This window comes from Polaromonas sp., from assembly GCF_016185115.1.
Classification (GTDB): domain Bacteria; phylum Pseudomonadota; class Gammaproteobacteria; order Burkholderiales; family Burkholderiaceae_C; genus Polaromonas.
Genome location: NZ_JACPOF010000017.1, coordinates 277,153 through 390,626, shown reverse-complemented (window position 1 = coordinate 390,626; position 113,474 = coordinate 277,153). Strand labels below are relative to the sequence as shown.

The window sequence follows — 113,474 nt, the reverse complement described above, 5'->3', positions numbered from 1 at the left end:
CAATCGGGAATCCGACAACGTTGAAGATCGCCGCGACGAGGGCGGTGGTGGAGGCGGCGGCTTCGGGTTTGGCGGGCGCAGCATAGGCATAGGCACCATCGTCATCGCCCTGGTGGGCGGCATGGTGTTTGGCGTCAACCCGCTGACCATACTGAACCTGCTCAGCGGCGGCTCGCCGTCGCAGGTGCAGCAACCTCAAGCACCTGCCCACCGTCCGCCGGCGGACGACCGCATGGCCAAATTTGTATCTACAGTGCTTGCCGACACTGAAGATGTCTGGACCGATGTCTTTACCAAGGGCGGCGCCAGTTATGTCAAACCCCGGCTGGTGCTGTTTCGCGGCGCCACACAAACCGCCTGTGGCCAGGGCCAGTCGGCCATGGGGCCGTTTTACTGCCCCGGCGACCAGAAGGTTTACATCGACCTCGATTTTTACGAGACGCTGAAAAACCGCCTTGGTGCGCCCGGCGAGTTTGCCCAGGCCTATGTGATTGCGCATGAGGTCGGCCACCACGTGCAGAACCTGCTGGGCATCAGCGGCAAGATGGACCAGATGCGCGGCCGCGTCAGCAAGGTCGAATACAACGCGCTCAGCGTCAAGCTGGAGCTGCAGGCCGACTGTTTTGCCGGCGTCTGGGCCTACCACGCCAACAATGCCCGGCAAATCCTGGAAGGCGGCGATATTGCGGCCGCCATGAACGCCGCAGCCAAGATTGGCGACGATGCCCTGCAAAAGTCCAGTGGTGGCGCCGTGATGCCCGAGAGCTTCACCCACGGCACCAGCGCCCAGCGCCAGCGCTGGTTCAATAACGGCGTGACGACGGGAAGCGTCAAGGCCTGCGACACCTTCAGCGCCCGAAACCTGTAAGAAGAATTCGCCGTAATCCATTCCAGGTAAAGGATGTTTGCTATCAATTGGGTAGCAAATCCGGCCAGAATCAGAATCGCCTGGCGGCGGGGAACAGCCCCCACGACGGTCATGGTCGCCCTGGGCCCCCTTCAGGGCCCAAAGTGCGACAATAGAGGGTTAAGGAAGCACGCATCCCCATGGCGGTCTGCGGTGTTACCTTTTTTGTCAAGAGCTGGCCTGGGGCTGTGCTGTTGGCTGCATTCAGCGCCCCGGTTATCGAATTTCGATCCGCGCGCCACAAACCGCCAGTGTTCAGTGTTACGCAGAGCTTCCCTATGACCTCATCTTTTTCCAATCTTTCGCTGGCCGAGCCGCTGGCCCGCGCCGTAGCCGAAATGGGCTACGAAACCATGACCCCCATCCAGGAACAGGCCATTCCGGTCGTTCTGGAAGGCAAGGACGTCATGGGCGCTGCCCAGACCGGCACCGGCAAGACGGCTGCGTTCGCGTTGCCGCTGCTGCAGCGCATGATGAAGCACGAGAACGCTTCCACATCGCCGGCCCGCCACCCGGTGCGCGCGCTGGTGCTGCTGCCGACCCGTGAACTGGCTGACCAGGTGGCCGAGCAGGTCAAGCTGTACGCCAAATACACCAACCTGCGCAGCACGGTGGTGTTTGGCGGCATGGACATGAAACCGCAGACGCTGGAGCTCAAAAAAGGCGTCGAGGTGCTGGTCGCCACGCCCGGCCGCCTGCTGGACCACATTGAAGCCAAGAACGCCGTGCTCAACCAGGTTGAATACGTGGTGCTTGATGAAGCCGACCGCATGCTCGACATCGGTTTCCTGCCCGACCTGCAGCGCATCCTGAGCTACCTGCCCAAACAGCGTATTACGCTGCTGTTCTCGGCCACCTTCTCGCCGGAAATCAAGCGCCTGGCCTCAAGCTATCTGCAGAACCCGGTGACGATTGAAGTCGCGCGTTCCAACGCCACCGCCTCAACCGTCGAGCAGCATTTCTACAGCGTGGGGGCTGACGACAAGCGCCGCGCCCTGCACCAGGTGCTCAAGAGCCGCGGCATGAAGCAGGCCTTTGTGTTTGTGAACAGCAAGCTCGGTTGCGCACGCCTGGCACGCTCGCTGGAGCGTGAGGGTTTGAAGACCACCGCACTGCACGGCGACAAGAGCCAGGACGAACGCCTGAAAGCGCTTGATGCCTTCAAGAAAGGCGAAGTCGATCTGCTGGTCTGTACCGATGTAGCCGCCCGTGGCCTGGACATCAAGGATGTGCCGGCCGTGTTCAATTTTGACGTGCCGTTTAACGCAGAAGATTACGTTCACCGCATTGGCCGTACCGGCCGCGCAGGCGCATCAGGCCTGGCCGTGAGCTTTGTGGCCGGCAGCGACCAGCGCCTGGTGGCCGACATCGAAAAACTCATCAAGACCAAGATCGAGCTTGAGCCGATGGAGTTTGATGAAGACAAGCCGCGCATCAGCGAAGGCCGCATCAATGACGGCCGCCGCATGTACCGTGAGGGCGAGGAAGGCCGCGCCCCGCGTGAACCCCGTGAGCGCCGTGAATACGCACCCCAGCGCCAGGCGCCGCGTGATCCGTTCTTTGACCAGCCCTACGAATCCACACTGCCCGCAGAAGCCAAGCCGGCCTGGGAAGCTGCCAAATCAGGCACTACCGGGCGCGTCTCGGCCAACATCAAGCCGCGCAAAAAGGTCGCCGCGCTGTTCAAGATCGTCGAAGTCAAAACCACCGACACCACAGACGCCTGAGCTTCGCCCAGGGCGGTGGCGACTGGCATCCTGCCCAGGCGCATTCCGTCTGAATCGGAACACGCCTACGGGGCCCGGCGTCGCATTCCGATGGCCTGCACACGCTGAAAACCCGACACTGGCTGTCATGACCAGTTTCATCGATCGCGTGAGCGCACGCACGCCGGGCGTTTTGCTCAAACCCATCCGTTCTGTTGTACGCGCCGTCAACCTGTGGCTGGACGCCGATGGCCTGCGCATGGGGGCGGCCATGTCTTTCTACGGCATCCTCAGCCTGGCGCCGCTGCTGGTCCTGATGGTTGCTGTCCTCGGCTGGTGGCTGGACCGCACTTACATCGAAACCAGCCTGGTGCAGCAAATCCAGTCCGTCATCGGCACACAGGGTGCCCTGGTGGTGCAGCAGGCCCTGACCAGCGCAAAGGAGCCCGCCGACGGCATCATCGCCTCGCTGTTTGCCTTCGGCTTTTTGCTGGTGGGTGCCACCGGCGTGTTTGCCGAGCTGCAGGATGCCTTTGAGCGGCTATGGCGGACCGACTCCGGCGTGGTGGCACAGCAGAAGTGGTGGTACAGCGCATCGCTGCGCCTGCGCGGTGTGGCCTACATCCTCGCCTTTGGTTTCCTGCTGCTGGTGTCGCTGGCGATTTCCACCTTCCTCAGCCTGCTCTCGGGCTGGGCTGGCAACTATGTGCCGGTCGAGAAGATCGCGCTTGTCCTCAATGAACTGGTGACCGTCGCCTTCTGTACCGCGCTGTTCGTCGCGCTGATGCGCATGAGCGCCGGCCCCAAACCGCCGCTGCGTTACCTGGTGCGCGGCGCGGCCATAGGTGCGGTGCTGTTTGCGGTTGGCAAGCACGTCATGGCGGTGTATCTCTCGACAGCGGCTGTGGTGTCGGCCTATGGTGCGGCAGGTTCGCTGGTGGTGATTTTGATGTGGATTTATTTCTCTTCGGCGGTCCTGCTGTTCTCGGCCAGTTGCGCACGCGTGCTGGCCGAAGACGCCCACGCCCGTGCGCTGGCCCGCATTGCGCAGGCGGAAGCAAAATCACCCCAGACGCTGGCAGATGCAGCGTTGACCCCATCCGGAGCGCTGCGGCCAGGCGAAATTCAGCCCCCGGTTGTCTGACTGGATTGCAGAGCGCTATTGTTTTTATAGCTGCTCACGTGCGTTTTTATTGGCCTGGAGGCCAATTTGGCACCTGAAAATGGCTGTTTTTCAGGCTTTGGAGGCTGTTAGGCGGCTTGAAGGCTGCTCAAAAGCCTGATTAATACGTTAAATGTATTAATCGGGGTAAACATTCCAATGACACGCAATATTGTTGCAAATTATGTAATTGAGGTGGTTTCAGGCTTAACCCGGCTTCCTCGCCTGCTCGCACTGAACCGAAATCAGCTCGTACCCGCCATCTTTACGGCCGTCCAGCCGCGCCGCTGTCAGGCAGCCGCCCCAGACGCAGCCCGTGTCCAGCGGCAAGGTGCCATGCAGCAGCCCGGCCTGGGTCTTGACGGTTTCCGCGCCCAGTGTTGACCAGTGCCCAAAGGCGATGCGCTGGCCTTCTGTCTTGCGGCCCGGCACTTCAAACCACGGCAGGTAGCCCATGGGCGCATCGCGCAGGCTGCCGGTTGATTCAAACTCCATCACGCCGTCGGCGCTGCAAAAGCGCATACGCGTCAGTGCGTTGACGATGACGCGCAGCCGTTCGGCGCCCTGCAGGCTGTCGTGCCAGCGGTCGGGCTGGTTGCCGTACATGGCCTGTACAAACCCGGCCAGGTCTGGCCCGCGCAAGGCGCTTTCAACTTCAGCCGCCAGCGCCATGGTCTGCGCTGCCGTCCACTGCGGCAGCACGCCCGCATGCACCATCAGCCAGCCTTGTGCCTGCAGCGCCATGGACCGGTGCCGCAGCCAGTCCAGCAGCGCGGGGCCGTCGGGTGCGGCCATGATCTCCTGCGAGGTGTCGCTGCGCCCGGGCTTGCGCACGCCTTGAGACATGGCGATCAGGTGCAGGTCGTGGTTGCCCAGCAGGCATTTGGCCGCATCGCCCAGCGACGACAGGTGGCGCAGCACGGCCAGCGATTCAGGCCCGCGGTTGACCAGGTCGCCCAGCAGATACAGCGTGTCGCGGCTCGGTGAAAAATCGGTTTTTTCAAGCAGGCGCAGCAGTGGCTGGTGGCAGCCCTGCAGATCCCCAATCATGTACATTGGCATGTGTTCATTCTGCCCGGTCGTACATGGATTTTTTGCTCATCGCGTTTTTAACCCTGCTTAACGGCATCTTCGCCATGTCCGAAATGGCCATGGCCTCCAGCAGGCGGGCCAGGCTGACGGCCATGGCGGAAGCAGGTGACAAGGGCGCACGCGCAGCCCTCGGGCTGATGGACAACCCCACACAGTTCCTCTCGTCGGTGCAGGTCGGCATCACGTCCATCGGCATGCTCAACGGCATCATCGGCGAGGCCGCCTTCAGCGGTGGCCTGGCCGTGTGGCTGCGCGAGTTTGGCGTCACGCCACGCGCGTCCGAGATCAGCGCCACCGCACTGGTCGTGGCCGTCATCACCTTCATCACCATCGTGTTCGGCGAACTTGTGCCCAAGCGCATTGGCCAGCTCTACCCCGAAACCGTGGCCCGCCTGGTGTCACGCCCCATGATGTGGGTGGCCACTGGCGCCAAACCCTTTGTCAGGCTGCTCTCCGTCAGCACGCATGCCACACTCCAACTGCTTCGCGTTGACACCTCTGGCGACCGTGCCGTGACAGAAGAAGAGATTGCCGCCAGCCTTGAAGAAGGGGTTGATGCCGGCCTGATCGAAGAGCACGAACACCAGATGGTGCAGAACGTGTTCCTGCTCGATGACCGCCTGCTCACATCGCTGATGCTGCCGCGCTCTGACATTGAATGGCTTGATGCGTCTGACACCATTTCCGAGGCGATCCAGAAAGCTGCCGTCACCGAGCATTCCTGGTACCCGGTGTGCCGTGGTGGCCTCGATGATGTGGTCGGTGTAGTGAGCGTGTCGAAACTGCTTGCGCTGCGTGGCCAGGTCTTGTCGTCGTCAGCCGGGTCGGCCACCGCAGCGACCGCCATCACCGACCGGCTGGGCGCCCATGCCATGCCCGCCGTTTTTGTTCCTGAAACCCTGACCGGCATGGAACTGCTTGAGCAGTTCCGCGCAAGGTCCACGCGCATCGTCTTTGTGGTCGATGAATACGGTGTGGTGCAGGGCCTGATGACCCCCATGGACATGCTCGAAGCCATCACCGGCGAACTGCAACCCGGCGCGCAGGTAGATGCCTGGGCCACCCGCCGAGATGACGGCAGCTGGCTGATTGACGGTGTGATGCCCGTGGCAGAACTCAAGGCCCGGCTGGATATAAAAGATCTGCCCGAAGAAAGCCGTGGGCGCTACAACACCGTGGCCGGCCTGCTGCAAAGTGTGTCAGGCCGTTTGTTGATGACAGGTGAAAAAGTCGATTGCGCGGGCTGGGTTTTTGAAGTCGTTGACCTTGACGGAAAACGCATCGACAAGGTGCTGGCTCACCTTGCGCCGCACGGCAGGCACGCGCCGCACGTCAACGACTGACTCCCCCGGGGCGCCGACTTATTTGACCGTTGGCGGCCCGTAGGGCGTGGGTTTGCCGGCGTCGTTGTAGATGCGGCGCAGACCTTCAAACTTCTTGCTCGGGCCCCGGCCATCGCTATGGTCCGGCATGGCCAGCCCCTGTGTTTTCAGGAGATCAAGCACCTTGAAGTTGGCATACAAGGCGTCGTAAACCGGAAAGCTCGCAGCCAGAATCGCATCGTCACTCTGGTTTGTCAAAAACACGCCTTCGGCAAAAGCCAGCAAACCCACAGCCGTCTGCCCGATCTGGTCGTCAGGAGCAGGGCGGTAGCCCTCAAGAACATACGCAATGCCCGCGCGAATCACCGCAGCAAGCTGGTCAAGCCCGGGCGCGCTGATGCTGTATTTGCGCATCACCTTGTCAAAGGTGCTGCCGCTGTGGTCATGGGGCCCAAGCTCTGCGCCCGGCATTGAAAAGGCAATTGCACCCGCTGGCGCCAGGTGCTCTTCCTTCCACGGCACATACACAAAGGTCGCCTCTGCATCCACAAAGCGTGTGATGAGCCAGGGCGTTGCCACCCGGTCAAGGTGAAGGTATTGGCGGGTAACCCATTGCATGAGATGTCTCCTTGATTTTTGTATTGGTGACGGCGGCCCACCGATGTGCGGGGGCCGCAGAGCGGCAGGGCGATTTAGCGCTGTGCTGGCGGCGCGTTGCGCGTGACCGGCGAGACGGTGATCAGCACCTCATTGCCGCCAAAGTTCGTCGCCTGCATCTGCACATTGGCCACGCGCTCACCCTTTGAGAATGTCAGCAGGCTGAGCTTGGAGAAAGAGCTTGAAGTCATGGTCCATCCGGCAGCCGGCATGCTGTCGCGGAAGTAAGCGAACACTGCCTGCGGATCACCAGAAATCGTCAGGTTGATACGCCCCGTCCAGCTGTTGCCCACACCCATCACCAGGGTGTCCTGCTGCCTGATCACCGAACCGGGTGGCAAAGGCACGTCACCCGACAACTGCTTGGCCGTCGCCTCGGTCACCGTGCTGTCGCTGCCGGCACCGCCGGCCATATTGGCGCAACCGAAAAGGGAGAGGGTGATTGACAAGGCCAGAGCGATTTTTGTGTAGTTCATTTTTTTACCTTGAGGGTGAGTGGGAGGCAAACATGGGAATTGTGCCGCAAAGCTTTTGTACCGTAAAACTCCCTTGGCCTAAGTCTGCGTGGCAAGGTGTTCAAGTTGTGAAACGAGATGAGAAACCAGCGTTGTGTGCAAGTTACGGCTGACGGCCCTGCAATTTGCCGCTGGTCGGCTAGACTTGTTCATACCCCTTTGTATGGGCCCGTGAGCTTCAATAATTTCAGTCGATAGCTCTAAAAATAATCAACGGTAGATCTTGAGTGATGAAACTATGAAAAACGGTGACCTAGCTGTGCGTCCCGTTATATCTCCTAAAGAAGCGGAGAAGATGGTCTGGGCGTTCATTCATCACGGCAACCATAGCCGATATGAACAGATGAAGGGGCATCCAAAAAAGACAATTGAAAAATGGTTCGCAGAAAACGGTCAGCCATTGCCAAGAGTTATATCAAAGTGCCGGGTGTTTTTCACTACTGCCGTCCCCTTCGTTGAGAACTTCATTGGTAGCACTTGGACAATACTCGCTGACGGTCAGGGAAACGCAAAGGCATCCATAACTAAAGGCTTTAGAAGTGAGCCGGAGATGGAAGTGGATGGCCCAGGCACGATTGGGGTGGATTACGCATCGAAGTTCGAATCCGCTTGCCGAGCACGTGACAAGGCAATCGATGGCGCATCTCTAGATGAACTACATACAGCGATTATTAAAGGAGTTGCCAGTATCGAATCCTATGTTGCTCACAGAGTCGATATCTGGAATCACTCTTTAGTCGTCGATGTGAGGCTGACCGACAGCAAAGGCGCAAAGGTCTCATTTGAAGAAAAGATCAAGAACTGGATCCCGATCATGACAGGGGGAGCGAAGCTAGACCTTGGTGGTGCAATGTGGGTCGACTTTATGTTTCTTCAGTCTATTCGAGACAACGACGCAATCCATGCGAAGAAATTCGCCCATGGCGCTTCTTTCGCTGACCTTGCTTCCGCACTTAATAAATTCAAGACTGGCATCGCTGATTTTTTACTTCAACTGCATATTATTTTTGGAGAAGCATCGCCGCGAGTAGTCATAAGAGCCAGATTCTTTCCTGAGGTCTACGTACAAGAAAAGGTGAAATAGGGAAAAGTCGTTTTTCTAGACTCAATAGTTCGTATTCCCGCGCTGGATTACTTGTTGGGCACATGAAAAATCCCCCTAACCATGACAGCTAGGGGGATTTCATTTGGTGCCGGAGAGATGAATCGAACACCCGACCTTCTCATTACGAAGGGGTAGGGGATTAGCTCTCCAGAGGCGCTGTCAATTCGTAGATCGATGTTTTGTTAGTCATTAACTACATCGGAACTACGTATGAATTTAACTTCAAAAAGCCTGTTAGCGCAGTTGCCTTCATGGTGGAAGGCTTACGCGCAGTGGTCTATTTCGCTGGCTATATCTGGCCCTTGGTGGCTCCCTTTGGCGGTGCGTCGTATGCCGCTGTCTTTGGCCTCCCTCTCCTTGAAGCTCTACGTTTGGAGGTTGTCATGACCTTTAGGCAATGGCTGGCGGATTTTTCGCGGAGTCAGCGAGCTCGTGAGATGTGGGCGGCGTCGGAGGGTGAGTTGGCTCTGCAAGCTCAGGCGCAGAGGGACATGGAACGAATGGCAATTGAGGCCTTCGCTGCTTGCGATGCCTCGGCAACTATGCAGCAACGTGTGCGCCTTTTTCGTCCGCGTGTGGTCACCAATAGGGCGGACTCGCGCTCGGTTGCTGTGGATGTTGTCCAGGTCATCCGGCGCGTCCCGAACTCTGTATTTGCGATGGGTACAGGCTCATTCGTTACGTGTAACGATTCGAATTTGAAGGGGTATGGGGCAGAGCCCCATGGTGACTGAACCCGCTTGCTATGGAGCTCGATTGGCGATGGTGTTGGACGCGGCTGCTGCTGTGCCCTTGGTGCCACGTTTTGATCGCGCCTTGATAGACCTTTCTTGCATTTCGTGAGGGGTTCGCATAGCATCGGGTTGCAAATAACGGGTACGGCTGCCCGGTCAAAAAATAGCCCGGTCGCGTTTTGTCTCGTGTGGCGCTAAGCCTGAGTCCCGACCATTAGCACCTGTAGCTTTTGCGAATCCTTCCAACGGGTTCGCTGCCGCATTGCAGAGCGAATCCAAAATATTTGGAGTTCGTATGGCTAAAAAAGTATTTCTCAAGGGTGGTTGTCAGCTGGGGGCGGGGTCGCCTTGCGGCGGCGCAGCCGACGCTCAGTGCCCCCGACCCGGATTTCATACCCCCCCGAGTAACACGGGGGTAAACGACGGTCTTCCATCATGTGAAACGGTGGCCGCACCATGAAGGCCATCAAAGGAACGGGAAAAATTCGGGCTGCTTCATCGGGGCAGTTTGCCGCCTCAGACCCCGGTAACGACCCTCAGCTGAGAGGCGATGTGCTGAAGCTTGTTGAGGCTTTTGATCTGGTTTCAGAGGCGCTGGACTCCTGTCTTGTGGGCTTGGTGCGTGATAAAAGGCGCGAGCCTGTTGCGATGATTTCTCAGACGCTGTTGTTACTCGGGGGTGTGCGGTCTGTAGTTGCTTCGGAATTGCATGTAGCGGGTGTGTCGGTGCCTGAAGCTCCTGATTTGGAGGTTATGTCTAACGCGCAGGTGTCCCGTGTCCTGGCGGTTGTAGCGTCTAGTTCGCAGGGCAAGGGGCGGCGCAAATGACCCTTTATCAACGCACCGACTCACCATATTTTTGGGTGAGGTTCGCGCCAATTAAAGGTGAGCTCAAGCCATTGCAGCAAAGCACTGGCACCGCCAATCGTCGAAAGGCAAAACAGCTGCATGATCGTATGCAGTCTGAGCGTTGGGATCAGGACCGACTAGGCGTGAAGGCTACCCACACATGGGAGGAGGCCTGCGAACGATTTCTCGCTGAGACTGCTGACAAGAAAACCCATGAGTGGGATAAATCAATGGTCAAGTGGTTTGCCCCTCACCTTGGCGGGAAAGATCTGCAGGACGTCAATAGGACGCTTCTGGAGCATGTGAAGATGCTGAGGTCAAAGGGCGTAACGCCCGGCACTGTCAATCGATATATGGCGTTTGTTCGCTCTGTTCTGCGGCGTGCCTGTTTCGATTGGGAGTGGTTGGACCGCGTGCCCAAGGTCGGAATGCTGCGCGATAAGGCAGGGCGTATCCGGGCTCTCACCTTGCCAGAGTTCAAAAGCCTGTTGGCTGAGCTTCCTGAGCACCTTGCGGAGATGACTCGATTTTCAGTGGCAACCGGCTTGCGGCAGGCTAACGTAACGCAATTGCAATGGAAGCAAATAAGCCTTGAGCGTCGGCATTTGTGGGTTGCCGCTGAACATCATAAGAACGGCAAGCCTCACGCTGTGCCGCTCAATGAGATGGCGTTGCAAGTGTTGGTTCGTCGGCAGGGTGATCATCCAACGCATGTTTTCACATACGAAGGGCGGCCAATTGTCCAGGTCAACACGAAGGCGTGGCGCAACGCTTTAAGGCGTGCTGGCATAGAGGATTTTCGCTGGCATGACCTGCGCCATACGTTTGCAACGTGGCATAGGGAGGCGGGTACTCCAACGCATGAGCTGCAACGCTTGGGAGGCTGGAAAACTCAGTCTATGGTTGAGCGGTATGCACATGTTGCTCCAGAGGGGCTGCAATTTGCGGCAGGTAGGCTAGACTTATTTATGGAAAATTCCAGCGTTTCCCCTTAGATCAAGGTCTTCCATAGCATGTCCCAATTCGGAGTAAATATTTCCATTGGCTTGAGTAGCGGTCACCAGTGGCCAAACGGAAAGCCCATTCACTCCGAAGCTCTCCCGGATGGCAGCACAAGGCATACCCTTGAGGACGGGCGAAAACTTACAGTTGGCAAGCCCACTCAGCAACTTGAATATATTTCTACATGGGTTGGTGCAGCGGAAGGAGAGACCTACTCCGTAGTGATTGGCATCATCGGTTTGTCGGCTGTTCCGGGGTTTTACGAGGTGTGGAATTACGACATAAATGCAATGAGGAGCTACGCATTTCGAAAGACTGTATCCATCACCCAATTGGATACAGGCGAGTCCTACACGGCTGAGGATTTAGAAAAGGTTTTGCAAAGCCGATAGGCGTCCTTCGATGCCTTTGGGATCATAATTAGCTGTCGGTTACGAATTGACTACGTGAAAAAGCCCCTAACCATGACAGTTAGGGGCCTTTTACGAATGGTGCCGGAGAGATGAATCGAACACCCGACCTTCTCATTACGAATGAGCTGCTCTACCGACTGAGCTACACCGGCGTTGTTTTGAAAACCAGCCTTGGATTATAGCCCGGCCTTGGCATCGAGGTGGTAACGGGTAATCCGCTCCACCTCATTCTTCGAGCCCAGCACCACACTCACACGCTCGTGCAGCTTGCCGGGCTGAAGATCAAGAATGCGCTGCCTGCCGTTGGTGGCGGCGCCGCCGGCCTGCTCGACCAGCCAGCTCATGGGGTTGGCTTCGTACATCAGGCGCAGCTTGCCTGGCTTTTCGGGCTCGCGTTTGTCCCAGGGGTACATGAAGACGCCGCCGCGGGTCAGGATGCGGTGCACGTCTGCCACCATCGATGCGATCCAGCGCATGTTGAAGTCCTTGCCGCGCGGGCCATCTTTCCCCTGCAGGCATTCGTCGATGTAGCGCTTGACCGGTTCGTCCCAGTGGCGCATGTTGCTCATGTTGATGGCGAACTCTTTGGTGTCCTCAGGAATCTGCACGTTCTCTTCAGTCAGCACAAATGAACCCTGCTCGCGGTCGAGTGTGAACATGGCCACGCCATCGCCCACAGTCAGCACCAGCGTGGTTTGCGGGCCGTAGACGCAATAGCCTGCCGCCACCTGTTTGCTGCCTGGCTGCAGAAAGTCGCTTTCATCAACGCCGCGGTCGCCTTCGGGCATTTTCAGCACGCTGAAGATGGTGCCAATGCTGACATTTACATCGATGTTGCTGGAGCCATCAAGTGGGTCAAACAGCAGCAGGTATTCGCCCTGGGGGTAACGGTTGGGCACCACATAAATGCCTTCCATTTCTTCCGACGCCATGGCCGCCAGGTGGCCGCCCCATTCGTTGGCTTCGATCAGCACTTCGTTGGCAATGATGTCGAGCTTCTTCTGCACTTCGCCTTGCACGTTTTCACTGCTGGCAGTGCCGAGCACACCGCCGAGTGCGCCCTTGTTGACGGCCTGGCTAATGCTTTTGCAGGCACGCGCGACCACTTCAAGCAGCAGGCGCAGCTGCGACGGTATATGGCCGTCCAGTCGTTGCTGCTCGACGAGGTAACGGGTCAGGGATATTTTTTGGGTCATATGTATTCCGTCGGTGTTTCTTGTTGCGGTCAGTCGGCCAGTGCGCGCGTGACAACCTCATGCGTGTCCTTGCTCAGGTCGCCCTTGGCCGCGACACGGCTGATGGCTTCACGTGCAGCGCTGCGGTAAGGTTCTGCCAGTTTCTTCCAGCGGTCAAGCGCGCGCGCCAGGCGTGCGGCGACTTGCGGGTTCATGGCGTCGAGTTCAATGACACGTTCGCTCCAGAACACATAACCTGCGGCATCAGGGCGGTGAAATGCCGCCGGATTGCCTGCGAAGGTGCTGATCACACTGCGCGCGCGGTTGGGGTTCTTCAGGCTGAAGTCGCTGTGCTTCATGAGCTGCTTGACGGCTGGCAGGATGTTGCCGTTGCGGTCAGGCGCGCCGGCCTGCAGGCCAAACCATTTGTCGATGACGAGTGCTTCATCCTTGAACATGGCGTGAAAGAGGGGCAGGGCTTTGGCTGCCAATGGGTGACCGCTGGACACCAACGCGGTCAGTGCATTGAAGCGGTCTGTCATGTTGCCCGCATCCTTGAAGCGCTGCAGTGTCTTGCCTGGCCACACCGGGTCGCCGCTGGCATTGGCTGCCAGGCACAGGTGTGTCAATGCCATGCCTGCGAGTGCGCGTTTGCCCGATGACACCGCATCGGGGGTATAGCCGCCCGTATCCTGGTTGGCGTTGTAAACGGTTTCCCATTCGGCCTGCAGTGCGGTGGCAAGTTGCTGGCGCATGGCTTCACGCACCGCGTGAATGTGCTGCGGATCAACGACATCAAGCTGTTCTGCCAGATAGGTTTCAGACGGCAGGGTAAGGACGAGTTCCTTGAACGCCGAATCAAGATTGGGATGTGCCAGCACCTGTCGCATCGCGCCAATGTAGGCCTCGTCAAGCACTGCCGCAGGCGCTGCACCCGAGGCCATGGCCTTGATGGCGGTGATAGCGCGTTGCACGGCCAGGCGCTGGCCGGCTTCCCAGCGGTTGAAGGGGTCGCTGTCGTGCGCCAGGATGTGCAGCAGCTGCGCATCGGTGTAGTCGAACTCCAGCACCACAGGCGCCGTGAAGCCGCGCAGTATCGAAGGCACGGGTTCTGCGTTGACGCCGGTAAACACAAAACTCTCGCTGGCCTGCGTGAGCACCAGCGTGCGTGTGCCCGACCCAGAGGCCTCTGCCTCGCCCTGCAATTGCAGTGGCAGGTCTTTGCCGTCAGCGCCTATCAGGCCCACGCCGACAGGGATGACAAATGCTTCCTTGGTGGGCTGGCCCGTGGTCGGTGCGCAGCTTTGCTCAAGTGTCAGGGTGTAGCTTGCAGCGGCTGCGTCGTAAACGCCCTTGGCATGCACGCGTGGTGTGCCGGCCTGGCTGTACCAGCGCTTGAACTGCGGCAGCAGGCGCGCCAGTTCCGATGCCGGGTTGGCATCTGCAATCGCCTGCGCAAAATCGTCACAGGTCACGGCATGGCCGTCATGGCGTTCGAAGTACAGCGTCATGCCTTTTGCAAAACCGTCCCTGCCTACGAGGGTCTGCATCATGCGAACAACTTCGGCGCCTTTTTCGTAAATCGTGACGGTGTAGAAGTTGCTGATTTCCACGTAGCTGTCAGGCCGCACCGGGTGCGACATGGGGCCCGCGTCTTCGGGGAACTGTGCGGTGCGCAAGACGCGCACATCTTCAATGCGCTTGACGGCACGTGCAGAGGCTTCGCCGCAGAGGTCTTGCGAGAACTCCTGGTCACGGAAAACCGTCAGGCCTTCTTTCAGCGACAGCTGGAACCAGTCGCGGCAGGTGACGCGGTCGCCCGTCCAGTTGTGAAAGTATTCGTGGCCGACCACGCTCTCGATGTTTGAAAAATCGGCATCGGTGGCTGTGGCCTGGTTGGCCAGCACGTACTTTGTGTTGAAGATGTTCAGGCCCTTGTTCTCCATCGCGCCCATGTTGAAGTCGCTGGTGGCGACGATCATGAAACGTTCAAGATCCAGGCTCAGGCCAAAACGCGCTTCGTCCCATGCGACAGAGTGCATCAGCGACACCATGGCGTGCTCGGTCTTGTCGAGGTCACCCGGGCGTACATAGACTTGCAGCGTGTGCTCATTTCCGGCACGCGAAGTGATGCGCTGCTCACGGCAGACCAGCTGGCCCGCCACCAGTGCGAACAGGTAGCTCGGCTTTTTGTGCGGGTCAACCCACTTGGCAAAGTGGCGGCCTTCTTCAAGGTCACCACTGTCAACCAGGTTGCCGTTCGACAGCAGCACGGGGTACTTCGCCTTGTCTGCGCGCAGGGTGACGGTGTACATGGCCATCACGTCAGGGCGATCCAGGAAGTAGGTGATGCGCCTGAAACCCTCTGCCTCACACTGCGTGAAGAAGGAGTCATTGCTGACGTACAGGCCCATCAGCTTGGTGTTTTTTGACGGGTTGGTGGTGGTGAAAATTTCGAGTTCGAACTCGTCGGGCAGGTTGTCCAGCACCAGCTGGCTGCCTTCCATGCGAAACGATGTGCCCTGGCCGTTGACCAGCACGCGTGCCAGGTTGAGCTCGTCGCCATCCAGCTTGAGCGGCTGCACCGGCAGGTCTGCATTGCGGCGCAGCTTCATGCGGTTGAGCACGCGGGTCTTGGTGGCGTCCAGGTCAAAACACAGCTCTACCGTGTCAATCCAGTAGGCCGGGGCGGTGTAGTCGGCGCGGTTGATGGTCACCGACGGGGTTTGCCCGGCGCCACTGGCATCTATCTTTTGCAACATGGTCATTTCCTGAATCTCTGTTTTCGCGGCGGGTGCTGCTGGTAACTGCTGTTGGCGAAATGCCGCTTACACGCCCTGCTTGAGCGACGCTTCAATAAACTGGTCAAGGTCGCCATCAAGCACCTTCTGCGTGGCAGACGTTTCGTAGTTGGTGCGCAAATCCTTGATGCGGCTGTTGTCCAGCACATAACTGCGAATCTGGTGGCCCCAGCCCACGTCGGTCTTGGTGTCTTCCAGCTTTTGCTGGGCTTCCTGCTGCTTGCGCAGCTCGAAGTCATACAGGCGCGAGCGCAGGCGCTTCCACGCCACATCGCGGTTGCTGTGCTGGCTGCGGCCGTCCTGGCACTGCACCACGATACCGGTGGGGATGTGGGTCAGGCGCACGGCTGAATCGGTCTTGTTGATGTGCTGGCCGCCCGCACCGCTGGCGCGGAAGGTGTCGGTGCGCACATCGGACGGGTTGATGTCGATCTCGATGGAATCATCGATTTCAGGGTAGACAAATACCGACGCAAACGAGGTGTGGCGGCTACCCGACGAGTCGAACGGTGACTTGCGCACCAGGCGGTGCACGCCGGTTTCGGTGCGCAGCAGGCCGAAAGCGTATTCGCCCTCGATCTTGATGGTCGCGCCCTTGATGCCGGCAGTGTCGCCCGGCGTTTCGTCTTCAATCGTGGTCTTGAAACCCTTGCGTTCTGCGTACTTGAGGTACTGGCGCAGCAGCATGCTGGCCCAGTCGCAGGCTTCGGTACCGCCGGCGCCGGCCTGGATGTCCAGGAAGCAGGGCAGGGGGTCGGCCGGGTTGTTGAACATCCGGCGGAATTCCATTTTTTCGACTTCGGTGGCCACCTGGGCCGCTTCGCCTTCAATGGCCTGCATGCCGGCTTCATCGCCCTCGGCTTTCGACATCTCGAAGAGCTCGGTGTTGTCGGCCAGCTCCGAGGTCAGGCGGTCAATGACGTGCACTACGTCTTCAAGTGACTTTTTTTCCTTGCCGAGTTCCTGTGCGCGCTTGGGGTTGTCCCAGACCTTGGGGTCTTCCAGCGCGGCGTTGACTTCGTTCAGTTTTCGTTCTTTGGCAGGGTAGTCAAAGATACCCCCGAAGTTCATGGACGCGGTTGCTCAGGTCCGCGAGCTGGTTGCCGATGGTGTTGATGTGTTCTGCGTCCATGAGAAAGGTGTCCTGTAAGTTCAACCCGCTATTTTCTCACGTCTGAAGGCCAGTCTTTCCCGGGGTGTCCTGTTACGCCGCAGGGGCTTCCGGCGGGGTGAAGGGCAGGGTGATCATGAAGGTGGCACCTTCACCGGCGCGGCTTTCAACGCCGATGTGCCCGCCGTGGGCTTCGACCAGTTGCTGGGTGATGAACAACCCCAGGCCCAGGCCGCCTGTGCCGTCGTTGCCGTTGGCGCGCTCAAACTGCTCAAAAATGCGTTTCTGGTCTTCTTCGGAGATGCCCATGCCCTGGTCGCGGACCTTGATGCATACCCCCCCGGGCACGCCGGCGGTGCTGACGGTGACAGGTTTCCCCTTGCCGTAACGCAGCGCGTTGGTCAGCAGGTTGATGACCACCTGCTCGATGCGGAACTCGTCCCATGTGCCTGTCGCCGGCTCGCCCGGCTCCAGCGTGATGGTGCTGCCCGCGGAACTCGCCTGGTTGGACAGGTTGGAGACCACCCTGGCCAGCAGGGCCTGCAGATCAACCTGGCTGGGGCGAATCGACAGGCGGTTGCTGCGTATGCGTGAGACATCCAGCATGTCGTCAATCAGCCGCACCATGCTTTGTATCTGCCGCTGGTCGCGCGCCACCATCTTCTGCAGGTAGGCTGCGTCAAACAGGGTCGTGTTGCCCCGGTCAAGCTGCATCTTGCGCAGCTGGGCTTCCAGAAACAGCGTGTTCAGCGGTGTACGCAGTTCATGCGCCACCATGGACATGAAGTCGTCGCGCATGCGCACGGCATTTTGCAGCTCGCCCTGGGTCACCTGCAGCTCACGCAGCAGCACCTCCTGCTCCTGCCGGCTTTTTTCAAGAGCCTCGACCTGCCTGCGGCTTTCGTTGCGCTGCTTGTACAGCTCGACAAACACATTGACCTTGCTCCTGACAGCATCGATATCCAGCGGTTTGTAGAGGAAGTCGACCGCCCCGGTTTCATAGCCCTTGAAGGCGTAGTTCAGCTCCTTGCCTGCCGCGCTGACAAACACGATGGGGATGTTGCGCGTTTTTTCGGTGCCGCGCATGAGTTCTGCGAGTTCAAATCCGTTCATGCCGGGCATCTGCACATCCAGAATCGCCATGGCAAATTCGTTGTCGAGCAGCAGCGCCAGCGCCTCTTCGCCGGACGAGGCCTGGTAAATGGTGCGGTCGTCCTGCCGTATCAGGGCATTGAGCGCGAGCAGGTTCTCGGGCAGGTCGTCAACGATGAGGATATTGGCGCTCTTGTCGGTCATGGGTAGGGCCTGTTCAAATTATCTTCAGGAGTGCGAACGCGGTGAAAACAGCGCCCGTCAAGGCGCACGACGACGGCAAGGCCGCTGCCTTGCCTGGGAGTGCAGCGCCGAAGGGCGCTGTTTTCACCCCGTTCCCGAAGGGTTGTGATCCAAAAGGTCGTGCGCGGCGTTGCAAAGCCTTGCCGGGGGCTGCCCCGGCAGCGTTTTGCGCCTTGCGCACAGCCTTTTGGATTCACAACGCATCTCCCTGAAAATAGTTTGAACAGGCCCTATCCATTTGAAGGATCAGCTGGCGTATGGCGTCCAGCCTGAGTATCAGATCGGGTTGCAGCTTGCGGATGGCGGCTTCCGGCATGGTGGCGACCTGGGCTTCTGCCGGGTCCTGGACCACCGTCAGGCCGCCTTGTTCGCGAATCCTGGCCAGCCCGTTGGCGCCGTCATAGTTGGCGCCGGTCAGCAGGATGCCTGCGAGCGAGTCACCATACACATCGGCCGCCGACGCCATCAGCAGGTCGATGGACGGGCGGGAAAAGTGAACCGGCTCCTCACCGCTGAGCGAGAAGCTGCGGTCATGCTCAATCGACAGGTGATAGCCCGCGCCGGCAAAATAAAGTGTTGCCGGTTCGACGCCCGCCTTGTCTCTGGCTTCACGCACGGCGATGGACGAGCGGTTCTGGAATATTTCTGCCAGGTGGCTTTCGCGGTCATCCGGCAGGTGCAGCACCGTCACGACGGGCAGCCTGAAGGTGGCGGGCAGGCCCGACAGCAGGCCCAGCAGTGCATTCACGCCGCCGGCCGACGCACCGATTACGATGGCCTCAAACCGCCGGCCTGCCGTGGCGGCCATGATGCTGTCCAGACTGTCTGCGCTGCCGCTCATCATTTATCTCTTGCGGAAGATGCGCTCGGGTTTGTCGAACGCTTCAAAGCGGGTGGCATAGGACGAAAAATCGATGCTCTCCTTGCTGCCCAGCCCCAGAAAACCACGGTTGCTGAGGGATTCATGGAACAGCCCGAAGGCGCGGTCCTGCAGTGCCTTGTTGAAGTAGATCAGCACGTTGCGGCACAGCACCAGCTGGGTTTCGGAGAACACGCTGTCGGTTGCCAGGCTGTGGTCGGCAAAGGTGATGTTCTCGCGCAGGGTCTTGTCAAAAACCGCTGCGTTGTAGGCCGCCGTGTAGTAGTCGGAAAACGCCTTTTTGCCGCCTGCCTTCTGGTAGTTCAGCGTATGGCCCTTGATGCTGTTCAACGAAAAAATGCCCTGCCTGGCCTTGTCAAGCGATGTGGGGTTGATGTCCGTGGCGTAGATCAGGGAGCGGTCGAGCAGGCCCTCTTCGCGCAGCAATATCGCCAGCGAATACACCTCTTCACCCGTGCTGCAGCCGGCTATCCAGATCTTGATGGACGGGTAGGTGGCCAGGTGCGGGATCACCTTTTCGCGCAGCGCCAGGAAGAACCCCGGGTCACGAAACATCTCGCTGACCGGTATCGTCAGGTACTGCAGAAGTTGCGTGAACATGTCGGGGTCATGCAATACGCGCGATTGCAGCTCCGAAATCGTCGGGCAATCAAACTGCGACAGCGCATGCAGCACACGCCGCTTTTGCGAGGCGCCTGCGTAATCACGGAAGTCGTAGCTGTAACGCAGGTAAATCGCCTCCATCAGCAGACGCAGTTCGATGGCCACGCTGGAGGCCTGCGCATCGCCCGCATGCGAGGGCACCGGCAGGGGTTTTTCAGTGGGCATGTTCAAAGCCGTTCCAGGCTGGGCATCCAGACCCGCAGCAGCGAGAACAGCCGGTCAAGGTCTATGGGTTTGGCCAGGTAATCGTTGGCGCCGGCGTTCAGGCACTGCTCCTGGTCGTCCTTCATGGCCTTGGCCGTGACGGCAATGATGGGCAGTTTCTGAAAGCGCGGGTCCTGCCGTATGCGGCGCGTGGCTTCCAGGCCGTCCATGCCGGGCATCATGATATCCATCAGCACCAGGTCGATGTCGCTCACTTCATCGAGTTTGCTGATGGCTTCAAAGCCATTGCGGCCGATTTCGACCTGCACGCCTTTTTGCTCCAGTGCGCTGGTGAGGGCAAAGATGTTGCGCACGTCGTCGTCGACCAGCAGTATCTTGCGGCCTTCAAATACACGGTCACGGCTGCGCGCTGTCTTGAGCATGGTCTGGCGCTCGGCTGAAAGTTGTGATTCGACCTTGTGCAGAAACAGCGTGACTTCATCGAGCAGGCGCTCTGGCGAGCGTGCGCCCTTGATGATGATGGAGCGCGAGTACTTCAGCAGGTCGGCTTCCTCGTCACGCGTGAGGTTGCGGCCGGTGTAAACGATGACAGGCGGGAAGGAGCAGATGTCGTCGGTCGACATGCGCCTGAGCAGTTCGCTGCCCTGGATGTCCGGCAGCTTCAGGTCGATGATCATGCAGTCGAAAATCGTGTTGGCCAGCAGGGCCAGCGCTTCCGTGCCTGTGGCGACGGCCGTGATCTCGACGTCATCGTCGGAGATCAGGTGCGTCACGCTCTGGCGCTGCAGGGCGTCGTCTTCAACCAGCAGTACCTTCTTGACCTTTTGCGTCAGCTTGTCTTCAAGCTTTTTGAAGACCTCCTTGAGTTGTTCGCGTGTGGTGGGTTTGGTGGCGTAACCGATGGCGCCCATCTGCAGGGCGGCCGCGCTCCTGTCCTGCCCCGAAATCACATGCACGGGGATGTGGCGGGTCTGTGCGTTTTCCTTCAGGCGCTGCAACACCGACAGGCCGGACTGGTCGGGCAGGCCCATGTCGAGCAGGATGGCCTGCGGCACAAACTGGCTGGCCAGCGCAAAGCCGTCTTCGGCGGTGTGTGCGACCAGGCAGCTGAACTGCAGTTCATGCGACAGGTCGTATAGGATTTGCGCGAAGGTGCTGTCATCTTCAATCACCAGCACCAGGCGGCGTTTGAGGGGCAGGTGCCTGTCGTCGGCAAAAGCCGGCAAGGGCACGGGTTGCGGTTTGCCGATGGCGGGACTGCTGGCGGGCGCCGGTGAAGGTGCTGATGTGGACGCCTGGTGCGCTGCAACCTGCACGGAGGTCGCCTGGCTCTGGGGCTTGCTCCAGTTGTAGGGCAGCAGCAGGGTGAAGGTGCTGCCTTTGCCTTCTGCACTTTCAACCGTGATGGAGCCGCCCAGCAGGGTGGTCAGGTCACGCGAGATCGACAGCCCCAGGCCTGTGCCGCCATAACGCCGGCTGGTGGTGCCATCGGCCTGGCGGAAGGCGTCAAAAATAATCTGCTGCTGGTCGTCGCGTATGCCTATGCCTGAATCCCTGACCTTGAACGAGACATAACCACCGGCCTGCTCGCCTACCGTGAGGCTGACAGTGCCGGCCTCTGTGAACTTGATGGCGTTCGACAGCAGGTTCTTGAGGATCTGCTCCAGACGCTGGCGGTCTGTATAGATGGATGCTGGCGTTGCCGCATCGACATGCACCTCGAAGTTCAGTTTTTTCTGGCCTGCCAGCGGCTCGAAGGTGTTCTTCAGCGAATCAACCAGTTTGCCGACCGTGATGTTCTCGGGCGAGAGTTCCAGCTTGCCGGCCTCGACCTTGGAGATGTCGAGGATGTCGTTGATGAGGTTGAGCAGGTCATTGCCTGCGGAATAGATGGACTGCGCGAACTTGACCTGCTCTTCGCCGAGGTTGCCCTTGGGGTTGTCCGACAGCAGCTTGGCCAGGATGAGTGAGCTGTTGAGCGGCGTGCGCAGCTCGTGCGACATGTTGGCCAGAAACTCGGACTTGTAGCGGCTGGCGCGCGTGAGCTCATCGGCGCGCTGTTCAAGCTGCGTCTGCGCCTGGCTCAGGGCTGCATTTTTCTGGTCAAGTGACAAGGCCTGCTCGCCCAGTTGCACATTGGTCTGTTCAAGTTCGGCCTGCTGGTTTTCAAGGTTGGCCTGCGACTCCTTGAGCACGCGTGACTGTTCTTCAAGTTCTTCATTGGCGGTGCGCAGTTCTTCCTGCTGCACCTGCAGCTCTTCATTGAGCTGCTGGGTTTCAGCCAGCAGGTCCTGCAGGCGCTGGCGGTACAGTGCGGTGTGGATGGACGTGCCTATGCTGCCCGCCACCAGTTTCACAAACTCCGTATCCCGCTTGTCGAGCTGGCGCAGGAAACCCATCTCCACCACGCCATTGACCACACCTTCGTGCGTCACCGGCACGATGATGACGTGGCGCGGTGCGGCCTGGCCCAGTCCGGAATTGACCGTCAGGTAGCCCACGGGCAACTGGTCAAGCTGCAGGACGCGGTTTTCCTGCGCTGCCTGGCCGACCAGGCCTTCCCCGCTGCCCAGGGACTGTGCTGAATTTTCGATGTCCCTGCCGAATCCATAGGTCGCCACACGGTTCAGCCTGCCGTCATCTTCACGCACGTAAGCGGCGGCGACATCGACCTTGAGGTATTGCGCCAGGAAACCCAGCACGCTGCGGCCCAGTGCGCCCAGCAATTGCTGGCCGATCATGTGTTCTGCCAGCTGGGTCTGGCCGGTGCGCAGCCAGGCCTGTTCTTCAAGCGCCATGGCGTCTTCTGCCTGCTGTTGGAGCGCCTCTGCATAGGTGCCGGAAAGCCTGAGCAGTTCACGACGGCCAAAAAATGCCAGCAGGACGCTGACCAGCAGGGTGAACACAAGGTAGGCGACAACGCTCCAGAGCGTGGTGCTCCTGGCGTCCTGGGTACGTTCGGCCAGCAGTCTTTGCTCAACGGCGACAAACGACGTCATCTCCCGGCGTATCTCGTCGGTGATGGACTTGCCGCGCCCGTTGCGAATCGCCTCTTCGTAAGGAAGTTTGTTGCGCCGCTGTTGAATGACCTCCTGGGCAAACTCCATCCACTGGGCCTGCAGGCCGGCGACGCGTTTCATGCGGTCTGCCTGGGGGCGGTTGTCATCGACCAGTTCGCTGACCCCTGCGATCTCCCGCTGGATCCGGGACTTGGCAATGTCATACGGCTGCAGAAAGGTCTCGTCGCCGGTGATCAGGAAACCGCGCATGCCGGTTTCCATGTCCGAAGTCAGCTTGGCGACCTCATTGGCATTGCTGATGACGCGCTGGGTGTGGTCCACCGAGTTGAGGGTGGACAGCAAATAAAGGATGAGGCCAACAAAAATCGCGGCGCTCATCGCGCCCAAGCCCAGGGGAAGGCTGATGTTGCGGCTCAGAATCTTCTTGAAGTTGTCCTGGTCTATCGAGGCTGGGCCGGTCATGGGGTCTCCGCTGTTCGCTGTTGCGCTGCAAAAACCTTCAAGTGTGCACGCAACCCCCGCCTTCTCGTGTAGGCCAAAGCCTCAGATCAGGAACTCCTCGATCAGCCTTGCCAGTTGTTCCGGCTGGTCGTGGTGCAGCATGTGGCCTGCGTCCTGTACCACCGCAACAGTTGCTTGCGGCACGAGTTTCAGCCGTTCGTGGTATTCGGCCAGCGAGTACCGGCCTTTAAACCACTTGCCGAGCGAATCGTCGGAAGCCTCTACCGCCAGCAGCGGCGCCGTGATGCGGGCATACAGCGCCAGCGTTTCCTCGACCCGGTAGAGGTTGGCGCTCACTATCTTGTGGGCCGGGTCACCGAGGATGGCCCATTGCCCGTCACTGGCAGGCTGCGCCCAGTGGCTGGCCAGCCAGCCGGCCTTGTCTGCCGAGAGGCGCGGGTTGGTTTTCATCAGGCGTCTGGCCACGCCTTCCACGCCTTCATAGGTTTTCAGGTCCATTTCACCGCGCTGCGCGGCCTTGATCTCGTCCATCCATTTCGCATAGCGCGAGGGTGCTTCCGAGGGTTTGCTCGGCGGCTGCCCAAAGCCCTCCAGGTTGATGAGCCTGCGTATGCGCGTTGGCCGTATGCCCGCGTAGCTCATGACGGCGTTGCCGCCCATGCTGTGGCCCAGCAGGTCTACCGGCTGATCTGGTGAGTAGTGGTCCAGCAGAAAATCGAGGTCGGCGAAGTAGTCTGCATACCAGTAATTGTCGGGTTGGGCGCCTTCTTTCGCACCTTTGGTCAGGCCGAAGCCGCGCCAGTCGTGGGCAATGATGGTCCGGCCATTTGCAAAGTCGTCGGACAGCGCATCAACCATGAACTGGTACGAGGCCCCGACATCCATCCAGCCGTGGGCTAAAACCAGTGCCGGCAATTCCCGGGCCTTCGCGTCGGCCCCCTCCCAGATGCGGACGTGGTAATCGAGTCCGCGTATAGGGACAAACTCGCTGCGATGGGGGCGTTTTTCTTTGTACATTGACCCCATGATAAAGAGACAACACAACAAGCGCAGTCAAGGCAGCGACAAGACGCCAGTCGATCCCTACACCGCAGTACACGCCGGTTTCCATTGGCAGGTCGATGAAAACTTCAACATTGCAGAGGTCTGTTGCAGCCGCTGGGCAAGGATGGGCGATGCTGCAAGCAAGGTGGCCATACGCATTCACGAGCCAGGCAGCGGCCCTGCCAGCTACAGCTACCTCGCACTGAAGCGGGCGGCTGACGCCCTGAGCCACACGCTGCAGGGGCTGGGCGTGCAGCGCGGCGACCGGGTGGCCATCGTCATGCCGCAGCGATTTGAAACCGCCGTCGCCTACATGGCGGTGCTGCAGATGGGCGCGGTGGCGATGCCGCTGTCCATGCTGTTCGGGCCCGAGGCGCTGCAATTCCGCTTGCACGACAGCGGCGCAGTGGTGGCCATCTGCGATGAAAGCAGCATTGCCAGCATCAAGGCCGTGCGCGGCGAATGCCCCATGCTGCGGCGGGTTCTGGCGGCAGGCAGCGCGTGGGGGCTGGGCGACCTTGACCTGAACCTCGATTACCACCGCGCCTTCACGGCTGCGGTGACCAAGGCCGACGAGGCTGCAGTGCTGATCTACACCAGCGGCACCACAGGCCCGCCCAAGGGCGCGCTGATTCCGCACCGCGCGCTGATCGGCAACCTGCCGGGCTTTGTCTGCAGCCAGAACTGGTTTGGTTTCGATGGCAAGTCGAACAAAAAGACAAATGCAGTGTTCTGGTCCCCCGCAGACTGGGCCTGGACAGGTGGCTTGATGGATGCCTTGCTGCCCACGCTTTATTTCGGTCGGCCCATCGTCGCCCTCAACGGCCGCTTCAGCCCCGAGCTGGCCTTCAGCCTGATGCAGCAACACGGCGTCACGCACACCTTTTTGTTCCCCACCGCACTGAAAGCCATGATGAAGGCCTACCCGCAGCCGGGCAAGCACTTCAGGCTGAAACTGCAGGGCATCATGAGCGCGGGCGAGGCGGTGGGTGACGCGGTGTTTGACTACTGCCGCAAGCAGCTGGGCGTGACCGTCAACGAGATGTTCGGCCAGACAGAGATCAATTACGTCGTTGGCAACTGCTCTGCGATGTGGCCTGCCCGGCCCGGCAGCATGGGCAAGGGCTACCCCGGCCACCGCGTGGCGGTGATTGATGATGAGGGGAAAGAATGTGCGGTGGGCGTGCCGGGCGATGTGGCCGTCAACCGGTTCGACATCCATGGCGATGCCGACCCGATTTTCTTTCTGGGCTACTGGAAGAACATCGCCGCCACCGACGGCAAATTCACCGGTGACTGGTGCCGCACCGGCGACCTGGCCAAACGCGATGCAGACGGCTACCTCTGGTACGAGGGCCGGGCAGACGATGTATTCAAGGCAGCGGGTTATCGCATAGGCCCGGGCGAGATCGAAAACTGCCTGGTCAAGCATGAGGCCGTGGCCAACGCGGCCGTGGTGCCCAAGCCGGACAGCGCGCGCGGCGCGGTGGTCAAGGCCTATGTGGTGCTGGCGCCTGACATTCTGGCGGCACGCGAACGCTGGATGGGCCCGCGTGAGCAGTTTGACCGCGACCTTGTGGAAAGGCTGCAAATCCATGTCAAAACCATGCTGGCGCCGTACGAGTATCCCAAGGAAATCGAATTCATAGACGCGCTGCCGATGACGACGACAGGCAAGGTGCAGCGGCGGGTGCTCAGGTTGCAGGAAGAGGAGCGTTTCAAGGCGCTTCACGCGACGCGGTAGCTGGCTGCGAGAGTCTGGATGCTATTAATTCAGTAGCTTCTCACGTGCGTATTCATTGGGCTCGAGGCCGATTTGATGCCTGAAAATGGCATTTTTGAGGCATTTTTTTGACCAAAAACCAGACGTTTGTCAGTCGTAGCAGCCGAATGTTAAGTTCCATATTAACATTTGATGTATTTTTAATGTATACGGCAAATTGTTGCTGTATACGTTAAAAACCGCTCGCTGAAGCAATTACGCACCGCGGAACTGGCTTTGCCAGGCCGCTGGTGCAGTCCCCTGCAAGGGGAGAGGGCGCTACACGCAGTGAGCGCCAACAGGGGTTAACCTTTTTCAGCTACGTAGATCTCAACCCGGCGATTCTTGTCGCGGCCAGCCTGCGTGGCGTTGTCGGCAATCGGTTCGCGTGAACCGCGGCCGTCTGTGCCGATACGCTGGCCAGCCACACCGCGGCTGATCAGGTAGTCGCGCGTGGCGTTGGCACGCTCGACCGACAGCGGGTTGTTGATGGCGTCCGAGCCGGTGTTGTCGGTGTGGCCGATGATGGTCACGGTTGAAGCCGGGTTCTGGTTCAGGCTGGTAGCGAACTGGTTCAGGATGGGCGCGAAATTGGGTTTGATGCCCGAGCGGCCGGTGTCAAAAGAGATGTCGCTGGGGATGTCCAGCTTCAGGCGGTTGTCGGTCGTCTGGGTCACTGCAACGCCGGTGCCGGCCGTGGCCTGTTCCATGGCGAGCTTCTGGTTCTGCATGCGCTGCGACCAGATATTGCCGCCCACCGCGCCTGCGGCGCCGCCCAGAACAGCACCAGTAATCGCACCATTGCGGCCACCGACTGCAGCGCCGAGAACCGTGCCTGCGACAGCGCCAATGCCTGCGCCCTGTGCGGTGCCGCGCTGGGTTTCACTCATGTTGGCGCAACCCGAAAAAATGCCGACAGACAGTGCGACGCAGGTAAGGGTGGTGGTGATGGTTTTCATGTGTTTACTCCTGGGATTGATGGTTATGTGGCTGTGTTTCACCGGTTTTTGCCGATGGATACGGATCAGTCACTCTTGTTATCGAGCTTCGCAAGATTAATTGTGGCGCGCAAATATGTCTGTAAGGCAATGGCTTATCTGGTTGAGCGCCGTTAACCCCCGGTAACCGATAAACTTGTGAAACTGGCGCCGCATTGCGGCCTTCATCTTCACCGCCCCACCCGCACCCTGGACACTCCCACCCATGACATCAATGAATAAAGTTCAACTCGGCCAGAGCGACCTGCAGGTCACACCCATCTGCCTCGGCACCATGACTTTCGGCGAACAGGTCAACGAGCAGACCGCGCACGCCATCCTGGACCGCTCGCTTGAGCGCGGCGTCAACTTCATGGACACGGCAGAGATGTACTCGGTGCCCACGCGCGCCGAAACCTTCGGCGCCACCGAGACCATCATCGGCAACTGGTTTGCCAAAAACCCGTCGGCACGCAGCAAGCTTGTGCTGGCTACCAAGATTGCCGGCCCTTCGCGGGGCATGAATTGGGTGCGTGGCGGCAGTTCCAACGTCACGCCGGCTGACTTCGAAGCCGCGTGCAATGACAGCCTCAAGCGCCTGAAGACCGATGTCATCGACCTGTACCAGATCCATTGGCCGGTGCGTCATGTGCCGGCCTTTGGCGCGGTGTACTTCGACCCCGCCAAGGACAACAAGGACGTCACGCCCATCCACGCGCAGCTTGAGGCGCTGGGCAAGCTGGTCAAGGCCGGCAAGGTGCGCGCGATAGGCCTGTCGAATGAATCACCCTACGGTGTGCATGAGTTTGTGCGCCTTGCGGAGCTGCACGGCCTGCCGCGCATCGCTACCGTGCAGAACACTTACTGCCTGGTCAACCGCGCCTACGAAAACGGCCTCGATGAAAGCATGTACCGACTGGGTGTGTCGCTGCTGGCGTATTCACCGCTGGGCTTTGGCCTGTTGACCGGTAAATACGACAAGTCAGGCACCGACGGCCCGGATGCGCCAAAGGACGGCCGAATCGGCAAGTTTGAATCGGTGCGCAAGCAGCGCTGGGGCCGCCCGGAAGCGCTGGCCGCCGCACGCCGCTACAACAAGCTTGCGATCGACAGCGGCATGACGCCGACAAAACTCGCGCTGGCTTTTTGCTACACCAAGTGGCAGGTCGCCAGCACCATCATCGGCGTGACCAGCGTGGCGCAGCTCGACGAAGACCTTGATGCGTGGGGCACAAAACTTTCGCCCGAAGTTCTCGCGGAGATCGACAAGATCCGATGGGAGCTGCGGGACCCCGCGCTCTAGAGATGGCTCTCCCCCGAAGCGCCTTCGGCGCTGCCCCCCAGGGGGCGTCCGCTGCGGCCCGGCAAAGCCGGTTCCGCGCCGACCCTTGCGAAGAGGTTCCATGAGCAGAAAAGATCACGTATCAGAGACGCCTGCTACCGCTTTGTTGAAAGCTAACAAAGTGGCGTTTACCGAGCATCCCTACGAATACCTGGAGCACGGCGGCGCCCAGCACAGCGCCGAGGTGCTTGGGTTTGATCCCTTCACCGTCGTCAAAACGCTGGTGATGCAGGATCAGGACGCCAAACCGCTGCTGGTGCTGATGCATGGCAACCGCAAGGTGTCGACCAAAAATCTGGCCCGGCAAATCGGCGCGAAGTCGGTCGAGCCCTGCAAGCCTGAAGTCGCCAACCGCCACAGCGGTTATCTGGTCGGCGGTACCTCGCCTTTCGGCACGCGCCGCCAGATGCCGGTCTATATCGAAGAAACCATACTGGCATTGCCTAAAATTTGCATCAATGGCGGCAGGCGCGGTTACCTGGTGGGCATAGACCCGCAGGTCTGTGTCACATTGCTGGGTGCAAAATCGGTGCAGTGCGCGCTGGCGGAGTAAGCCAGCCCCGCAGACCATAAAAACAGGAGATTGGTTTTGGAATATCTGTATTCAGGCATTGCGGTGCTGCTGGCCTACCTGCTTGGCTCCCTGTCGTTTGCGGTCATCGTCAGCCGCGTGATGGGCCTGAAGGACCCGCGCAGCTACGGCAGCAAAAACCCCGGCGCGACGAATGTGCTGCGTTCCGGCAGCAAGAAGGCGGCGATTGCCACGCTGCTGCTGGATGGCCTGAAGGGCTGGCTGCCGGTTGTTCTCGTCAGGTGGTTCGGCGCTGATTTCGGCCTGTCTGACGGCACCGTGGCGGCTGTGGCCTTTGCGGCTTTTATCGGTCACCTGTTCCCCATCTTTTTTGGCTTCAGGGGCGGCAAGGGTGTGGCGACTGCGGCAGGCGCGCTGCTGGGCATTGACTGGCTGCTGGGCCTGCTGACCCTGGTGACCTGGCTGGTGGTGGCCTGGTTCTTTCGTTATTCATCAGCCGCCTCCATGGCAGCGGCCTGCATGGCGCCGCTGTATTACCTGCTGGGCAACCGCGGCCCCTGGTATGTGGAGCGCAGCATTCTGCTGGCGATCTTTCTGATGGCCATGCTGCTGGTCTTCAAGCACCGCGAGAACATCGCCAAGCTGGTGCAGGGCACAGAGTCCAAGCTCGGTTTTGGCCGTAAGAGCGCCAAGTAACCTGCTGACTGCGCCTTAGATGTCATCCCGGACTTGATCCGGGATCCATGCCCGCTTCGTTTGAGATGGATTGCGGGTCAGGCCCGCAATGACGGGATCAGGTAATCGAGTAAGTGCGGCGTTTCAGTAGCGCTTGGTCAGCGTCATCTGGTCGTTGTCACGAGTCATCTGAAAGCGTGACAAAAAGCTGTTGCCCAGCAGCATGTAAGGCATGCTGCTGGGGACCACCAGCGCATCCACCCCGAAGATTTCCACGTCGCCGATACGCACTGAATCAAGCTTGATGCGATAGGCAGGCACTGTTCCGTTGGCAGTGCCCACGTGTGTTTGCTGGCCATTTTTGTAATTGATGCCGGCGCGTTCGGCATCGGCATTGCTCATCGCAATCGCCGTCGCACCGGTGTCGACCATGAACTGTGCAGCCTTGCCGTTGATGCTGCCCGCCGCAAAGAAGTGGCCTCCCTGGCCGGCCGGCAGCACGATGCGGTTGCCTTTGGCGCCACCACCACTGTTGCCGCCCATGCTGACAGGCGCATCGCCTACGCGCAGGGTGATGCGTTTGCCCGACTGCTCAATGACGGCCTGGTCGCCACTGGTTGAAATTACCTTCACGCCCTGGTGCGTGTCGCCCGCAGACACCGATTTTGGGGGGCTGCCGTTGACCACCAGCAGCGCCCGGTTGCCCAGCATGCCTGCGAGGGCAACGGATTCTGCAGGCGCCTGGGCGTGCGCCCCACCCTGCGACAGCAAAATCACCAGCGCGAGGGCAAGAAGATGCGGCAGGCGCGGGTAAAAAACCATCAGGCTTAATCGCGAAAGTTGTTGAAACTCAGGGGAAAGTCGTTGTTCTCTGCCCGGATCAGCGCCATGGCCGACTGCAGGTCGTCGCGCTTGGCGCCGGTGACGCGTACTTTTTCTTCCTGAATGGACGCCTGCACCTTGACCTTGCTGCCCTTGATCAGGGTCTGGATTTTTTTGGCCAGTTCTGACTCGATGCCGTTGCGCACCTTGGCCACCTGCTTGACCTTGTCGCCGCCAATTTTCTCGACCTTGCCGACATCCAGAAAACGCACGTCAACCGCAGCCTTGGTCAGCTTGTTGCGCAGCACATCGGTGATCTGCTCCAGCTGGAAATCGCTATCGCCGATGAGGATGATTTCCTTGTCCTTGAGCTCGATGGAGGCAGAGGTGCCCTTGAAGTCGAATCGTGTGCCGATCTCTTTCGCGGTGTTTTCAACCGCGTTCTTGACCTTGACCAGGTCGGCTTCAAGCACAGTGTCAAAAGAAGGCATGGTGTAAGGGGCTTTTCAGGGGGTGGGTGAATGAGACAATCCCACAGATGTTAGTCGAGAAAAATGTCCCGCTCCAGTTTTCCAACACCTTTGGCATTGTGGCCAAAGCCCTTTCGCTGGTGCGCATCGCCTCTGAGGCCGATATCGCCGCCGTGCTGGCCGACCCGGCGCTGAAAAGCGTACCAAAGTTCGTGCTTGGGGGCGGCAGCAACATCGTGCTGACCGGCGATGTGAAGCCGCTGGTGCTGAAAATCGAGATTCCCGGAAAACGCCTGCACAGCGAGACCGCCAAAGCCTGGATCATCGAGGCCGGCGCCGGTGAAAGCTGGCATGAGCTGGTCGCCTGGACGCTTCAAAACGGCTATCCGGGCCTGGAAAACCTGGCGCTGATACCTGGCACGGTGGGCGCATCGCCGGTGCAGAACATTGGCGCTTATGGCGTCGAATTGCAGGACCGTTTCCTTGAGCTTGACGCCATAGACCTGACCACGGGCCAAAGCTTCACGCTCAATGCCGCCCAGTGCGCCTTTGGTTATCGCGACTCCGTCTTCAAACACAAGAGTTCTGCGGGCGAAGCCGCGTCAACCGCCGGCAACCCCGGCTTTGGGCTGGCCGACAAGGCGCTCATCACCAAAGTGCGTTTTGCGCTGCCCAAAAACTGGAAGCCGGTGCTGGGTTATGCCGATATCGAGAAAAAAATGGCCCAGTCACCCGTGCCCGATGGCGGCGACCCGACGGCGCAGCAAATATTCGACTGGATCTGCGAGATCCGCCGCACCAAACTGCCCGACCCGCAGGTGATTGGCAACGCAGGCAGTTTTTTCAAGAACCCCACGGTGTCGAACGAACAATGCGCCGACATCATCCAGCGCGAGCCCAAGATTGTTCATTACCCGCTGGCCGACGGCTCCATCAAGCTCGCGGCGGGCTGGCTCATTGATGCTTGCGGCTGGAAGGGCAAATCAATTGGCAATGCTGGCGTGCACGAGCGCCATGCGCTGGTGCTGGTCAACCGGGGCGGGCGCGAACACCCGGTCACGGGGGGCGAGGTGATGACTTTGGCCAAGGCCATACAGACCAGCGTGTATGAACGCTTCGGCATCCTGCTGGAGCATGAGCCTGTGGTGGTTTAGGCGCTTTTGGGGGCTGGGTTCAAGGGTTTGTTCGCGATGGCAAACCTCAGGCGGCTGGCAAACTCTGACAGCGAATTTTCGCTACAACGGAGGAGACCCCATGTCGACACGCATTTCCCTCGCAATCGCTGCTGCATTCATCACCGGAGTCGCAGCTTCCCCCTTCCTGCAGCACGCTGTGTCCGACGCGCACGCACAGGCCGCGCCACTCGCCCCCATGGTGATAGACCTGATGGCGCTGAAGCATGCTGATCTGCCGACCACGCCAAATGCAGAGATGAACGCACGTGCGCTCATCGTCACCGACAACGCCACCGTGGGCATACAGTCCGGCAACGTGGCCAAGCACACGCACCCGAAAACCGACGAGATCCAGTACATCATCGAAGGCAGCGGCGCGATGTGGCTGGGCAACGAACGCCGCGAGTTCAAGGCCGGCAGCCTGATCATCATTCCAAAAGGCACTGCACACGGCGGCACGCTGGTGACCAGCGGCCCGGTCAAGGCCATCGCGATCAAGATTCCGCCGCAGCCGGCTGGGGATACGGTTTTTGTGAATTGATTTGTCCCACCGTCAGGACTTGTGTCATCCCGGACTTGATCCGGGATCCATTCCCCCCCAACGCAGATGGATGGAGAGGCAAGGTCGCAGGGACTGCTTTACCTGCTGCGGCCCTGCAGATGCGCCTCTAACAGCACCCGAATTTTCTACCGGGATCTGCACTCTTTTTAAAGCCCGTTTTAAGACTTGCGCTTTATATTAAAGATTGCTTTAATGTGAATTCATCAAATTAAAGAACTCTTTTTGCACCATGCGCAGCACCGGTACCTACGCCACCTCCACCACATCGGGCGAGTCCGTGCAGGCTTTTGTGCCGCATGCACTGCCGCCCGTCAGGCCAGCGCTGGCACCCGAGTCCTTTGTGGAGGCCAACCGCGGGGCTGAGCTGGCGCTGGCCCGCCTCTCCGGCGTTGCCGGGCTGGTGCCCTCGGTGGACTGGCTGCTGTACAGCGCCATCCGCAAAGAGGCGCTGCTCACCTCACAGATCGAAGGCACCCAGGCCACGCTGGCAGATTTGTTTGACGAAGAAGCCGGCTTTGCAGTCAGCAACACCGACGATGTGGAAGAGGTCACCAACTACCTGCGTGCCTTCCGTCTGGTGCAGTCACAACTGCGTGACCCGGCTGGCCTGCCCTTGAGCGTGCGCTTGCTGTGCGATGCCCACCGGCTGCTGCTCGATGGTGCCCGCGGCAACGGCAAGCAGCCGGGCGAGTTGCGCCGCTCGCAAAACTGGATTGGTGGCACGCGGCCGGGCAACGCGGTGTTTGTGCCACCGCCGCCGGAGCGGGTGCCTGCCTTGCTCGCAGACCTGGAGCGTTTCATACACAACACAGACCATGGGTTGCAGCCCTTGCCGCCGCTGGTGAAAACGGCACTGGTCCACCTTCAGTTTGAGACGATTCACCCTTTCCTCGATGGCAACGGCCGTATCGGCCGCCTGTTGATTGCCGCGCTCCTGGAGCATTGGGGCTTGCTGCCCGAGCCGCTGATGTACCTCAGCGGCTACCTCAAGCAACACCAGTCCGAGTATTACCGGCGACTTTCCAACGTGCGCACCGAAGGCGACTGGGAGGGCTGGGTGGCGTTTTTCCTGGAGGGCGTGGCCATGGCAGCCCACGATGCCGAGCGCAACATTGTGGCCATTGCCACGTTGCTGGCTACCGACCGCCGCAGCTTGCTGGCTGCGCCCAAAGCCGGGCCCAGCAGCTACCGCTTGTTTGAAATGCTGCCCATGATGCCGCGCTTCACCATCGACCAGGTGCGCCAGAAGCTGGCCACCAGCTTCCCCACCGCCACGGCGGCGGTCAAGGTGCTGGAAGATCTGGGTATCGTCACCGAGTTGACCGGGCAGAAGAAAAACCGCAGCTACAGCTATACGGCTTACATTGCGCTGCTGGCTGAATAAGAAATTCGTGGGGAGGGGAGCATGCACTGGCTATGTGGTTTTGATTAACCGAGAACTTAGGACTGGCGGGGTCAGCCCGTACTCTCAAAGAATTGAGATACTGTTATTTTGTCCAGTATGATCGACGGGAGCTTGAATTCGTACCGGTACGGTGTGGTTCAGCGAGTGTGGTACCTCTATGCTTGAGCGGACCGGCTGGAGTGAAACGCCAGAAATATTATTTGTGAGAACGTATGCCCAACGAAAGAACAACGGAGTCGATTGTCCGCGATCACCTTATCAAATTTGGGGTGAAAGGGCAGGTTCTTGAAGAACAAACGAGCGACAACGCGAGAGTGCGGCGCGCGCTTATGCGAGCCAGCAAGAGCGGTGATGGGGCTGGTAAACCTGAGTTCATTCTTCGTTTACCGGAACACCCGGATGTCTTGATCGTCATCGAATGTAAGGCTAACGCCTCTAAGCATGAGAGTGCCGACAGGACACACCCGCAGCACTATGCCGTCGATGGGGTTTTGCTTTACGCCAGCGAACTGGCAAAGGAGTTTGATGTCATCGCCATCGCGGTAAGCGGGACCTCTGTCGCGAGCTTGAAGGTGAGCACCTTTCGTTGGTTGAACAAAGCCCAGTCTGTAGAGGAGCTAGTTGGCCCTCATGGTCCGATTAAACAACTCGTCCGGGTCACAGACTTGATCAAAGCGCTGACGTTTGATCCTGCCGTGCGCGCGCGTTCTTTCTTGGAAGTGATGGACTTCAGCCGAGAGCTCCACAATTTCATGCGAGACCACGCCAAAGTTTCTGAGGCTGAAAAGCCGCTTGTAGTGTCAGGCATTTTGCTGGCGTTGAGGGACGAAGCGTTCCTGGCCTCTTGGCGCAAGCTGAAGACGAAAACGTTGGGGCGTGAGATGTTAGCGGCAATTAAGCGCGAAGCCGAGGCGGCTTTTCTGGACGTAGATAAACAGCGTGTCATGTTGCAGCCATATTCATTCTTGGAAACACATCCCGCGTTGAATAGAGAAAAGGACGGCGACTGGCCATTGCGCACTCTCGTCAACGACATTGAGGCCAATGTTTGGCCGTTTATCTCCACCTACGAAGATATCGACGTCCTCGGTCGGTTCTATGGTGAGTTCCTCCGCTATGCTGGCGGAGACAAGAAGGGGTTGGGCATTGTCCTAACGCCGCATCACATTACCGAGCTGTTCACTGCGATCGCGGCAGTCAGTCCAAACGACACGGTGGTTGACACGTGTTGCGGTACTGGCGGATTTTTGATCGCCGCCATGACAGCCATGGACAAAATCGCGGGTAACGACGAGAAGGTGAGACGCGATATTCGCGAACATCGCTTAGTGGGCGTGGAAGATCAGCCCCACATGTTCGCCCTGGCTGTATCGAACATGATTTTGCGCGGAGATGGGAAAGCCAACTTGTATCGCAGTAGCAGCTTCGATCCTCTTACGTCCGAAAAGCTCATTACCCCATCCAAGCGACATGCGCGCCCCACGGTTGGCCTGATCAATCCTCCCTTTTCACAGAAGGGGGCAGGATTGCATGAGCTGGACTTCGTTGCACACTTGCTTGATGTGTTGGCGCCCGGTGGCCGAGCGGTCGTAGTGCTTCCAATGTCGTGTGCAATCGAGTCGCATCCGGCAAAAGAACTGATTCTCGCCAAGCACACACTAGTCGCGGCGATGTCGCTCCCGAACGATTTATTTGCTCCCGTTGGCGTAGTGACTATTGCGTTAGTTTTCGAAGCTCATAGACCGCATGCGAGTTCACCGAAGAAGACTTGGCTCGCGATGTGGAAGGACGATGGCTTCGTAAAAATGAAACACAAGGGACGTGTTGACTCGCTCGGGCGCTGGGAAGATATGCGCTCACGGTGGCTTGACTCCTATCACTCCCAAAAGGTGCAGAAGGGCGTCAGCTTATCGCGAAAGGTGGGCGCAGAGGACGAATGGTGCGCAGAGGCATACCTTACGACAAACTACTCGTCGCTATCGGTCGGGGATGTCGAGAAGGCGTTGCGTAGTTACGCAGTGTTCGCGCACTTGCATCGAATGGAACATTTGCCGGAAGGAGTGGACGCGGATGTCTAAGACGCAGCCTCTAAGCGCGCTGTTCAAAATCTCCGGCGGCCATCAACTTTCGAAAGCCAAGTTGAAGGCGGTAGCGTCTGACAGTGATCCTGTGGCCTATGTCTCCCGCACTCATCGCCGCAACGGATTAGACGGTTGGACGGCTCCACTTCCTGGACTCGCACCCTCTCCTTCCGGTAGCATCACTGTGTGTCTTCGTTCGCGTAACCACGCGCTCGCTTCGTTTGTGCAACCTTTCCCGTTCTACACGAGCTTTCACGTCGCGGTGTTGACACCATTTAAAGAGATGTCCGAGGCCGAACTGCTGTGGTGGTGCAAGTGCATAGAACAAAATCGTTTTCGGTTCAACTTTGGGCGGCAAGCGAATCGCACCTTGGGTGCCTTGTTGGTACCCGCCGAGGTTCCGCAAGAAATTCTGGAGCTCAAAGCACCGGTTTTAGCTAAGAGCGCAGCCACTGGTATGGTCATTTCGATGAAGGGCTGGCCTCTAGTGAATGTCACGGATCTCTTCGACCTTCTCCCTGGAAAACAGACGGTCCGTAGAAGTATGCAGAGCGGCGACACTCCGTGGGTGAGCGGTTCAGCGGAGAACAATGGAATTACAGCGTATGTCGACAAGTTGCCCGAATTCGAGGCAGGTTGCTTGACCGTTGCCAACAACGGAAGCATTGGCTCGACGTTTTATCAGCCCGATGCATTTACTGCATCATCTGACGTGACGGTGCTCAAACCCAAATTCAAAATGTCGGTTGTATGCGCGCTCTTTATATGTGCCCTGTTGCGCAAAGAGGCGTTCCGCTACAACTACGCTCGGAAGTGGACTATGGGGCGCATGCTCGCTACCCGCATTCCGTTCCCGTTGAAATCTGATGGCATTCCGCACACCTCGGTCGTTGAGGAGATCATGCGCTTATCGCCTTATGCTGAACTTGTGGATGCCTAAGATAACGCCGGATGATTTTTGAGGCTATGCGCCTGTCCCGATCGAAATCGCCCACACATGTCGCAGGCGCTTGAAAAAAGGCGAAGGTATTCAATCGCGTGATGTGACCAACATTGGTCGCTGGGGCACGGGCAACCTAGAGCAGGCTTTGTACCTGTTCGCTGACTTTGAGGCAATAAGCCATTGATTGCTGCGGCCTACGGTGGGAGCAATCTTGATTAATTTTGTATAGACCGCGAAAGCATCAAAGCCCGTCAAGCATCATGCTTGGCGGGCTTTGATGTTGAAGGCTTGAAAAGGTCTTACTTACCCAGCTTCAAAAAGTCATCCCCCTTACCCAGCTCCAGCAGCCCGGCGTTGGAGTAAATACTCAGCTTCTCCCGCGTATCCACAATGTCCAGGTTACGCATGGTCAGCTGGCCGATGCGGTCAGCTGGCGAGAACGGTGCGTCTTCAACCTTTTCCATGCTCAGGCGTTCGGGCTTGTAGGTCAGGTTGTCAGATACGGTGTTGAGGATGGAATAGTCATTGCCGCGGCGCAGCTCGACGGTGACTTCGCCGGTGATGGCGCTGGCGATCCAGCGTTGGGCTGTCTCGCGCAGCATGATGGCCTGGCTGTCGAACCAGCGGCCCTGGTACAGCAGGCGGCCGAGCTTGCGGCCGTTGTCGCGGTACTGCTCAATCGTGTCTTCGTTGTGGATGCCGGTGATCAGGCGCTCGTAGGCGATGAACAGCAGCGCGAGGCCGGGGGCTTCATAGATGCCGCGGCTCTTGGCTTCGATGATGCGGTTTTCGATCTGGTCGCTCATGCCCAGGCCGTGGCGGCCGCCTATGCGGTTGGCTTCGAGAATCAGCTCGACGAGATCGTCGAAGCGCTTGCCGTTCAGGGCGACCGGGCGGCCCTCTTCAAAGCGCACGGTGACTTCTTCGCGCTTGACCTCGACTTCGTCCTTCCAGAAAGCAACGCCCATGATGGGGTTGACGATCTTCATGCCGGTGCCCAGGCTTTCGAGGTCTTTGGCTTCATGCGTGGCGCCCAGCATGTTGGAGTCGGTGCTGTACGCTTTCTCGGCCGACATCTTGTAGCCAAAACCCGCTGCCGTCATGAAAGCCGACATTTCTGCGCGGCCGCCGAGTTCGTCGATAAAGAGCTGGTCAAGCCAGGGCTTGTAGATCTTCAGCTCGGGGTTGGTCAGCAGGCCGTAGCGGTAAAAACGCTCGATGTCGTTGCCCTTGAAGGTGCTGCCGTCGCCCCAGATGTTGACGTTGTCTTCCTTCATGGCCGACACCAGCATGGTGCCGGTCACGGCGCGGCCCAGCGGCGTGGTGTTGAAGTAGGTGACGCCTGCAGTGGTGATGTGGAAGGCGCCGGCCTGCAATGCAGCGATGCCTTCATTGGCAAGCTGGCTGCGGCAGTCGATCAGGCGCGCTTTCTCAGCGCCGTATTCCATGGCCTTGCGCGGGATCTCGTCGTAGTCGGGCTCATCGGGCTGGCCAAGGTTCGCGGTGTAGGCATAGGGAATCGCACCCTTGAGCTTCATCCAGTGCAGGGCTGCGCTGGTGTCTAGCCCGCCTGAAAACGCGATGCCGACTTTCTGGCCGGTGGGGAGGTGCTGGAGTATGGTGGCCATGTGCTTTTTCCGGATCAGCCGAAGTGGCAGATGTAGTGATAACCGCCGGCATCAGCCACGCGGATGTCGAACTTCGAGTTGCCGGGAATGCTGAACTTTTCGCCCGCCGAAGACTTGACCCAGGCATCGCTACCGCTGAGTTTGTATTCGCAGCTGCCGGACGTGCATTCCATGATCTCTGGCGCGCCCGTGCTGAAGGTCAGCGTGGCGGGCAGGATGACGCCGACGGACTTCTTGCTGCCGTCGGCAAAGGTGATGCCGTGGCTGATGCATTTGCCGTCGAAGTACACGCTGGCTTTGGTGGCGACGCTGATGTTGTCGATTTTTTCGGTGGTCATGGCTGGAAGGTGGAAAGTAAGGGTGTCCGGCTTGCGCTTGATGGGTGTCTGCAAGCCGCAAAACCATGGATTTTAGGGTACGGCTGCATATCCGCAGCCAGCCGGGCTGAATCCATTGCCGGGCTTGGGCCGTATTCACTGAATGCTTCACAATGAAGTCCATGAAACCAGAAAGCCCGGATACCCACTTGATCGCCCTGATTGACCGCGTAGCTCTGGCTGATGAAGCGGCCCTCAGGGAGCTGTACGACATGACCTCGTCCAAACTTTACGGCGTGGCGGTGCGGGTGGTGACCAACCGCGAATGGGCCGAAGACGTGTTGCAGGAAGCGTTTTTGAACATCTGGCGGATTGCGGGCGACTACAAGGCAACCCTGTCGCCGCCCATGGCCTGGATGGCGCTGGTGGTGCGCAGCCGGGGGCTGGATTTTCTGCGGCGCCGCACTTCGGAACGTGCCGATTCCATGCAAGAACTGGACGATGTGATTTCGGACACCGTGGCGGGCGATTCGCCCAACCCGATGGACGTGGCGCAGGCCAGCGAGCAGGCGTGGGCGCTGCACCAGTGCCTGAGCCAGCTCGACAACAAGCAACGCGAGGTCGTGAGCCTGGCCTATATGCGTGACCTGAGCCACGGCGAGCTGGCAGACCAGCTCAAGCTGCCGCTGGGGACTGTAAAGACCTGGATACGCCGCGGGCTGGAGCAGCTCAGGGGCTGTATGGCAAAACTGGCTTGATGCCGGTGATTGCGATGAAACGGTGCGTGAGATGAAAGATTTTGTTTGTTCTGGTTGTTAAAACCGGAAACTTCTGAAGAAGGCAATGTATGAACATGACCCAAAACCCATCGCTGATTGAACAGCTGGCCGCCAGCTACGCGCTGGGCACGCTGCGCGGCGGTGCGCGCCGCCGCTTTGAGGCGTTGGCGCGCGAACACGCCACTGTGCGCGCATCCGCGCTGATCTGGCAGGGTCGCCTGGCTTCTGTGGCTGAACTGCAGCCGGAGATCGCGCCCAGCGCAGCGGTCTGGAAGCGGATTGAAAACCTGGTCAATGCCGAAAAGCAGGCCAAAGCCATGCAGGCGGCGCGCGCGAATGCTGCCGCTGCGGCTGCGCCAGCTACCGGCTGGTGGTCCAGCCTGAACCTCTGGCGCGGTGCCAGCTTTGCAGGCGCGGCTGTGGCTGTGCTGGCTGTGGTGGCAAGCCTGAACCTCAGCAGCAGCAATGCCAACCTGGGCGGGCAGGTCGCCAGCCTGGGTGGCCAGGTGAAGGAGTTGACCGCCAAACTCTCGGCCACGCCCGAGATCCAGTACGTGGCCGTGCTGGCCGATGACAAGGCTGCGGCGTCCATGCTGGTGACGTTTGACCCCAAGAACAACCGCATGGTGCTCAAACGTGTGGGCAGCTTCCAGGAGCAGCCAGACAAGTCGCTGCAGCTCTGGGCGATTCCGCAAAGCGGCGGTCCGAAGTCGCTGGGCGTTCTGGGCACTGATGCCGTGATGCGTCTTCCGGCCACCGGCAATGATGTACGGCAAGTGCCGGTGCTGGCCATCAGCCTGGAGCCCAAAGGCGGCGTTCCTGCCGGCAGCGGCCCCAGTGGGCCTGTGCTCTTCAAGGGCGCCTTGCTGGAAACCGCGCTTTAGCCGCTGGCGGGAGCTGGAAGAGTAATTTTCGCGTATACATTAAAAATTTAACGTATACGTTAAAAAAATGCCTTCAAAGTTCCACCAAATGCCCTGGGCCGGGAAAAAGCCTTCAAAAAGGCCAAAAAAAGCCTGTTTTAAGGCATCAAATCGGCTGTAGCCCTTTAAATACGCACGTGAGAAGCTATTGAAAATATAGCAATTGGAAACTGCCCGGGCAGTTTCCGGCTGGACCTGGGGCGCTCCTGTGGATCAAGCGAACATAAAAAAGGGTGCTGGCTGCACCCTTCTGCCTGGCTCAGGCCAGTTCAACTTGATTGGCCATCTTCAGCGCCAGTGGTGATGCCCGTAACCCCGGTTATAGCCAAAGTTGAGCGACAGGCCGACAGGCGCGTAGTAGGGCGCGTAATACGGGCGTGCGTAGTAGGGCTGCGGGTAATACACGGGCGCAGACTGGTAAATGACAGGCGCAGGCACCGCTGGCTGCACATAGGTCGTGCCCTGCTGGATGTAGCCTGCCTGCGGTGCGGGCTGTACATAGGTTTGCGGCTGTGACGGGAAGCCGGGCTGCGGCGCAGCATTGATCGCACCGACCGGCGTCACCTGCAGGCGCACGTACTGGCCAGGGTCGGTCGCCATCTGGGTGTTGTACTGCGTGCCCTGGTATTCATAAACCACGTTGTAGTGGCTGGCGCGGTTTTCGTAAAAGGTCTGGGTGCTGCATTGCTGCACGTTCTGCACCTGGGTGTTGCCGCCCTCGATGCGATCGCCAACCATCGCGCCGCCGACCAGGCCGATCACGGTGGCCAGTGCACGGCCACTGCCGTTGCCGATTGCGTTGCCGACAGCACCGCCGGCCACAGCGCCCAGCACGGCACCGCCGCCCGTGCGTGGGCTTTCGATGACCATGGGTTGGTTGTTGCACACCTGGCGGGGTACCGCCACCTGTTGCACCACAGGGGTGCTGGAGATCACGCGCGCCAGGATGTCGGCGGCAGATGCATTGAAAGCCATCAGGCCGGCAACTGCTGCGGTGGATAGAACTAGAACTTTTTTCATGATTTCAAACCTCTCAAACCTGTTTTCAGCGTACTGAAAGTGCAGTCCGGGCAGGGCCGGAGACGCGACGCCCAGTTTAATGAGTGAGAGCAGATTTGTTACACCAAGTTCACGTAAATCACTGTAAAGCCGCCCTGCAGCAGCGTTCTTTACACAGGAGGCACGCCGGTTTAAACCCGGTTTTCCCATCCCGCAGCATCAAAGCCCACTGTTACATCCTTGCCCCATTCGACCACTGGCCGCTTGATGACGCTGGGGTTGGCCACCATCAGGGCCTGTGCGCCGGCAGGGTCGGCTGCGCCGGTCTGTGCCGCCGCATCAAGCTTGCGCCAGGTCGTGCCCTGGCGGTTGAGCAACTTGTCCCAGCCCACGGCCTTGCCCCAGGCGGGCAGTTTGGCTGCAGGCACGCCCTGTTTCTTGAAATCGTGAAATTCATAAGCCACGCCGTGGTCAGTCAGCCAGGTGCGGGCTTTTTTGACGGTGTCGCAGTTGGGTATGCCGTAGAGGGTAATCATGCGGAAATTTTGCCACGGCCCCGACCTTGCAAAGGCCATGTTTTTTTGCTGCGGCGACAATCATGCCTTCATGCAAAACCTGACAACCCTCGACGACTGGCTGGCTTACTGTGAGCAGCTGCACCCCAAAAGCATAGACATGGGCCTGGCCCGCGTGAAGGCCGTGGCTGAACGCATGAAGCTGGTGTTTGATTGCCCGGTCATTACCGTGGCTGGTACCAATGGCAAGGGCTCGACCTGCGCCATGCTTGAGGCGATATTGCTTCAGGCGGGCTACCGGACAGGCGTATTCACATCGCCGCACCTGGTGCATTTTGAAGAGCGCTGCCGTTTGCGCGGCGATATCGTCACTGCGGCGCAACTGGTGGCCTCATTTGAAAAGGTCGAGGCCGCACGCAAGGCGGGCGATGACATCTCCCTGACCTATTTCGAGTTCACCACGCTGGCCATCCTGAACCTGCTGAAGGAAGCAAACCTGGATGTCGTCGTGCTGGAGGTCGGCCTGGGCGGGCGGCTGGATGCCGTCAACATCATCGACACCGACTGTGCCGTCATCACCAGCATTGACCTTGACCACACCGAACTGCTGGGCAACACCCGCGAAGCCATTGGCTTCGAGAAAGCCGGCATCATGCGCGCCGGCAAACCGGCCGTGGTGAGCGACCCGGTCCCCCCGCAGAGCATTGTTGATCACGCGGCAGCAGTGGGCGCTGACTTGTGGCGCTTCGGCACCGATTTCAATTTTTCTGGCGACAAACAGCAATGGGGCTGGGCAGGGCGGGGCCGCAGATATGCGGGGCTGGCTTATCCGGCGCTGCGCGGTGCCAACCAGCTGGTCAATGCCTCTGGCGTGCTGGCAGCGCTGACGGCCTTGCGCGACCGCCTGCCCGTCACGGCGCAGGCCGTGCGCAACGGCCTGGCCATGGTCGAGCTTCCGGGCCGTTTCCAGATCATTCCCGGCCAGCCGACGCTGGTGCTCGATGTTGCCCACAACCCGCACTCGGTGGCCGCACTGGCCGAAAACCTCGACGCCATGGGTTTTTATGCCTGCACCCACGCGGTGTTTGGCGCCATGGCCGATAAAGATCTGGCGCCCATGCTGGGCCGGGTCGGGCCGCTCATAGACAAGTGGTACTTCACCGATCTGCCCACGCCCCGGGCGGCTGGCGGCGAGGCATTGCAGGCGGCCTGGCAGGCGCAAAACACGCGTCCTGATGCCACGTCGGCCACCTTCAAAAGCCCTGAACTGGCGTTGCAGGCTGCGGTGGCTGCCGCAGACCCCGCTGATAGAATCGTGGTGTTCGGCTCCTTCTATACGGTGGGCGGCATTCTGAAGGACGGTGTCCCCCGACTTCTGGCCAAACACCTTGCAGGCTGAAGCCGCAGGAGCCATCCGAGGCGCTTTAAAACGCCGCCGCAGCCAGTCCCGCCAGCCGACCATCAACCGCCCCAAAGCCCAAAAAGCTCCATAAAGCCCATACGCACATGTCGTTTTTCAACTTTCGCCGGGCCGGCTCTTCTTCTGCAGCCAATGCAGCCGCCAATGCGCAACCTGAAAGTGTTGACGTCATCCGCAGGCGCGCCAAGCACCGGCTGATAGGCGCAGCGGTGCTGGTGCTGGCAGGTGTGGTGGGTTTTCCGCTGCTGTTTGACACCCAGCCCAGGCCAATCGCGGTTGATATTCCGATTGAAATTCCTGGCAAGAACGCCGTGAAGCCGCTGGTCATGGCCGGCAAGCAGGACCCGGTTGCTGCCGCGCCTGTTGCACCCGCTCCTGCTGTCGCAGAAGCAAAGCCTGCAGCGGCACCCCCCACGCCAGCGCAAGAGAAAGTCGCTGCTGCATCCAGCCTTGGGGCCAAAGAAGAAATCGTTTCAGACAAAAAGCCTGCATCTGCGGCTGCGGTGGCAAAGCCAGAGGCTAAAACTGAAGTCAAGGCTGAGGCCAAACCGGCACCGAAACCTGAAGTCAAGCCCGAGCCGAAACCAGCTGCTGCAGCTTCCAGTGACGGTGCGCGCGCAAAAGCATTGCTGGAAGGCAAGACTGCTGCACCGTCGGCCGCGCCGGCTTCAGCGTCGGCTGCAGAGGGCCGAATGGTGGTGCAGGTCGGTGCGTTTGCCGATGTGGCGAAAGCCCGCGAAGTCCGCCTCAAACTCGAGAAAGCCGGGCTGAAAACCTATACCCAGGTCGCAGAAACCAAAGACGGCAAGCGCATACGTGTTCGTGTGGGGCCATTTGCCACCAAGGCCGAAGCCGACAAGGCTGCCAGCAAGATCAAGTCCCTTGATTTGCCGGCATCCATCCTGACCTTGTAAGCACGGGCACCCGTGGCGGCCGTTGACTGGATTTTGCTGGCGGTGCTGGTTTTTTCAATGGCGCTGGGCGCGTGGCGCGGCCTGGTGTACGAGGTGTTGTCGGTGCTGGGCTGGGCGGTGTCGTTTTACGCGGCGCAATGGTTTGCGCCGCAAGTGTCGGTGATGCTGCCCATCAAGTCGGCATCTGACCCGGTGCGTTATGCAGCGGCTTTTGTGATTGTGTTTATAGCGGCGATATTCGCGGCCGGTTTGCTGGCGTTTTTGATCAAGAAGCTGGTCGAGGCGATTGGCCTGCGGCCTGTGGACCGCACACTGGGCGCCGCATTCGGAGTCGTGCGCGGGATTATTTTGTTGCTGGCAGCGACGGTGGTGATGAACATGACCTCGCTGAAAAGCAGCGACTGGTGGCAGGAATCAAAAGGCGCAGTGGCATTGACTGCTGCGCTCAAGGGGCTGAAGCCGGTGTTGCCGGAGCAGTTCGCTAAATATCTAGACTAATTTGAACGGGTTAAAAATGATCGGAACACCATGTGCGGAATAGTCGGCGTTGTCAGCAAGGCACCGGTCAACCAGCTGATTTATGACGGGCTGCTGCTGTTGCAGCATCGCGGCCAGGATGCGGCGGGCATAGTTACCCAGCTCGGCCGCAAGTTCTACATGCACAAGGCCAAGGGCATGGTGCGTGATGTTTTTCGTACCCGCAACATGCGCGCTTTGCCGGGCAATGTGGGCCTGGGTCAGGTGCGTTACCCCACAGCCGGCAATGCCTACAGTGAAGACGAGGCGCAGCCGTTTTACGTCAATGCGCCGTTTGGGCTGGTGCTCTCGCACAACGGCAACCTGACGAACGCGGCAGAACTGAAGGCCGAGCTGTTCAACACCGACCACCGCCACATCAACACCGACAGCGACTCTGAAGTGCTGCTCAATGTGCTGGCGCATGAGCTTGAAAAAACCACGCGCGGTTTGCCGCTCACCCCGGTGGATGTGTTTGCCGCCGTGCGCGGCGTGCACAAGCGCGTCAAAGGTTCATATTCAGTCGTGGCGCTGATTGCGGGTCACGGCCTGCTGGCGTTTCGTGACCCCTTCGGCATCCGCCCCCTCTGCATAGGCCATGGCGAAAACGAACACGGCAAGACTGTGATGGTGGCCAGCGAGTCGGTCGCACTTGAAGGCACCTCGCATCAGTTCGAACGCGACATCGCGCCGGGCGAAGCCGTATTTGTTGACATGGAGGGCGAGGTGCATGCCGAGCAGTGCGCAGCCGACGCCAGGCTCAACCCCTGCATCTTTGAATTTGTGTACCTTGCACGTCCTGACTCAGTGCTCGATGGCATCTCCGTCTATCAGGCGCGCCTGAACCTGGGTGAAACACTGGCCAAGCGTGTGGTGTCGACCGTACCCCCAAGCGAGATCGACGTCATCATCCCTATCCCTGAATCGAGCCGGCCAAGCGCGACGCAGCTTGCACATTTGCTGGGCATTCCCTATCGCGAAGGGTTTGTCAAAAACCGCTACGTGGGCCGCACCTTCATCATGCCGGGCCAGGGCGTGCGTAAAAAGTCAGTGCGACAGAAACTCAATGTGATTGCCAGCGAGTTCAAGGGCCGCAACGTGCTGCTGGTCGATGATTCCATCGTGCGCGGCACCACCTCCAGAGAAATCGTGCAGATGGCGCGTGATGCCGGCGCGCGCAAGGTCTACCTCGCCAGCGCTGCGCCGCCCGTACGTTACCCCAATGTCTACGGCATCGACATGCCTACGCCTGATGAACTCGTCGCGCATGGCCGCACGGTCGAAGAGATTCGTCAGGTCATTGGCTGCGACGCGCTGATTTACCAGGACGTCGATGGCATGAAGCGCGCGATTGGCTCGCTCAATGCAAAACTCGATGGCTTTGATGCATCATGCTTTGACGGCGTCTACGTGACCGGCGATGTGACAAAAGAAACCATCGCCGCGATGAACTCCATGCGTGCAGACACGGCCGAAAAAATCGGCGAAGACAGTGATGTCGATGTGTCGCGGCTGGCCCTGCCCAACCCGCAGGAAGCGTGATTGCGACAAGACCATGAAAGAAAAACAACTGCCCCCCAATCTGCACCGCGACACGCTTGCCGTGCGCGTGGCGCTTGACCCCAGCCAGTACGGTGAGAACTCCGAAGCGCTGTACCTGACCAGCGGTTTTGTGCAGCCCGATGCCGAGACAGGCGCACGGCGCTTTGCCGGCACCGAAGAAGGCTATACCTACGGCCGCACATCCAACCCCACAGTCACCAGCTTTGAACGCCGCCTGGCCGCGCTAGAGGGCACTGAAGCCGCGATAGGCGCATCGACCGGCATGGGCGCCATCCTCATGATGTGCATGGGGCTGCTCAAGGCCGGCGATCATGTGATCTGTTCGCGCTCGATGTTCGGCTCGACCATTGCATTGATTGGCCGCGAGTTCGGCAAGTTCGGTGTCGAGACAACCTTTGTGTCGCAGACCGATGTAGCCGAATGGAAGGCTGCGCTGCGCCCGACCACCAAACTGCTGTTTGCAGAAACGCCGACCAACCCCTTGACCGAGGTGTGTGACATCGCGGCACTGGCTGAACTCGCGCACAGCGTGGGTGCACTGCTCGCAGTCGACAACTGCTTTTGCTCGCCCGCACTGCAGCGGCCTGCTGAATTTGGCGCTGACCTGATCATCCACTCTGGCACCAAGTACCTCGACGGCCAGGGTCGTGTGATGGCTGGCGCGATTTGCGGCCCTTCGAAAATCATTGTTGATGTATTCGGCCCTATGGTGCGCACTGCCGGCATGACGCTGGCACCCTTCAACGCATGGGTGGTGCTCAAAGGCCTTGAAACCCTGGGCATACGCATGCGCGCCCAGTGCGACAACGCACTCGAAATCGCAAAGTGGCTGGAGACGCAGCCGACGGTCTCGCGTGTGTATTACCCTGGCCTCGCATCGCATGCGCAACATGACCTGGCCATGCGCCAGCAGTCGGGCTACGGCGGCGCAGTGGTGTCGTTTGACGTGCGCGGCGACGACGCGGCCACGGCGCAGGCCAATGCCTTCAAGGTGATCAACAGTGCGCAGGTGATGAGCATTGCCACCAATCTCGGTGACACCAAAACCATCATCAGCCACCCCGGCACCACCTCGCACGGCCGCCTCACCGAAGCGCAGCGACAGGCTGCCGGCATCAGCCAGGGCCTGATCCGCCTGGCCATCGGGCTTGACCATACCGACGACATCAAGGCCGACTTGCTGCGCGGCCTGAACAACATTCAATAAAAATAATGAGCACCAGGACACGCACCCGCTTCGCGCCTTCACCCACGGGCTTCATCCACCTCGGCAACATCCGTTCTGCGCTCTACCCCTGGGCGTTTGCGCGCTCTACCGGCGGTGACTTCATCCTGCGTATTGAAGATACCGATGTCGAGCGTTCCAACCAGGCCTCTGTCGATGTGATCATCGAAGGCATGCGCTGGCTGGGCCTTGATCACGATGAAGGCCCGTTCTACCAGATGCAGCGCATGGACCGCTACAAGGAGGTACTCGCCGACCTTAAGGCAGCTGGCCATGTCTACCCCTGCTACATGAGTGTTGAAGCGCTGGATGCCCTGCGTGAGAAGCAGATGGCGGCAAAGGAAAAACCGCGTTACGACGGCACCTGGCGGCCCGAGCCCGGCAAGACCCTGCCGGCGATTCCGGAAGGCGTGCAACCCGTGCTGCGTTTCAAAAACCCGCAGGGCGGCTCAGTCGTCTGGGAAGACAAGGTCAAGGGCCGCATCGAGATCAGCAATGACGAACTCGACGACCTGGTGATCGCACGGCCCGACGGCACACCGACGTATAACTTCTGCGTGGTGGTCGATGACATGGACATGGCGATCACGCACGTCATTCGTGGCGACGACCATGTCAACAACACGCCGCGCCAGATCAATATCTTCAAGGCGTTGGGCAAGGACGTTCCGGTCTATGCGCACCTGCCCACCGTGCTCAATGAGCAGGGTGAAAAGATGAGCAAGCGCAACGGCGCCAAGGCCGTCACTGAATATGCCGCAGAAGGTTATCTGCCCGATGCGATGGTGAACTACCTCGCGCGTCTGGGCTGGAGTCACGGCGATGACGAGATTTTCAGTCGTGCGCAATTTGTCGAATGGTTCAACCTTGACCACCTTGGCAAGAGCGCCGCGCAATTCGACGAAGCCAAGCTGCGCTGGGTCAACGCCCAGCATCTCAAGGCGCTACCTGATGAAACCCTGGCCGGGCTGGTGCAGCCTTACCTCGATGCCAAGGGCATCACCGGGCTTGATGCCGCACATATCACCCGCGGCTGCGGCCTGTTCAAGGACCGCTGCAGTACGCTGGTTGAACTGGCTGGCTGGCTGCAGGTGCTGGTTTCCGGCGGGCAGGCGAGTGCCGAAGATCTTGCCACCCACGTGACCGAGGCCGTGCGGCCGGCGCTGGCAAAACTCGCGGATGCCCTGGCCGCCTGCGAGTGGACCAAGGCTGCGATTTCAGCAGCCATCAAACAGGTTCTGGCAGAGACCGGACTGAAGATGCCGCAGCTCGCCATGCCCGTGCGCGTACTGGTTATGGGTACGCCGCAAACCCCCTCGCTGGACGCGATTCTTGAGTTGATGAAGCGTGAAGATGTGGTCGCCCGGCTCAAGCCGGTTTGAGAATTTGAAAAGCGCCCGATTTTCGGGCTATAATTCAAGGCTCGACGGAAATCAGGAAACTGGTTTTTTTTGGGGGTATAGCTCAGCTGGGAGAGCGCTTGCATGGCATGCAAGAGGTCAGCGGTTCGATCCCGCTTACCTCCACCAATAAATTGTCGGGAAGAATAGAGAGAGAGAGTTTAGTCAGGCCTTGAGCGCAAGCAAAGGGCCTGTCCGGAAGTTCCAAGGCTTTGACCCCATCGTCTAGAGGCCTAGGACATCACCCTTTCACGGTGAGTACCGGGGTTCGAATCCCCGTGGGGTCGCCAGAATTCATCACTTCGGTGATGCACAAGGCGCAAGTTGATAACCGCAGGCCCGTAAGGGCAGGCGACTTGGCCCGCAAGGGCGAACGTTATCTCTACCAGGAGTGGTAGTTCAGTTGGTTAGAATACCGGCCTGTCACGCCGGGGGTCGCGGGTTCGAGTCCCGTCCACTCCGCCAGTTATGCAAAGAGCCACCTTCGGGTGGCTTTTTTGTTGCCCGGGTTTTCTGTTGGGCCGCTGGCTTGAGCGTTCACGCCATGCACCGCACAATAGCCGTCATGCATAAACACTTCTCCGAGACCACTGGTGTGCAGCGCCTTGTTTGCGGCCTGATTGCCGGCATCTCCGTGTCTGCACTGCCGTTGCCAGCCGACTGGCAGTTCCGCAGCCTGCTTGGCTGGTCGGTGGGGATTGCGGTTTATCTGGTGCTTGCATGGTGGGTGTGTCACGCGTTTGACTCAAAACGCACCAGGGAACGGGCCCAGGCGCAGGACGAGCCCAGTGCCGTGCTTTTGCTGCTCCTGGTGCTGGCAACCATGGCCTGCGTAGCGGCCATCACGCTACTGATACAGCAGAGCAAGGGCCTTGAGGGCCTGGCGCGCGGCCTGCATGTCGGGCTCGCAGTTCTCGCACTGGTCACCTCATGGCTTTTTATCCAGACGGTATTTGCCTTTCACTATGCCCACCTTTATTACTTTGAGGAAAAGCAGCAGGAGGCTGACGGGGCGGGGTTGCAGTTTCCTGGTGGGCTGGACCCCGACTACTTTGACTTTCTCTATTACTCGCACGTGGTCGGCATGACCTCGCAGGTATCGGATGTGCAGGTCACTTCACGCGAAATGCGCCGCCTGACGCTGATCCATGGGGTGTTGTCTTTTGCCTTCAACATGCTGATTGTGGCGCTCAGCATCAATGTGGTGGCGGGACTGCTTCAATAGCCATCCACGTTTTCAGGGGGCTGTCAGGCCTTGTGTTTTCGCCTGAGTCCAATCAGCCCTGTGGACAGGGCCGTACCGCAGATGATGATCAAGCCGCAAAAAATCATCCACGGGGTGACCACTTCCCCCAGCAGTACTACGCCGTAGCAGATGGCGAATACAGGAATCACAAAAGTCACCGCCAGGGTACGCGGCGGCCCCACCTTCTCAATCAGCCTGAAGAAGAGGACATAGGCCATGCCGGTGCAAACGATACCAACCCCTAGCAGCGCAAGCCATGCCGGTACGCCCGGCATGCGCGCAGGCCATAGCCATGCGGCCGGCAGTGCCAGGCCCAGTGCTCCCCCGACCTGGCTACCCGCTGCGGTGACGATGGAAGGAACGCCCATCAGGTAGCGTTTTGTATAGCTGGCAGCGATGGCATAACAAATGCAGGCCAGCATGCAGGAGAGTACGGCCCAGCCCGGCGCGATGCCCGAGGCATCGGGCTTGAAGGTGGCCTTGTCCCAGGCCAGCATGGCAACGCCCGCAAAACCAAGCACCAGTCCAAGTATTCGCGAAGAATCCGGTTTGTCCTTGAGCCATAGCCAGGCGACAAGCGCGCCGAACATGGGCACCGTGGCATTGAGGATGGATGACAGGCCGGTAGTCAGCGACAGGAGGGCGAAGGCAAAGCAGGCAAACGGGATGCCGGAGTTGAGAAGCCCGACCACAATCATCTTTCCCCAGTGTTTTGTGAGCTGCGGGGCGAGGCCACGCAACCAGACCATAGGCAGCAGGAAGGCAGCCGCAATGACCAGTCGCATGGCGGCTGTTGGCACGGGCCCGAACTCGACCACGCTGATGCGCATGAGAAGAAAAGAGCCGCCCCAGATGGCGGCCAGGGCTATGAAATCGGGAAGCCATCTCCTGGGCTGGGTTCCCGATGGGGATGCCGGGATGGCGTTGTCGGCGGGTGTACTCAAAACATGTTTTCCTGAAGCGCGCCTTCGAGTTTGAGCAGTGCAGTTTTCCTGTCGAGACCACCGGCATATCCCGTCAGCGAACCGTCGGAGCCGACCACACGGTGGCAGGGAACAACGATGCTAACCGGATTGCGGCCGACAGCCGCACCAACGGCCCGTACCGCAGCGGGATTGCCAATGCGCTGGCTGACATCGCTGTAACTGCTGGTGCCGCCCTGGGGGATGGCCAGCAATACTTTCCAGACGGCCTGCTGGAAAGGCGTGCCGCCCGACAGGTCCAGCGGCACATCGAACTGCGTGCGTTTGCCTGTGAAGTATTCGTCCAGCTGCATGCTGATTTTTTTCAGAACAGGGTGTTGTGGATCTGACGGCCATGAGGGGCGGTCTCCCGTCAGTTGGGGAGGGCTATGGCGCTGGCCCTCAAACCACAGGCCTGCCAGCCCTTTGTCTGTAGCGGCAACGACGATGTTGCCCAAAGGGCTTTTGAAAGTAATCTGAACGATGGATGAATCGAATTTCATGGGGTGTCCTTTGGAATAGGGGGCGGTACTGCCGAGCTTTGTTCAGGTTTCCTGTGGTGCATCAGTGCCACGCCATGCGCCACTCCAGATGCGTATGACTGCATAACTGCGCCAGGGCTTCCATGCCGCAGAGGCTTCTTCAGCCAGTCTCGCCGGGTTTTTCTGGCCCTGAATGCCCAGCGCCTTGTGCAGCGCTACGTCGCCGGAAGGAAACGCATCCGGCCAGCGCAGTGCGCGCATGGCGATGTACTGTGCCGTCCAGTCGCCGATCCCCGGCAGTTGCCTGAGCGTTGCAATCGTTGCATTGACATCTGCACCGCCGTGAAGGTGCAGGCGTTTGTCTGCGACAGCCTCTGCGATGCCGGTGATGGCGGCCTGCCGCTGCCTGACGATACCCAATTGGCCCAGTGCATCACTGCCGGCTGCAGCAAGTGCCGAGGGCGAGGGAAAAAGCCGGGTCAGCTGCGACCAGGGGGTTGAGATGGGCTCGCCGAATGTGTCGACCATACGCTGGGCCAGCGTGCGTGCGGCTGCCACGGTGATCTGCTGGCCCAGCACGGCGCGTACTGCAAGCTCGTAACCATCAAACGCACCGGGAACGCGCAACCCGTCGCCGGATGGAAAGCCCTCATGCAGCACGCTGTTGATGGCATTCGGGTCCGCGTCCAGGTCAAACGTGGCGCGCACGCGGCGTATGACCAGCGGCAGTACATCGCGCAATGAATCGCTGATCGTCAGTACAGCCTGTGATCTGGCTTCGTCAAACTTCACCCTGAGCCACCCGCTGTACACCTTGTCACCGGATTCCACCCGGAATGTCCGTGCCAGTGAAGACTCCTTCGCGCTGTTATCCATCAACTCCATGGAGGTGATCAGACGCTTGCCAAAAAAAGCCAGCATGGCCTGCACGTCATAGGGTGGGCGGTAACCCAGGCGGACTGTCATTGCGCCACTTGCTCCGCCTGCTTCACCGGGGTCGCCTTGACCGTCCTTTCCCATCACGCCCTTGCGCCGCAGCTGTGTAGGGTTCAGTTTGTAGTGTTCTACAAATGCCGCGTTAAAGCGCCGCACGCTGGCATAGCCGCTCATCAATGCAATCTGCGTGATGGGCAGCGCGGTGTCCGCCAGCAGTTGTTTTGCGGTGTGCAGGCGGCGTGTCTGCAGGTATTGCATGGGGGAGACGCCGAACTGCGCTTCAAAAATCCTGCGTACATGGCGGTCGCTGACGCCCAGCCTGGAAGCCAGTTTCTCAACCGACGGGGTGGCGTCCGCCCAGGCATCAGGCTCATCAAGCAGGCGAGCCGCTTGATGGGCAAGAATGTAAGAGGCGTCCTGTATGGACCAGACCACGGAGTGTGGTGCGAGCTCGGGGCGGCATCGCAGGCAGGGTCTGAATCCGGCGTTTTCGGCTTGCGCTGCATGGTGAAAAAACCGGCAGTTCTCCCGCCTGGGTGTTTTCACGCTGCACACCGGCCGGCAGTAAATGCCGGTTGAGGTCACCCCGGTAAAAAAGCTGCCATCGAAACGCGCATCCCGCGCCTTCAGGGCGAGGTAACAATCGTTGTCGGCAAGGGCAATGTCTGTGAGCATGCCGGTAATGTTACGCCCTGTGCCGCTTTGGACTAGCCGTTTTCGGACATGCCCGGCAATGAGCTTTCCGTATGCCCGCCGTGGCGCGTCAGAGCCTCCTGCAACCTACAATGCCCTGTTGACCGCGGGGCAGCTGCACCACAACTGCCTCTGGAGCTCAACTTCCCAAATCTGCAATCGCCAGGAACCGTTTCATGCAAGCCAGCGCATCGATTTTCAAGGCCTACGACATTCGCGGCATTGTGCCCGCCACCATCAATGCTGAATTTGCCGAGGCACTGGGCAAGGCCTTCGGAACTGTCGCGGTCAAGGCTGGCGAAACCACTGTCGCCGTTGGCCGTGACGGGCGCCTGAGCGGCCCCTCGCTGAGCGCAGCGCTGATACGCGGCCTGGCCACCACGGGTGTGAATGTGATCGACATCGGCATGGCAACCACGCCCATGCTCTACTTTGCAGCCAGCACACTGGCCAGCTCGGGCATACAGGTCACCGGCAGCCACAACCCCAAGGACTACAACGGCTTCAAGATGGTGCTGGCGGGCCGTGCCATTTACGGTGATGACATCCAGGAGCTTCGCAAGATCATTGAAGGCGATGCCTGGGCGTCTGCTGCAACATCTGGCGTTGTCAGGCAACTGAATATTGAGACTGATTACCGCAACCGCATTGTGTCGGGCATCAAGCTCTCGCGCCCCATGAAGATCGTGGTGGATTGCGGCAACGGCGTGGCGGGCGCTTCTGCGCCGGCGATTTTTCGCGCCCTGGGCTGTGAGGTGATCGAATTGTTCAGCGAGGTGGATGGCAATTTCCCTAACCACCATCCAGACCCCAGCAAGCCCGAAAACCTGCGCGACCTCATACAGGCACTGAAAGAGTCGGATGCCGAACTGGGCCTTGCCTTTGATGGTGATGGCGACCGGCTGGGCATTGTGACCAAAGACGGGCAAAACATTTACCCCGACCGCCAGATGATGCTGTTTGCGCGGGATGTGTTGTCGCGCGTGCCGGGCGGACAGATCGTGTTTGACGTGAAATGCTCGCAGCGCCTGGCCCCCGCGATTGAAGCTGCTGGTGGTGTACCGCTGATGTACAAGACCGGCCACTCGCTTATCAAGGCGAAGATGAAAGAGGTCAATTCCCCGCTGGGCGGCGAAATGAGCGGCCACATCTTCTTCAAGGAGCGCTGGTACGGTTTTGATGACGGTACCTATGCCGGTGCACGCCTGCTGGAGATCGTCAGCCGTGTGCCGGATGCCGGCGCATTGCTCAACAGCCTGCCGACCAGCTTCAGTACGCCGGAGTTGAACGTACCCTGCAAGGAAGGTGAACCGCACGCCGTGGTGGAGACCCTGATCAACACTGCAAAATTTGCAGAGCCTGCAAAAATTTCGACCATCGACGGCGTGCGTGTTGATTGGCCCGATGGCTTTGGCCTGATCCGTGCGTCAAACACCACACCTGTACTGGTGCTGCGGTTCGAAGGGCATACGCAGGCGGCGCTGGAACGTATTGAGGCCGACATGCTCGCGCTGTTGCGCAGCGTCAAGCCGGATGCCAGTTTTGCGGCTCCGGCGCATTAGGATGGTGCCCCCACGCTCGTCACTTCGTGTACTTCGCTGCCCCCCGAGGGGGCGCTGCGCCTGCGGGCCTGCAAAGCCGGACCCGCGGCCCCTGCTGGTGAAGAGTGAGCTCCCGCGCTCGACGTTCCGGTACCGCGGCTGACCGGCGGGCATGTTGTGAAAATACTTCTTGTCAAGCTGTCTTCACTGGGCGATGTAGTTCACGCATTGCCCGTGGTGCAGGATATTCTGGTCGCCATGCCCGATGCGCAGATTGACTGGGTGCTTGAAAAGTCATTTGCCCCGCTACTCTCCAGGCATGCAGGTCTGCACAGGGTAATTCCCTGTGAGATCAGGCGCTGGCGCAAGTCGATTTTTTCTGCGGTGACGCATAAGGAATGGCGCGACTTCAAGGCCGACCTGCAGCGCGAAAAATACGATGCCGTCATTGACCTTCAGGGCCTGACCAAGTCTGCCCTTGTGGCAAGACTGGCGAAAGTGTCGCCGGGCGGCAAACGGTTTGCGCTGGCCAACCAGACGGAAGGGTCCGGTTATGAGGCGCCGACGCGATGGGTGGCGGACGTTGCCATTGCCATGGAGCCACACATCCATGCCGTGCAGCGTTCACGAGAGCTTGCGGCGCGCGCGTTGGGCTACACCCCGCTGGCCTTGCCTGATTTCGGCCTGAAGACACGACAAGCGGCAGATGTGAATGCGAACAGGCAGGTGGCGCTGGTCCACGGCACGTCACGTGCCGACAAGGAATGGCCGCTTGATCACTGGGTTGAACTTGGCCGGCGCTTGCAGGCTGCGGGCTACCAGCCTGTGCTGGCGCATGGCAGCCAGAAGGAGATGGACACCAGCCTTCGGATTGCAGCCGGTCTCAACAATGCCGTGGTGTGGCCAGTGCTGGGCCTTGATGCGCTGACCGACAGACTGGCGCAATGTGCCGGTGTGATCGGCGTGGACAGCGGCGTCAGCCATATCGCCGTTGCCCTCGATCTGCCGCATGTGCAGATCTACAACTTCGACACCTCATGGCGGACTGGCCCATTGCCCGCTGCAGCAAAAGCTCCGCGCCAGCTCAGTGTGTTCGCCAAGCCCCAACCCACGGTTGATTCAGTCTGGCAGGCCTGGCTGGCCTGCACCGAAGGCGCTTCATGAGCAGCCTGATACTGGGCCTTTATTCAGCCCTGATGTGGCTGGGCCAGCCGCTCCTGCGCCGCAAGCTGGCGCGACGTGGGGTAGAGGAGCCCGGTTACGGCGAAGCGGCTGAAGAGCGTTTTGGCCATTACAGCCATCTGGCAGAAGCTGCTTCGGAACTGGTCTGGGTTCATGCGGTATCCCTTGGTGAAACCCGCACCGCAGCCGTGCTGATCAAGGCCCTGCGTGCGCAGCACCCGGGCATCCGGATCCTGCTCACGCATGGCACGGCAACAGGCCGGGCTGAAGGCTCGGGCCTGTTACAGCCTGGTGATGTGCAGGTCTGGCAGCCCTGGGACAGCAGGGGTGCTGTTAACCGGTTTTTCAATCACTTCAAACCACGTCTGGGCCTGCTGATGGAAACAGAGGTCTGGCCCAACATGGTTGCGCTCGCAAACGAACGGGCCATGCCTTTGGTACTGGTCAATGGCCGGCTCTCGGAGAAATCGCTGCGGCAGGCGCTGGGCATCGCACCAATCTCCTATCCTGCATACGCGGCGCTAGCCGCTGTGTATGCGCAGACGGACGACGATGCCATACGTTACCGCCAGCTGGGCGCAAGGGTTGACGGTGTTTTCGGCAACCTGAAATTCGATGCAACGCCTGACCAAGGCCAGCAGGCGCTCGGCAAGGCATGGCGGCAGGCGACGGGCCAGTCCGTCGTGATGTTTGCGAGTTCTCGGGAAGGCGAGGAGGCTGTTTTTTTTGCACAGATGGCAGTGCTCAAACAGGAACAACAGACGCTGGCCCTGCCGAGATTTCTGGTTGTACCGCGCCACCCCCAGCGTTTTGATGAGGTGCAGGCGCTTGCGGAGGGTCAAGGTCTCAAGGTGTCACGCCGTTCATCCTGGGTTGCTGGTCCTCATGAAAATGGGGACGCGATGGCGGCCGATATATGGCTGGGCGACTCTCTGGGAGAGATGGCACTTTATTACGCCATGAGTGATGTCGCGTTGCTGGGAGGAAGTTTTGAGCCGCTCGGCGGCCAGAACCTGATCGAGGCTGCGGCCTGCGCCTGCCCTGTGGTGATGGGGCCGCATACCTTCAACTTCACCGAAGCCGCCGATCTGGCCCAGGCTGCAGGCGCAGCAAGGCGTGTGACCGACATCCCTGAAGCACTGCGCACCGCCATGGCTTTGCTGTCGCGATCCAATGCGCATCAGGCCGCCGTAGGGGCCAGCCTGGCGTTTGCTGCCGCCAACCGCGGCGCCACTGACCGCACCCTGCAAGGGCTAGCGCCCTTTTTGCTTCAGAAGTAAGCGCAACTGCAACGCGGCGCAGTTTTCCGCCGATTCAATCATGGACCCGGGAGCGCCCGAGGGCGCTATGCGGCTTGCGGCATAGCAGTTCTGTCGTGTCTGCGCTTGGCGGACGGGTGCACAGCTGAATAGACTTGCCCGATACCCGCTGGCCTTGCCCCGGGTTTCGGCGAATCCGCCGCGATCTCCCCCTCAAACGCAAACCCGGATACCTGCCGCCATGAACGACCTCACCCAACTCCAGGTGCAACTGGACAGCCATATCGCCGTGTTGACGATGAACAGCCCGCCCGTCAACGCACTTACGCGCACCCTCAATGATGAGCTCACGCTGGCGCTGGACCGCATCTCGGAGATGGACGACATTCGTGTCGTGATCCTCACTGGCGCGGGCAAGGTGTTTTGTGCCGGCGCCGACCTGAAGGGGCGCGCGGAAAACATCAAGGGGCCAGGCGATTTGCTGGCCCATTCGCGCCGGACGCGTGAGTGCTTTCACGCCATCCGTGAATGCGCCAAGCCTGTGATCTGTGCGATCAACGGTGCAGCCCTGGGCTCGGGGTTGGCCATGGCGGCCTCGTCGGACATCCTGATCTGCTCCGACAAGGCTTCGATGGGCCTGCCGGAAGTGGATGTGGGCCTGCTCGGTGGCTGCCGCCATGCAATGCGGCTGTTCAGCCATTCGCACCTGCGGCGCATGATGCTGACCGGCCAGCGCATCAGCGGCCCCGAGCTGCTGCGCATGGACATCGTCGAAGCCTGCACCACTGCAGAGGGCCTGATGCCGGCAGCCATGGAACTGGCCGCAACGATTGCATCAAAAAGCCCCATCTCCACACGCATGGGCAAACATACGCTGAATGTGATTGAGGACATGAGCCTGCGTGACGGCTACCGGTATGAGCAGGACATGACGGCCCAGATCGGCAAGACCGACGACGCAAAGGAGGCGCAACTCGCCTTCAGGGAAAAACGCGCCGCCGTGTTCACCGGACGCTAGAGCCGTGGCCGTTTTTCAATTGCCGGATTCGTTCAGTCCTGGTCGCCGGGGACTCCTTGGCACGGCTGCTGCCGCCGTTGCCGGTGCAGGTTTAAGCGTGCTGCCAGCCTGGGCCGCCGCGTATCCTGAAAAACCGGTGCGGCTGGTGGTGCCCTTTCCTGCAGGTGGCGCGACGGACTTCATGGCGCGCGGGCTGGGTCAGAAGCTGTCCGAACGCCTGGGGCAAGCGGTGGTGATTGACAACAAGGGCGGTGCCGGCGGCCAACTGGGCGCGGAGGCGGTGGCTGGCGCTGCACCCGACGGCTACACGCTGCTGTTCGCCACCATGGGCTCGCTCACCATCAACCCGTCCATCTACAGGACGCTGCGTTATGACCCGCAAAAGAGTTTCGAGCCTGTCAGCACCACCCACAGCACGGCCAACCTGCTGGTGGTTCATCCGTCCGTCAAGGCCGGCACTGTGGAGGAGCTTCTGGTGCTTGCCCGCAGGAACCCGGGGCAGCTGACCTTTGCCTCGGCCGGCAATGGCACGACCAGTCATTTGTCGGGTGAGCTGTTCAAGAGCCTTGGCGGTGTGGACATGGTGCATGTACCTTACAAGGGCAGTGCACCGGCGATGGCCGATTTCCTGGGTGGGCGCATCTCGATGATGTTCGACACCACCTCCAACTTTGTCGAACATGTGAAGACGGGCAAGCTGCGGGCGCTGGGCGTGACCAGCCGCAAGCGCTCCAGCGCCATGCCGACCGTGCCGTCCATTTCAGAGACGCCTGGCATGGGCGACTACGAGATGTCGCTCTGGCTGGGCGTGCTGGCCCCGGCGGGTACACCCCGGGATGTCATCGGCAGGCTCAATACCGAACTGGGCCGGCTGATGTCGACGCCCGAGATGGGGAAACAGCTCTCCGATGCAGGCATAGAAGTCCGCCTGTCCAGCCCGGCCGAATTCGCTGCGCTCATACGCAGCGACACACTGAAATGGGCTTCGGTTATCAAGCGCTCGGGCATGCAGCCTGAGTAGAAACCATTAGGCTGCCAGGCACGCTATGCGCCATAACGCATCACAGGATTGCGTGCTGCGCCATAGGCCAAACCGGCCGCGAAACCTAGACTGATGCGTGTCATGAAAGCCTTTCAATGAGTTCAACTGCTGGCCCCCTTTCCCATGTCCGTGTGCTGGACCTCAGCCGCATCCTTGCCGCACCGTGGGCGGGGCAAATCCTGGCCGACCTGGGCGCCGAGGTGATCAAGGTCGAGCGTCCCGGCGCAGGCGACGACACCCGCAGCTGGGGGCCACCCTTCCTCAAGGATGCAAAGGGGCAAGACACAAAGGAAGCGGGTTATTACCTGGCCGTCAATCGCGGCAAGAAGTCCATCACGGTGAGCCTCGACAAACCAGAAGGCCAGCGCATCGTGCGCGAGCTGGCGATGAAAAGCGACATCGTGCTGGAGAACTACAAGGCCGGCACGCTGGAGCGTTACGGCCTCGACCAGGCATCTCTGCGCAAGCTGAACCCGCGCCTGATCTATTGCTCGGTCACGGGCTTCGGGCAGACCGGCCCGCGCAAGGACCAGCCGGCCTATGACTTCCTGATCCAGGCCATGGGCGGCCTCATGAGCGTGACGGGCGAACGCGACGGCAAGCCCGGCGGTGGCCCGCAAAAGGTGGGCATTCCCATCGTCGACCTGATGACCGGCATGTACACAGCCGTGTCGGTGCTGGCCGCGCTGGCGCGCCGCAACGAAACCGGTGTGGGCGACAGCATAGACATCGCCATGCTCGACGTGCAGGTGGCCACGCTGTCCAACCAGGCCATGAACTACCTGGTGTCGGGCAAGGTGCCGGCACGCAACGGCAACGCCCACCCCAACATCCAGCCGCAGGATGTCTATGCCTGCGCAGACGGCGACTTCATCCTGGTGGTCGGCAATGACGGCCAGTTCGGCAAGCTCTGCGAGGTGCTGGGTGCTGCGGACTGGTCCAGCGATGAGCGCTTTGCCACCAACGCCCAGCGGGTGCGCAACATTGCGGTACTTTCAGCGCTGCTTGAAGAGCGGTTTTCCCTCTGGAAACGCGTGGACCTGATTGCGGCACTGGATGGTGCGGGCGTTCCGGCGGGCGCCATCAACAGCGTGCCCGAGGTCTTCGAAGACCCGCAGGTCAGGCACCGCGAGATGCTGAAATCGGTGCCGCACCCCAGCGGCGTGATGGTGCCGCAGGTCGGCACACCGATGCGCTTTTCCGAAGCACAACTCAAAACCTGCGATGCGCCGCCGCTGCTGGGCCAGCACAGCGACGCCATTCTGGCGGACCTGGGCTATGACGGCCCGGGCATCGCCGCATTGCGTACCTCCGGAGTCATTTGATGAAACTGCACTGGTCACCCAAATCGCCCTACGTCCGCAAAGTGATGATGTGCGCTGAAGAACTGCAGGTCACAGACCGGCTGACGCTGGTCCGCTCCGTGGCCGCCATGCTCAAGCCCAATCCGGCCATCATGCAGGACAACCCGCTCAGCAAAATTCCTACTCTGGTGCTTGACGACGGCACGGTGCTGTTCGACTCCAGCGTGATCTGCCAGTACCTCAATGAGCTGGTGCAGGGCCCGCTGATTGCAAGCACCGGCCCGGCGCGCTGGCAGGCCTTGCGCTGGGAAGCTTTCGGCGACGGCCTGCTCGATGTACTCATCCTCTGGCGCAACGAGCGGGAACGTGAGCACCCCATCCAGGTGCTGATGGACGCTTTTGAACTCAAAACCCACGCGGCGCTTAAACAGCTGGAGTCTGAAGTGCAAGCCCTGGAATCTGCGGCGTTTGGCCTGGGTCATGTCAGCCTTTGCTGCGCACTGGGCTACATCGACTATCGCTTTGATGCGCTAGGCTGGCGGCATGAAGCGCCAGGGCTGGCTCGATGGTATGCAGAGATGCAAAGGAAACCATCGGTCAAATCTACCGAGCCTGCAGACGGTTGAAGCAACCGGTATTCCAGCAGCAAGACTTTTACGAAAAACAGGAGACAACATCATGAAACACAAGCCAAACCGCCGCAGTATTCTTTTGCCTGCCCTGATGGCGCTTGCCGGCGTCCTGCCCATGACCGCAGCCCACGCACAAGCCTGGCCGACCAAGGCCGTGCGCATTGTGGTGCCCTTTGCTGCGGGCGGACCCGCCGATGCGCTGGCACGTTTTATCGCCGTCAGGATGTCGGCCGAACTTGGCCAGCCTGTTGTGATCGACAACAAGGGCGGTGCAGGCGGCGTGCTGGGCGCCAACGAAGTGATCCGGTCAACCGACGGCTACAGCCTGCTGTTTGTGTCCACGGGCGCCATGGTGATCGTGCCTGCCATGACGCCCAACCCGAACTACAACCCCGAGCGTGATCTGGTCGCCATCGGCCAGGCTGTCAATACACCGTCTGTGGCTGTGGTGTCTTCGAAAAGCAATTTCAACAAGCTTTCCGAACTTGTGACTTATGCCAAGGCCAACCCGGGCAGGCTCAATTTCGCATCGGCCGGCAGCGGCACCTCTACGCAATTGGGTGCCGAACTTCTCAAGCGCGACGCCGGCATCTTCATGACCCACATTCCCTACCGCGGTGCCGCGCCTGCAACCACAGACCTGATTGCCGGTACAGCGGACATGATGTTTGCCGACGTGCCTGCGGTGATTTCTTTCATACGCGGTGGTCAGCTCAAGGCGCTGGCCCTGGCTGCATCCACCCGGTCTACGGCGTTGCCCGACGTCCCGACGACTGCCGAAGCTGGTTTCAAAACTGTCATCAGCGGTACGTGGTATGGCCTGATGGGCCCGGCAAAGATGCCGCCTGAAGTGGTGTCCAGGGTGAATGCCGCGCTGAACAAGGCTTTGCAAAATCCTGAGACGCTCACCTTCTTCAGGTCGCAGGGCGTGATCGCTGCAGGCGGCAGCCCGCAGGATTTCAGCAAATTCATCCAGGCTGAAAGTGCCAAGTGGGGCGGGCTGGTCAAGTCCGCCAACATCAAGCCCGACTGACGGCAGGCGGGTCTCGTGAAGACTTTTCTTGCCTGCATGGTTGCGGCAACAACGTTTCTGACGGCATCCTGCGCTTCGGTTTCTTTGCCGCGCGCCAACCACATGGTCCGCTACGCTGACGTGCAGATCGAGGTGGTCGCGGAGGGCCGTGGGCCACTGGTTGTCATGCTGCCCTCGCTGGGTCGTGATTCGGACGACTATGGCCCGGTGGCCGAAGCCTTTGTGCAGGGCGGTTACCGCGTGCTGCGCCCGGCACCGCGCGGCATGGGGCGCAGCAACGGGCCCACTGACGGCGTCAGCCTGCACAACTATGCGCAGGACATTGCAAAAGTGATTGAACATGAAGCGGCAGGCCCCGCGGTCGTGGTGGGCCATGCCTACGGCAACTGGGTGGCGCGAACCGTCGCCACAGACTACCCCCAGCTGGTCAGGGGAGTGGTGATCGCGGCGGCGGCGTCAAAAAACTACGACCCGAAGCTGAGTGGCTACATCGACAAATGCGAAGACGCCAGCCTGCCTGAAGAGGAACGCCTCAGGTATCTGCGCATGACGTTTTTTGCGCCGGGCAGCGACCCCAAACCATGGCTGCAGGGCTGGCATCCGGATGTCAAGAAGACGCAGCGTGCTGCAAGGGCCGCCATCAGGACCGAAGAGTTCTGGGGCGCAGGCAACGCGCCCATGCTGGACCTGATGGCCAGCGAAGACCCGTTTCGCCTGCCGGCCACACGTGACGAAAACCGTATCGAGTTTGGCAGCCGCGTGAGCGCCGTCGTCATACCCGGCGCCAGCCATGCGCTGATACCCGAGCAGCCCGTGGCCGTGGCCCATGCGGTGTCACAGTGGATGCGCAGCCTGCCCTGAAAAACCTGATTCGCGAAAAGAAAGCACCACTTGACCGACAACGATTTCACCTTTGTAGATGCACGCGAGCTCGATACCGCAGCGGCCTACCGCATGGTCATCGGCTGTGTGGTGCCGCGGCCGATTGCCTGGGTCACCACGGTGGACGGCAGGGGCTGCGTGAACGCCGCGCCCTTCAGCTCCTACAACTATGTGGCCACCACACCGCCCATGCTGGCCATCAATATCGCCAGCCGCGAGGGCACTGAAAAAGACACGGCCCGCAACATCCGCGAAACCGGCGAGTTCGTGGTCAACGTGGCGACCGAGGCGAGCATGGAAGCCATGCACGCCTGCGGTGAAAACTATGCACCCGGCGTCAGCGAGGCCGAGGCGCTCGGTATCGCGCTGCTGCCGAGCCGGCTGGTGAAACCGCCGCGCATCGCCGTGTCGCCGGTGCAGATGGAATGCCGGATAGACCAGATCATCACGCTGGGCAAGGGCGTCAACACCCTGTTCATCGGCGAAATCATCGCCTTTCACCTGTCGCCCGACATCTACGACGGCAAGCGCGTGGACAGCGCAAAGATGCGGCCCGTGTCCCGTCTGGGCGGGCCTTTTTACGCAGGCCTTGGCGAGATATTTCACCGGCCCATGCTGCAGCGGCCGCCGGGAGGCGAGGGCTGGGTGGCGCCTGCAGCCGGGGTAGCCGTCAACACGAAAAATACATCGTGACAGGCATTGACAGACAAACCGATAAACAAGGAGACAAAACCATGAACTTCAGGCCATCTTCAAGACGCAGCCTCGTGCTGGCCGCCGTGTGTGCATTGCCACTGGGCATGATGCAAACGGCGGTGGCGCAAACCTTTCCGGACAAGGTCATACGCATCATCAACCCCTATGCTGCGGGTGGCCCCTCGGACACCATTGTCCGCATGCTGGCGGCCGGCATGAGCACCGAACTTGGCCAGCGGGTCATCGTTGAAAACAAACCCGGCGCGGGCACGGTGATAGGCGCGAACCTGGTGGCGAAAGCTGCGCCTGACGGCTATACGCTGCTGCTGGCAACTGTAGCCCCCCTGGTCGTGCAACCGGCCATAGGTGCGGCATTGCCTTACGACGCACACAAGGACTTCGCCATGGTGGGCATGTTCGCAACGGTACCCAACCTGATTTCGGTCCACCCGTCCGTGCCGGTGAATTCGATCGCCGAACTCATCGCGTATGCGAAAAAGACGCCCGGCAAGCTGAATTACGCCTCGGCCGGTTCAGGCACGGGCCCGCATCTGGGCGGCGAGCTCTTCAACCGCATGGCCGGCGTCAAGCTTACCCATGTGCCATATGCAGGTGCGGCCCCTGCCGTGCTCGCTGTGCTGTCGGGCCAGGTCGAGGTGTCTTTCGTCAACATCACGCCGCAAATCCAGCATGTCAAGGCAGGCAAGCTGCGCGCGCTGGCCATAGGCAGCAGCGGCCGCTCCAAACTTTTCCCCGAGGTACCGACCATGTCTGAGGCCGGGCTCAAGGGCTATCTGTCGGAGTCGTGGAACGGCCTCGCCGCACCGGCGGGTACACCGCCCGCAGTCATTGACAGGCTGTACAGGGCGATGGCGAAGGTGATGGCTTCACCGGCTGTGCAGGAGGGCCTGCTGCCCCTGGGCGCGGACGCAACCGTGCTGGGCCCCGCCGAGTTCGACGCCTATGTGAAGGCTGACGAAAAGCAGCTGGTGCCGGTCATCAAGACCCTGGGCCTGACCAACAACTGAAACAGCGGGCTGTTACAGCCTGGGAGACATTTTTTATGAGTTCCTTGTCAGGCGTGCGCGTACTTGATCTGAGTCGCGTTTTTTCCGGCCCCTGGGCAGCGCAGATGCTGGCTGACTTCGGCGCCGATGTGATCAAGGTCGAGCGGCCGGGCCGGGGCGATGACGTGCGGCACCAGGGTTTTAAAGTGAAAGACGAGGCCGGCAAGGACAGCGGCGAGCGCTCGTCCTTCGTGGCCATGAACCGCGGCAAGCGCTCCATCACGGTCGACATGTCGCAGGCGGCCGGCCAGGCGCTGATACGCGACCTTGCCGCCAAATGCGACATCCTCATCGAGAACTTCAAGGCCAGTGACCTGGCGCGCTACGGGCTGGACTATGCCTCTCTCAAAGAGATCAACCCGCGCCTGGTGTATTGCTCCATCAGCGGCTTCGGGCAATCCGGGCCTTACAGCCACCTGCCGGGATACGACCCCATCTTCCAGTCCATGAGCGGGCTGATGGCGCTCACGGGGCAGGAAGAAGGCACGCCCGGCAGCGGCCCCTTGCGTGTGGGCTATTCGGTCAGCGACATCACCGCCGGCTTTTACGCCACCAGCGCCATGCTGGCCGCACTGCGCCACCGCGATGTGGTCTCTGGCGAAGGCCAGCACATCGACCTGGCGTTGCTCGATGCGCAGGTGGCCGCCATCTCGCATGTGGCCATGAGCTACCTGGCCACTGGCGAGCAGCCTGAACGGCTGGGCAATGCATCGGCCATCACCTGCCCGTGGCAGTCTTTTACATGCGTTGACGGCGACATCATGATCGCCGTTGGCAACGACACGCAGTTCGTCGCCTTCTGCAAGGTGCTGGGCGCACCTGAACTGGCTACCGACGAACGTTTCAGGACCAACCCCTTGCGCGCCAGTAACCGCACAACACTGATTCCCCTGCTCGCCGACATTTTGAAGACCCGTTCGGTGAACGACTGGTATGCGGCCTTTGATGCCGCCAATGTGCCGAGCGGCCCCATCAATGGTTTTGCCGAAGTCTTTGCCGACCCGCAAATCAAACACCGCGAGATGCTGCTGCGCCTGCCGCATGCCACGGCCGGCAGCGTGCCGCAGGTCGCCAACCCCATCAAGTTTTCTGCCACGCCGGTGGAATACAAACGTGGCCCCCCGGTACTGGGGCAGCACACGTCGGAAGTGCTGCGTGAGGTGTTGGGCATGGACGATGCAGCGATTGCCGGCCTGCAAAACGCAAGGGTGGTCTGACATGTTGATCCTGCAAACGCCGGGCGACTTTCTCGCGCATGTCGGCCAGAAGCTGGGCACCAGCGACTGGTTCACCATAGAGCAGAAGCACATTGACGACTTTGCCCGCAACACCGGCGACGACTTCTGGATACACACCGACACCGAACGCGCCGCCCGCGAAATGCCGGGCGGCAAGACGATTGCCCACGGCCTGTTTACCCTGGCGCTGGTGCCGCTGCTGCAGCGGAAGATCTTCCGCGTCGAAAAGCGCGGCAAGGGCCTGAACTACGGTTCGAACAAGGTGCGCTACACCGCGCCGGTACCGGTCGGTTCGCGCGTGCGCCTGCACCAGACCCTGGCCGCTGCAGAGCGTTCGGGCAACGGTACACGCATCACCACGCGCTGCGAGTTTGAAATCGAAGGCAGCGACAAGCCGGCACTGGTGGCCGAGTTCCTTCTGCTGATCAACGACGAGTGACGCATGGCGCCGCAATTGATTCCACTTTATTTATCGGAACCCCCATGATCAAAAGACATCTTCTTGCTGTCGGCATCGCAACGCTTGCCGGTTTCGCCGTTTCGCCTGTTTTCTCACAGGCTGCATGGCCTGCGAAGCCGGTTCGCCTCATCGTGCCTTACCCGGCCGGCGGCCCCGTTGACCAGCTTGCGCGCGTCATTGCGCCCAAACTGGGGGAGCAGCTGGGCCAGCCCATCATCATTGACAACCGGGCTGGCGCCAGCGGAACCATCGGAATTGACGCCACCGTCAAGGCCGAGCCTGACGGCTATACCTTTGGCTTTGGGGTGCCAGGTGGCATCACGGTGCTGCCGCATCTGCAGAAGCTTCCCTACGCAGTCGAGAACATCAACTATGTGTCCCTGGTGGCACGGGTGCCCCAGGTCATTGCGGTCAGCCCGCAGCTCAAGGTCAATACGCTCAAGGAGCTGATTGCGCTGGCAAAAACAGAGCCGGGCAAACTCAACTATGGCTCCGCAGGCAATGCGACGACGCCGCATCTGGGTGTTGAACTGCTCTCTCAGGAAGCCGGCATCAGGATGACCCATGTCGCCTACAAGGGTGCTGCCCCAGCCGTTACCGCGCTGCTGGGCGGCGAGGTGCAGGTACTGGCCGCTGACCTGTCGGCCCTGTTGCCCTTTCTGTCTCGCGGCATCAAGGTGCTGGCTGTCTCCGGCCCGCGCCGTGTAGATGCACTGCCCAACGTGCCGACAACAACAGAACTGGGCTTGCCCCAGGTGTATGTGGAGTCCAACTATGGCTTCATCGCCCCTGCCGCGACGCCTGCCGCCATCATGCAGAAGATGCGGGATGCGCTGGTTGCCGTGCTGGCCCTGCCTTCGGTCAAGGCGCAGATAGCTGCCCAGGGTGCGATTGCGGTTTCAAGCACACCGGAGGAGTACCGCAAGCTGATGCAGCAGGAGTCCGTCAAGTGGGCGGCTGTGGTGAAAAAAGGCCAGATCACCCTGGAGTAATGCATGACCTTGCGCATTGCCCTTCTTGATGACTACCAGCAACTGGCCATGGGCATGGCCGACTGGGCCTCGCTGCCCGAAGGCACGGTCGTGCATGCTTTCAACAAGGCGATAGCCGGTGAGGACGAACTCGTCAATGCACTGCAGGACGTCGATGTCGTGGTCGCCATGCGTGAGCGAACGGCGTTTCCCGCGTCGGTCATCGCGCGGCTGCCCAGACTCCGGCTGCTGGCGAGCACGGGCCTGCGCAATGCGGCCATTGATGTGCCGGCGTGTCTCAGACAGGGCGTTGTCGTTTGTGGCGCCAAAGGCGCGCGCCACGGCCTGGCGGCCACGGCGGAAACCGCATGGGCGCTGATTCTTGCCTTGCACAAACGTCTGCCCGGCTCGGACCAGGCCTTGCGCGAGGGCATCTGGCAGCCGCAGCTGGCGCTGGCACTTGAGGGCAGGGTGCTGGGCCTTGCTGGTCTTGGCAACATCGGCCAGCGCATGGCCCGCATCGGCCAGGCCTTTGGAATGGAGGTCATCGCATGGAGTCCCAACCTCACAGTGGAGCGCGCGCAGCAGGCGGGTGTGCGCATGGTCGGCAAGACAGAACTGTTTGGGCAATCCGACGTGGTGTCGCTGCACCTGGTGCTGTCACCGTCTACTGCCAACGTCGTGGCCCATGCCGAACTTTCAGCCATGAAGCCGGGCGCGTTTCTGGTCAACACCTCGCGCGCCGGCCTGGTGGATGAAGCAGCCTTGATGGACGCGCTGCAGAACAGGCGGATAGGCGGTGCCGGGCTGGACGTCTTCTGGCAGGAACCTCTTCCCGCATCGCACGCCCTGTGCCGGCTGGACAACGTGGTGCTGACACCGCATCTGGGGTATGTCACGCCTGAAAACCTCGCCGCCTTTTATGGCGGTGTGCTGAACAACATCAAGGCCTGGATACAGGGCCTTCCCGTCACGCCCCTTTCGTACTGAGTTTTTCAAACAACAACACAGAGAGACAAACATGCTTGCAAAAATACTGGCTTGCGCCATGCTCACTGCCATGGCATCGACTGCCATGGCGCAGGACTGGCCGTCGCAGCCCATCAAGTACATCGTGCCCTTCCCGCCGGGCGGGGCCACCGACATCATCAGTCGCCCGCTGGCCGACAAATTGCGCGAGCGTCTGGGCCAGGCGGTGGTGATCGAAAACATAGGCGGTGCCGGCGCGTCCATAGGCGTGGGCCGCCTCAAGCAGGCCAAAGCCGACGGCTACACCATCGGCCTGGGCAATTCGGCTTCGCAGACCATCACGCCGCACCTGCTGGCCAAAGTACCTTACGACCCCCTGAGCGACTTCACGCCGATCTCGATGCTGACCGAATACGCCAATGTGCTGGTGGTGTCCGCGCAGTCCCCGGTGCGTGACATGAAGGAGTTCCTGGCGCTGGCCAAAAGCAAGCCCAACGGCCTGAGCTACGGTTCGGCCGGCACCGGGTCGAGCAACCACCTGAGCTCGGCATTGCTGGGCCAGGCCACCGGCCTGCCGTTCACGCACGTGCCCTACAAGGGCAGCAGCGCGGCGATGACCGACCTCATGGGCGGTCAGGTGGACTGGATGTTTGCCACCATCTCCGAGATCAAGCCTTTCGTGCAGGCGGGCAAGATGCGCGCCCTTGGCATCTCGTCGAAGACACGCGATGCGCTGCTGCCCGATGTGCCGCCGATTGCCGACACCGTGCCGGGCTACGAGGTGGTGGGTTTCATGGGCCTGTTCGCGCCGGCGAAATTGCCGCCTGCCATCACGGCACGCCTGACCAGCGAAGTGAATGCCATCCTGAAGTCACCAGACATGATCGAGCGTTTTGCCGCTCAGGGCATGCGCGCCCGCACCAGCACGCCCGACGAGCTGGCCGCGCGCGTCAGGCGTGACCATGCGATGTGGAAAGCGGTGGTCACCGCTGCCGGCATCAAGGCTGAATAGACACCTGACTTCCCCATCCAACTGAAAGACATCACCATGACAGCACCCCGGCAGAAACTCGTCAAACGCATCTCCCTGCTCACACGCAAGGAGGGCATGTCGAAAGAAGAATTCCTCAAGCACTGGAACGACCACCTGCCGATCTCGCACGCCGTGCCCGGCCTGCGCCGCTATACCCTGTGCCACATCGTCAGCGAGCCGCAGCGCAAGGATGTGCCGGTGGTCTGGGACGTGGGCCAGGTTGATGGCATTGCGGAAACCTGGTTCGACGATCAGGCGGCCACCGACCGTGCCTTCACCTCGCCCGAAGGTCTGGCCTGGCTGGCTCACGGTTCTACCTTCATCGGCCGTCAAAAGACCTTTGTGGTCGAGGAAGAGTTTGTGATCGAGCTCAAGTAGGCCTGGAGAGCGCGACGCCCGGGTGAATCGGATATATGTAAAGTCGACTTTACATTTTTGAGTTCTGGCGCCGGCCCGGGCTGCCAAGAACGCCAAAAACGCCTGAAAAAGGTCGTTTTTCAGGGGTAAAAACGGCTGCAGGCCAATGAATATAAACGTGGGCAGCTACAGAATAGATAGCAAATTCATCTCTCTGCCCACTCGGTTCTTTCCCCGGCGAGGCGAGTAAAAGTGGCGGGGGCAGTTTTTGCCCCGCCGGATTCAGCCGTACAGCCGCTGCGGGTTGTCCTGCAGGATGCGGTGGGCCAGCGCGGTATCGGTCGTCCAGCGCTTGAAGGTGTCCAGCAGTTGCGCAGTATCGGGCTCGGGGGTCACGCGCAGGTGGGGCCAGTCGCTGCCCCAGACCAGTTGCTGGGGGTTGGCCCTGAGCAGCGCCTCATGGAAAGGCCTGCCCAGTTCGGGGTCCTGCACGCTGAAAAGATTGCGGTAGGCGCAAAGCTTGACCCACGCCGCTCCGCTTTCAACCAGTGACAGCAGGGTTTGAAAGCCGGCTTCATTCACGCCGGCACCGACGTCAAAACCACCCATGTGGTCGATCACCACGGGCACCGGCAACTTCTTCAGTTGCGCGGAGATGTCGGGCAGCACCTTGCAGTCGGTCCACAGCTCCGCGTGCAGGCCGGCATCTGCCAGTGTGGGCGCCATCTGCAGAAGGTCGTCGAAAGAGGCGCTGCCTGCAAAGTTGTTGCCCGCGCCGCTGCGGTGGCTGTAGCGCAGCGCACGAATGCCCTTGTCCCGCAGCCCTTTCAGGGAGGGCAGGGTGCCGGGGCGGGCGACGATGACGCCGCGCAGTTGCGGCAGTTCGGCCAGCGCGTCAAACAGCAGCGAATAGTCATCACCGTAGGCGCTGGGATGCACCAGTACGCCGTTGGACAAACCGAGCCGCGCCAGCAGCGCCAGGTAGTGGTCGCGCAACGCTTCGGGCGGTGTGTAGCTGCGGTCGGCCGCGAGCGGAAAGCGTTCGTAAGGCCCGAACAGGTGGGCGTGGCAATCCCAGCCGGCGTTGTCGGTGGTGTCCATCACACCAGCCCGTCGTGTTGCGGCAGCGGAAAGGCCGGCGTGACACCTTCGGGGAAGGGGATTTCATGCGCGTTCAGGGTCATGGCCACCATGGTGTAGTAGCCAACCAGCGCCGTCAGCTCGACCACGGTGCGCGCGCCGAAAAGCTCCAGGGCTTGGGCGTAGGTGGCGTCGGAGACCGAGCGGTGCGTTGCCAGCTCCGTCGCGTATTTGTAGACCACGGCCTCTTCGTTCGAGCGGAACGGTGGCTCTGTGCCGGCCAGCATGGCGTCGAGCACATCTTTTTCGATGCCGATCTTTTCGGACTCGCGGCGGTGCGCATACCACTCGAAAGGCGAGCGGCCGGCCAGGCCTGTGGCGAGGATGGCGGTTTCGGACAGGCGCGGGCTGAGCCCCGTGCCGTAGCGCAGCAGTGCGCCCAGCGCCTGCCATTTGTCGGCCAGCTCGGCGTTGTAGAGCGCGGCGCGCAGCGGGCCTTCGACCTTGCCGCGCGGGCCGGAGACGACCTTGTCGTACACGGCGCGTTGTTCGGGTGACATGGTGTCGGGTGTGGGGAAAGGAATTCTGCTCATGGTGTTGTCCGATCAGGAAGGTAAGTCCAGCACTGCTTTCGCGAGTATGTTGCGTTGTATCTCATTGCTGCCCGCAAAAATCTTCGCGCCCAGGCAATTGAAGAGCGGCGCCACCACGTGCATGTCGATCTCTTCATTTTTGCAGTGGGCCTGCATGCCGCCGTAGTCATCGGCTGATTCGATCAGCAACAGCGCCAGCTTCTCATAAGTCTCGGTCGACCAAATCTTGAGCATGGAGATGCTGGCCGGAATGGGCTCGCCACGTTTGGCGATGGCGGCAAACCCTGCGTAGGCCGCGCCCAGGTCGGCAGTGTCAAGCTGCAGCTCGGTCAAGCGCGCCACAAAGGCCGGGTCGTCGAACAGGCCGCGCTGGCGCGCCAGCTTTTCGACCTGGTGCAGGGTGTGCTGCGAGTGTTTGGGGCTGCCCGTGAACAGGCGCTCGAAACCCAGCAGGGCCTTGGCCACAGTCCAGCCCTGGTTGAGTTCGCCGACCAGGTTGCTGCGCGGCACACGCACGTTGTCGAAAAACACCTCGCAGAACTCACGTTCGCCGGCGATGTTGCGGATGGGCCGCACCGTCACACCCGGTGTCTTCAAATCGACCAGCAGAAAGCTGATGCCAGCCTGTTTCTTGACCGTCTTGTCGGTGCGTACCAGCATGAACATGTGGGTACCATCGGCGCCCCAGGTGGTCCAGGTCTTCTGGCCGTTGACGATGAAGTCATCGCCGTCGATGACGGCTTCCGTCCGCACGGCAGCCAGGTCCGATCCTGCATTCGGCTCCGAGTAGCCCTGGGTCCACACGTGCTCACCGGCGAGGATGGGCGGCAGGAAGCGTGCGCGTTGCTCGTCGTTACCGAAGCGCATCAGGATGGGGCCGACCATCACCAGGCCCTGGTCGGGGCAGCGCGCCACGCCCCATGCTTCGGTCTCTTCTATCCAGGCGATGAGCTTGTCGGCAGGCAAGCCCATGCCGCCATGCTGTTTGGGCCAGGCCGGGGCGAGCCATCCCAGGCGCGACAGCGTGAGGTACCAGTCCTTCGACTCGGCCCACGACTGGCGGTAAGGCATGTAGCGCCGGTGCTCGGGGTAATGTTTTGCGAACAGCGCGCGCACGCCGCAGCGAAATGTTTGCTCCGGCATGGCGTCCCAGTCGGCATCCGCCGGGAAGTTTTCAGGCGGGGGCGTGCCTGCCGGGTCCCGGTGAGAGACCGTAGTCTCCACCAGGCGTGCATAACGCCTGCGGTGCGCTGCGGCGTTGCCCCAGCGGCTGGCCAGCAGCATGGCGCGCTTGAAGTACAGGCCCACGTCGTATTCATTGGTGGTGCCGATCGCGCCATGCAGCTGTATGGCCATGCGCGTGACTTCGGTAGCCGCATGCGCGCAACGCGCCTTGACGCGACTGGCAGCCAGCGCCAGGGTGTGCGCAGAACCCGCCTGACCTGCGAGCGCCAGGCCTTCGCGCAGGCTGGCGGCGGCCAGTTCAACCTGGATCAGGCCATCAACCATGCGGTGCTGCAATGCCTGGAAACTGCCGATGGGTTTTCCGAACTGCTCACGTGTGGTCAGGTAGTCGCGTGTCAACTCAAGGGCGCGGCGGGCAATGCCTGCCAGCTCCGCTGCCTGCGCCAGGCGGGCGCTTTCGTTGGCAAACTGCAGCGCGGCCATGGCGGAGTCGCCGCGTACCAGCAAGGCGGCGGGCGAGGCCTCAAAAGAAAGAGTAGCGGTCAGGCTGCCGTCCACGCCGCATTCCTGCGTTGCTGTCACGCCGGGAGCGCCGGCCTTGACCCACACGATGGCGGCCTCGCCCCCCGCGTCAGCCAGTACCAGCCAGCCGTCGGCCAGGCCGGGGCGGACAAAGCGCTTGCGTCCCGTCAGCTGCTGAGTGGCAAGGCCATAAGTGGTTGAAGGGGCAGGCGGGATATCGATGTCTCCTGCGCGCTCCTGCCATGCGACACCCGCCACGGTCTCGCCGGACTGCAGGGCGGCCAGCAGTTCGCTGCGCAATGCACCAGCGGGTGATTTGCAGACCAGCGCGACCGGATGTACGCCCGCATCCACAAACGGTTCTGCCAGCAGGTGTTTTCCGGTTTCGTGGGCGATCGCGGCGACTTCTTCAAGCCCCAGACCCAGCCCCCCATCTTCTTCAGGGACGAGGATGGACAGCCAGCCGAGCGCGGCGATCTGCTGCCAGGTGGCCCGGTCGAAACCGCCGTCGCTGTCCTCAAGTTGCCGCACGCGCTGGCGCTGGTCAGTGGCGCCCAGATAGTCGGCGGCGCTGTCTGCAAAGACCTGTGAAGATTCACTGAACATGTTGGGGTGTTGCCTTGTTTCAGGATGTTGTTGGCGGGGTGGCAGCGGCAAAACGCGCTCGGCCTTCGTCCAGCGCAGCCATGATGCTGTCCATGCGCGCGGCGGCCTGCGTCTGCGCATCGGCATAGGTGCTTTGGCCATGTGCGTCGATCGCGACCGTGACGGGTCCCATCCCCTCGACGCGCAGCCGCACCAGGCGGTAGTGCATCAGCATGTCGCTCCAGCCGACTTCCAGCACCTCGCGCACGGCGCGGGTGTGCAGGGTGGCGCCGCCGCCGAGGAATGAGAGATAGACGCAGCCGGTTTTCTGCATCGCCTCGACTGACTTGCCGTCCAGCCCGCCCTTGCCGCCTATGGCATGCAGTTGCAGTTCATGAATGATGCGTGGCATCACCGGGTTGAAGCGCGTGCTGGTGGTGGGGTTGATGTAGAGAAGTTCGAGGTCGTCTGCACCCCGGCCACCCTGCTTTTCGCGGCTGTAGCTGCCGAGGTGAAAAAGCGACTGGCCCTGCAAGGCCATGGGCAGCGGTTCCTTGCCGTCGAAGCAGCCGATCAGCCTGTGGTGGGTGGGCAGGCCGGCCGTGACCACGATCTCGCCGTCGATGATGACCTGGTCACCGGCCTTCAGCGTGCGTGCGTCCGCTTCGCTGAGCGGGAAATTCATGCGGTGGGTTTGCAATGTCATCGCGCTATTCCACGATCTCGACGCGGCCGTCGTTGTAGATGCGCGCCCGCGTGCGCCGGTTGATCCAGCAGTTGAAGGCGACCGCCACCGGGGTGAAACCGTGGCCCGCTGCATAGTTGATGTGGACGGCCGAGGCCGTGCTGTCGCCGCCTGTGCCCATGGGGCCGAAGCCCATCATGTTGACGCCGGCCAGCAGGCGTTTTTCCATGTCCGCCACCAGCGCTTCGGCGTGGTGGCTGCCGATCGGACGCAAGGTGGCTTCCTTGGCCATCTTGGCGGCGTAGTCGAAGGTGCCGCCTATGCCCACACCGATCACGACCGGCGGGCAGGGCTGCGAGCCGGCGCGTGCCACCACGTCGAGCACATATTTTTCAATCGTGCGCAGGTCCGGGAAGCTGAAGATCTCAAGCGCGGCCCAGCGGCCTGAACCCAAAGCCTTGGGCGAGCAGGTGATGTCCATGCAATCAGAGCCGTCTTCCATGTCGAAGGTGACGATGGGCATGCCCTCGCCGCTGTAGCCGCGCTCGTTGGTCAGGGGATTGGTGACATGCGGCAGCAGAGGCGGCTGTATGGTGGCGACGAGCTCGTCAAACCCCTCGGTGATAGCCTGCCGCACATTGCCGCTGAACTGCGCCTGCGTGCCGACACGCACAAAGTACACCGGCACGCCGGAATCGGAACAGACAAAGTGCCCACCGATTTCGGCCTCTTCGGCGCTTTTGATCATGATGCGCAGGGTATGGCGTGCGGTCTCGCTGCTTTCTGTTTTGTCCGCGCTTTTGAGGGCCGTCATGGCGTCGGCCGGGATGCGCCGCAGCGAGCGCTCGTAGAGTTGCGCGGTGACGCGCTTGATGAGTTCCGGTGTGATGGCCATCGGTATTGTTGATTACGCGCTCAACAGGCCGGATGTTCTGGCGCGCAGCCGCGCGAGTGCGTAGACGTTGTCCAGTGCGGGCGTGGCCATGTTGACCTTGCGGCCCAATTCGCAGGCCGCCCCCAGGATGGCGTCGATCTCGACCGGACGTCCGGCCTCGGCATCCTGAAGCATGGACGTCTTGATGTGGCCGAGCTTGCGCGTCAGGGCGATACGGTCTGCGACCAGGATGCCCGGGTCTATGCCCAGCACCTTGCCGACAGCCAGCAGCTCACCCATCATGGCGGTGAAGAGCCGGTAAATTCCCGGATCATCAATCATCAGGTCGGTGGCCGAGCCGGTGATCAGGCTGACCGGGTTGAAGCAGGCATTGCCCAGCAGCTTCTTCCAGGCCTCGGTGCGGATGTCGGTGCTGGCTTCGGCGTCAAAGCCGGCTGATTTGAGCAGCGCCACCAGTGCCTGCAGCCGTTCGGTGGGCGGTGAGCCTGCTGCAAGGCCGGGCTCGCCGAACACCACTTTTGTGCCGGAGTGGTGGCGTGCAACACCGGGCTCGGGGCTGGAGCAGGACGGGTAGACCACAGCGCCCATGACTGCGGCCGCCGGGATGGCCGCCTCTATCGCGCCGGAGGCATCCACGCTGTCCAGCCGCCCTGATACCGGCAAGCCTGCTGCTGCATCGGTAAACCACCAGGGCACGCCATTGACGGCTGGAAGCACCAGGGTTTGGGGCCCGAGCAGGGGCTTGACCATGTGCACCACGCTGGCCATGGCATAACTTTTGACGGCGAGGATGACCACGTCCTGCTCGCCGAGGTTGGCCGCATCTGCCACGGCACGCACCGGGGAGGCCCTGCGCTCGCCGCCACTTTCAAGTATCCAGCCGCGCTGCTGCAGTGCCTGCAGTGTGGCGCCGCGCGCTACCACGCTCACGTCGGCATGGCCCTGTGCCAGCCTTGCGCCGAAAAAACCGCCAATGGCGCCGGCGCCGATTACACATATTTTCGGCAAGGCTTGGTCTGTCATGCTTGTCTCGCTGCTGTTTTGAAGGGCAGCGGCAATTTAAGCACTGCGACGCGGGTTTTTTCAAGACTGCAGGCGCAAAGCAGTTATGCAAATGCCACAGGTCTGGCCGGGGCGCGCCCCGGGCGTGTCAGGCGGCCGCGTTGGGGTGCTTGCTCCACATGCCGTGGCGCGCGTTTTCCTCGACGATGCTGACGATCAGGTCGGCCACCGCTGACACCGCCTTGCCCGGCCCCTTGGATTTCGAGAACGCCATCGACACTGTGCGCTGCACGGCAGGGCTCACGATTTTGGCGGCCTGCAACTGGCCGCTGGCGACTTCGCTCCAGACGGTGTGGATGGGTAGCACGGTGTACAGCCTTTCCTGTGCGACGACGGAACGCATGATCGGCAGCGAGTCGGCTTCGATCACGGGCACCAGCGCAATGTGTTCCTGGCGGGCGAGCGCATCCAGCGTGGTGCGCAGGCCATTCGGCGCGCTGGGCAGAATAAAAGGCAGGCCGTCGAGCTCGCGGAAATCGATTTCGGCGCGGTCGGTGAGCTTGTCGCCGACCGGTCCGATAAGGTAGCTGTCGACGGTGGCCAGGGCCTGCTCACGCTCCGGCTGGTGGTTGCCATATCGGTAGAGGATGGCCAGGTCCACACGGTCATCGGACAGCCATTCCTCGACCTGTCCGCTTGAGCCTTCCAGAATCTTGATCTGTATGCCGGGAAACCTCAGGCGCAGGTCCTTGAACAGGCGCCCGACGATAGGGAAGGTGATCGACGGCAGGGACCCCAGCGTGACACGCCCGGCGGGTTCGCGTGCCTCGCCGCGTATCTCGCGCTGCAGTTGCCCGGCGTCGGCGAGCAGGGCCTTGACCTGCGGAAAGATGCGCTCGCCGATATCCGACAGCGCAACCCCCCTGCCTGTGCGGTTGAACAGCCGTGCGCCGCAATCGCGTTCCAGCGCATTGAGTTGCCGGCTCAGCAGGGACTGGTTGCGGTCGAGGAAAATCGCAGCGCGCGTCAGGCTGCCGAGTTCGGCAATCGCCAGAAAGGTGCGCCAGCGCTGCAGGTCTGATGCGATGTCGATATCGAAGGTGGTGGCTTTACCGGATTGCATAAGCACGATTGTGCACGTGGCAGCTGATCACGCCATAGCTGTTAACCGCAGGGTCGAAGCGGTGTCTGTGCAAGTTCAAGCCGTGGAACCGGCTTTGCCGGGCTACAGGCGGGCGGCCCCTTGAGGGGGCAGGGAGTTACACGAAGTGAACGACCGTGGAGGCTACTTTTTCTCGTGACAGGTGCAGTTGTCGTGGGCATACAGGCGCAGGTGGTGCGCCCAGTCGCGCAGCGTTGCCCAGGCGCCGCCGGTTGCAACTTCATAAGGTGTCAGGCCGAACATGCCCAGGCTGATGGATGGTTCGCGCGACACCACTGAATGCCAGGTGCGTTTTGGAATGAACAGCGCATCACCGGCCTCCACCCGCGCATAGATGCCGCGGGCTTTCTCAAATGATGCCAGTTCCCTGGCCTGCTGCGGCAGGCGCGACACGTTGATGTCGCTCAGCGTGGCGCCCCAGTCGTATTTGGCGGCCGGACACATGTGCGCGCTTTGGTCGGGCGGGAAAAGAATGAATTCCTTGGTGCCCCTGAACTGGCAAAACCAGTTGTGCGGAAAGTCGTTGTGCAAGCCGGTCACCGTATTGGCCGGGCCCATGAAGATGTATTCCCAGGTCAGCTTGCGGTCCAGAAACGATTTGTCGGGCCACAGGCTCTTGATGAGCAGGTCCTTGCGCAAGGCTGGAAATTTTTCAAGGATGTCCCATTGCGCCAGATACAGCGTTGTGGGTTTGAACGACTGCATGTGCGCCCAGTTCAGGTGGAACTGGGCGCCAGGCTCACGCCTGATCTACTCAAGGCGTGCCATGGTCAGCAGGCCGGCTTCCGGGTCAGTCGTTTTGAGGGCCGCTTTGCCGAGTTCGCGCAGATAGGGCGCAACAGGAAGAAACGGCCTGCCCTTGGTCACGCCCTGCTCGACCAGGCCATCGGTGAATTTCACCGGCGCTTCCGACGCATCGCTCTCGCAGACATCGGCCAGTGACTCAAAAGACCATTTGCTGAATGACGGCCAGTGTTTTACGCCGCCCTTGACCAGCACCGGACGGTCAAACGGCCATTGCCGGCCTGATGCGCGCAAGGCTTCCCAGGTGGTTTCCTCAATCAGCTCGAACATCGGGCCCGCCGGTATCGTGCTGGGCACAGCCGTGACACGCTCTGCTTCAATGGGCAGGTCACCCATCATCAGCGGCGCGTCTTTGGTCTGCATCAGCATGGCGCTGCCCCTGCGGGAGGGTTTACTTGACGAGCAGGGAATTGATGATGAGCAGGTCTTCAGGCGTCAGCGTTCCGTTGGCCTGGCGCAAGCGCAGGCCACCCAGCAACACGTTGTAGCGGGCCTGCGCAAGGTCACGTTTGGTCTGGAAGAGCTGGCTCTGGGAGTTGAGCACGTCAATGTTGATGCGCACACCGACCTGGTAGCCCAGCTTGTTGGCATCGAGCGCGCTCTGGCTTGACAGTTCGGCCGCTTCAAGCGCCTTGACCTGGCCTTGTCCGGACAGCACACCGAAGTAGGCGGTTCGGGTGTTCAACGCGACGGTTCGGCGTGCGCCTTCAAGGTCGCTTTGCGCCTTGTCCTTGAGTGACAGGGTTTCGCGCACGCGGTTCTGCGTGGCAAAGCCTGCGAACAGCGGCACATTCAGCAGCAAGCCTATGGTGCCGGTGTTGTTGCGCGTATTGAGGGTGCTGACGGCTGTGCCCGCAGGGCTGCGCGTGACGTTATAGCTGGCGTTCAGGTCGACGGTAGGTTTGTGTCCGGCTTCGGCCTTGTCTACTTCAAGCTCTGCGATCTCGTAGTTTTTCTGCGCCTGCCGGATGCTGGGGTGGACGAGACTTGCCTGGTCTACCCAGAGGTTGACGTCAGCCGGCGCCACAGGTGGCAGGGCGATGGGTGCAGCCAGCCCTTTGGGTTGCGAATTTGTCTTGCCGGCGAGTGTGTCGAGTGCCAGCTTTTTCACACGCAGGTCGTTTTCGGCAGCGATTTCCTGCGCCGTCACCAGGTCATAACGCGCCTGGGCTTCGCGTGTGTCGGTGATGGTCGAGGTCCCGACTTCAAAGTTGCGCTTGGCCGAAGCCAGTTGCTCTGCCACCGCTTCTTTTTGCGCGCGGACAAAGGTCAGGGTGTCCTGTGCCGCAAGAACATCAAAGTAGGCCTGGCTGGAGCGCACGATGAGATCCTGCTCGGATGCGTCAAGTTGGGCCTTGGCCAGTTCGACCTGTCTGAAGCTTTGCTCATAGGCAGCCCAGTTGGCCGGGCGATAGAGCGGCTGGCTTGCTGTCAGGGTCGCGTTCTGGGTACTGAAGCTGCGGTCCACCAGCGGGTTGGTGTTGTCAAAACCGGTGCGCGACACGCCTGCAGCCAGCCCCGCGGAAGGCAGGATGCCGGCTTTCGCCTGGTCGGCTCTCGCCACATTGGCGTCGTACTGCAGTTTTGCCGACTGGTAGCTCGCGTCGAACGCGCGTGCAGACTCATACAGCTCAACCAGGCTTTGGGCCCGGGCCTGTGGTGCAAAAGCCATCAGCACGGAGGCCAGAGCGATTGAAAGAGGCAGCAGACCCGGTAGCGCCGGCGGTTTTTGAGTCGTTGTCATAAAAGTCCTGAACAAGAAGAAGTCAGCAAAACGGATCGGATCACATGCACAATTTTTTAGTAACGGGGAACAGTGGCATCGACCTGATGTGACCAGGCATCTATGCCGCCCTGCAGGTTGACGACGCCGGTGAAACCGCGTTGCTCCAGGAAGTTGCCGACCTGTAGGCTGCGCATGCCGTGATGGCACAGGCAGGCTATCGGGTGTGCAGCGCCGTATGTTTCTTCAAGCTCGGCCAGCCGCGCCGGCACCTCACGCATGGGAATGTGCAGCAGCGTGAAGCCGTCAGGTTTGACCGATGCAGTCTGCAACTCCCACGGCTCCCGGACATCCAGCACAACCGGCGGGGCGGCCTGCGTGGCAGCGGTGCTGCTGTCGCGCCATTCTTTAAAGCTGGACAGGTCGAGTTGGGGGATCATCAGGATGCTCTCGGCTACTTGCTGGTGTGTTTGATGGCTGGCTTCTGTTGCGCAGGCTTTTTCAGAAAGTGAACTTCGACGGTTCGGGGAAGTTCAGCAGCTGCGGCGCTACGGTGTCCCAGGCCTGCGTCGTGCGCCAGGCATCTTCTGCGACACGCGTGACCAGGGTGGCGCGCATGACCGGCTCGGTGCCGACGATGGCGCTCAGGCGGCCGCCGACCTTGAGCATGGCCAGCAGTGCGGGCGGGATTTGAACGACAGAGCCACTGAGCACGATGACGTCAAACGGGCCACGCAACGGGTCGGTGCCCGAGACGGCTTGCGCAATCTTTGCTGCGCCGTCGCCGGTACGCACTTCTGCGTTGTAGATGCCGGCCTTTTGCAGGTTCTCGCGCGCCGTCTGGGCCAGCGTGCTGTCGATCTCCATGGTGATCACCTGCTGTGCACGGTGGCCCAGCAGTGCCGCCATGAAGCCGGAGCCGGTGCCAATTTCAAGCACCTTCTCATGTTTTTGGACCGCCACGTCCTGGAGGATGCGGGCCTCGACCTTGGGTGCGAGCATGCACTGGCCGGGATGGTTCTGCAGGTCGCTGGTCAGCGGGATTTCCATGTCCACAAAGGCCAGAGCCTTATGCGCCAGCGGCACAAAATCCTCACGCTTGACCACTGCCAGCAGGGACAGGATCTGGCTGTCCAGCACTTCCCATGGGCGGATTTGCTGTTCGATCATGTTGAAACGGGCTTGTTCGTAGTTCATGGCGGTAGATGTATGGGTGGAAAGGTGGGGATGATAGGGACAAACCCGCCAATTTTAGTCGTGCCCTGTAACTGGCGTGTGTACTTCAGCCGGGGCGCTCGTGCCGGCTGAAGGGTCTGTTTTCGGGCCGAATTTGCGTTTGAGCCACTGCGAGAGGTCATCGAGGTAGCAATAGGTCACGGGCACCACCACCAGCGTCAGCAATGAAGAGGTGATGACGCCGCCAATCACGGCCTGGCCCATGGGGGCGCGCTGTTCCGAGCCTTCCGTCAGCGCAAAGGCCAGCGGGATCATGCCGAAAATCATGGCCAGTGTGGTCATCAGGATGGGGCGAAGCCGCACTTTGGCAGCTTCGAGCAGGGCGGCGCTGCGCTCCATGCCTTCTTCCCTCATCCGTATCGCAAAGTCCACCAGCAAAATCGCGTTTTTGGTCACCAGGCCCATGAGCATTACGATGCCGATGATGGAAAACATCGACAGCGTGGAGCGGAACATCAGCAGCGCCAGCACCACGCCTATCAAGGTCAGCGGCAGGGAGGTCATCAGTGCCATGGGTTGCAGAAAACTCTTGAACTGGCTGGCCAGGATCATGTAGATGAACAAAATCGCCATCACCAGTGCAGAAATCGCGTATCCGAAAGACTCGGCCATGTTCTTGGTCGAGCCGCTGAACTGGTAGCGGTAGCCGGGCGGAAAGCTCATGGTGTCCAGTGCCGCGCGAATGTCGGTGGAGATTTCACCGGCAGAGCGGTTGTAGACGTTGGCGTTGATGGCGACTTCACGCGCCAGGTCACGCCGGTTGATCTGGTTGGGGCCGGTGGCTTCTGTCACGCTGGCCACCTGGCTGAGGCGCACGATGCGTGAAGACCCATCGGCGTTGCTGCCGACAGTGCTGCTCATGAAGGGCAGGCGTTCGAGATCCTGTGGTGCGTTGCGCGCGTCCGGTGCCAGCCGCACGTTCACGTCATAGGTCTGGTCATCGGGCGCGCGCCAGTTGCCCACCGTCTGGCCAGCCACCAGTGTGCGCAGCGACGCCGCAATCTGCGATACCGACAGGCCCAGGTCGGAGGCGGCGTCGCGCCGCACATCGACCTGGATCACGGGCTTGTCGGCCTTCACGCTGGAATCGAGGTCCACCAGGCCGGGAATGCCGCGAATGCGGTTGCTGACCATGACCGTCAGGCGCTCAAGTTCTTTCAGGTCAGGCCCCTGCAGTGAAAACTCCACCTGCTTGTTGCCGCCCACCGAGTCAAGCAGTCCGACGTGCGTGACGGTGATGCCGGGTACCTGCCTGAGGCGGTCGCGCAGCAGGCCTGAAAGCTCATCCACACTGCGCGTGCGTGCCTTGCGGTCCACCATGCGTATGTACAGGCTTGCATACATCTTGCCCTGTGCATTGCCGGTGTTGATGGTGGCGAGGGTGTACTTCACCTCGGGAAATTCCCGCACTATGGCTTCAACCTGGCGTGCATTGGCTTCCGTGGCTTCGAGTGAGGAGCCTACCGGTGTATAGAAGTTGAGCGAGGTTTCGGAGAAATCTGCCTTGGGCACAAACTCCGTGCCCAGCAGGGGCACCATGAAGATGCTGATGACAAATATCACCAGCGCCAGCAGCAGCGTTTTCAGCTTGTGCACCAGCGACCATCGCAGGATGCCCTGGTAGCTGTTGCTCAGCGATTCGGTGGCATTGTCAAACCAGCCAGTCACGCGGCCTATGGTCTTGTCGTAAAAAGTCACCGGTGGGCCGCGTTTGCCATGCGCTTCAATCGACGGGTCATGCCAGATGCTCGACAGCATGGGGTCGAGCGTGAAGCTGACAAACATCGAGATCAGCACGGCCGCGACGATGGTCACGCCGAACTCGTGGAAGAACTTGCCGATGATGCCGCCCATAAAACCAATGGGCAGAAACACAGCGACGATGGAGAAGGTGGTGGCCAGAACGGCCAGGCCGATTTCTTTTGTACCGTCCATTGACGCGTCGTACGGCGTCTTGCCCATCTGCACATGACGCACGATGTTTTCGCGCACGACAATCGCATCGTCGATCAGCAGGCCCACACACAGCGACAGCGCCATCAGCGTGATCATGTTGATGGTGAAGCCGAACAGGTTCATGAACAAAAACGTGCCGATGATGGAGATCGGCAGGGTCAACCCGGTGATGACGGTGGAGCGCCATGAGTTCAGGAACAAAAATACGATGAGTACCGTGAGTAACGCACCCTCTATCAGCGTGCGGCGCACGTTCTCGACCGCTACACGTATGGGCCTCGCGCTGTCGGCGATCAACTCCAGCCTGACACCCGGCGGCAGTTGCGGCTTGATTTCGGTAATTGCCTTGTTCAGGCCATCCACCACTGCGATGGTGTTCTCGTCCTGCGCCTTCTGTACGGATATCAGCAGCGTGCGCTGGCCGTTGTAGAGCGCCAGGCTGTCGATTTCCTGCGCGCCGTCGGCAATGCGCGCTACCTGATCTACCGTCACCGCTGCGCTGCCCTTGCGGGTGATGATGATCTTGCCAAAGTCCTCGGGCCGTTTGACGCGCGCATCGATCTTGACCACACGCTCCTGCGCCAGCGAACGGATGGCACCCACCGGCAGGTCCTGGTTTTCATTGCGTACAGCATTGACGACCTGTTCGGCGGTGATGCCCAGCGACTCCATGGCCTGCGGGTTCAGGTAAACATTGATCTCCCGTTTGGTGCCGCCCACGAGCGTGACCGAGCCTGCGCCTCGTACGTTCTCCAGCCGCTTCTTGAGAACCTGGTCGGACCAGTTGGTGAGTTCCACCGCAGACATGCCAGCCCCCACGCTTGTCGCTGCGCGTACTGCGCTGCCCCCCGAGGGGGCTGAGCTTGCTTGGGGCGGCCCGGCGCTGCGCTCGCCGCTCGGGCCTGAGGATGCAGGCAGGACTGCAATGGACCAGACGGCCTTGCTAGCCGGGTCAAAGCGCAGCACGCGTGGCTCTTTCACTTCGTCGCGCAGCGTAGGGCGTATGGATGCAATCTTTTCTCGCACATCTTCGGCGGCCTTGCGGCCATCGACATAGAGCTGGAACTCGATGATGACGACCGACTGGCCTTCATAACTGCGCGAGGTGAGGGCGCTCACGCCGGCAATCGAGTTGACGCCTTCTTCAATCTTCTTGGTGACTTCGCTCTCGACAATTTCAGGTGAAGCGCCCGGATATTCTGTGGTGATCACGACCACGGGCAGGTCTATGTTCGGGAACTGGTCTACCTGCATGCGCTGGTAGGAGAACAAACCCAGCACCACGATGGCCACCATGACCATGGTGGCAAACACCGGGTTTTTAAGACTGACCTGCGTGAACCACATGCCGTGCTTATTTCGCCGAGGCGGTTGAGGCTGCGGCTTCAGGCGCTGGCGCCGCGGGCGCAGCCAGCTGCGTGAAGCGCACCTGCGTGCCTTCACGCAGGTAGCCAATGTTGGCGCGTATCACCTGCGCGCCTTCGGCCAGACCCTTGACAGCCACCACGTTTTCGTTGCCTGCCGTGCCGCGCGCTCCAATTTCTACGGTTTTGTGCACGACCTTGCCGTCTTCAATGGCCTGAACGTAGGGTGCGGGTTTATCTGTACGCACGCTGCCCAGCGGCACGGCCAGCAGGGACGAACTCGCCGTGCCCAGTGTGCCCTGTGCGAACAGGCCGTGGCGCAGCGGCAGTGCCCTGCCGCCGGGGGTGTTGTCTATGCTCAGATAAGCCAGCACGCTGCGGCTGCCGGCCTGCGCGCTGGGGTTGATGCGCACCACTTTTGCGGTCGCGACCTGGCTGCCGCCTTCTATCTGCAGCTCTGCCGTCTGGCCGACGCTGATCTGTGCCGAGTCGGCAGCGCTCAGTGTGGCTTCAAGCTCAAGCCGGCTGAGGTCGACCACTTCAACGATGCGCGTGTCTATGCCGACACGCTCGCCGGGCTGCGCCAGGCGCTGCGACACCTGCCCGCTGATGGGCGATTTGAGTATGGTGTCTTCAACCGATTTTCTGGCGACATCCGTCGCGGCCTGCGCGGCGCGGAAGGTGGACTGTGCGGCGTTGAGGTTGGCCAGTGAGGTATCGAGCGCCGTTTTTGAAATAAAGCCCTGGTCTACCAGGGCCTTGTTGTTGTCGTACTGGCGCTGCACCACTTCAACCTGCGCCTTCGCCGAAGCAGCCTGCTCACTGGCCTGACGCACGCGTGACTGGTATTCGGTCGCTTCTATGCGCGCCAGCACCTGGCCGGCCTTGACGAAGTCACCTTCGCGCACTGTCAGGCCCTGCAACTCGCCAGCCACACGCGCCTTGATGACGGCGGAATTCACGGCCTTGAGCGTGCCTGACACCGGCAGGCCCTGCATGACCTGCAGGGTCTGCACCTTCACCACATCGGTGGCGGCCAGTTCGACCAGGCCCTGTTCTTTCACCGCAGTGCTGGCCACCAGCGCCTGCTGCTGCGCCGTGCGTGCCGACAGCGCGCGAAAGACGCCGACGGCAATCAGCACCACCACCAGCGCAGCAGCAGCCCACTTGATCCATTTCCTGTTGTTGTTTGTTGTCATGGCGGGGGTTTTTATTTTTTGTCCGGGCTGGAGGTGGCCGCAGGCGCTGCAAGCAGCCCATGCAGGATGGCGCCGAGTTGGGTATCTATGTATTTTTTCGGGTCCATCGCCAGTGTCATGGGTGCACAGATACCGGGTGAATGTTTCGCCAGGATCAGGAACATCATGGGCGCAACAATGGTGAAGACGGCGTAGTCGAGGTCCAGCGGACGGATCTCGCCACGGTCAATGCCACGCTGCAGGATGCGGCGAATCAGGGTCTGGCCGGGCTCGATGACTTCCCGCTGGTAGAACTCGGCGATTTCAGGGAAGTTTTTCGCCTCGCTCATCATGAGCTTGGTGATGCCCGAGGCCTTGGTGGCGCCAACGCGGTCCCACCAGACGTTCATGCAGTAACTGATCATTTCGGCGCTGCTGCCTTCAAAGCTCAGGAACTCGTCGTTCCATTCCTTGAAGCGGCCAGAGATGTTCTCTCGCACCACCGCCTTGAGCAGCTCTTCCTTGCTTGGAAAGTAAAGAAACAGCGTGCCCTTGGAGACGCCTGCCCGGGCCGCGACTTCCTCGGACTTTGTTGCGGCAAAGCCTTTTTCGACAAACAGATCCAGCGCGGCTGCCAGCAGTTCACCGGGACGTGCTTCCTTGCGCCGCTCACGCTTGACGGTGGCAGAGGTATCGGGTTTGCAAAAAAACTTGGAAAGCGGCATTTTTAATGACTGACTGGTTAGTAATGTAACCCGAGCCGTTTCGGGCGTCAACATCCACCAATAGCTGCATGGGCAGGCGTCAGATGCTCAGTACACGCCCGGCCAGAATGCCCAGCCATTCATGCAGCACCTCCTGCGTGGCCTGAAGCCCTGATGCTGAAGGCAGCCATTCAAGCAGCGCGCTGCGCCGGGGCACGATATAGCCTGTGGGGGCTGCCTGCACAACAAAACCTGCACGTTCGAAGGCGATGACGGCGCGCGGCATGTGCGCGGCATGGGTGACCAGTGCGATACGCTGCACGCCGTCACGCTTGAGCATGGGGGCCAGCAGGCGCGCATTTTCGGTCGTGTCGCGCGAGGCCGACTCCAGCCAGCGAATGCGCATGCCGTATTCCTGCTGTGCGACGCGTGCTGCCACCGCGGCTTCTGACGTGCCCTGCGTATTGCTGGCCGCATGGCCCATGCCGCCTGTGAACGCCAGCGGCAGCCCCGTCTGGCGGCCCAGCCAGATGCCGTAGCGCAGGCGCGCCCCGGTAGAGGCACTGGGCTGCGCCTGCCCATACTCGGGCGCCAGCGGCAGCACACCGCCGCCCAGCACCACAATCGCCTGGGCCTTGCCGGCTGAGATCTGCGCGGCAGATGCCGGTGGGTATTGGGGCAGGGCGTTTTGCGCCAGCCACACTGCAGCGCCGTGGCAGCTCAGGACCCACAGCGTAGTCAGGGCCAGCCACAGCAGTGATGCACCTGTGCGTTTGCGCCTGCCAGCTACCAGCAGCAGCCCCAGCAGTGCCAGGAGCAGCAGCGACATGGGTGGCAAGGCCAAGGCGGTCAGCAGGGGTTTGATTGAGCCGGGTTCCATCGGTGCTATAAAAAAAGTAGCTGGGTGTGCTTATTCTAGAAGGGGTGATTCGCCTTGCCGAGCGGACGGTCCAGACGCTTTACGCGATAAATCGGACGCCGCAGCCTAAAGCTGTCAGTATCAGGCTATCTGATTACTTCTAGGAGAACGGCATCAACCCGTATATCTGGTGTTTGGTGGGTGCCGTTCTTGGCGCGCTTGCCTGCCTGCTGACGCAAGTCCGCGAAAAAACCGTCATTATCGAAACTGTGGCCGTGGCCATTTTCGGCGCCTATATAGGCGGCGACTTTGTGGCGGCGCTGCTCAGCCACGGCACGACCAACGACAAGGATTTCAGCGCGGGCTCGCTGGGCCTGGCTGTTCTGGGCGCTGTGGTGTTTCTGCTGTTGCTCAAGCTGATGCGCAAGGCCGTCGGCCCGCAATTTACCCCCAAAGGCCCGCGCCGCCGCGATTGAACCGCTTCGCCTCAGGGACAAGCCACGCCAGGCGGGCGGTGTCGAAGGTGCCCGCGTAAGATGAAAGCTCCGGGCGCGACTCACCACCAGTGGGCGTGACCAACGGCATCAATCATCTGAGCGGAGATTTCCATGGCATCAACTGAAACCATCACCCTGGGCGGCGGCTGCTTCTGGTGCACCGAGGCGGTGTACGTCAAGGTGCGCGGCGTGACCGATGTTGAATCGGGCTACAGCAATGGCCAGGCGGCGCGGCCCAGCTATGAAGAAGTCTGCAGCGGCCGTACTGGCTCCAACGAGGTCGTGAAGCTTGAATTTGACCCCGCGCAGATCACGCTGCGCGAGATTCTTGAAATCTTCTTTGTCATCCACGACCCCACCAGCCTGAACCGCCAGGGCAACGACGCCGGCACGCAGTACCGCAGCGGCATTTACTACACCTCGCCAGAGCAAAAGCAGGTAATAGACGACTTCATCCGCGAAGCCAGCCAGGACAAAACCTTCGGCAAGCCCATAGTCACCGAAGTGCTGCCGCTCGCCAATTACTGGCCGGCCGAGGCCTACCACCAGGATTATTTCGAGAACAACCCCAACCAGGGTTACTGCGCTTTTGTGGTCGGCCCCAAGGTCGAGAAATTCCGCAAAACCTTTGCCTCGCGGGTCAGGGATTGAGCCTGTGGAGGTGCCTGCAGTCGTCCGGAGCGGAGAAGCGACGGTGCCAGGCTCAGATTTGATCGAAAATTGCTACTATTTTAATAGCTGCTCACGCGCGTATTTAAAGGGCTACGGACAATTTGATGCCTGAAAACAGGTGTTTTTTGCCCTTTTTGACGGCTTTTGGACGGTCTAAACCGCTCGAGATCAGTGATTGATGCTTCGGCTGATATCAATAATCAATGTAGGCAGCTATTTGAATATTACTGTTACGTTTTTTGTATTAATTGACGTTGAATGCCTTCAGGCGCGCCGCAGTGCAAAGTAAAACCACTCCTGGCCGACTTCCCCGCGCGGATTCGGAAAGACGATAAACCCGTCCTGTGGCGCCTTGACCTCTTCGCCGCTCTGGCGCCAGCCAATCACCTCGTCTGTCTTCACTGCATCAAAGCTGCGCCATTCGCGCGTGAAGCGGTCGCCCGTATGCTCGCGGTCCGTGACATCGACCAGCCGCAAGATTTCGCGCCCGGCCGCAGCCGGACTCAAGGGCACTGCTGCCGGATCGACCAGGCCCAGCAGCGCCATGGTCTGCAAAATCGCCTGCCGCGCCACGTCTGTCCCCTTGGGGTCGTCGTGCTGGCCGCACTCCAGCGTCACGCCATAGCCGCCTTTTGAGCGCATGTACTCGGTGGTGCCCACGCCATAGTTGGTGCTGGTGACCAGTGCTTGTGAGCGGTCGCTTCCGCCCGATGCCGCTTTCTGTGCGCGGCGCTTGACGCCACGTGCGTAGGTGTCCAGCCAGCCCTCGACGATGCGCCAGGGCCCGGTGTGCAGGGCCAGCTGCATTTCCTGCTCTGCCTGGCAGAAGGGTTCCAGCGTGCCGGTATTGTTCTGCGGGCCGATCATGACAAACGGCGCGCCGCCCGTGTGGAAGGAGTGCAGATCCAGCAGCACGTCATGCGCTTCAAGAATGGGGCACAGCACGTTGGCAATCCTGTCCTCGAAATCCTGCGGCTCTGCGGTGACCGTCATGTTGCGGTTCAGGTTGCGGTCGCCCATGCGGCGCCCCAGCTGGTAGGCCAGCGGGTTGGTGATGGGAATAAACGTCACGGTGCCGCGCTGTATGACCAGCCCGCCGCTCTCGAGCTCGGCCAGCAGTTGGGTGATGGCCTGCGTGCCGCAGGTCTCGTTGCCATGCACCGCGCCCAGTACCAGCAGGCGCGGGGCCGGCTGGCTGGTGTCCAGGCCGTGGAAGGTGTGGGTGCGGAGGTGGGCGGCTTGAGATGTGGAAGCGGGGATCGTGGCAGTCATGCAATGTTTATATACGCATTGAAGCTGCAGGGCAAAGTGGACACCAAACTTTCTCGCCGGGGCCATATGCCTTACATTACAGGTCCTGCGGCTTTTGCCTCCCGGCATCTGGTGCAGCCACTGATACCCCATTACTTCACATGACCCGCCGGTCAAGCCCCTCAACCCACACCATCGTCTGGCTGCTGACGCTGGCGCTTCTGTTCGCGCAGACGCTGGGCCTGATGCACGGTACGCTGCATGGCCCGGGTGTAGGGTCGGCCAAAGCGGTTCATCTCAAGGCGGGCAGCGGTCATTCCAAACATGGCACGGTGGATTCGCTGTTTGCTTCCCACGCCAGTGACGCCGACTGCCGCCTGTACGACCAGGCCAGCCACGGCAGCGCTGCGCTGCATGTGGCATCGCTGGTTTTGCCGGTTCTGCTGCCCACCGTGGCGGTGGCGATTTTTGAGGGCGAAGCGCTCGCCCGCTGGGCTGCGCTTTTTGACGCGCGCGGCCCGCCCCGGACTCCTTGAATCTCCTTCGCTGACCCTGCGGGGTCGGCCTTGCCCCTGCGCATCCAATGGTGTGCAGGTTTGCATCCTGATTCAAAGAGTCCTCATGACATCCTCATTTTCAAAAAACGCACTGCAACTCGCGGTGCTGGCCTTTATGGCCACGGCCGGCATGGCGCAGGCGCAGAACGCGACCGGCGCTGCCGCCACACCTTCATCAACAGCAAACCTCGGTGAGGTCACGGTCACCGGCAACCCGCTGGGCGCGACTGACCTCATTGCGCCTGCCGCAAGTTACGGCGGCACCGGCCTGTTGTTACGTTCCAGAACCACGCTGGGTGAAACGCTGGACGGCGAGCCCGGCATCAGCAGCACCTACTTCGGCCCCAATGCCAGCCGCCCCATCATTCGCGGCCTGGACGGCGACCGCATCCGCATCCTGGGCAATGGCGGCGCGACGGTAGACGCGTCATCGCTGAGCTACGACCACGCAGTGACCGCAGACCCCATCAGCACCCAGCGCATTGAAGTGCTGCGCGGCCCGGGCGCGCTGCTCTATGGCGGCAGCGCGGTGGGCGGTGTGGTCAACGTCATCGACAACCGCATTCCGCGTGAAGCCCTGTTCGACGAAAAGGGCGGGGTGGCGGGCAAGGTTGACTATGGCCTGGCGACCGGCAATCGTGAAAAGGGCGGCGGCCTGGCACTTGAGGCGGGCAACAACCGCTATGGGCTGCATGTTGATGCATTCAGCCGCGAAACCGGCGATGTGAATGTGCCGGTCGCTCTGGCCTGCACCAAACCCGGCGCCGTGGGCACAGTCAACCGCATTTGCAACTCGGCCAGCAAGGTCAATGGCGGTGCGCTGGGTGGATCTTTGCTGTTTGACCACGGCTATCTTGGTGCATCCATCAGCACCTACCGAAACACCTACGGCACAGTAGCGGAAGACAACGTGACCATAGGCATGAAATCTGACCGCATCGGCCTGGAGGGCGAGGTTCGTGACCTCGGCGGTTTTATCAAAAGCGTCAAGGGCCAGTACAGCAAAACCGACTACACCCACACAGAGTTTGACGGGGCCACACCGGGCACGGCTTTCAGGAACAAGGGCAGTGATGTGCGTGTGGAAGCCAGGCACGCGTCTGTTGGCGGGCTGAGCGGTGTGTTCGGCCTGCAGGCCGAGAACTCGCGCTTCTCGGCGGACGGTACCGAAGCGTTCGCCCCTTACAGCGAGACCACGCAACGCGGCCTGTTCGCCTATGAAGAATATGCAAGGTCCTGGGGCCGGTTGAGTTTTGGTGGCCGTCTGGAATCGGTCAGGGTGGCATCGCTGGGCAACCCGCGCCTGGCCCGCTTTGTGCCTGCCACGCGTGACTTCAATCCTTCCAGCTTTGCAGTTGGCGCTTTGTGGAATGCCGCCCCGAAGTGGCAGATCACTACCAACCTGGCCTTCAGCGAACGCGCACCGAAGGACTATGAGCTGTACGCCTCTGGCACCCACGTGGCCACGAATGCATGGGAAACCGGCAATGCCAATCTGGGCAAGGAAAAATCCACCAGCCTGGACGTAGGCGCAAACTGGAAGGCAGGCGCGAATACTTTTTCTGCCAACGTCTATGCACATCACTTCAAAAACTACATCGCGCTGCTGGCCACGGGCAACACCTACGGGCAATCCAGCGGCATGCTGAACCCGACGGATGCCGATGGTGACGGCATAGATGACGCCGACCCGGACAACCGTGTGCGCCGCGAATTTGCCTACACCGCGGTGCGTGCGCGTTTCACAGGTGTTGAAGCGAGCGGCAACATGCGTTTGCTCGAAGGCGCCAGCACGCTGGACCTTGGCCTGCGCGGCGACATGGTCAGGGCCACCAACCTCAACAACGGCCAGCCATTGCCGCGCATCGCGCCCATGCGTGTGGGCGCCACGCTGAAGTGGGCCAGCGGCCCCTGGGGGGCGAACCTGGGTTTTGACCACTCTGCCGCGCAGAACCGCGTGGCGGCCGGCCAGCGCGCGACGGCTGCCTACACGCTGTGGAACACGGCGGCGACCTATGCGCTGAAGATGGGGGCTGTCAACACGCTGCTTTATGCACGGGTGGACAACCTCACGAACCAGCTGGCCTACAGCGCGACATCGGTGCTGACCACGACGGCATTCCCCAAAGCGCCGCTGCCCGGTCGCAGTCTGAAGATTGGCTTACAGGCGTCGTTCTGACGAAGCAAACAGACCGTAGCGGGGAAGGCCGGGCGCTAAGATTGGCGCAAATGAACCAGCTTGTCCTTGTCTCCCTGCTTCCCGTCGTGTTGTTGATTGCTGCTGGTTTTGCCGCAGGCCGCCTGCAGTGGATCAGGCCCACGGCGGTCAAGGATCTGTCCAACCTGATATTTCTGCTGCTCACGCCTGCGCTGCTGTTTCGCACCATGAGCAAGGTGCGCATAGAGCAGCTCGACTTCAAGCCGGTGACGGCCTACTTCGTCGCAGTAGCCATCCTTTTTGGCTGCATCCTGCTGGTCAAGGGCCTGAACCGGCGTGCGGCGGTGCTGGCGCTGGCCGGTACTTTTTCGAACACCGTGATGATAGGCATCGCCATGGTCGGCCTGATGTACGGACCAGCGGGGCTTGTGATCTTGCTGACGCTCGTCTCAACGCACGCGCTCGTGCTGCTCACGATTGCAACCCTGGTGCTTGAACTTGCCGTGGCGCGTGAACAGAAGCTGGGGCTTGGCAGTGAATTGGGCACGGCGCCCCGGCATCCGGTCACCACCGTTTTGCTGGCAGTGAAGAACGCGGTGCTTAACCCTGTGCCCTTGCCTATCATCGTCGGGCTGCTGTTTGCACAGACTGGTCTGGTGATCCCCGAGGTGATCGACAGGCCGCTGGAGTTGCTGGCCAATGCCTTCGGACCGCTGGCACTGGTGCTGGTGGGTGTCACGCTGGCCAATACATCGATTGGCGGGTATTTGCGGCCAGCGCTGGCGCTGGCCTGCGTCAAGAACCTGCTCCATCCCCTGCTTGTGTTTGGCATCTGCCACTTGCTTGGAGTAGGCGGCCTGCCCATGGCAGTGATGGTCACGGCGTCGGCGCTGCCGATTGGCGCCAATGTGTTCCTGTTTTCGCAGCGCTACAAGGTGGCCGAAGAGCTGATCACCGCCAGCGTGGTGATGTCTACTGCATTGGCCATGGTCAGCCTGACGCTGGTGTTGCTGCTGCTCGGCAGGTTCGCATAATTTTCAAGGGCGGCTGCGCATGCAGCTCCCGTATTGAGGTTTTCGCAAGCAGGGGCCGCGGAACTGGCTTTGCCAGGCCGCAGGCGCAGCGGCCCCCCCCGGGGGGCAGCGAACCACACGAAGTGGGGAGCGTGGGGGCTAAGTTAAACTCCCGCCTGTCACAAAACGGTCATATTCTTGACCCACTCAACCAGGAACCGACATGCTGTTTGGCAAGTTGCTGCCCCGCGAAGGCAATTTTTTCGAGATGTTCAACCAGCATGCAGAGCGCATTGTTGAAGCGGCCCAGGCCTTTTCAAAGCTGGTCGCCAATTACAGCGATGTTGAAAAACGCGAATCCTTCAATCGTGAAGTGGACAACGCCGAACGCGCCGCTGACCGCATCACGCATGACGTCAACAGGGCGCTGCACAAGACCTTCATCACCCCGATAGACCGTGAGCAGATTCACAAGCTCATCAACACCATGGACGATGTGGCCGACCTGATTCAGGATTCGGCAGAAACCATGGCTCTGTATGACGTGCGCCACATGACGGACGACATCATCCGCCTGACCGACCTGAGCGTGAAATGCTGCGAGCGCCTGAAAGATGCGGTCGCGCTGATCGGCAAGGTCAGCGAGCCGGCGACGGCTGAAGCAGCCCTGAAGACCTGCGAAGAAATTGACAAGCTCGAATCGGACGCCGACCGGGTGATGCGCTCTGCCATGAGCCGCCTGTTTCGTGAAGAACCGGATGTGCGGGAGGTCATCAAGCTCAAGGCGGTTTATGAACTGCTGGAAACCATCACCGACAAGTGCGAGGACGTGGCCAACCTGATCGAGGGCATCGTCCTCGAGAATTCCTGAAAATTATGACCCCCACGCTTTGCACTGCGTGTCATGCGCTGCCCCCCGATGGGGCTGGCCTTGCTTGGGGCGGCCCTGCGCTGCGGCCGCGCCTACGTCCTTCTAGCACTGGAATAATTTAACTATGCAAAGCGTACAGACCGCCCTGTGGGTCGTGGCCCTGCTGGTTTTCCTGGCCATCGCCTTCGACTTCATGAACGGGTTTCATGATGCGGCCAATTCAATCGCCACAGTGGTGTCGACCGGCGTCCTCAAGCCGGGGCAGGCCGTGGTGTTCGCCGCGGCCTTCAACCTGCTGGCGATTTTCATATTCCATCTCAGCGTGGCCGCAACGGTGGGCAAGGGCATTGTGCAGCCGGGCATTGTTGATACGCATGTGGTGTTTGGCGCCCTGATAGGCGCCATCACCTGGAACCTGCTGACCTGGTACTACGGCATTCCCAGCAGCTCCTCACATGCGCTGATAGGCGGCATTGTGGGTGCGGTGATTGCCAAGTCTGGCGCGCATGCGCTGATCTCCGGCGGCATCATGAAAACCGTGGCGTTTATTTTTGTATCGCCGCTGCTGGGCTTTTTGCTCGGATCCATGATGATGGTGCTGGTGGCCTGGGTCTGCCGGCGTGCCACGCCCTCACGGGTGGACAGGTGGTTTCGCAGGCTGCAACTGGTGTCTGCCGGTGCCTACAGCCTGGGCCATGGTGGCAATGACGCACAAAAGACCATTGGCATCATCTGGATGCTGCTGATCGCTACGGGTTACGCATCTGCGAGCGACGCCTTGCCGCCGACCTGGACAATTGTGAGTTGCTACCTGGCGATTGCAGCCGGCACCATGTTCGGCGGCTGGCGCATCGTGAAGACCATGGGCCAGAAGATCACCAAGCTCAAGCCCGTGGGCGGCTTTTGCGCCGAAACCGGCGGGGCGTTGACGCTGTTCCTGGCGACAGGGCTGGGCATTCCGGTGTCCACCACGCACACCATCACCGGCGCCATCGTTGGTGTGGGTTCCACACAGCGCGCGTCTGCTGTGCGCTGGGGCGTGGCCGGCAACATTGTCTGGGCGTGGATCTTCACGATTCCGGCCTCGGCATTTGTGGCCGCGATTGCGTACTGGGTGAGCCTGCAGATTTTCTGAAATCTGCAATCTTTGCAAGCAGGGGCCGCGGGACTGGCTTTGCCAGACCGCAGGCGCAGCGCCCCCTCGGGGGGCAGAGAGCTACACGCAGTGAGCGAACGTGGGGGCGTTATTTACTGGCTGATCTTGCGCGCTTCTTCGACCTGGTATTCAAAGTAACGCTGGAAGCTGAACGCGATGCTGGACATCAGCGTGATGGCACCGAACAGCAGTGCAAACACGACAGCACCTATCGTCAGCCAGCTGGTGTTGCCTGAGGCCGTGTCCGGCAACGCCGGGTTGTAAGTGGCATTCCATTTTTCAGTAGGCATCAAGCCGTAATAAATCGCGGTGATGGACGTGCCGGCAAGCGTAAAACCCAGCAAGGGGATCAGCAGCCAGGCGATTTGGTCGTCCTGTCCGTAAAGCTGAACCCGGTAGACACCCCACCAGCCGATGGCGGCGATCGCGGGGTGCAGCCAGGCCCAGCGGTCCCTGATGCCGAACATGTAAAACCGGTGCAGACCCAGCTGGCCGAGGATGAAGGCCAGCCAGGCAGCGGCGGTCTTGTTTTTTGAGCGGGGCGGCGCGGGAGATATGGAGTTTGAACGCATGCGGGATTATGGTGCGCCATCGGGCGGCTTGCTGTCACCGGCGCCGATGCTTTTTTGCATGATGACGATGTCGCGCCAGGCGCCGAACTTCCACCCGCATGATTTGACCTGGCCGACTTCCTCAAACCCCAGCGCCTTGTGCACACCCACCGAGCTTGCATTGGCCGAATCACCAATGATGGCCATGACCTTGCGTATGCCGGCAGCTTCGCACTGCAGCAGCAGTTCGGCCAGAAGCGCGCGGCCCAGGCCCTTGCCCTGCAGGCCGGGCGCAAGATAAATTGAATCTTCAACGGAATAGCGGTAGGCCGGGCGGGGCTTGAACCAGTTTCCGTACGCAAAACCCACGACCTGGCCATCCAGCACGGCCACCAGGTAGGGCAGGCCCTTAGCACGAACATCGGCGCGTCTGGCAGTCATGTCGGCCAGGTTGGGCGGCTCGGTCTCGAAGGTACCCGTGCTGTTCAGCACATGGTGGGCGTAGATGGCGGTAATCGCCGGGATGTCGCTCTCAAGGCTTGGACGGATCAAGGGGCTTGTGCTCATGGCTTGTGTCGGCTGGATGTAAATGCAGGGCTGATATTCCGGGAAAGGGGCGTTTTGACCCCAAACTGTTTCCTCAGGCTATAATCGCAGGCTTTGCAGCATTTCGCTGACCGGGTGGTCATGTCGTGTGTCTCAATCGCTGCAGGAAACTTTGGGGTGCTTTTTTAACCATGCGCCCCACCACCCAAGGATAAATCATGGTCGTCATCCGACTTGCACGCGGCGGTTCCAAGCACCGTCCATTTTTCAATATCGTTGTGGCTGACAAGCGCGTCCGCCGCGATGGCCGTTTCATCGAGCGCATCGGTTTTTACAACCCGATCGCCAAAGGTGGCGAAGAAGGCCTGCGCATCATGCAGGACCGCCTGACCCACTGGATCAGCGTTGGCGCGCAGCCATCGCCAACCGTTGAACGCCTGGTCAAGCAGGGCGCAACGGCCGCCGCCAAGGCAGCCTGAGTTTTATCTCGATGTTGCCCGGGCTTCAGCCGTCTGGCTTGCCAGATGACGCGATTGAGGTCGGGCGCATCCTCGATGCCTGGGGCGTCAAGGGATGGTTAAAGATCCTGCCCCACAGCACCGATCCCGAGGCGCTGTTTGCAGCCAAATCCTGGTTTCTGCAGCCGCCCGACGCCAAATTCCGCCCCGGATTCAACGCCTTTACAGGCACCGTATCCATCGCGGTGGACGAGGCCAAAACCCATTCTGATTCCGTCGTCGCCAAGGTCAATGGCCTGGACGACCGCACTGCTGCAGAAGCATTGCGTGGTGCGCGCATTTTTTTGCCGCGCAGCGCCTTTCCTGCAGCCTCCAAAGACGAGTACTACTGGGTTGACCTGATAGGCCTGGACGTCGTCAACCGTGAGGGTGTGGCGCTGGGCTCGGTACGCGACCTGATGGCCACCGGCCCTCATTCCGTGTTGTGTGTCGAATACACCGCAAAGCAGGAAGACGGTACTGAGGCTACAGCCGAACGCATGATTCCTTTTGTCTCGGTGTACGTCGACAGCGTTGACATCGCCGGCAAACGCATCACGGTTGACTGGCAGCCTGACTACTGAGCGTCTCGCGTACTTGCCGCAGCGCAAATGTCGCGCAAAATGGTTCTCCATGCGCTTTGATGTCATCACCCTTTTCCCCGAGCTGTTCACGCCATTTCTGACGAGCGGCGTGACCCGCCGCGCCTATGAATCTGGCCTGGTGGACGTGAAGTTCTGGAATCCCCGCGATTTTGCTGACGGCAGCTATCGCCGCGTGGATGACAGGCCGTTTGGCGGTGGCCCCGGCATGGTCATGCTGGCTGAACCGCTGAGCCTGTGCCTTGAAAAAATACAGGCAGATCGTCTGGCGAATGGCTGCGCTGCCGCCCCGGTCGTACTTTTCTCGCCCATTGGCGAAACGCTCACCCACACGGCTGTTGAGAGCTGGTCTGCGGGCCCCGGTGCCGTGCTGGTGTGCGGCCGCTATGAGGGCCTGGACCAGCGCTTTATTGATGCCCATGTCGATATGCAGATCAGCCTGGGTGACTTCGTGCTGTCGGGCGGCGAGATTGCGGCCATGGCCTTGCTGGATGCCGTCGCAAGGCTGCAGCCCGGCGTGCTCAATGACGAGGGCAGCCACCAGTTCGACAGCTTCAATCCCGCGCTGGATGGCCTGCTGGACTGCCCGCACTACACCCGCCCGGAGTCCTGGCGCAGGCAGACAGTCCCTGCAATCCTGTTGTCCGGCAACCACAGCCACATTGAGCGCTGGCGGCGCGACCAGCGGCTGGCGCTGACGCAAAAGCAGCGCCCGGAACTCGTCCAGAAGGCCAGGGAAGCCGGGCAATTGACTCCTGGCGACGAGGCTTTTCTGATGGATTTGTTTGAAAATCCCGAAAAAGACGCCTGACTTGCTATAATCAAAGGCTTTTCGGTCCTCTGGCGGCCACTGCAACCACGTTGCCCGATATGTTCATATTGGCGCGCAACCCCTGGATTTGCGGTCTTTAGCGCAGCTCGCGAATGAACGAAAAAGTGAAATTGGAATTTTTATGAATCTGATCCAGACCCTTGAGCAGGAAGAAATTGCCCGCCTCAACAAGACTGTTCCCGTTTACGCGCCTGGCGACACCGTCATTGTCAGCGTCAACGTGGTTGAAGGTACCCGCAAGCGTGTGCAGGCGTTTGAAGGCGTTGTGATTGCCAAGCGCAATCGCGGCCTGAACTCCAGCTTCATCGTCCGCAAGATTTCCAACGGTGAAGGCGTCGAGCGTACCTTCCAGGTCTACAGCCCGCTGATCGCCAAGATCGAAGTCAAGCGCCGTGGTGACGTGCGCCGCGCCAAGCTGTACTACCTGCGTAGCCGCAGCGGCAAGTCTGCACGTATCAAGGAAAAGCTGGGCGCCAAGGCCGCTTAAGCTGCCCGCCCGCAAAAAGCCGCTCTTCATGGGCGGCTTTTTTTTGCCTGAAAATGGCAGCAAAAGGCCCAGCGCATGTCTTCCCCCACCGAGTTCACAAAACCTCTTCCCAAATTTGACCCCCGCAGCATTCCGGTGCTTGGCGTGGACGATCACCTCTCGGGTGTGGCGCTGGAACGGCTGACGCCGCAGGCGCTTCGTGCGCGATTCCTGAGTCCGCCAGAGTGGTCGCCCGAGCACAGCGTCGAGAAAAGATTTGCGGACCGCCAGCCGGCACTCGCGGCAGTGTTGGTACCGCTGGTCATGCGCGATGAACTGACCTTGCTGTTGACGCAGCGGACCACCAATCTCTCCACTCATTCCGGCCAGATCGCCTTTCCTGGCGGAAGGACCGACGACACTGATGTCGATGCTGTTGATACGGCCTTGCGCGAAGCCCATGAAGAGGTGGGTCTGACGCGCAACCATGTCGAGGTTCTGGGTACGCTGCCAACTTATGTGACCGGCACGGCCTACATCATCACGCCTGTCGTGGCGCTGGTGACGCCCGGCTTTGTGCTACAGCCCAATCCCGGCGAGGTGGCCGATGTGTTTGAGGTGCCCTTGTCCTACCTCATGAACCCTGCGCACCACAGGCGCCACCAGGTCGAGTTTGACGGCGTGACCCGCCAGTGGCTGTCCATGCCTTACCTCGATCCTGCAGTTGTGGGCGGCCTTGACCCCACGGAGCGTTTTATCTGGGGCGCGACGGCAGGTATGTTGCGCAATCTCTATCGTTTCCTGAGTGCCTGATCTATTCGGTATTCGCCGAAGTCCACCGTCTTTTCTAGCCGCAAAGCGAAGCGGTGTCTTCGCAAGCAGGGGCCGCGGGACTGGCTTCGCCAGACCGCAGGCGCAGCGGCCCCCTCGGGGGGCAGGGAGCTACACGAAGTGAGCGACCGTGGGGGCCAGTTATGATTCCTTATGAGCTTTCTTGCCGTATTGTTTGCACTCATCATTGAACAGGCCCGGCCACTGGCCCGCGGCAACTGGATTCACTCAACATTTCGGGGCTGGGCACGCTGGGCCAGCCGCAGTCTTGATGCCGGCAAGCCGCATCACGGCTGGATCGCCTGGACTGTCACCGTCATCGCGCCTGCCGTGGCGACGCTGGCGATCCACTGGCTGCTCTGGAGCATCAGTGCCGTGCTGGCTTTCATCTGGAGTGTGGCGATTCTGTATGTCACGCTTGGCTTCAGGCAGTTCAGCCACCACTTCACCGATATACGCGACGCGCTGGATGATGGCGACGAAGCACTTGCGCGCGAACTTCTCGCGCAATGGCGGCAGGTTGATGCGAGCGAGTTGCCGCGCAGCGAAATCGTCAGGCACGTGATTGAGTATTCGGTGCTGGCGGCGCATCGCCATGTTTTTGGCGTGCTGGGATGGTTCTCGGTGCTGGCGGCCCTGGGCCTTGGGCCTGCGGGCGCCGTCATGTACCGCATGAGCGAGTTTGTTTCCCGCTACTGGATGTACAAAAGCAAAACGCCTTCGGCGGGCGAGGGTGCCAGTCCGGCGCTGCAGGGCGCTGCCCTGAAGGCCTGGGGTGTGATTGATTTTGTGCCCGCGCGTGTCACCGCCCTCGGCTTTGCAGTGGTCGGGAGTTTCGAGGATGCCATCGATGCATGGCGCAACTACACCCAGCGGTTTACGGCTGACGCTCCGGCAGCAACGGACAGCCGCAACGACGGCATTATTCTGGCGGCTACATCCGGTGCCGTGAACGTACGCCTGGGCGGTGAAGCGCTGAAGACGGTGTTCTCTCCGAATACGTCCCAGGGGTTCCAGGCGGGTGGTCTGGATGCAGATCAGTCCTCCATCATTGAGCCTACGCCGGGCCGCGAACCAGAGCCGGCCCATTTGCGCAGCATCGTCGGGCTGGTGTGGCGGTCTGTCGTGCTGTGGATGGTGTTGCTGGCCTTGCTGACGCTTGCACGCCTGCTTGGCTGAACAGGCTCAATAACGGGTCTGCGAGAGCTCTTCAAACAGCTCGCTGTATAAGCGGTAGCGGTTTGCGCTGATGGTGGAGGGCGCACTGCCGATCGAATTGACTTCTGCGATAACCCCGCAGCCTGGCTCATGCAGATGCGTGCAGTTATAGAACTTGCAATTTTGCGCATGCGCCTTGAGGTCCGGCATCAACGTCGCGAGTTGCATGGGCTGTATGTGGTTAAGCCCGAACTCCTGGAATCCCGGCGAGTCAATCAGCGCAGTCGTGCGGGCTTCGTCTATCCAGTAAAGCGTGGTGCTGGTGGTGGTGTGCTTGCCCGAATTGAGGGCCTGCGAAATCTCTGCCGTCAGCACTTTTGCCTGCGGTACCAGCAGGTTGGTCAGGCTGCTCTTTCCTGCGCCTGAGGGGCCCAGTACCAGCGTTTTTTTGCCATGCAACAGGGCCATCAGCTCTGCCCGTTGTTCGGCGTTGTCAGCGGTTTCCACCTTGGGCTTGATGGCCAGCGGCAGCATGGTGTAGCCCATCGCACGGTAAGGCGCCGACTTTGTCCACGCTCGCCCGAAGGGTTCCGCCAGGTCGCTTTTGTTGAGGGCAATGATGGGCGTGATCTGTTCCGCTTCGGCGGCAATCAATGCCCGTGTGAGCTGGCTTTCAGAAAATTCAGGCTCGGCCGCGATCAGGATCAGCACCTGGTCGAGGTTGGCGGCGAAGGATTTGGTGCGCATCTCATCCTGCCGGTAGAACAGGTTGCTGCGCTCTTCCACTTTTTCTATCGTGCCTTCGTCTTCGCTGGGCAGCCAGCGAACCCTGTCGCCCACCACCGCCTGGCTCTTTTTTCCGCGTGGATGGCAGATGACGCGTTCCCCGCTGTCGGTCTCCACCAGAACGTGGCGCCCGAAGCCTGCCACTACGAGGCCGGGGCGCGTGCCCGCAATGGGGGCTGCGCCTGGCCTGGCCGGCTTGCTCAAGTGAAGAGTGCGTCGGCTTTTGACGCACAGAAAAAATCACTGACGGAAATGCCGTCCACATCATGGGTGTTGAAGCGCACAGTGCATTTGCTGTAACTCACCGCCAGGTCGGGGTGGTGGTCCTCGGCATTGGCGATGAAGGCCAGCGCATTCACAAAGGCAATCGTTTCGTAGTAGTTCTTGAAGCTGAAGGTTTTTTCAAGCGAACCATCGATCAGCCGCCATCCCGGCACCTGCTCGCCGTTGAGTTTGCTCAGTTGTGTGACGATTTCGGTTGCGCTGAGCGCGCGGCGGTTCTGGTGTATGGGGTTCAAGATGATGATCCTTGCAGGGCGGGCGCCATACGTGCCAGCCGCTCCGATGCAGGCGGGTGCGAGTAATAGAACTTCACAAACACCGGGTCTGGCGTGAGCGTGCTGGCATTGTCCTGATAGAGCTTGAGCAGGGCGCTTTGAAGATCCCTGCCATCGGTCTGCGATACCGCATAGGCATCTGCCTCAAACTCGTGCTTGCGTGAAAAACGGGCGAAGACCGGCGAGATAAAAAAGCTGAACAGCGGCACTATCAGCATGAAGAGCAACAAGGCCAAAGCGTCGTTGGAGCCGGTCATGTTGGGCCGCACGCCCAGCCCGGTATAAAACCAGACCTGTGACGACAGCCAGCCCAGAAGCGCAAAACCTGCCAGGCTGATGGCGAACATCAGGACGATGCGTTTGATGATGTGTTTGTGCTTGAAGTGCCCCAACTCATGCGCCAGCACGGCATCGACTTCTGCGGGCGTGAGCTGCTTGAGCAGCGTGTCGTAAAACACCACACGTTTGGCCGCACCAAAACCAGTGAAATACGCATTTGCATGCGCCGAGCGCTTGCTGCCATCCATGACAAACAGGCCTTTGGCCGCAAAGCCGCAGCGTTGCATCAGGGCTGTCACCCGGGTCTTCAGCACTTCGTCATCAAGAGGCTTGAACTTGTTGAACAGGGGGGCGATGACAGTGGGGTACAACACCAGAACCAGAAGATTGAAAGCCATCCACGCCCCCCACGCCCCCAGCCACCAGAAGCGCCCGGCGCTGCCCATCAGCCAGAGAATGAGCGCCACGATAGGCAGGCCGATGATGACCCCAACAAGCAGCCCCTTGACCATGTCGCCAAGCCAGAGCTTGAGCGTCATTTTGTTGAAACCAAAGCGTTCTTCTATCCTGAAGGTGCTGTACAGCGTAAAGGGCAGGTCCAGCAGGCTGCCGATGAGGCCGAACGCGGCCAGCAATGCAAGCTGCGGCACCAGACTGCCGTAACTGGCAAGGTTTGAGTTGGAGAGAAACTGGTTGACCGCATCAATGCCGCCCAGCAATGTCCAGCCCAAGAGCACGGCGGCGCCGAACGCCATTTCCAGCAAGCCGAAGCGCGCCTTGGTGATGGTGTAGTCGGCGGCTTTCTGGTGTGCCTCCAGCGAGATGGTGGATGCGAAGGCGGTGGGTACAGCATCACGATGCCGGGCGACATGGCGAATCTGGCGCGAAGCGAGATAAAAACGGGTCAGCAGGCCGACGACCAGCGCCGCGCAGAAAACAAGTGTGAAAACCAGAGAAATGTCACGCATAAAGGGAAGTTTAGGCTATCAGCGAGAATCGCAAGATGCCTGATAACGAACCCCTGCTTAAAAAATCTGATCAGAACCTTGTCTGGATCGACTGCGAAATGACCGGGCTGGACCCGGAAAAAGAGCGCCTCATAGAAATCGCCGTCATCGTCACCGGGCCGCAGCTGACTCCGCGCATCGAAGGTCCGGTTCTGGCCATTCACCAGTCCGACGAGCTGCTGGACCAGATGGATGCCTGGAACAAGGGCACCCACGGCCGCAGCGGGCTGATCGACAAGGTCAAGGCCAGCACGGTGAGCGAGGCAGATGCCGAGGCGCAAATCCTGGCATTTCTGGCCCAGTACCTGCCCAAGGGCACGTCACCTTTGTGCGGTAACACCATCAGCCAGGACAGGCGCTTTCTGGTGAAGTACATGCCGAAGCTGGAGGCTTTTCTGCACTACCGCAACATCGACGTCAGCACGTTCAAGGAACTCGCCAAACGCTGGAGCCCCGAGGTCTACAGCGCGTTCAAGAAGCGGCAGAGCCATACCGCGCTGGCAGATGTGCATGAGTCGATTGACGAACTGGAACACTACCGCCAGCATTTCCTGAAGTAGTTCAATACGGTTCTGGGGGCCTTTGTGGCACTCATTTCGAAAAAGATTAGTACAAACCCGTAAAACGTGCCATAATCATGGGCTTGCAGTTGCACAGGGTGCTCTGCATTTGTACATCTACCTCACACTTTTGGGCCCTAATGATCGGGGCCACCGTCTCCGGCAGTTCAGTTCTTCTGTTCCAGCCTGATTCGCAATATTCGTTTGATGGTTGATGTTTTTTTAACCATTGAACGAATCCTCCTGCCACGCGGGAGGATGAGTTTCCTGTGACCTTGCCAAAAGCAAGGCTTGCAGGTGATTAGTGAGAAACACATGACTGACTCTTTTGAGCCTCGTGGCGACTTTGCGCCCGAAATAAATACTGACGCCGACATCAACGTGATTGCGGATTTCTCTGACGCGCCTGAGGGCGTCGAAACGTCCCTGGACGCCATCGTTGCAGAGCCTAACGGCTTCGTGAAGCTGGGTCTGGCCAAGGAACTGCTGCAGGCTGTTGCCGATATGGGCTTCACCCAGCCGACAGCCGTCCAGATGGCAACCATCCCCCAGGCCATGCAGGCCCTAGATGCAGACAGCACCAACACTGCCCGCAAGGCAAAGTTCACCGACCTGCTGGTTTCCAGCCAGACCGGTAGTGGCAAGACGGCAGCGTTCCTGCTGCCAGTGCTGCATACCCTGCTCAAGCAGCAGGAACAGGCTGAACGTGACGAGCGTGCCGAGTTCGAGCGCCTGAGTGCCGAAGCTGTTGCACGCGGTGAAGCACCACTGAAGAAGCCAAAACGCAAGGACCCGACCAACGCACGCAACTTCAAGCCTGCCACGCCCGGCGCGCTGATCCTGTGCCCTACCCGTGAACTTGCCCAGCAGGTTTGCGCCGATGCGATTGACCTGGTTCGCCATTGCCGCGGACTGCGTATTGCCAACGTTGTGGGTGGTATTCCTTACCAGCTGCAAATTGCAAAACTGCAGAACGCCAACCTCGTTGTTGCCACCCCAGGCCGTCTGCTCGACCTGCAGCGCAGCATGCAGATCAAGCTCGATCAGGTGCAGTTCCTCGTTGTTGACGAAGCCGACCGCATGCTCGATCTTGGCTTTGCAGACGACCTGACCGAAGTGAACCAGCTCACCATAGAGCGCAAGCAGACCATGATGTTCAGCGCGACTTTCGCACCGCGCATCATGCAGCTGGCGACCCGCGTGATGCGCGAGCCACAGCGCGTGCAGATTGATTCGCCGCACGAAAAGCACACCTCCATCACGCAGACCCTGCTGTGGGCCGACAACATGACGCACAAGCGCAAGTTGCTCGACCACCTGCTGCGCGACACCACCATCAACCAGGCCATCGTGTTTGCATGCACGCAGGTCGAGTGCGATGGCCTGGCCAATGACCTCGTCCAGGAAGGCTTCAGTGCCGTTGCCCTGCACGGTGCACTGAGCCAGGGCCTGCGCAACCGCCGCCTGATGGCTTTCCGCGATGGGCGCGTCCAGGTTCTGGTTGCCACCGATGTGGCTGCCCGCGGCCTTGATGTGCCGACGATTACCCACGTCGTCAACTACGGCCTGCCCATGAAGGCTGAAGATTATGTGCACCGTATCGGCCGCACCGGCCGTGCTGGCCGTGAAGGCAAGGCTGTGACGATTGCCGAGTTCCGTGATCGCCGCAAGATCCAGGACATCGAACACTACACCCAGCAAAACCTCAAGCCCAGCGTGATCGCCGGCCTGGAGCCACAGCAGCGTTTCGCACCTACCTCCGATCGCCCACGCGGCAATTTCGGCGGTGGCCGTGATGACCGTGGTGGTGGCCGCAGCTTCGGCGGCGGTGGTGGCGGTTACGCCGGCCGCAAGCCTGCCGGTGGCGGCTTTGGTGGTGGTTTCCAGGGCAACCGTGATGACCGTGGTGGTTTCGGTGCGCCTCGCAGCGAGCCGCGCGATGACCGTGGCGGTTCCTTCCAGGGCCGTCCTGCACCACAAGGCAACTACGCAGACCGTTCCGGTTTTAATGACCGTGGCCCACGCCGCCAGGACGACCGCGGTTTTGGCAATAACAACAACGCCGGTTTTGCAGCACCCCGCGGTGCACGCAACGAAGGCTTTGCACCACGCCCTGACTTCGCCGATCGCAAGCCTGCTTTTGCACGCCCTGCAGGCAAGGTGTTTGTGCCACGCGATGCAGCCAAGAAGCCCGGCAAGTTCTCCAAGGCCCGTGATTGATCATCACGCTGCGCTTGTGGTGAATGCCTGTAGAGGCTAGCCCCAAACAGGAAAGCCCCGGCAGATTGAAAAATCTGCCGGGGCTTTTTACTTGCTGCCTGAATTTTTTGCGGCAGGCAGTCAACTCATGCCGTTGCGGCTGGCAAGCTCGACAAACAGGCCGGACTGGTCCAGTTCTGCCAGGCCGTGTTCCGCACCCTCTGCATACAGTTGCTCAAACAATGCGGTGATGGGCGCGTCAAAGCCTATTTCCTGCGCGGTGGCCAGTGCGTTGCGCATGTCCTTGAGCTGAATGGCGAGGCGCCCGCGCGGTGCAAAGTCGCGGTCCACCATGCGCTGGCCGTGCAGTTGCAGGATGCGGCTGTCGGCAAATCCGCCGGTGATGGCTTCCCGAACCTTGGCCATGTCCGCACCGCCGCGCGCCGTGAACAGCAGGGCCTCGGCCACCGCGCCTATGGTGATGCCCACGATCATCTGGTTGGCCAGTTTGGTGAGCTGGCCGCTGCCATGCGGCCCCACATGGGTGGCGCGACCAAAATGCTTGAGGACGGGCAGGGCGCGCTCAAAGTCGAAGGCCTTTCCGCCCACCATGATGACAAGGTTGCCCTCTTCGGCGCCCGTGGTGCCACCCGATACGGGCGCATCGAGGTGGGCAATGTCCATTGAACCGAGCCGTGCCGCGTGGTCGCGTGCTTCGCGTGGCTGTATGGATGCCATATCGATGAACAGGCTTCCGGCTTTCATGGCTGCGGCTGCTGCAGTCGTGGCGTTGTCGCTGCCAAAAAGAACGTCGCCCACCACCGCGCCGTTCTCCAGCAGGCTGATGACCACATCGGCGCCAGCAACCGCATCTGCTGCATGCTGATGAACGGACGCACCAAATGCCGTCAGTGGCTCGGCCTTGTGGCTGCTGCGGTTCCACGCATGCACGGCATACCCCGCCTGGCAAAGCCTGCGTGCCATGGGAAAGCCCATGTTGCCTGTGCCGAGAACGGTGATGGTGGGTCCTGTGGTCATATGTGATCTGCAAAATAAAAACCGATTGTCATCTTGAATGAAGAGCCAGCCAAACCCTGTCAGCGAGCTTGCAGCTGTGTCAAGATATGCGTACATATCAACTCCCCATCAACTTTACGAGGTCTGCATGACAGGTTCACCGGCACATCCCGATCCACAGTGGCTGGACGTCCAGTACAACAACCGCGCCCGCGTGCCGGATTTTGCTGCTCACCTGGCCCACTGGATTGACCAGTCCGCACGGGCACGCCAGGTACCCGGTTGCGTACTTGACGCTGCTTATGGCAAAAGCGCCAATGAAAATCTGGATGTGTTTCCTGCCGCGGCCCAGAAAAAGAACGGCAAGGGCGCACCGGTGCTGGTCTTCATCCACGGCGGCTGGTGGCGGTCACTCGACAAATCAGATCACTCTTTTGTCGCCCCGTCTTTTACGGCGAACGGCGTTTGCGTGGTGGTGCCCAACTACGACCTCTGCCCGGCGGTGACTATTCCCGACATCACCATGCAGATGGTCAAGGCACTGGCCTGGACCTTCCGCAATATTGCACAGCATGGGGGCGACCCTTCACGCATCACCGTGGCGGGGCACTCCGCCGGCGGGCATCTCTCGGCCATGATGCTGGCCTGCAACTGGCCTGCTTATGCGCGCGATCTGCCGTCAAACCTTGTCAAAAATGCCTTGTCGATTTCCGGCCTCCACGACCTCGCGCCGCTGCCGCACACACCGGCCATGAAAGACTCGCTGCGCCTGACACCGGAAGATGTGTCCCGCGCCAGCCCGGCCTTGCTGCCTGCGCCTAGGACCGGTACCTTGTATGCGGTAGTCGGCGGTGACGAGAGCGAAGAGTTCCTGCGCCAGAATGTAGTGATCCAGCAGGCCTGGGGCAAAAAGGTGGTGCCGGTCTGCGAGGAATTGCCAGGTCTGAATCACTTCAGCGTGCTGCAGACACTGGCCGAGCCTGATCAGCGTGCGCATCAACTTGCGCTCCAACTGTTGGGCTTGCCCGGCAGGAAAGGCGCGGCATGAGCAAACCCAGTTTAGCCAGCAGGGGCCGCGATCCGGCTTTGCCGGGCGTGAGAACGTGTTTGCGATCTCGCAGGGGCCGCGTTGGAGCGCAATCGGTATGAGTGGATGCCTCGGCTGCGCCGCATGGGCTGATGCCCATGCCAGCAGCCGAGGCGTTCAATCGCCCGATTTCGCTCCAACCCGGAGGGCCGTGGCGTTTGCGGGCGGTCTGCGGCGTTGCGGCGCTGACCAATAGCTGTGCTATTGGCGGCGCACCGCGCCTTGCACCCCATCCCGCAAACACCGCTGCGCGACCCCTGGGAGATCACAAACACGTTCTAAGTAGCCTGCCCCCTGCAAGGGGGAGGGGCGAAGCCCCATGGGGGGTGTACCAACCCTTACATCAGCAGGTGCTCGCCTGCGTTATCGCCACCCAGGGTAACGTAGTTGACCTTGCGGATGTCCATGAGTTTTGTACCGCCGGCGTAGCTGATGGAACTCTGGATGTCTTCCTCCATCTCGCGCAGCGTATCGGCCAGCGTGCCCTTGACCGGCTCAAGAATGCGCTTGCCCTCGACGTGTTTGTACTCGCCCTTGTTGAAGTCCGAGGCGCTGCCGTAGTACTCCTTGAACAGCGCGCCGTCGACTTCCACCGTCTTGCCGGGGCTTTCTTCAAGCCCCGCAAGCATGGAGCCGATCATGACCATGGTCGCGCCAAAGCGCACTGACTTGGCGATGTCGCCATGCTCACGTATGCCGCCGTCGGCAATGATGGGTTTGGTCGCCACGCGTGCACACCACTTGAGCGCTGAGAGCTGCCAGCCGCCTGTGCCGAAACCGGTCTTCATTTTGGTGATGCAGACCTTGCCCGGGACAATGCCCACCTTGGTGGCATCGGCGCCCCAGTTTTCAAGGTCGATCACGGCTTCTGGCGTGCCGACATTGCCGGCGATCACAAACGAGGTTGGCAGTTTCTGCTTGAGGTAGGCAATCATTTTCTGCACGGTGTCGGCGTGGCCATGCGCGATGTCAATGGTGATGTATTCGGGCACCAGGCCCTCGGCCACAAGCTGGTCCACCGTGTCGTAGTCGGCTTTTTTGACGCCCAGTGAAATCGAGGCGTAAACGCCCTGGGCCTTCATGTCGCGTACAAATTTCAGGTTGTCCAGGTCAAAGCGGTGCATCACGTAGAAGTAACCGTTTTGGGCCATCCACACGCAGATGCTTTCGTTGACCACCGTCTTCATGTTGGCCGGCACCACCGGGATGCGGAAGGTGCGTCCGCCAAGTTCTACACCCGCGTCGCACTCCGAGCGGCTCTCCACGCGGCATTTGCGCGGCAGCAGCAGGATGTTGTCGTAGTCGAATATTTCCATTTGATTCCCAGGCTCCAGAAAACTGTTGACGAACAGATGTGGGCGCGTGGGATTGGGTCCGGACTTTTGCTGGCTGGGCAACAAAAAACCGGGCGCAATTGCTTGGGCCCGGTGTCTGATTTTAGACTTGCTGGCAGATGCGGTGGATGCCGGGCCTGATATAGACCTTATATGCCGTGGCCGATTCACCGTGTCGGCACGCAGCGCGACTGCGCAGCCACCAGCACCTTGCCCTTGCTGTCCTGCACCCAACCAATCACTGAGAGGCGCTCTGGTTTTGCGCCTGCCGCAACGCTCATCACACGCGATTCAAAAAAACGCTGCTGCTGCATTGCGGGATCGGTGTCACCATTCCAGTCCACCTGCACAAGGTTGCGCACCAGGTTGCGTGCAACGGGCGAGCCTTCTGTGCCCTTTGGCAGGCTTTCCACCAGCGCAAGCCACGCTGTCCATTGCTGCCCCTTGGCGCTGGCTGGCAAGGGCTTGAGCTCTATCGACGCACCCATATAACCAGACAGCGCCAGCCCGCGTGCGACGCGCAGCCGGGTACCCGCAAGGGCCGTGATGTTGTGTATGTAATCGCTTGCCGACGGGGGTACACCTTGCCCCATGGACTGCAGGCGTTTGAGACCATCGCGGCTGGCGACCACTGACAGGGGCGCGTCGTCCCCTTTGCTGCCGGGCACCACCCAGTCCAGCACGGCCTCGCCGGCTTTGGCATGACGCGCACCCGGGTCGCGCCAGCAGCCCTCGCAATCGGCGTTGATAAAACGCTCTACCAGGGCTACGGGCCGCGGCTGGCCGTCGCTGGCGCAAACGGCCTGTGCGCCGGCCACTGCAGGTATCAGCAGTGCCAGCGTGGAGAGCCCCTGCCAGAACTGCAGGGTTGATAAATGACTGGGCGGGGATTTCATCAGGGCTTTCTACAATGAGGGATGTTCCCAGAATTCACTGATGCTGTCGCGCCAGACTCCCCGCTCTTACAAAATCTTAATCCCGAGCAACTGGCTGCCGTTACCCTGCCGGCCACACACGCGCTGATTCTTGCTGGCGCCGGCTCCGGCAAGACCCGGGTGCTGACGACCCGCATCGCCTGGCTGTTGCAAACCGGCCAGGTCTCACCCGGCGGCATCCTGGCCGTCACGTTTACCAACAAGGCCGCCAAGGAGATGCTGGTGCGCCTGTCGGCCATGCTGCCCGTGAATGTGCGCGGCATGTGGATTGGCACCTTCCACGGCCTGTGCAACCGTTTTTTGCGCGCGCATTACAAGCTGGCCAACCTGCCTTCGACCTTCCAGATTCTCGACACGCAGGACATGCTTTCGAGCATCAAGCGCCTGTGCAAGCAGTTCAATATCGACGACGAACGCTTCCCGCCCAAGCAGCTGATGTACTTCATTGCCGGCCACAAGGAAGACGGCCTGCGTGCCAAAGACGTGCAGGCGCGCGACGAGGAAGACCGCAAGAAGATAGAGCTGTACGCGCTGTACGAAGAGCAGTGCCAGCGCGAGGGCGTGGTCGATTTTGGCGAACTCATGCTGCGCAGCTACGAACTGCTGCGTGACAACGCGCCGGTGCGCGAACACTACCAGCGGCGTTTCCGCCACATCCTGATCGACGAGTTCCAGGACACCAACAAGCTGCAGTACGCGTGGATCAAGATGCTGGCCGGGCAGGGGCCTGAAGCCACGCAGGGCTCGGCCCCCATGCCCGGCGGGTCTGTGATTGCGGTGGGCGACGACGACCAGAGCATTTATGCCTTTCGCGGTGCGCGTGTCGGCAACATGACCGACTTCGTGCGCGAGTTTGACGTCAAACAGCAGATCAAGCTGGAGCGCAACTACCGCAGCTTCGGCAATATCCTCGACTCCGCCAACGAACTCATCAGCCACAACAGCAAGCGCCTTGGCAAGAACCTGCGCACCGAGGCAGGGCCGGGCGAGCCAGTGCGTGTCTACGAGTCGGCCACCGACTTTGCCGAGGCGCAGTGGTTTGTCGATGAGGTCAAGCAGCTGGTGCGTGACGGTATGGAGCGCAAGGAAATTGCGCTGCTTTACCGCAGCAATGCGCAGAGCCGCGTGATGGAAACCGCGCTCTTCAATGCCGCTGTGCCTTACCGGGTGTACGGCGGCCTGCGCTTTTTCGAGCGGGCTGAAATCAAGCACGCGCTGGCCTACCTGCGCCTGCTGGAGAACCCGCACGACGACACCAGCTTCATGCGCGTGGTGAACTTTCCGCCGCGCGGCATCGGCCTGCGCAGCCTGGAGCAATTGCAGGATGTGTCGCGCTCGTCCGGTTGCTCGCTGCACGATGGCGTGAGCGCCGTGCCCGGCAAGGCGGGCGCCAACCTGAGCGCGTTTGTGGCGAAGCTTGATGTCATGCGCGAGCAGACGGCGGGCCTGAGCCTGCGCGAGATCATCGAGCTGGTGCTGGAGCACAGCGGGCTTGAAGAACATTACAAACTCGAAAAAGAAGGCCAGGACAGGCTGGAGAATCTGGCCGAACTGGTCAATGCTGCCGAGTCGTTTGTCAGTCAGGAAGGCTTCGGGCGTGACGCTGTGGCCCTGCCGGTCGATGAGCTGGGTGCGCCCCTGAAGCAGTCGCCGGCCAGCCAGGGGCTGGACCCTTCTGCGCCGCTGATGGACGAACCGCTGCCCGAGATGCTGGCGCCAGACGCGGAAACCGGCGAGACGCTGTCCCCGCTGGCCGCCTTCCTCACGCATGCAGCTCTGGAGGCGGGCGATAACCAGGCCAAGGCCGGCCAGGATGCCGTGCAACTCATGACGGTGCATTCGTCCAAGGGGCTGGAATTCGACTGCGTGTTCATCACCGGGCTGGAGGACGGCGTCTTCCCGCATGAAAACTCGCTCAGCGACCATGGCGGCATTGAGGAAGAACGCCGCCTGATGTATGTGGCCATCACACGCGCGCGCAAGCGCCTGTACCTGAGCCACTCACAGACCCGTATGCTGCACGGCCAGACGCGCTACAACCTCAAAAGCCGCTTTTTCGACGAGTTGCCCGAAGGTGCGCTGAAGTGGATCACGCCGAAGAACCAGGGATTCGGCTCAGGTTTGGGCAGCATGGGCCGCGGCGGCAGCGCCTGGGGCGATGACGCAGGCAGTGGCAGTGGCCGCAAGGACTGGGCGAGCAGCGTTTTTTCTTCGAGGACTGGTGCGACAGAGCGTTTTGCCAACCCGCCGGTGCCCGAGCAGCGCAACGGGCCTGCGCACGGCCTCAAGGCCGGCATGAATGTGTTCCACGCCAAGTTCGGCGAGGGCAGGGTGCAGATGCTCGAAGGCAGCGGTGACGATGCGCGGGCGCAAATCAACTTCACCCGGCATGGCGTCAAGTGGCTGGCGCTCAGCGTGGCCAAACTGACTGTGGTTTAGGGTTCTGCCTCCCAG

At 60.7% G+C, this 113,474-nt stretch carries 106 protein-coding genes and 4 tRNA genes (1 of these 110 running past the window's edge); 63 read left to right on the top strand and 47 right to left on the bottom strand.

The window, feature by feature from the left end; translation table 11 throughout:
• The 3 genes from HYX42_RS12010 to HYX42_RS12000 all read left to right on the top strand — a co-directional run.
• Positions 1-868 carry the 3' portion of a neutral zinc metallopeptidase gene (locus tag HYX42_RS12010; RefSeq protein ID WP_293403205.1) on the top strand. It extends 14 nt beyond the left edge of the window, so the window shows 868 of its 882 coding nt (coding positions 15-882); its start codon lies beyond the left edge, outside the window; the stop codon is at positions 866-868.
• 317 nt (positions 869-1,185) lie between these two features.
• Positions 1,186-2,634, top strand: a complete 1,449-nt coding sequence (locus HYX42_RS12005) for a DEAD/DEAH box helicase (RefSeq protein ID WP_293403203.1) — start codon at positions 1,186-1,188, stop codon at positions 2,632-2,634.
• 127 nt (positions 2,635-2,761) lie between these two features.
• Positions 2,762-3,757, top strand: coding sequence for a YihY/virulence factor BrkB family protein (locus HYX42_RS12000; RefSeq protein WP_293403201.1), 996 nt, complete (start codon positions 2,762-2,764; stop codon positions 3,755-3,757).
• A gap of 225 nt (positions 3,758-3,982) precedes the next feature.
• On the opposite strand, the gene HYX42_RS11995 is transcribed toward HYX42_RS12000, so the two are convergent.
• Entirely contained in the window at positions 3,983-4,837 is an 855-nt protein-coding gene (locus HYX42_RS11995; RefSeq protein ID WP_293403200.1) for a symmetrical bis(5'-nucleosyl)-tetraphosphatase, read from the bottom strand.
• Between the two features lie 23 nt (positions 4,838-4,860).
• On the opposite strand from HYX42_RS11995, the gene HYX42_RS11990 reads away from it, so the two are divergent.
• Complete coding sequence (locus HYX42_RS11990) at positions 4,861-6,210, top strand: hemolysin family protein (protein ID WP_293403199.1); 1,350 nt, start codon at positions 4,861-4,863, stop codon at positions 6,208-6,210.
• Positions 6,211-6,228: 18 nt separating this feature from the next.
• On the opposite strand, the gene HYX42_RS11985 is transcribed toward HYX42_RS11990, so the two are convergent.
• The gene (locus tag HYX42_RS11985; RefSeq protein WP_293403198.1) at positions 6,229-6,807 is read right to left on the bottom strand and encodes a chromate resistance protein ChrB domain-containing protein; all 579 of its coding nucleotides are present in this window, start codon (positions 6,805-6,807) and stop codon (positions 6,229-6,231) included.
• 74 nt (positions 6,808-6,881) lie between these two features.
• Positions 6,882-7,322, bottom strand: coding sequence for a hypothetical protein (locus HYX42_RS11980; RefSeq protein WP_293403197.1), 441 nt, complete (start codon positions 7,320-7,322; stop codon positions 6,882-6,884).
• 262 nt (positions 7,323-7,584) lie between these two features.
• Between HYX42_RS11980 and HYX42_RS11975 the strand changes: the two genes are divergently transcribed.
• The 4 genes from HYX42_RS11975 (at position 7,585) to HYX42_RS11960 (ending at position 11,443) form a co-directional block, all read left to right on the top strand.
• Complete coding sequence (locus tag HYX42_RS11975; RefSeq protein WP_293403195.1) at positions 7,585-8,445, top strand: hypothetical protein; 861 nt, start codon at positions 7,585-7,587, stop codon at positions 8,443-8,445.
• A 1,211-nt stretch (positions 8,446-9,656) separates the two neighbouring features.
• Positions 9,657-10,028, top strand: coding sequence for a hypothetical protein (locus HYX42_RS11970; RefSeq protein WP_293403193.1), 372 nt, complete (start codon positions 9,657-9,659; stop codon positions 10,026-10,028).
• Positions 10,025-11,044 carry a site-specific integrase gene (locus HYX42_RS11965; protein WP_293403191.1) on the top strand — a complete coding sequence of 340 codons (1,020 nt, stop codon included), beginning with the start codon at positions 10,025-10,027 and terminating at the stop codon, positions 11,042-11,044. The genes HYX42_RS11970 and HYX42_RS11965 overlap by 4 nt, the downstream gene beginning before the upstream one ends.
• Before the next feature lie 18 nt (positions 11,045-11,062).
• Positions 11,063-11,443: a hypothetical protein gene (locus tag HYX42_RS11960; protein WP_293403189.1), complete on the top strand. Its 381-nt coding sequence runs from the start codon at positions 11,063-11,065 to the stop codon at positions 11,441-11,443.
• A gap of 97 nt (positions 11,444-11,540) precedes the next feature.
• On the opposite strand, the gene HYX42_RS11955 is transcribed toward HYX42_RS11960, so the two are convergent.
• The 9 genes from HYX42_RS11955 to HYX42_RS11915 all read right to left on the bottom strand — a co-directional run bounded on the left by HYX42_RS11955 (position 11,541) and on the right by HYX42_RS11915 (position 24,093).
• Positions 11,541-11,616, bottom strand: a tRNA-Thr gene (locus HYX42_RS11955).
• A gap of 24 nt (positions 11,617-11,640) precedes the next feature.
• On the bottom strand, positions 11,641-12,660 hold the full coding sequence (locus tag HYX42_RS11950) for a class 1 fructose-bisphosphatase (RefSeq protein WP_293403187.1): 1,020 nt from the start codon (positions 12,658-12,660) through the stop codon (positions 11,641-11,643).
• Positions 12,661-12,689: 29 nt separating this feature from the next.
• Complete coding sequence (gene pepN / locus HYX42_RS11945; RefSeq protein ID WP_293403185.1) at positions 12,690-15,401, bottom strand: aminopeptidase N; 2,712 nt, start codon at positions 15,399-15,401, stop codon at positions 12,690-12,692.
• A 66-nt stretch (positions 15,402-15,467) separates the two neighbouring features.
• Positions 15,468-16,572 (bottom strand): peptide chain release factor 2 gene (prfB, locus tag HYX42_RS11940; RefSeq protein WP_293403183.1). Its coding sequence is split into 2 segments (ribosomal slippage): positions 15,468-16,490 and positions 16,492-16,572, totalling 1,104 coding nucleotides; the frame shifts between segments, so codons are not numbered across the junction.
• A 72-nt stretch (positions 16,573-16,644) separates the two neighbouring features.
• Positions 16,645-17,847, bottom strand: coding sequence for a hybrid sensor histidine kinase/response regulator (locus HYX42_RS11935; RefSeq protein WP_293403181.1), 1,203 nt, complete (start codon positions 17,845-17,847; stop codon positions 16,645-16,647).
• A 232-nt stretch (positions 17,848-18,079) separates the two neighbouring features.
• Entirely contained in the window at positions 18,080-18,727 is a 648-nt protein-coding gene (locus HYX42_RS11930; RefSeq protein WP_293403179.1) for a chemotaxis protein CheB, read from the bottom strand.
• A gap of 3 nt (positions 18,728-18,730) precedes the next feature.
• A complete protein-coding gene (locus tag HYX42_RS11925; protein WP_293403177.1) occupies positions 18,731-19,594 on the bottom strand; it encodes a CheR family methyltransferase in 864 nt (287 codons plus the stop codon).
• 2 nt (positions 19,595-19,596) lie between these two features.
• Positions 19,597-23,076: a response regulator gene (locus HYX42_RS11920; RefSeq protein ID WP_293403175.1), complete on the bottom strand. Its 3,480-nt coding sequence runs from the start codon at positions 23,074-23,076 to the stop codon at positions 19,597-19,599.
• A gap of 81 nt (positions 23,077-23,157) precedes the next feature.
• Entirely contained in the window at positions 23,158-24,093 is a 936-nt protein-coding gene (locus HYX42_RS11915) for an alpha/beta hydrolase (RefSeq protein ID WP_293403173.1), read from the bottom strand.
• A gap of 7 nt (positions 24,094-24,100) precedes the next feature.
• On the opposite strand from HYX42_RS11915, the gene HYX42_RS11910 reads away from it, so the two are divergent.
• Positions 24,101-25,864: an AMP-binding protein gene (locus HYX42_RS11910; RefSeq protein ID WP_293403171.1), complete on the top strand. Its 1,764-nt coding sequence runs from the start codon at positions 24,101-24,103 to the stop codon at positions 25,862-25,864.
• A gap of 323 nt (positions 25,865-26,187) precedes the next feature.
• Here HYX42_RS11910 and HYX42_RS11905 read toward each other — a convergent pair whose 3' ends face one another.
• Positions 26,188-26,841, bottom strand: coding sequence for an OmpA family protein (locus HYX42_RS11905; RefSeq protein ID WP_293403169.1), 654 nt, complete (start codon positions 26,839-26,841; stop codon positions 26,188-26,190).
• Between the two features lie 253 nt (positions 26,842-27,094).
• Between HYX42_RS11905 and HYX42_RS11900 the strand changes: the two genes are divergently transcribed.
• The 3 genes from HYX42_RS11900 to plsY all read left to right on the top strand — a co-directional run bounded on the left by HYX42_RS11900 (position 27,095) and on the right by plsY (position 29,429).
• A complete protein-coding gene (locus HYX42_RS11900; protein WP_293403167.1) occupies positions 27,095-28,162 on the top strand; it encodes an aldo/keto reductase in 1,068 nt (355 codons plus the stop codon).
• Positions 28,163-28,262: 100 nt separating this feature from the next.
• Entirely contained in the window at positions 28,263-28,754 is a 492-nt protein-coding gene (locus HYX42_RS11895) for an aminoacyl-tRNA deacylase (protein WP_293403165.1), read from the top strand.
• Between the two features lie 36 nt (positions 28,755-28,790).
• Positions 28,791-29,429: a glycerol-3-phosphate 1-O-acyltransferase PlsY gene (gene plsY, locus HYX42_RS11890; RefSeq protein ID WP_293403163.1), complete on the top strand. Its 639-nt coding sequence runs from the start codon at positions 28,791-28,793 to the stop codon at positions 29,427-29,429.
• A 123-nt stretch (positions 29,430-29,552) separates the two neighbouring features.
• Here the strand turns inward: plsY and HYX42_RS11885 are convergent, their stop codons facing one another.
• On the bottom strand, positions 29,553-30,230 hold the full coding sequence (locus HYX42_RS11885) for a TIGR02281 family clan AA aspartic protease (protein ID WP_293403161.1): 678 nt from the start codon (positions 30,228-30,230) through the stop codon (positions 29,553-29,555).
• Positions 30,231-30,235: 5 nt separating this feature from the next.
• Complete coding sequence (locus HYX42_RS11880) at positions 30,236-30,721, bottom strand: YajQ family cyclic di-GMP-binding protein (protein WP_293403159.1); 486 nt, start codon at positions 30,719-30,721, stop codon at positions 30,236-30,238.
• 47 nt (positions 30,722-30,768) lie between these two features.
• Between HYX42_RS11880 and murB the strand changes: the two genes are divergently transcribed.
• The 5 genes from murB to HYX42_RS11855 all read left to right on the top strand — a co-directional run bounded on the left by murB (position 30,769) and on the right by HYX42_RS11855 (position 36,863).
• A complete protein-coding gene (murB, locus tag HYX42_RS11875; RefSeq protein ID WP_293403157.1) occupies positions 30,769-31,854 on the top strand; it encodes a UDP-N-acetylmuramate dehydrogenase in 1,086 nt (361 codons plus the stop codon).
• A 100-nt stretch (positions 31,855-31,954) separates the two neighbouring features.
• Complete coding sequence (locus HYX42_RS11870) at positions 31,955-32,416, top strand: cupin domain-containing protein (protein WP_293403155.1); 462 nt, start codon at positions 31,955-31,957, stop codon at positions 32,414-32,416.
• A 250-nt stretch (positions 32,417-32,666) separates the two neighbouring features.
• Positions 32,667-33,821: a Fic family protein gene (locus HYX42_RS11865; RefSeq protein ID WP_293403153.1), complete on the top strand. Its 1,155-nt coding sequence runs from the start codon at positions 32,667-32,669 to the stop codon at positions 33,819-33,821.
• Between the two features lie 233 nt (positions 33,822-34,054).
• Positions 34,055-35,920: an N-6 DNA methylase gene (locus HYX42_RS11860; RefSeq protein ID WP_293403151.1), complete on the top strand. Its 1,866-nt coding sequence runs from the start codon at positions 34,055-34,057 to the stop codon at positions 35,918-35,920.
• A complete protein-coding gene (locus HYX42_RS11855) occupies positions 35,913-36,863 on the top strand; it encodes a restriction endonuclease subunit S (protein ID WP_293403149.1) in 951 nt (316 codons plus the stop codon). The genes HYX42_RS11860 and HYX42_RS11855 overlap by 8 nt, the downstream gene beginning before the upstream one ends.
• Before the next feature lie 302 nt (positions 36,864-37,165).
• Here HYX42_RS11855 and argG read toward each other — a convergent pair whose 3' ends face one another.
• Entirely contained in the window at positions 37,166-38,494 is a 1,329-nt protein-coding gene (gene argG, locus HYX42_RS11850) for an argininosuccinate synthase (RefSeq protein WP_293403147.1), read from the bottom strand.
• A 14-nt stretch (positions 38,495-38,508) separates the two neighbouring features.
• Positions 38,509-38,832 carry a pyrimidine/purine nucleoside phosphorylase gene (locus HYX42_RS11845; RefSeq protein ID WP_293403145.1) on the bottom strand — a complete coding sequence of 108 codons (324 nt, stop codon included), beginning with the start codon at positions 38,830-38,832 and terminating at the stop codon, positions 38,509-38,511.
• Positions 38,833-38,993: 161 nt separating this feature from the next.
• Between HYX42_RS11845 and HYX42_RS11840 the strand changes: the two genes are divergently transcribed.
• Both HYX42_RS11840 and HYX42_RS11835 read left to right on the top strand, forming a co-directional pair.
• Positions 38,994-39,569 (top strand): sigma-70 family RNA polymerase sigma factor, encoded by a 576-nt coding sequence (locus tag HYX42_RS11840; protein ID WP_293403143.1) that lies wholly within the window; start codon positions 38,994-38,996, stop codon positions 39,567-39,569.
• Between the two features lie 89 nt (positions 39,570-39,658).
• Positions 39,659-40,474 (top strand): anti-sigma factor, encoded by an 816-nt coding sequence (locus HYX42_RS11835; protein WP_293403141.1) that lies wholly within the window; start codon positions 39,659-39,661, stop codon positions 40,472-40,474.
• 327 nt (positions 40,475-40,801) lie between these two features.
• On the opposite strand, the gene HYX42_RS11830 is transcribed toward HYX42_RS11835, so the two are convergent.
• Both HYX42_RS11830 and HYX42_RS11825 read right to left on the bottom strand, forming a co-directional pair.
• Positions 40,802-41,533, bottom strand: a complete 732-nt coding sequence (locus HYX42_RS11830) for a glycine zipper 2TM domain-containing protein (RefSeq protein ID WP_293403139.1) — start codon at positions 41,531-41,533, stop codon at positions 40,802-40,804.
• Between the two features lie 170 nt (positions 41,534-41,703).
• Positions 41,704-42,048 carry an arsenate reductase gene (locus tag HYX42_RS11825; protein WP_293403137.1) on the bottom strand — a complete coding sequence of 115 codons (345 nt, stop codon included), beginning with the start codon at positions 42,046-42,048 and terminating at the stop codon, positions 41,704-41,706.
• A 70-nt stretch (positions 42,049-42,118) separates the two neighbouring features.
• Between HYX42_RS11825 and folC the strand changes: the two genes are divergently transcribed.
• From folC to HYX42_RS11775, 10 genes are all read left to right on the top strand, one after another.
• Positions 42,119-43,426, top strand: coding sequence for a bifunctional tetrahydrofolate synthase/dihydrofolate synthase (gene folC, locus HYX42_RS11820; protein ID WP_293403135.1), 1,308 nt, complete (start codon positions 42,119-42,121; stop codon positions 43,424-43,426).
• 107 nt (positions 43,427-43,533) lie between these two features.
• On the top strand, positions 43,534-44,361 hold the full coding sequence (locus HYX42_RS11815; protein ID WP_293403133.1) for an SPOR domain-containing protein: 828 nt from the start codon (positions 43,534-43,536) through the stop codon (positions 44,359-44,361).
• A 12-nt stretch (positions 44,362-44,373) separates the two neighbouring features.
• Complete coding sequence (locus HYX42_RS11810; RefSeq protein ID WP_293403131.1) at positions 44,374-44,859, top strand: CvpA family protein; 486 nt, start codon at positions 44,374-44,376, stop codon at positions 44,857-44,859.
• A 30-nt stretch (positions 44,860-44,889) separates the two neighbouring features.
• Positions 44,890-46,419: an amidophosphoribosyltransferase gene (purF, locus tag HYX42_RS11805; protein ID WP_293403129.1), complete on the top strand. Its 1,530-nt coding sequence runs from the start codon at positions 44,890-44,892 to the stop codon at positions 46,417-46,419.
• 13 nt (positions 46,420-46,432) lie between these two features.
• A complete protein-coding gene (locus HYX42_RS11800) occupies positions 46,433-47,647 on the top strand; it encodes an O-succinylhomoserine sulfhydrylase (protein WP_293403127.1) in 1,215 nt (404 codons plus the stop codon).
• Positions 47,648-47,652: 5 nt separating this feature from the next.
• Positions 47,653-49,047 carry a glutamate--tRNA ligase gene (gene gltX, locus HYX42_RS11795; protein WP_293403125.1) on the top strand — a complete coding sequence of 465 codons (1,395 nt, stop codon included), beginning with the start codon at positions 47,653-47,655 and terminating at the stop codon, positions 49,045-49,047.
• Positions 49,048-49,118: 71 nt separating this feature from the next.
• Positions 49,119-49,194 (top strand) — tRNA-Ala (locus tag HYX42_RS11790).
• 85 nt (positions 49,195-49,279) lie between these two features.
• A tRNA-Glu gene (locus HYX42_RS11785) sits at positions 49,280-49,355 on the top strand.
• A 98-nt stretch (positions 49,356-49,453) separates the two neighbouring features.
• A tRNA-Asp gene (locus HYX42_RS11780) sits at positions 49,454-49,530 on the top strand.
• A 100-nt stretch (positions 49,531-49,630) separates the two neighbouring features.
• Positions 49,631-50,290, top strand: coding sequence for a DUF1345 domain-containing protein (locus HYX42_RS11775; protein WP_293403123.1), 660 nt, complete (start codon positions 49,631-49,633; stop codon positions 50,288-50,290).
• 23 nt (positions 50,291-50,313) lie between these two features.
• On the opposite strand, the gene HYX42_RS11770 is transcribed toward HYX42_RS11775, so the two are convergent.
• From HYX42_RS11770 to HYX42_RS11760, 3 genes are read right to left on the bottom strand one after another with little or no spacing between them, the layout of a single operon-like run.
• Positions 50,314-51,255, bottom strand: coding sequence for a DMT family transporter (locus tag HYX42_RS11770; RefSeq protein ID WP_293403121.1), 942 nt, complete (start codon positions 51,253-51,255; stop codon positions 50,314-50,316).
• Positions 51,252-51,776, bottom strand: coding sequence for a methylated-DNA--[protein]-cysteine S-methyltransferase (locus HYX42_RS11765; protein WP_293403119.1), 525 nt, complete (start codon positions 51,774-51,776; stop codon positions 51,252-51,254). The genes HYX42_RS11770 and HYX42_RS11765 overlap by 4 nt, the downstream gene beginning before the upstream one ends.
• A 42-nt stretch (positions 51,777-51,818) precedes the next feature.
• Positions 51,819-53,366 carry a DNA-3-methyladenine glycosylase 2 family protein gene (locus HYX42_RS11760; RefSeq protein WP_293403117.1) on the bottom strand — a complete coding sequence of 516 codons (1,548 nt, stop codon included), beginning with the start codon at positions 53,364-53,366 and terminating at the stop codon, positions 51,819-51,821.
• A gap of 194 nt (positions 53,367-53,560) precedes the next feature.
• On the opposite strand from HYX42_RS11760, the gene HYX42_RS11755 reads away from it, so the two are divergent.
• The 17 genes from HYX42_RS11755 to HYX42_RS11675 all read left to right on the top strand — a co-directional run bounded on the left by HYX42_RS11755 (position 53,561) and on the right by HYX42_RS11675 (position 70,089).
• Complete coding sequence (locus HYX42_RS11755) at positions 53,561-54,946, top strand: phosphomannomutase/phosphoglucomutase (RefSeq protein ID WP_293403115.1); 1,386 nt, start codon at positions 53,561-53,563, stop codon at positions 54,944-54,946.
• Positions 54,947-55,102: 156 nt separating this feature from the next.
• On the top strand, positions 55,103-56,089 hold the full coding sequence (gene waaC / locus HYX42_RS11750; protein ID WP_293403113.1) for a lipopolysaccharide heptosyltransferase I: 987 nt from the start codon (positions 55,103-55,105) through the stop codon (positions 56,087-56,089).
• Positions 56,086-57,387 (top strand): 3-deoxy-D-manno-octulosonic acid transferase, encoded by a 1,302-nt coding sequence (locus tag HYX42_RS11745; protein ID WP_293403111.1) that lies wholly within the window; start codon positions 56,086-56,088, stop codon positions 57,385-57,387. The genes waaC and HYX42_RS11745 overlap by 4 nt, the downstream gene beginning before the upstream one ends.
• A 220-nt stretch (positions 57,388-57,607) precedes the next feature.
• Positions 57,608-58,384: an enoyl-CoA hydratase/isomerase family protein gene (locus HYX42_RS11740; RefSeq protein WP_293403109.1), complete on the top strand. Its 777-nt coding sequence runs from the start codon at positions 57,608-57,610 to the stop codon at positions 58,382-58,384.
• A gap of 4 nt (positions 58,385-58,388) precedes the next feature.
• On the top strand, positions 58,389-59,405 hold the full coding sequence (locus HYX42_RS11735) for a tripartite tricarboxylate transporter substrate binding protein (RefSeq protein WP_293403107.1): 1,017 nt from the start codon (positions 58,389-58,391) through the stop codon (positions 59,403-59,405).
• 116 nt (positions 59,406-59,521) lie between these two features.
• Positions 59,522-60,751: a CaiB/BaiF CoA-transferase family protein gene (locus HYX42_RS11730; RefSeq protein WP_293403105.1), complete on the top strand. Its 1,230-nt coding sequence runs from the start codon at positions 59,522-59,524 to the stop codon at positions 60,749-60,751.
• Entirely contained in the window at positions 60,751-61,356 is a 606-nt protein-coding gene (locus HYX42_RS11725; protein WP_293403103.1) for a glutathione S-transferase family protein, read from the top strand. The genes HYX42_RS11730 and HYX42_RS11725 overlap by 1 nt, the downstream gene beginning before the upstream one ends.
• A 52-nt stretch (positions 61,357-61,408) precedes the next feature.
• The gene (locus tag HYX42_RS11720) at positions 61,409-62,395 is read left to right on the top strand and encodes a tripartite tricarboxylate transporter substrate binding protein (protein ID WP_293403101.1); all 987 of its coding nucleotides are present in this window, start codon (positions 61,409-61,411) and stop codon (positions 62,393-62,395) included.
• Positions 62,396-62,410: 15 nt separating this feature from the next.
• Positions 62,411-63,256 carry an alpha/beta hydrolase gene (locus HYX42_RS11715; RefSeq protein ID WP_293403099.1) on the top strand — a complete coding sequence of 282 codons (846 nt, stop codon included), beginning with the start codon at positions 62,411-62,413 and terminating at the stop codon, positions 63,254-63,256.
• Between the two features lie 30 nt (positions 63,257-63,286).
• Entirely contained in the window at positions 63,287-63,970 is a 684-nt protein-coding gene (locus HYX42_RS11710; RefSeq protein WP_293403097.1) for a flavin reductase family protein, read from the top strand.
• Positions 63,971-64,011: 41 nt separating this feature from the next.
• Positions 64,012-65,001: a tripartite tricarboxylate transporter substrate binding protein gene (locus HYX42_RS11705; RefSeq protein WP_293403095.1), complete on the top strand. Its 990-nt coding sequence runs from the start codon at positions 64,012-64,014 to the stop codon at positions 64,999-65,001.
• Between the two features lie 35 nt (positions 65,002-65,036).
• The gene (locus HYX42_RS11700; protein WP_293403093.1) at positions 65,037-66,257 is read left to right on the top strand and encodes a CaiB/BaiF CoA-transferase family protein; all 1,221 of its coding nucleotides are present in this window, start codon (positions 65,037-65,039) and stop codon (positions 66,255-66,257) included.
• A 1-nt stretch (position 66,258) separates the two neighbouring features.
• Positions 66,259-66,717 carry a MaoC family dehydratase gene (locus HYX42_RS11695; RefSeq protein WP_293403091.1) on the top strand — a complete coding sequence of 153 codons (459 nt, stop codon included), beginning with the start codon at positions 66,259-66,261 and terminating at the stop codon, positions 66,715-66,717.
• A gap of 44 nt (positions 66,718-66,761) precedes the next feature.
• Positions 66,762-67,730: a tripartite tricarboxylate transporter substrate binding protein gene (locus HYX42_RS11690; protein WP_293403089.1), complete on the top strand. Its 969-nt coding sequence runs from the start codon at positions 66,762-66,764 to the stop codon at positions 67,728-67,730.
• Between the two features lie 9 nt (positions 67,731-67,739).
• Positions 67,740-68,699 carry a D-2-hydroxyacid dehydrogenase family protein gene (locus HYX42_RS11685; protein WP_293403503.1) on the top strand — a complete coding sequence of 320 codons (960 nt, stop codon included), beginning with the start codon at positions 67,740-67,742 and terminating at the stop codon, positions 68,697-68,699.
• A 31-nt stretch (positions 68,700-68,730) separates the two neighbouring features.
• Positions 68,731-69,690 carry a tripartite tricarboxylate transporter substrate binding protein gene (locus HYX42_RS11680; protein ID WP_293403087.1) on the top strand — a complete coding sequence of 320 codons (960 nt, stop codon included), beginning with the start codon at positions 68,731-68,733 and terminating at the stop codon, positions 69,688-69,690.
• A gap of 36 nt (positions 69,691-69,726) precedes the next feature.
• A complete protein-coding gene (locus HYX42_RS11675; RefSeq protein ID WP_293403085.1) occupies positions 69,727-70,089 on the top strand; it encodes an EthD family reductase in 363 nt (120 codons plus the stop codon).
• A gap of 261 nt (positions 70,090-70,350) precedes the next feature.
• Here the strand turns inward: HYX42_RS11675 and HYX42_RS11670 are convergent, their stop codons facing one another.
• From HYX42_RS11670 to HYX42_RS11595, 16 genes are all read right to left on the bottom strand, one after another.
• The gene (locus tag HYX42_RS11670) at positions 70,351-71,169 is read right to left on the bottom strand and encodes an amidohydrolase family protein (protein WP_293403083.1); all 819 of its coding nucleotides are present in this window, start codon (positions 71,167-71,169) and stop codon (positions 70,351-70,353) included.
• Positions 71,169-71,741 (bottom strand): carboxymuconolactone decarboxylase family protein, encoded by a 573-nt coding sequence (locus tag HYX42_RS11665; protein WP_293403081.1) that lies wholly within the window; start codon positions 71,739-71,741, stop codon positions 71,169-71,171. The genes HYX42_RS11670 and HYX42_RS11665 overlap by 1 nt, the downstream gene beginning before the upstream one ends.
• Before the next feature lie 12 nt (positions 71,742-71,753).
• Positions 71,754-74,054, bottom strand: coding sequence for an acyl-CoA dehydrogenase (locus tag HYX42_RS11660; RefSeq protein ID WP_293403079.1), 2,301 nt, complete (start codon positions 74,052-74,054; stop codon positions 71,754-71,756).
• 19 nt (positions 74,055-74,073) lie between these two features.
• Positions 74,074-74,739 carry a fumarate hydratase C-terminal domain-containing protein gene (locus HYX42_RS11655; RefSeq protein ID WP_293403077.1) on the bottom strand — a complete coding sequence of 222 codons (666 nt, stop codon included), beginning with the start codon at positions 74,737-74,739 and terminating at the stop codon, positions 74,074-74,076.
• A 4-nt stretch (positions 74,740-74,743) separates the two neighbouring features.
• On the bottom strand, positions 74,744-75,613 hold the full coding sequence (locus HYX42_RS11650; RefSeq protein ID WP_293403076.1) for a fumarate hydratase: 870 nt from the start codon (positions 75,611-75,613) through the stop codon (positions 74,744-74,746).
• 12 nt (positions 75,614-75,625) lie between these two features.
• Entirely contained in the window at positions 75,626-76,636 is a 1,011-nt protein-coding gene (locus HYX42_RS11645; protein ID WP_293403075.1) for a 2-dehydropantoate 2-reductase, read from the bottom strand.
• 127 nt (positions 76,637-76,763) lie between these two features.
• A complete protein-coding gene (locus tag HYX42_RS11640) occupies positions 76,764-77,738 on the bottom strand; it encodes a LysR family transcriptional regulator (RefSeq protein WP_293403074.1) in 975 nt (324 codons plus the stop codon).
• 162 nt (positions 77,739-77,900) lie between these two features.
• A complete protein-coding gene (locus HYX42_RS11635) occupies positions 77,901-78,482 on the bottom strand; it encodes a cupin-like domain-containing protein (protein ID WP_293403072.1) in 582 nt (193 codons plus the stop codon).
• Positions 78,483-78,527: 45 nt separating this feature from the next.
• Positions 78,528-78,950: a hypothetical protein gene (locus HYX42_RS11630; protein ID WP_293403070.1), complete on the bottom strand. Its 423-nt coding sequence runs from the start codon at positions 78,948-78,950 to the stop codon at positions 78,528-78,530.
• Between the two features lie 22 nt (positions 78,951-78,972).
• Positions 78,973-80,325, bottom strand: coding sequence for a TolC family outer membrane protein (locus HYX42_RS11625; RefSeq protein WP_293403068.1), 1,353 nt, complete (start codon positions 80,323-80,325; stop codon positions 78,973-78,975).
• A gap of 56 nt (positions 80,326-80,381) precedes the next feature.
• Positions 80,382-80,744 carry a rhodanese-like domain-containing protein gene (locus HYX42_RS11620; protein WP_293403066.1) on the bottom strand — a complete coding sequence of 121 codons (363 nt, stop codon included), beginning with the start codon at positions 80,742-80,744 and terminating at the stop codon, positions 80,382-80,384.
• A gap of 61 nt (positions 80,745-80,805) precedes the next feature.
• Positions 80,806-81,501 carry a protein-L-isoaspartate O-methyltransferase gene (locus HYX42_RS11615; RefSeq protein ID WP_293403064.1) on the bottom strand — a complete coding sequence of 232 codons (696 nt, stop codon included), beginning with the start codon at positions 81,499-81,501 and terminating at the stop codon, positions 80,806-80,808.
• 54 nt (positions 81,502-81,555) lie between these two features.
• A complete protein-coding gene (locus tag HYX42_RS11610; protein WP_293403062.1) occupies positions 81,556-84,843 on the bottom strand; it encodes an efflux RND transporter permease subunit in 3,288 nt (1,095 codons plus the stop codon).
• Positions 84,844-84,850: 7 nt separating this feature from the next.
• Complete coding sequence (locus tag HYX42_RS11605) at positions 84,851-86,059, bottom strand: efflux RND transporter periplasmic adaptor subunit (protein ID WP_293403060.1); 1,209 nt, start codon at positions 86,057-86,059, stop codon at positions 84,851-84,853.
• Positions 86,060-86,070: 11 nt separating this feature from the next.
• The gene (locus HYX42_RS11600; protein WP_293403058.1) at positions 86,071-86,763 is read right to left on the bottom strand and encodes a TetR/AcrR family transcriptional regulator; all 693 of its coding nucleotides are present in this window, start codon (positions 86,761-86,763) and stop codon (positions 86,071-86,073) included.
• A 79-nt stretch (positions 86,764-86,842) separates the two neighbouring features.
• Positions 86,843-87,586, bottom strand: coding sequence for a YdcF family protein (locus HYX42_RS11595; RefSeq protein WP_293403056.1), 744 nt, complete (start codon positions 87,584-87,586; stop codon positions 86,843-86,845).
• Between the two features lie 212 nt (positions 87,587-87,798).
• Between HYX42_RS11595 and HYX42_RS11590 the strand changes: the two genes are divergently transcribed.
• Together HYX42_RS11590 and msrA are read left to right on the top strand one after the other, a co-directional pair.
• A complete protein-coding gene (locus tag HYX42_RS11590; protein ID WP_293403054.1) occupies positions 87,799-88,077 on the top strand; it encodes a hypothetical protein in 279 nt (92 codons plus the stop codon).
• Positions 88,078-88,209: 132 nt separating this feature from the next.
• Positions 88,210-88,749: a peptide-methionine (S)-S-oxide reductase MsrA gene (gene msrA / locus HYX42_RS11585; protein WP_293403052.1), complete on the top strand. Its 540-nt coding sequence runs from the start codon at positions 88,210-88,212 to the stop codon at positions 88,747-88,749.
• A gap of 285 nt (positions 88,750-89,034) precedes the next feature.
• Here msrA and HYX42_RS11580 read toward each other — a convergent pair whose 3' ends face one another.
• The gene (locus tag HYX42_RS11580) at positions 89,035-90,042 is read right to left on the bottom strand and encodes a succinylglutamate desuccinylase/aspartoacylase family protein (RefSeq protein WP_293403050.1); all 1,008 of its coding nucleotides are present in this window, start codon (positions 90,040-90,042) and stop codon (positions 89,035-89,037) included.
• Between the two features lie 140 nt (positions 90,043-90,182).
• Here HYX42_RS11580 and HYX42_RS11575 point away from each other — a divergent pair, with 140 nt between their 5' ends.
• The 5 genes from HYX42_RS11575 (at position 90,183) to HYX42_RS11555 (ending at position 95,755) form a co-directional block, all read left to right on the top strand.
• A complete protein-coding gene (locus HYX42_RS11575; protein WP_293403048.1) occupies positions 90,183-90,557 on the top strand; it encodes a hypothetical protein in 375 nt (124 codons plus the stop codon).
• An 85-nt stretch (positions 90,558-90,642) separates the two neighbouring features.
• Positions 90,643-92,757 carry a TonB-dependent receptor gene (locus HYX42_RS11570; RefSeq protein WP_293403046.1) on the top strand — a complete coding sequence of 705 codons (2,115 nt, stop codon included), beginning with the start codon at positions 90,643-90,645 and terminating at the stop codon, positions 92,755-92,757.
• Positions 92,758-92,807: 50 nt separating this feature from the next.
• On the top strand, positions 92,808-93,770 hold the full coding sequence (locus HYX42_RS11565; RefSeq protein ID WP_293403044.1) for an AEC family transporter: 963 nt from the start codon (positions 92,808-92,810) through the stop codon (positions 93,768-93,770).
• A 202-nt stretch (positions 93,771-93,972) separates the two neighbouring features.
• Positions 93,973-94,620, top strand: a complete 648-nt coding sequence (locus HYX42_RS11560; protein ID WP_293403042.1) for a DUF47 domain-containing protein — start codon at positions 93,973-93,975, stop codon at positions 94,618-94,620.
• Positions 94,621-94,744: 124 nt separating this feature from the next.
• Positions 94,745-95,755, top strand: a complete 1,011-nt coding sequence (locus HYX42_RS11555; RefSeq protein WP_293403040.1) for an inorganic phosphate transporter — start codon at positions 94,745-94,747, stop codon at positions 95,753-95,755.
• A gap of 113 nt (positions 95,756-95,868) precedes the next feature.
• Here the strand turns inward: HYX42_RS11555 and HYX42_RS11550 are convergent, their stop codons facing one another.
• Positions 95,869-96,348, bottom strand: coding sequence for a hypothetical protein (locus tag HYX42_RS11550; protein ID WP_293403038.1), 480 nt, complete (start codon positions 96,346-96,348; stop codon positions 95,869-95,871).
• A 6-nt stretch (positions 96,349-96,354) separates the two neighbouring features.
• Positions 96,355-96,894 carry a GNAT family N-acetyltransferase gene (locus tag HYX42_RS11545; RefSeq protein WP_293403036.1) on the bottom strand — a complete coding sequence of 180 codons (540 nt, stop codon included), beginning with the start codon at positions 96,892-96,894 and terminating at the stop codon, positions 96,355-96,357.
• Positions 96,895-97,091: 197 nt separating this feature from the next.
• On the opposite strand from HYX42_RS11545, the gene rpsP reads away from it, so the two are divergent.
• From rpsP to HYX42_RS11515, 6 genes are all read left to right on the top strand, one after another.
• On the top strand, positions 97,092-97,352 hold the full coding sequence (gene rpsP, locus HYX42_RS11540; RefSeq protein WP_293403034.1) for a 30S ribosomal protein S16: 261 nt from the start codon (positions 97,092-97,094) through the stop codon (positions 97,350-97,352).
• An 11-nt stretch (positions 97,353-97,363) separates the two neighbouring features.
• Positions 97,364-97,954, top strand: a complete 591-nt coding sequence (gene rimM / locus HYX42_RS11535; RefSeq protein WP_293403032.1) for a ribosome maturation factor RimM — start codon at positions 97,364-97,366, stop codon at positions 97,952-97,954.
• Between the two features lie 49 nt (positions 97,955-98,003).
• Positions 98,004-98,783: a tRNA (guanosine(37)-N1)-methyltransferase TrmD gene (trmD, locus tag HYX42_RS11530; protein ID WP_293403030.1), complete on the top strand. Its 780-nt coding sequence runs from the start codon at positions 98,004-98,006 to the stop codon at positions 98,781-98,783.
• Between the two features lie 142 nt (positions 98,784-98,925).
• Entirely contained in the window at positions 98,926-99,291 is a 366-nt protein-coding gene (rplS, locus tag HYX42_RS11525; protein WP_293403028.1) for a 50S ribosomal protein L19, read from the top strand.
• A gap of 75 nt (positions 99,292-99,366) precedes the next feature.
• Entirely contained in the window at positions 99,367-100,083 is a 717-nt protein-coding gene (locus HYX42_RS11520; RefSeq protein ID WP_293403026.1) for a CoA pyrophosphatase, read from the top strand.
• Positions 100,084-100,254: 171 nt separating this feature from the next.
• Positions 100,255-101,280, top strand: coding sequence for a CobD/CbiB family protein (locus HYX42_RS11515; RefSeq protein ID WP_293403024.1), 1,026 nt, complete (start codon positions 100,255-100,257; stop codon positions 101,278-101,280).
• Positions 101,281-101,286: 6 nt separating this feature from the next.
• On the opposite strand, the gene rsgA is transcribed toward HYX42_RS11515, so the two are convergent.
• Genes rsgA through HYX42_RS11500 form a run of 3 tightly spaced genes read right to left on the bottom strand, consistent with a single transcriptional unit; the run spans position 101,287 to position 103,849 of the window.
• Positions 101,287-102,249 carry a ribosome small subunit-dependent GTPase A gene (gene rsgA / locus HYX42_RS11510; protein ID WP_293403023.1) on the bottom strand — a complete coding sequence of 321 codons (963 nt, stop codon included), beginning with the start codon at positions 102,247-102,249 and terminating at the stop codon, positions 101,287-101,289.
• Entirely contained in the window at positions 102,246-102,566 is a 321-nt protein-coding gene (locus HYX42_RS11505; protein WP_293403501.1) for a 4a-hydroxytetrahydrobiopterin dehydratase, read from the bottom strand. Before HYX42_RS11505 ends, rsgA begins: the two co-directional genes overlap by 4 nt.
• The gene (locus tag HYX42_RS11500; protein WP_293403022.1) at positions 102,560-103,849 is read right to left on the bottom strand and encodes a M48 family metallopeptidase; all 1,290 of its coding nucleotides are present in this window, start codon (positions 103,847-103,849) and stop codon (positions 102,560-102,562) included. Before HYX42_RS11500 ends, HYX42_RS11505 begins: the two co-directional genes overlap by 7 nt.
• Positions 103,850-103,884: 35 nt before the next feature.
• Here HYX42_RS11500 and orn point away from each other — a divergent pair, with 35 nt between their 5' ends.
• Positions 103,885-104,448 (top strand): oligoribonuclease, encoded by a 564-nt coding sequence (orn, locus tag HYX42_RS11495; protein WP_293403020.1) that lies wholly within the window; start codon positions 103,885-103,887, stop codon positions 104,446-104,448.
• Between the two features lie 315 nt (positions 104,449-104,763).
• On the top strand, positions 104,764-106,668 hold the full coding sequence (locus HYX42_RS11490; RefSeq protein ID WP_293403018.1) for a DEAD/DEAH box helicase: 1,905 nt from the start codon (positions 104,764-104,766) through the stop codon (positions 106,666-106,668).
• Between the two features lie 120 nt (positions 106,669-106,788).
• Here HYX42_RS11490 and HYX42_RS11485 read toward each other — a convergent pair whose 3' ends face one another.
• Positions 106,789-107,685, bottom strand: coding sequence for an NAD(P)-dependent oxidoreductase (locus tag HYX42_RS11485; RefSeq protein ID WP_293403016.1), 897 nt, complete (start codon positions 107,683-107,685; stop codon positions 106,789-106,791).
• A gap of 127 nt (positions 107,686-107,812) precedes the next feature.
• On the opposite strand from HYX42_RS11485, the gene HYX42_RS11480 reads away from it, so the two are divergent.
• Positions 107,813-108,712: an alpha/beta hydrolase gene (locus HYX42_RS11480; protein WP_293403014.1), complete on the top strand. Its 900-nt coding sequence runs from the start codon at positions 107,813-107,815 to the stop codon at positions 108,710-108,712.
• A gap of 377 nt (positions 108,713-109,089) precedes the next feature.
• On the opposite strand, the gene HYX42_RS11475 is transcribed toward HYX42_RS11480, so the two are convergent.
• Positions 109,090-110,067: a GMP reductase gene (locus HYX42_RS11475; RefSeq protein WP_293403012.1), complete on the bottom strand. Its 978-nt coding sequence runs from the start codon at positions 110,065-110,067 to the stop codon at positions 109,090-109,092.
• Between the two features lie 185 nt (positions 110,068-110,252).
• The gene (locus tag HYX42_RS11470; protein ID WP_293403010.1) at positions 110,253-110,981 is read right to left on the bottom strand and encodes a hypothetical protein; all 729 of its coding nucleotides are present in this window, start codon (positions 110,979-110,981) and stop codon (positions 110,253-110,255) included.
• 21 nt (positions 110,982-111,002) lie between these two features.
• On the opposite strand from HYX42_RS11470, the gene HYX42_RS11465 reads away from it, so the two are divergent.
• On the top strand, positions 111,003-113,459 hold the full coding sequence (locus HYX42_RS11465; RefSeq protein WP_293403009.1) for a UvrD-helicase domain-containing protein: 2,457 nt from the start codon (positions 111,003-111,005) through the stop codon (positions 113,457-113,459).
• The last annotated feature ends 15 nt before the right edge of the window (positions 113,460-113,474 follow it).

Coding starts and splice junctions, on each gene's coding strand:
- HYX42_RS12005 (WP_293403203.1), top strand. CDS start 1,186: ATGACCTCATCTTTTTCCAATCTTTCGCTGGCCGAGCCGCTGGCCCGC.
- HYX42_RS12000 (WP_293403201.1), top strand. CDS start 2,762: ATGACCAGTTTCATCGATCGCGTGAGCGCACGCACGCCGGGCGTTTTG.
- HYX42_RS11995 (WP_293403200.1), bottom strand. CDS start 4,837: ATGCCAATGTACATGATTGGGGATCTGCAGGGCTGCCACCAGCCACTG.
- HYX42_RS11990 (WP_293403199.1), top strand. CDS start 4,861: ATGGATTTTTTGCTCATCGCGTTTTTAACCCTGCTTAACGGCATCTTC.
- HYX42_RS11985 (WP_293403198.1), bottom strand. CDS start 6,807: ATGCAATGGGTTACCCGCCAATACCTTCACCTTGACCGGGTGGCAACG.
- HYX42_RS11980 (WP_293403197.1), bottom strand. CDS start 7,322: ATGAACTACACAAAAATCGCTCTGGCCTTGTCAATCACCCTCTCCCTT.
- HYX42_RS11970 (WP_293403193.1), top strand. CDS start 9,657: ATGAAGGCCATCAAAGGAACGGGAAAAATTCGGGCTGCTTCATCGGGG.
- HYX42_RS11965 (WP_293403191.1), top strand. CDS start 10,025: ATGACCCTTTATCAACGCACCGACTCACCATATTTTTGGGTGAGGTTC.
- HYX42_RS11960 (WP_293403189.1), top strand. CDS start 11,063: ATGTCCCAATTCGGAGTAAATATTTCCATTGGCTTGAGTAGCGGTCAC.
- HYX42_RS11950 (WP_293403187.1), bottom strand. CDS start 12,660: ATGACCCAAAAAATATCCCTGACCCGTTACCTCGTCGAGCAGCAACGA.
- pepN (WP_293403185.1), bottom strand. CDS start 15,401: ATGTTGCAAAAGATAGATGCCAGTGGCGCCGGGCAAACCCCGTCGGTG.
- HYX42_RS11935 (WP_293403181.1), bottom strand. CDS start 17,847: ATGACCGACAAGAGCGCCAATATCCTCATCGTTGACGACCTGCCCGAG.
- HYX42_RS11930 (WP_293403179.1), bottom strand. CDS start 18,727: ATGAGCGGCAGCGCAGACAGTCTGGACAGCATCATGGCCGCCACGGCA.
- HYX42_RS11925 (WP_293403177.1), bottom strand. CDS start 19,594: ATGCCCACTGAAAAACCCCTGCCGGTGCCCTCGCATGCGGGCGATGCG.
- HYX42_RS11920 (WP_293403175.1), bottom strand. CDS start 23,076: ATGACCGGCCCAGCCTCGATAGACCAGGACAACTTCAAGAAGATTCTG.
- HYX42_RS11915 (WP_293403173.1), bottom strand. CDS start 24,093: ATGTACAAAGAAAAACGCCCCCATCGCAGCGAGTTTGTCCCTATACGC.
- HYX42_RS11910 (WP_293403171.1), top strand. CDS start 24,101: ATGATAAAGAGACAACACAACAAGCGCAGTCAAGGCAGCGACAAGACG.
- HYX42_RS11905 (WP_293403169.1), bottom strand. CDS start 26,841: ATGAAAACCATCACCACCACCCTTACCTGCGTCGCACTGTCTGTCGGC.
- HYX42_RS11900 (WP_293403167.1), top strand. CDS start 27,095: ATGAATAAAGTTCAACTCGGCCAGAGCGACCTGCAGGTCACACCCATC.
- HYX42_RS11895 (WP_293403165.1), top strand. CDS start 28,263: ATGAGCAGAAAAGATCACGTATCAGAGACGCCTGCTACCGCTTTGTTG.
- HYX42_RS11885 (WP_293403161.1), bottom strand. CDS start 30,230: ATGGTTTTTTACCCGCGCCTGCCGCATCTTCTTGCCCTCGCGCTGGTG.
- HYX42_RS11880 (WP_293403159.1), bottom strand. CDS start 30,721: ATGCCTTCTTTTGACACTGTGCTTGAAGCCGACCTGGTCAAGGTCAAG.
- murB (WP_293403157.1), top strand. CDS start 30,769: ATGTTAGTCGAGAAAAATGTCCCGCTCCAGTTTTCCAACACCTTTGGC.
- HYX42_RS11870 (WP_293403155.1), top strand. CDS start 31,955: ATGTCGACACGCATTTCCCTCGCAATCGCTGCTGCATTCATCACCGGA.
- HYX42_RS11865 (WP_293403153.1), top strand. CDS start 32,667: ATGCGCAGCACCGGTACCTACGCCACCTCCACCACATCGGGCGAGTCC.
- HYX42_RS11860 (WP_293403151.1), top strand. CDS start 34,055: ATGCCCAACGAAAGAACAACGGAGTCGATTGTCCGCGATCACCTTATC.
- HYX42_RS11855 (WP_293403149.1), top strand. CDS start 35,913: ATGTCTAAGACGCAGCCTCTAAGCGCGCTGTTCAAAATCTCCGGCGGC.
- argG (WP_293403147.1), bottom strand. CDS start 38,494: ATGGCCACCATACTCCAGCACCTCCCCACCGGCCAGAAAGTCGGCATC.
- HYX42_RS11845 (WP_293403145.1), bottom strand. CDS start 38,832: ATGACCACCGAAAAAATCGACAACATCAGCGTCGCCACCAAAGCCAGC.
- HYX42_RS11840 (WP_293403143.1), top strand. CDS start 38,994: ATGAAACCAGAAAGCCCGGATACCCACTTGATCGCCCTGATTGACCGC.
- HYX42_RS11835 (WP_293403141.1), top strand. CDS start 39,659: ATGAACATGACCCAAAACCCATCGCTGATTGAACAGCTGGCCGCCAGC.
- HYX42_RS11830 (WP_293403139.1), bottom strand. CDS start 41,533: ATGAAAAAAGTTCTAGTTCTATCCACCGCAGCAGTTGCCGGCCTGATG.
- HYX42_RS11825 (WP_293403137.1), bottom strand. CDS start 42,048: ATGATTACCCTCTACGGCATACCCAACTGCGACACCGTCAAAAAAGCC.
- folC (WP_293403135.1), top strand. CDS start 42,119: ATGCAAAACCTGACAACCCTCGACGACTGGCTGGCTTACTGTGAGCAG.
- HYX42_RS11815 (WP_293403133.1), top strand. CDS start 43,534: ATGTCGTTTTTCAACTTTCGCCGGGCCGGCTCTTCTTCTGCAGCCAAT.
- purF (WP_293403129.1), top strand. CDS start 44,890: ATGTGCGGAATAGTCGGCGTTGTCAGCAAGGCACCGGTCAACCAGCTG.
- HYX42_RS11800 (WP_293403127.1), top strand. CDS start 46,433: ATGAAAGAAAAACAACTGCCCCCCAATCTGCACCGCGACACGCTTGCC.
- gltX (WP_293403125.1), top strand. CDS start 47,653: ATGAGCACCAGGACACGCACCCGCTTCGCGCCTTCACCCACGGGCTTC.
- HYX42_RS11775 (WP_293403123.1), top strand. CDS start 49,631: ATGCATAAACACTTCTCCGAGACCACTGGTGTGCAGCGCCTTGTTTGC.
- HYX42_RS11765 (WP_293403119.1), bottom strand. CDS start 51,776: ATGAAATTCGATTCATCCATCGTTCAGATTACTTTCAAAAGCCCTTTG.
- HYX42_RS11760 (WP_293403117.1), bottom strand. CDS start 53,366: ATGCTCACAGACATTGCCCTTGCCGACAACGATTGTTACCTCGCCCTG.
- HYX42_RS11755 (WP_293403115.1), top strand. CDS start 53,561: ATGCAAGCCAGCGCATCGATTTTCAAGGCCTACGACATTCGCGGCATT.
- HYX42_RS11745 (WP_293403111.1), top strand. CDS start 56,086: ATGAGCAGCCTGATACTGGGCCTTTATTCAGCCCTGATGTGGCTGGGC.
- HYX42_RS11740 (WP_293403109.1), top strand. CDS start 57,608: ATGAACGACCTCACCCAACTCCAGGTGCAACTGGACAGCCATATCGCC.
- HYX42_RS11730 (WP_293403105.1), top strand. CDS start 59,522: ATGAGTTCAACTGCTGGCCCCCTTTCCCATGTCCGTGTGCTGGACCTC.
- HYX42_RS11725 (WP_293403103.1), top strand. CDS start 60,751: ATGAAACTGCACTGGTCACCCAAATCGCCCTACGTCCGCAAAGTGATG.
- HYX42_RS11720 (WP_293403101.1), top strand. CDS start 61,409: ATGAAACACAAGCCAAACCGCCGCAGTATTCTTTTGCCTGCCCTGATG.
- HYX42_RS11705 (WP_293403095.1), top strand. CDS start 64,012: ATGAACTTCAGGCCATCTTCAAGACGCAGCCTCGTGCTGGCCGCCGTG.
- HYX42_RS11700 (WP_293403093.1), top strand. CDS start 65,037: ATGAGTTCCTTGTCAGGCGTGCGCGTACTTGATCTGAGTCGCGTTTTT.
- HYX42_RS11695 (WP_293403091.1), top strand. CDS start 66,259: ATGTTGATCCTGCAAACGCCGGGCGACTTTCTCGCGCATGTCGGCCAG.
- HYX42_RS11690 (WP_293403089.1), top strand. CDS start 66,762: ATGATCAAAAGACATCTTCTTGCTGTCGGCATCGCAACGCTTGCCGGT.
- HYX42_RS11680 (WP_293403087.1), top strand. CDS start 68,731: ATGCTTGCAAAAATACTGGCTTGCGCCATGCTCACTGCCATGGCATCG.
- HYX42_RS11675 (WP_293403085.1), top strand. CDS start 69,727: ATGACAGCACCCCGGCAGAAACTCGTCAAACGCATCTCCCTGCTCACA.
- HYX42_RS11670 (WP_293403083.1), bottom strand. CDS start 71,169: ATGGACACCACCGACAACGCCGGCTGGGATTGCCACGCCCACCTGTTC.
- HYX42_RS11665 (WP_293403081.1), bottom strand. CDS start 71,741: ATGAGCAGAATTCCTTTCCCCACACCCGACACCATGTCACCCGAACAA.
- HYX42_RS11660 (WP_293403079.1), bottom strand. CDS start 74,054: ATGTTCAGTGAATCTTCACAGGTCTTTGCAGACAGCGCCGCCGACTAT.
- HYX42_RS11655 (WP_293403077.1), bottom strand. CDS start 74,739: ATGACATTGCAAACCCACCGCATGAATTTCCCGCTCAGCGAAGCGGAC.
- HYX42_RS11650 (WP_293403076.1), bottom strand. CDS start 75,613: ATGGCCATCACACCGGAACTCATCAAGCGCGTCACCGCGCAACTCTAC.
- HYX42_RS11645 (WP_293403075.1), bottom strand. CDS start 76,636: ATGACAGACCAAGCCTTGCCGAAAATATGTGTAATCGGCGCCGGCGCC.
- HYX42_RS11640 (WP_293403074.1), bottom strand. CDS start 77,738: ATGCAATCCGGTAAAGCCACCACCTTCGATATCGACATCGCATCAGAC.
- HYX42_RS11635 (WP_293403072.1), bottom strand. CDS start 78,482: ATGCAGTCGTTCAAACCCACAACGCTGTATCTGGCGCAATGGGACATC.
- HYX42_RS11630 (WP_293403070.1), bottom strand. CDS start 78,950: ATGCTGATGCAGACCAAAGACGCGCCGCTGATGATGGGTGACCTGCCC.
- HYX42_RS11625 (WP_293403068.1), bottom strand. CDS start 80,325: ATGACAACGACTCAAAAACCGCCGGCGCTACCGGGTCTGCTGCCTCTT.
- HYX42_RS11620 (WP_293403066.1), bottom strand. CDS start 80,744: ATGATCCCCCAACTCGACCTGTCCAGCTTTAAAGAATGGCGCGACAGC.
- HYX42_RS11615 (WP_293403064.1), bottom strand. CDS start 81,501: ATGAACTACGAACAAGCCCGTTTCAACATGATCGAACAGCAAATCCGC.
- HYX42_RS11610 (WP_293403062.1), bottom strand. CDS start 84,843: ATGTGGTTCACGCAGGTCAGTCTTAAAAACCCGGTGTTTGCCACCATG.
- HYX42_RS11605 (WP_293403060.1), bottom strand. CDS start 86,059: ATGACAACAAACAACAACAGGAAATGGATCAAGTGGGCTGCTGCTGCG.
- HYX42_RS11600 (WP_293403058.1), bottom strand. CDS start 86,763: ATGCCGCTTTCCAAGTTTTTTTGCAAACCCGATACCTCTGCCACCGTC.
- msrA (WP_293403052.1), top strand. CDS start 88,210: ATGGCATCAACTGAAACCATCACCCTGGGCGGCGGCTGCTTCTGGTGC.
- HYX42_RS11580 (WP_293403050.1), bottom strand. CDS start 90,042: ATGACTGCCACGATCCCCGCTTCCACATCTCAAGCCGCCCACCTCCGC.
- HYX42_RS11575 (WP_293403048.1), top strand. CDS start 90,183: ATGACCCGCCGGTCAAGCCCCTCAACCCACACCATCGTCTGGCTGCTG.
- HYX42_RS11570 (WP_293403046.1), top strand. CDS start 90,643: ATGACATCCTCATTTTCAAAAAACGCACTGCAACTCGCGGTGCTGGCC.
- HYX42_RS11565 (WP_293403044.1), top strand. CDS start 92,808: ATGAACCAGCTTGTCCTTGTCTCCCTGCTTCCCGTCGTGTTGTTGATT.
- HYX42_RS11560 (WP_293403042.1), top strand. CDS start 93,973: ATGCTGTTTGGCAAGTTGCTGCCCCGCGAAGGCAATTTTTTCGAGATG.
- HYX42_RS11555 (WP_293403040.1), top strand. CDS start 94,745: ATGCAAAGCGTACAGACCGCCCTGTGGGTCGTGGCCCTGCTGGTTTTC.
- HYX42_RS11550 (WP_293403038.1), bottom strand. CDS start 96,348: ATGCGTTCAAACTCCATATCTCCCGCGCCGCCCCGCTCAAAAAACAAG.
- HYX42_RS11545 (WP_293403036.1), bottom strand. CDS start 96,894: ATGAGCACAAGCCCCTTGATCCGTCCAAGCCTTGAGAGCGACATCCCG.
- rpsP (WP_293403034.1), top strand. CDS start 97,092: ATGGTCGTCATCCGACTTGCACGCGGCGGTTCCAAGCACCGTCCATTT.
- rimM (WP_293403032.1), top strand. CDS start 97,364: ATGTTGCCCGGGCTTCAGCCGTCTGGCTTGCCAGATGACGCGATTGAG.
- trmD (WP_293403030.1), top strand. CDS start 98,004: ATGCGCTTTGATGTCATCACCCTTTTCCCCGAGCTGTTCACGCCATTT.
- rplS (WP_293403028.1), top strand. CDS start 98,926: ATGAATCTGATCCAGACCCTTGAGCAGGAAGAAATTGCCCGCCTCAAC.
- HYX42_RS11520 (WP_293403026.1), top strand. CDS start 99,367: ATGTCTTCCCCCACCGAGTTCACAAAACCTCTTCCCAAATTTGACCCC.
- HYX42_RS11515 (WP_293403024.1), top strand. CDS start 100,255: ATGAGCTTTCTTGCCGTATTGTTTGCACTCATCATTGAACAGGCCCGG.
- HYX42_RS11500 (WP_293403022.1), bottom strand. CDS start 103,849: ATGCGTGACATTTCTCTGGTTTTCACACTTGTTTTCTGCGCGGCGCTG.
- orn (WP_293403020.1), top strand. CDS start 103,885: ATGCCTGATAACGAACCCCTGCTTAAAAAATCTGATCAGAACCTTGTC.
- HYX42_RS11490 (WP_293403018.1), top strand. CDS start 104,764: ATGACTGACTCTTTTGAGCCTCGTGGCGACTTTGCGCCCGAAATAAAT.
- HYX42_RS11485 (WP_293403016.1), bottom strand. CDS start 107,685: ATGACCACAGGACCCACCATCACCGTTCTCGGCACAGGCAACATGGGC.
- HYX42_RS11480 (WP_293403014.1), top strand. CDS start 107,813: ATGACAGGTTCACCGGCACATCCCGATCCACAGTGGCTGGACGTCCAG.
- HYX42_RS11475 (WP_293403012.1), bottom strand. CDS start 110,067: ATGGAAATATTCGACTACGACAACATCCTGCTGCTGCCGCGCAAATGC.
- HYX42_RS11470 (WP_293403010.1), bottom strand. CDS start 110,981: ATGAAATCCCCGCCCAGTCATTTATCAACCCTGCAGTTCTGGCAGGGG.
- HYX42_RS11465 (WP_293403009.1), top strand. CDS start 111,003: ATGTTCCCAGAATTCACTGATGCTGTCGCGCCAGACTCCCCGCTCTTA.